This window comes from Vibrio cholerae ATCC 14035, from assembly GCF_000621645.1.
GTDB classification, from domain to species: Bacteria; Pseudomonadota; Gammaproteobacteria; order Enterobacterales; family Vibrionaceae; genus Vibrio; species Vibrio cholerae.
Genome location: NZ_JHXR01000001.1, coordinates 229,011 through 344,353, shown reverse-complemented (window position 1 = coordinate 344,353; position 115,343 = coordinate 229,011). Strand labels below are relative to the sequence as shown.

At 46.9% G+C, this 115,343-nt stretch carries 95 protein-coding genes, 1 tRNA gene and 1 pseudogene (2 of these 97 cut by a window edge); 44 read left to right on the top strand and 53 right to left on the bottom strand.

Annotated elements, in window-relative coordinates:
* Positions 1–143, bottom strand: the 5' portion of a protein-coding gene (cysS, locus tag T411_RS0101670; RefSeq protein ID WP_000913180.1) for a cysteine--tRNA ligase. It extends 1,237 nt beyond the left edge of the window; the window shows 143 of its 1,380 coding nt (coding positions 1–143); it begins with the start codon at positions 141–143; its stop codon lies beyond the left edge, outside the window.
* A 145-nt stretch (positions 144–288) separates the two neighbouring features.
* Between cysS and T411_RS0101665 the strand changes: the two genes are divergently transcribed.
* From T411_RS0101665 to T411_RS0101650, 4 genes are all read left to right on the top strand, one after another.
* Entirely contained in the window at positions 289–783 is a 495-nt protein-coding gene (locus T411_RS0101665) for a peptidylprolyl isomerase (protein ID WP_000631302.1), read from the top strand.
* Positions 784–823: 40 nt separating this feature from the next.
* Positions 824–1,564 (top strand): UDP-2,3-diacylglucosamine diphosphatase, encoded by a 741-nt coding sequence (lpxH, locus tag T411_RS0101660; RefSeq protein ID WP_000557000.1) that lies wholly within the window; start codon positions 824–826, stop codon positions 1,562–1,564.
* 95 nt (positions 1,565–1,659) lie between these two features.
* The gene (locus tag T411_RS0101655) at positions 1,660–2,874 is read left to right on the top strand and encodes an EAL and HDOD domain-containing protein (RefSeq protein ID WP_001881603.1); all 1,215 of its coding nucleotides are present in this window, start codon (positions 1,660–1,662) and stop codon (positions 2,872–2,874) included.
* A gap of 61 nt (positions 2,875–2,935) precedes the next feature.
* Entirely contained in the window at positions 2,936–3,391 is a 456-nt protein-coding gene (locus T411_RS0101650) for a YchJ family protein (protein ID WP_001881606.1), read from the top strand.
* Positions 3,392–3,422: 31 nt separating this feature from the next.
* Here T411_RS0101650 and T411_RS0101645 read toward each other — a convergent pair whose 3' ends face one another.
* Complete coding sequence (locus tag T411_RS0101645) at positions 3,423–4,097, bottom strand: DUF2057 family protein (protein WP_000773947.1); 675 nt, start codon at positions 4,095–4,097, stop codon at positions 3,423–3,425.
* 118 nt (positions 4,098–4,215) lie between these two features.
* Complete coding sequence (gene ompT / locus T411_RS0101640) at positions 4,216–5,250, bottom strand: porin OmpT (protein WP_000751972.1); 1,035 nt, start codon at positions 5,248–5,250, stop codon at positions 4,216–4,218.
* Between the two features lie 508 nt (positions 5,251–5,758).
* On the opposite strand from ompT, the gene dinG reads away from it, so the two are divergent.
* Genes dinG through rsmS form a run of 4 tightly spaced genes read left to right on the top strand, consistent with a single transcriptional unit; the run spans position 5,759 to position 9,412 of the window.
* Complete coding sequence (dinG, locus tag T411_RS0101635) at positions 5,759–7,834, top strand: ATP-dependent DNA helicase DinG (RefSeq protein ID WP_000956389.1); 2,076 nt, start codon at positions 5,759–5,761, stop codon at positions 7,832–7,834.
* Between the two features lie 40 nt (positions 7,835–7,874).
* Positions 7,875–8,651 carry a sulfite exporter TauE/SafE family protein gene (locus tag T411_RS0101630; RefSeq protein WP_001881611.1) on the top strand — a complete coding sequence of 259 codons (777 nt, stop codon included), beginning with the start codon at positions 7,875–7,877 and terminating at the stop codon, positions 8,649–8,651.
* Entirely contained in the window at positions 8,651–9,199 is a 549-nt protein-coding gene (locus tag T411_RS0101625) for a primosomal replication protein (RefSeq protein WP_001925011.1), read from the top strand. Before T411_RS0101630 ends, T411_RS0101625 begins: the two co-directional genes overlap by 1 nt.
* Positions 9,200–9,412: a pleiotropic regulatory protein RsmS gene (gene rsmS, locus T411_RS0101620; protein ID WP_000106914.1), complete on the top strand. Its 213-nt coding sequence runs from the start codon at positions 9,200–9,202 to the stop codon at positions 9,410–9,412.
* A 23-nt stretch (positions 9,413–9,435) separates the two neighbouring features.
* On the opposite strand, the gene T411_RS0101615 is transcribed toward rsmS, so the two are convergent.
* Positions 9,436–11,556, bottom strand: a complete 2,121-nt coding sequence (locus tag T411_RS0101615; RefSeq protein WP_001249010.1) for a methyl-accepting chemotaxis protein — start codon at positions 11,554–11,556, stop codon at positions 9,436–9,438.
* A gap of 197 nt (positions 11,557–11,753) precedes the next feature.
* On the opposite strand from T411_RS0101615, the gene xthA reads away from it, so the two are divergent.
* Entirely contained in the window at positions 11,754–12,560 is an 807-nt protein-coding gene (gene xthA / locus T411_RS0101610; RefSeq protein WP_000864799.1) for an exodeoxyribonuclease III, read from the top strand.
* A 58-nt stretch (positions 12,561–12,618) separates the two neighbouring features.
* Here xthA and T411_RS0101605 read toward each other — a convergent pair whose 3' ends face one another.
* From T411_RS0101605 to T411_RS0101590, 4 genes are all read right to left on the bottom strand, one after another.
* Positions 12,619–13,296 carry an ABC transporter permease gene (locus tag T411_RS0101605; protein ID WP_000347798.1) on the bottom strand — a complete coding sequence of 226 codons (678 nt, stop codon included), beginning with the start codon at positions 13,294–13,296 and terminating at the stop codon, positions 12,619–12,621.
* Between the two features lie 2 nt (positions 13,297–13,298).
* Positions 13,299–14,039 carry an ABC transporter permease gene (locus T411_RS0101600; protein WP_000886237.1) on the bottom strand — a complete coding sequence of 247 codons (741 nt, stop codon included), beginning with the start codon at positions 14,037–14,039 and terminating at the stop codon, positions 13,299–13,301.
* A 147-nt stretch (positions 14,040–14,186) separates the two neighbouring features.
* Positions 14,187–14,963, bottom strand: a complete 777-nt coding sequence (locus T411_RS0101595) for an ABC transporter substrate-binding protein (protein WP_000759076.1) — start codon at positions 14,961–14,963, stop codon at positions 14,187–14,189.
* A gap of 184 nt (positions 14,964–15,147) precedes the next feature.
* Positions 15,148–15,918 carry an ABC transporter ATP-binding protein gene (locus T411_RS0101590; protein WP_000133012.1) on the bottom strand — a complete coding sequence of 257 codons (771 nt, stop codon included), beginning with the start codon at positions 15,916–15,918 and terminating at the stop codon, positions 15,148–15,150.
* A 716-nt stretch (positions 15,919–16,634) separates the two neighbouring features.
* On the opposite strand from T411_RS0101590, the gene T411_RS0101585 reads away from it, so the two are divergent.
* The 3 genes from T411_RS0101585 (at position 16,635) to T411_RS0101575 (ending at position 21,882) form a co-directional block, all read left to right on the top strand.
* Positions 16,635–18,176, top strand: coding sequence for a DUF3360 family protein (locus T411_RS0101585; RefSeq protein ID WP_001286252.1), 1,542 nt, complete (start codon positions 16,635–16,637; stop codon positions 18,174–18,176).
* 265 nt (positions 18,177–18,441) lie between these two features.
* A complete protein-coding gene (gene pflB / locus T411_RS0101580) occupies positions 18,442–20,718 on the top strand; it encodes a formate C-acetyltransferase (RefSeq protein ID WP_000840420.1) in 2,277 nt (758 codons plus the stop codon).
* Positions 20,719–20,895: 177 nt separating this feature from the next.
* Positions 20,896–21,882, top strand: a complete 987-nt coding sequence (locus tag T411_RS0101575) for a lipid A deacylase LpxR family protein (RefSeq protein WP_000836383.1) — start codon at positions 20,896–20,898, stop codon at positions 21,880–21,882.
* A 17-nt stretch (positions 21,883–21,899) separates the two neighbouring features.
* Here T411_RS0101575 and T411_RS0101570 read toward each other — a convergent pair whose 3' ends face one another.
* On the bottom strand, positions 21,900–23,780 hold the full coding sequence (locus tag T411_RS0101570) for a methyl-accepting chemotaxis protein (RefSeq protein WP_000383589.1): 1,881 nt from the start codon (positions 23,778–23,780) through the stop codon (positions 21,900–21,902).
* 332 nt (positions 23,781–24,112) lie between these two features.
* Between T411_RS0101570 and pflA the strand changes: the two genes are divergently transcribed.
* The 6 genes from pflA to T411_RS0101540 all read left to right on the top strand — a co-directional run bounded on the left by pflA (position 24,113) and on the right by T411_RS0101540 (position 31,356).
* Complete coding sequence (gene pflA, locus T411_RS0101565) at positions 24,113–24,853, top strand: pyruvate formate lyase 1-activating protein (protein WP_000103941.1); 741 nt, start codon at positions 24,113–24,115, stop codon at positions 24,851–24,853.
* A 65-nt stretch (positions 24,854–24,918) separates the two neighbouring features.
* Entirely contained in the window at positions 24,919–25,581 is a 663-nt protein-coding gene (locus T411_RS0101560; protein ID WP_000417708.1) for an energy-coupling factor ABC transporter permease, read from the top strand.
* A gap of 120 nt (positions 25,582–25,701) precedes the next feature.
* Positions 25,702–26,202: a YfbU family protein gene (locus tag T411_RS0101555; RefSeq protein WP_000426107.1), complete on the top strand. Its 501-nt coding sequence runs from the start codon at positions 25,702–25,704 to the stop codon at positions 26,200–26,202.
* A 240-nt stretch (positions 26,203–26,442) separates the two neighbouring features.
* The gene (locus T411_RS0101550; protein ID WP_000021516.1) at positions 26,443–28,377 is read left to right on the top strand and encodes a PrkA family serine protein kinase; all 1,935 of its coding nucleotides are present in this window, start codon (positions 26,443–26,445) and stop codon (positions 28,375–28,377) included.
* A gap of 144 nt (positions 28,378–28,521) precedes the next feature.
* Positions 28,522–29,793 carry a YeaH/YhbH family protein gene (locus T411_RS0101545; protein ID WP_000046688.1) on the top strand — a complete coding sequence of 424 codons (1,272 nt, stop codon included), beginning with the start codon at positions 28,522–28,524 and terminating at the stop codon, positions 29,791–29,793.
* Between the two features lie 12 nt (positions 29,794–29,805).
* Positions 29,806–31,356 (top strand): SpoVR family protein, encoded by a 1,551-nt coding sequence (locus T411_RS0101540; RefSeq protein WP_000208357.1) that lies wholly within the window; start codon positions 29,806–29,808, stop codon positions 31,354–31,356.
* An 84-nt stretch (positions 31,357–31,440) separates the two neighbouring features.
* Here T411_RS0101540 and kdsB read toward each other — a convergent pair whose 3' ends face one another.
* The 5 genes from kdsB to T411_RS0101515 are packed head-to-tail and all read right to left on the bottom strand — an operon-like array spanning position 31,441 to position 37,391.
* Positions 31,441–32,199, bottom strand: coding sequence for a 3-deoxy-manno-octulosonate cytidylyltransferase (gene kdsB / locus T411_RS0101535; protein ID WP_000011329.1), 759 nt, complete (start codon positions 32,197–32,199; stop codon positions 31,441–31,443).
* A complete protein-coding gene (locus tag T411_RS0101530) occupies positions 32,199–32,378 on the bottom strand; it encodes a Trm112 family protein (protein ID WP_000350068.1) in 180 nt (59 codons plus the stop codon). Before T411_RS0101530 ends, kdsB begins: the two co-directional genes overlap by 1 nt.
* Positions 32,359–33,366, bottom strand: a complete 1,008-nt coding sequence (gene lpxK, locus T411_RS0101525) for a tetraacyldisaccharide 4'-kinase (protein WP_002034410.1) — start codon at positions 33,364–33,366, stop codon at positions 32,359–32,361. The genes T411_RS0101530 and lpxK overlap by 20 nt, the downstream gene beginning before the upstream one ends.
* Before the next feature lie 2 nt (positions 33,367–33,368).
* The gene (gene msbA / locus T411_RS0101520; RefSeq protein WP_000052153.1) at positions 33,369–35,117 is read right to left on the bottom strand and encodes a lipid A ABC transporter ATP-binding protein/permease MsbA; all 1,749 of its coding nucleotides are present in this window, start codon (positions 35,115–35,117) and stop codon (positions 33,369–33,371) included.
* Between the two features lie 30 nt (positions 35,118–35,147).
* Complete coding sequence (locus T411_RS0101515; protein ID WP_000173776.1) at positions 35,148–37,391, bottom strand: DNA internalization-related competence protein ComEC/Rec2; 2,244 nt, start codon at positions 37,389–37,391, stop codon at positions 35,148–35,150.
* Positions 37,392–37,399: 8 nt separating this feature from the next.
* Between T411_RS0101515 and T411_RS0101510 the strand changes: the two genes are divergently transcribed.
* Positions 37,400–37,930: a DUF2062 domain-containing protein gene (locus tag T411_RS0101510; protein ID WP_001881633.1), complete on the top strand. Its 531-nt coding sequence runs from the start codon at positions 37,400–37,402 to the stop codon at positions 37,928–37,930.
* A gap of 114 nt (positions 37,931–38,044) precedes the next feature.
* Here the strand turns inward: T411_RS0101510 and lolE are convergent, their stop codons facing one another.
* From lolE to lolC, 3 genes are read right to left on the bottom strand one after another with little or no spacing between them, the layout of a single operon-like run.
* Positions 38,045–39,289 carry a lipoprotein-releasing ABC transporter permease subunit LolE gene (gene lolE / locus T411_RS0101505; RefSeq protein WP_000493010.1) on the bottom strand — a complete coding sequence of 415 codons (1,245 nt, stop codon included), beginning with the start codon at positions 39,287–39,289 and terminating at the stop codon, positions 38,045–38,047.
* Positions 39,290–39,976 (bottom strand): lipoprotein-releasing ABC transporter ATP-binding protein LolD, encoded by a 687-nt coding sequence (gene lolD, locus T411_RS0101500; RefSeq protein WP_001061290.1) that lies wholly within the window; start codon positions 39,974–39,976, stop codon positions 39,290–39,292.
* Entirely contained in the window at positions 39,969–41,177 is a 1,209-nt protein-coding gene (gene lolC / locus T411_RS0101495; protein ID WP_000468900.1) for a lipoprotein-releasing ABC transporter permease subunit LolC, read from the bottom strand. Before lolC ends, lolD begins: the two co-directional genes overlap by 8 nt.
* 175 nt (positions 41,178–41,352) lie before the next feature.
* Here lolC and T411_RS0101490 point away from each other — a divergent pair, with 175 nt between their 5' ends.
* The 5 genes from T411_RS0101490 to T411_RS0101470 all read left to right on the top strand — a co-directional run bounded on the left by T411_RS0101490 (position 41,353) and on the right by T411_RS0101470 (position 49,569).
* A complete protein-coding gene (locus T411_RS0101490; RefSeq protein WP_000999601.1) occupies positions 41,353–41,928 on the top strand; it encodes a PilZ domain-containing protein in 576 nt (191 codons plus the stop codon).
* A 2-nt stretch (positions 41,929–41,930) separates the two neighbouring features.
* The gene (gene mfd / locus T411_RS0101485) at positions 41,931–45,398 is read left to right on the top strand and encodes a transcription-repair coupling factor (protein ID WP_000207270.1); all 3,468 of its coding nucleotides are present in this window, start codon (positions 41,931–41,933) and stop codon (positions 45,396–45,398) included.
* Positions 45,399–45,573: 175 nt separating this feature from the next.
* Positions 45,574–46,338 (top strand): peptidoglycan binding protein CsiV, encoded by a 765-nt coding sequence (locus T411_RS0101480; protein ID WP_000825630.1) that lies wholly within the window; start codon positions 45,574–45,576, stop codon positions 46,336–46,338.
* A 334-nt stretch (positions 46,339–46,672) separates the two neighbouring features.
* Positions 46,673–48,748: a beta-prism lectin domain-containing protein gene (locus T411_RS0101475; RefSeq protein ID WP_001881639.1), complete on the top strand. Its 2,076-nt coding sequence runs from the start codon at positions 46,673–46,675 to the stop codon at positions 48,746–48,748.
* A gap of 284 nt (positions 48,749–49,032) precedes the next feature.
* Complete coding sequence (locus T411_RS0101470) at positions 49,033–49,569, top strand: GNAT family N-acetyltransferase (protein WP_000186700.1); 537 nt, start codon at positions 49,033–49,035, stop codon at positions 49,567–49,569.
* A 112-nt stretch (positions 49,570–49,681) separates the two neighbouring features.
* Here the strand turns inward: T411_RS0101470 and T411_RS0101465 are convergent, their stop codons facing one another.
* From T411_RS0101465 to hinT, 7 genes are all read right to left on the bottom strand, one after another.
* Positions 49,682–50,971: an NAD(P)/FAD-dependent oxidoreductase gene (locus T411_RS0101465; protein WP_000196857.1), complete on the bottom strand. Its 1,290-nt coding sequence runs from the start codon at positions 50,969–50,971 to the stop codon at positions 49,682–49,684.
* A 357-nt stretch (positions 50,972–51,328) separates the two neighbouring features.
* Positions 51,329–51,868 (bottom strand): alpha/beta hydrolase YcfP, encoded by a 540-nt coding sequence (gene ycfP / locus T411_RS0101460; protein WP_000587948.1) that lies wholly within the window; start codon positions 51,866–51,868, stop codon positions 51,329–51,331.
* Between the two features lie 179 nt (positions 51,869–52,047).
* Complete coding sequence (locus T411_RS0101455) at positions 52,048–52,908, bottom strand: phosphotransferase (RefSeq protein WP_001062354.1); 861 nt, start codon at positions 52,906–52,908, stop codon at positions 52,048–52,050.
* 27 nt (positions 52,909–52,935) lie between these two features.
* Positions 52,936–53,526, bottom strand: a complete 591-nt coding sequence (gene lpoB / locus T411_RS0101450) for a penicillin-binding protein activator LpoB (protein ID WP_000750164.1) — start codon at positions 53,524–53,526, stop codon at positions 52,936–52,938.
* Positions 53,527–53,578: 52 nt separating this feature from the next.
* Entirely contained in the window at positions 53,579–53,968 is a 390-nt protein-coding gene (locus T411_RS0101445; protein WP_001261381.1) for a YcfL family putative periplasmic lipoprotein, read from the bottom strand.
* Positions 53,968–55,386, bottom strand: a complete 1,419-nt coding sequence (locus tag T411_RS0101440) for a COG3014 family protein (protein WP_000930348.1) — start codon at positions 55,384–55,386, stop codon at positions 53,968–53,970. The genes T411_RS0101445 and T411_RS0101440 overlap by 1 nt, the downstream gene beginning before the upstream one ends.
* Before the next feature lie 12 nt (positions 55,387–55,398).
* Entirely contained in the window at positions 55,399–55,749 is a 351-nt protein-coding gene (hinT, locus tag T411_RS0101435) for a purine nucleoside phosphoramidase (protein WP_000807128.1), read from the bottom strand.
* A gap of 259 nt (positions 55,750–56,008) precedes the next feature.
* Between hinT and T411_RS0101430 the strand changes: the two genes are divergently transcribed.
* Together T411_RS0101430 and T411_RS0101425 are read left to right on the top strand one after the other, a co-directional pair.
* A complete protein-coding gene (locus T411_RS0101430; protein ID WP_001162066.1) occupies positions 56,009–58,000 on the top strand; it encodes a methyl-accepting chemotaxis protein in 1,992 nt (663 codons plus the stop codon).
* A gap of 169 nt (positions 58,001–58,169) precedes the next feature.
* A complete protein-coding gene (locus T411_RS0101425; protein ID WP_000974439.1) occupies positions 58,170–59,321 on the top strand; it encodes a DUF1887 family protein in 1,152 nt (383 codons plus the stop codon).
* A gap of 234 nt (positions 59,322–59,555) precedes the next feature.
* Here the strand turns inward: T411_RS0101425 and fadR are convergent, their stop codons facing one another.
* Entirely contained in the window at positions 59,556–60,395 is an 840-nt protein-coding gene (gene fadR / locus T411_RS0101420; protein WP_000234820.1) for a fatty acid metabolism transcriptional regulator FadR, read from the bottom strand.
* A 644-nt stretch (positions 60,396–61,039) separates the two neighbouring features.
* Between fadR and nhaB the strand changes: the two genes are divergently transcribed.
* Positions 61,040–62,632: a Na(+)/H(+) antiporter NhaB gene (gene nhaB, locus T411_RS0101415; protein ID WP_001132255.1), complete on the top strand. Its 1,593-nt coding sequence runs from the start codon at positions 61,040–61,042 to the stop codon at positions 62,630–62,632.
* Between the two features lie 79 nt (positions 62,633–62,711).
* On the top strand, positions 62,712–63,233 hold the full coding sequence (gene dsbB, locus T411_RS0101410; protein WP_001221804.1) for a disulfide bond formation protein DsbB: 522 nt from the start codon (positions 62,712–62,714) through the stop codon (positions 63,231–63,233).
* Positions 63,234–63,308: 75 nt separating this feature from the next.
* On the opposite strand, the gene ftsK is transcribed toward dsbB, so the two are convergent.
* Positions 63,309–66,191, bottom strand: a complete 2,883-nt coding sequence (ftsK, locus tag T411_RS0101405; RefSeq protein WP_000471965.1) for a DNA translocase FtsK — start codon at positions 66,189–66,191, stop codon at positions 63,309–63,311.
* 177 nt (positions 66,192–66,368) lie between these two features.
* A complete protein-coding gene (lrp, locus tag T411_RS0101400) occupies positions 66,369–66,863 on the bottom strand; it encodes a leucine-responsive transcriptional regulator Lrp (RefSeq protein ID WP_000228497.1) in 495 nt (164 codons plus the stop codon).
* Positions 66,864–67,019: 156 nt separating this feature from the next.
* On the opposite strand from lrp, the gene ald reads away from it, so the two are divergent.
* The gene (gene ald / locus T411_RS0101395; protein ID WP_000583510.1) at positions 67,020–68,144 is read left to right on the top strand and encodes an alanine dehydrogenase; all 1,125 of its coding nucleotides are present in this window, start codon (positions 67,020–67,022) and stop codon (positions 68,142–68,144) included.
* A gap of 41 nt (positions 68,145–68,185) precedes the next feature.
* Here ald and T411_RS0101390 read toward each other — a convergent pair whose 3' ends face one another.
* Entirely contained in the window at positions 68,186–69,382 is a 1,197-nt protein-coding gene (locus tag T411_RS0101390) for a methyltransferase (RefSeq protein WP_001148228.1), read from the bottom strand.
* Positions 69,383–69,443: 61 nt separating this feature from the next.
* A complete protein-coding gene (gene cysB / locus T411_RS0101385; RefSeq protein WP_000776223.1) occupies positions 69,444–70,418 on the bottom strand; it encodes an HTH-type transcriptional regulator CysB in 975 nt (324 codons plus the stop codon).
* Between the two features lie 288 nt (positions 70,419–70,706).
* On the opposite strand from cysB, the gene T411_RS0101375 reads away from it, so the two are divergent.
* Both T411_RS0101375 and miaE read left to right on the top strand, forming a co-directional pair.
* Positions 70,707–71,471: a hypothetical protein gene (locus tag T411_RS0101375; protein ID WP_001020612.1), complete on the top strand. Its 765-nt coding sequence runs from the start codon at positions 70,707–70,709 to the stop codon at positions 71,469–71,471.
* A 67-nt stretch (positions 71,472–71,538) separates the two neighbouring features.
* Positions 71,539–72,309 carry a tRNA isopentenyl-2-thiomethyl-A-37 hydroxylase MiaE gene (gene miaE, locus T411_RS0101370; protein ID WP_000581751.1) on the top strand — a complete coding sequence of 257 codons (771 nt, stop codon included), beginning with the start codon at positions 71,539–71,541 and terminating at the stop codon, positions 72,307–72,309.
* 57 nt (positions 72,310–72,366) lie between these two features.
* Here the strand turns inward: miaE and pyrF are convergent, their stop codons facing one another.
* From pyrF to T411_RS1000000120975, 14 genes and pseudogenes are all read right to left on the bottom strand, one after another.
* Entirely contained in the window at positions 72,367–73,062 is a 696-nt protein-coding gene (pyrF, locus tag T411_RS0101365; RefSeq protein WP_000999561.1) for an orotidine-5'-phosphate decarboxylase, read from the bottom strand.
* Positions 73,063–73,134: 72 nt separating this feature from the next.
* Positions 73,135–74,304, bottom strand: a complete 1,170-nt coding sequence (gene lapB / locus T411_RS0101360; RefSeq protein ID WP_000889971.1) for a lipopolysaccharide assembly protein LapB — start codon at positions 74,302–74,304, stop codon at positions 73,135–73,137.
* Positions 74,305–74,315: 11 nt separating this feature from the next.
* Positions 74,316–74,597: a LapA family protein gene (locus T411_RS0101355; protein WP_000691492.1), complete on the bottom strand. Its 282-nt coding sequence runs from the start codon at positions 74,595–74,597 to the stop codon at positions 74,316–74,318.
* A 138-nt stretch (positions 74,598–74,735) separates the two neighbouring features.
* Positions 74,736–75,014 carry an integration host factor subunit beta gene (gene ihfB / locus T411_RS0101350; RefSeq protein WP_000167341.1) on the bottom strand — a complete coding sequence of 93 codons (279 nt, stop codon included), beginning with the start codon at positions 75,012–75,014 and terminating at the stop codon, positions 74,736–74,738.
* A 287-nt stretch (positions 75,015–75,301) separates the two neighbouring features.
* Positions 75,302–76,971 (bottom strand): annotated as a pseudogene (gene rpsA / locus T411_RS01000000118915) (30S ribosomal protein S1).
* A 108-nt stretch (positions 76,972–77,079) separates the two neighbouring features.
* Positions 77,080–77,757 (bottom strand): (d)CMP kinase, encoded by a 678-nt coding sequence (gene cmk / locus T411_RS0101340; RefSeq protein WP_000094752.1) that lies wholly within the window; start codon positions 77,755–77,757, stop codon positions 77,080–77,082.
* A gap of 182 nt (positions 77,758–77,939) precedes the next feature.
* Positions 77,940–78,251 (bottom strand): ComEA family DNA-binding protein, encoded by a 312-nt coding sequence (locus tag T411_RS0101335; RefSeq protein ID WP_001166105.1) that lies wholly within the window; start codon positions 78,249–78,251, stop codon positions 77,940–77,942.
* Between the two features lie 134 nt (positions 78,252–78,385).
* A complete protein-coding gene (ppiD, locus tag T411_RS0101330; protein WP_000969331.1) occupies positions 78,386–80,245 on the bottom strand; it encodes a peptidylprolyl isomerase in 1,860 nt (619 codons plus the stop codon).
* Between the two features lie 152 nt (positions 80,246–80,397).
* The gene (locus tag T411_RS0101325; protein WP_001044516.1) at positions 80,398–80,670 is read right to left on the bottom strand and encodes an HU family DNA-binding protein; all 273 of its coding nucleotides are present in this window, start codon (positions 80,668–80,670) and stop codon (positions 80,398–80,400) included.
* A gap of 183 nt (positions 80,671–80,853) precedes the next feature.
* A complete protein-coding gene (gene lon, locus T411_RS0101320; protein WP_001047611.1) occupies positions 80,854–83,214 on the bottom strand; it encodes an endopeptidase La in 2,361 nt (786 codons plus the stop codon).
* Positions 83,215–83,336: 122 nt separating this feature from the next.
* Positions 83,337–84,617, bottom strand: coding sequence for an ATP-dependent protease ATP-binding subunit ClpX (clpX, locus tag T411_RS0101315; RefSeq protein WP_000130332.1), 1,281 nt, complete (start codon positions 84,615–84,617; stop codon positions 83,337–83,339).
* 79 nt (positions 84,618–84,696) lie between these two features.
* Positions 84,697–85,323, bottom strand: coding sequence for an ATP-dependent Clp endopeptidase proteolytic subunit ClpP (gene clpP, locus T411_RS0101310; RefSeq protein WP_000121678.1), 627 nt, complete (start codon positions 85,321–85,323; stop codon positions 84,697–84,699).
* Positions 85,324–85,428: 105 nt separating this feature from the next.
* Positions 85,429–86,730, bottom strand: a complete 1,302-nt coding sequence (gene tig, locus T411_RS0101305) for a trigger factor (protein ID WP_001198446.1) — start codon at positions 86,728–86,730, stop codon at positions 85,429–85,431.
* A 290-nt stretch (positions 86,731–87,020) separates the two neighbouring features.
* The gene (locus T411_RS1000000120975; protein WP_001881672.1) at positions 87,021–87,239 is read right to left on the bottom strand and encodes a hypothetical protein; all 219 of its coding nucleotides are present in this window, start codon (positions 87,237–87,239) and stop codon (positions 87,021–87,023) included.
* Here T411_RS1000000120975 and T411_RS0101295 point away from each other — a divergent pair.
* Both T411_RS0101295 and T411_RS0101290 read left to right on the top strand, forming a co-directional pair.
* Complete coding sequence (locus tag T411_RS0101295; protein ID WP_001912141.1) at positions 87,229–89,022, top strand: sensor histidine kinase; 1,794 nt, start codon at positions 87,229–87,231, stop codon at positions 89,020–89,022. The genes T411_RS1000000120975 and T411_RS0101295 overlap by 11 nt on opposite strands.
* A 2-nt stretch (positions 89,023–89,024) precedes the next feature.
* Positions 89,025–90,365, top strand: a complete 1,341-nt coding sequence (locus tag T411_RS0101290; RefSeq protein ID WP_027694885.1) for a sigma-54-dependent transcriptional regulator — start codon at positions 89,025–89,027, stop codon at positions 90,363–90,365.
* Between the two features lie 124 nt (positions 90,366–90,489).
* Here T411_RS0101290 and T411_RS0101285 read toward each other — a convergent pair whose 3' ends face one another.
* The 4 genes from T411_RS0101285 to T411_RS0101270 form a co-directional block, all read right to left on the bottom strand.
* On the bottom strand, positions 90,490–91,851 hold the full coding sequence (locus T411_RS0101285) for a TRAP transporter large permease (RefSeq protein ID WP_000257380.1): 1,362 nt from the start codon (positions 91,849–91,851) through the stop codon (positions 90,490–90,492).
* A 3-nt stretch (positions 91,852–91,854) separates the two neighbouring features.
* Positions 91,855–92,517, bottom strand: a complete 663-nt coding sequence (locus tag T411_RS0101280) for a TRAP transporter small permease (RefSeq protein WP_000438256.1) — start codon at positions 92,515–92,517, stop codon at positions 91,855–91,857.
* Positions 92,518–92,584: 67 nt separating this feature from the next.
* Positions 92,585–93,583: a TRAP transporter solute-binding subunit DctP gene (dctP, locus tag T411_RS0101275; protein WP_000476112.1), complete on the bottom strand. Its 999-nt coding sequence runs from the start codon at positions 93,581–93,583 to the stop codon at positions 92,585–92,587.
* Positions 93,584–93,814: 231 nt separating this feature from the next.
* Positions 93,815–95,284 carry a protein adenylyltransferase SelO gene (locus T411_RS0101270; protein WP_000118043.1) on the bottom strand — a complete coding sequence of 490 codons (1,470 nt, stop codon included), beginning with the start codon at positions 95,282–95,284 and terminating at the stop codon, positions 93,815–93,817.
* 568 nt (positions 95,285–95,852) lie between these two features.
* On the opposite strand from T411_RS0101270, the gene T411_RS0101260 reads away from it, so the two are divergent.
* The 7 genes from T411_RS0101260 (at position 95,853) to T411_RS0101230 (ending at position 102,140) form a co-directional block, all read left to right on the top strand.
* Positions 95,853–96,314, top strand: a complete 462-nt coding sequence (locus T411_RS0101260) for a putative pterin-binding protein (protein WP_000867045.1) — start codon at positions 95,853–95,855, stop codon at positions 96,312–96,314.
* Between the two features lie 98 nt (positions 96,315–96,412).
* The gene (locus tag T411_RS0101255) at positions 96,413–98,245 is read left to right on the top strand and encodes a putative bifunctional diguanylate cyclase/phosphodiesterase (protein ID WP_001911442.1); all 1,833 of its coding nucleotides are present in this window, start codon (positions 96,413–96,415) and stop codon (positions 98,243–98,245) included.
* A gap of 78 nt (positions 98,246–98,323) precedes the next feature.
* Positions 98,324–99,082, top strand: a complete 759-nt coding sequence (locus T411_RS0101250) for a CDP-alcohol phosphatidyltransferase family protein (protein WP_001881680.1) — start codon at positions 98,324–98,326, stop codon at positions 99,080–99,082.
* A gap of 2 nt (positions 99,083–99,084) precedes the next feature.
* Positions 99,085–100,008 carry a phosphatidate cytidylyltransferase gene (locus T411_RS0101245; RefSeq protein ID WP_000932201.1) on the top strand — a complete coding sequence of 308 codons (924 nt, stop codon included), beginning with the start codon at positions 99,085–99,087 and terminating at the stop codon, positions 100,006–100,008.
* Between the two features lie 7 nt (positions 100,009–100,015).
* A complete protein-coding gene (locus T411_RS0101240; RefSeq protein ID WP_000101103.1) occupies positions 100,016–100,687 on the top strand; it encodes a lysophospholipid acyltransferase family protein in 672 nt (223 codons plus the stop codon).
* A gap of 89 nt (positions 100,688–100,776) precedes the next feature.
* Positions 100,777–101,226, top strand: a complete 450-nt coding sequence (locus T411_RS0101235) for an acyl-CoA thioesterase (protein WP_000444695.1) — start codon at positions 100,777–100,779, stop codon at positions 101,224–101,226.
* Positions 101,227–101,519: 293 nt separating this feature from the next.
* On the top strand, positions 101,520–102,140 hold the full coding sequence (locus T411_RS0101230; RefSeq protein WP_001090433.1) for a LysE family translocator: 621 nt from the start codon (positions 101,520–101,522) through the stop codon (positions 102,138–102,140).
* 46 nt (positions 102,141–102,186) lie between these two features.
* Here the strand turns inward: T411_RS0101230 and T411_RS0101225 are convergent, their stop codons facing one another.
* From T411_RS0101225 to T411_RS0101215, 3 genes are all read right to left on the bottom strand, one after another.
* Positions 102,187–102,849 (bottom strand): HAD-IB family hydrolase, encoded by a 663-nt coding sequence (locus tag T411_RS0101225; protein WP_000042817.1) that lies wholly within the window; start codon positions 102,847–102,849, stop codon positions 102,187–102,189.
* 312 nt (positions 102,850–103,161) lie between these two features.
* Positions 103,162–104,457, bottom strand: coding sequence for an OpgC domain-containing protein (locus tag T411_RS0101220; RefSeq protein ID WP_000822415.1), 1,296 nt, complete (start codon positions 104,455–104,457; stop codon positions 103,162–103,164).
* A 351-nt stretch (positions 104,458–104,808) separates the two neighbouring features.
* Positions 104,809–104,885, bottom strand: a tRNA-Arg gene (locus T411_RS0101215).
* A 201-nt stretch (positions 104,886–105,086) separates the two neighbouring features.
* On the opposite strand from T411_RS0101215, the gene folD reads away from it, so the two are divergent.
* From folD to T411_RS0101200, 3 genes are all read left to right on the top strand, one after another.
* The gene (gene folD / locus T411_RS0101210) at positions 105,087–105,947 is read left to right on the top strand and encodes a bifunctional methylenetetrahydrofolate dehydrogenase/methenyltetrahydrofolate cyclohydrolase FolD (RefSeq protein WP_000126770.1); all 861 of its coding nucleotides are present in this window, start codon (positions 105,087–105,089) and stop codon (positions 105,945–105,947) included.
* A 297-nt stretch (positions 105,948–106,244) separates the two neighbouring features.
* Complete coding sequence (locus tag T411_RS0101205; RefSeq protein ID WP_001146417.1) at positions 106,245–107,093, top strand: TauD/TfdA dioxygenase family protein; 849 nt, start codon at positions 106,245–106,247, stop codon at positions 107,091–107,093.
* Positions 107,078–108,541 (top strand): FAD-binding protein, encoded by a 1,464-nt coding sequence (locus T411_RS0101200; protein WP_000104840.1) that lies wholly within the window; start codon positions 107,078–107,080, stop codon positions 108,539–108,541. The genes T411_RS0101205 and T411_RS0101200 overlap by 16 nt, the downstream gene beginning before the upstream one ends.
* Before the next feature lie 120 nt (positions 108,542–108,661).
* Here T411_RS0101200 and T411_RS0101195 read toward each other — a convergent pair whose 3' ends face one another.
* Complete coding sequence (locus tag T411_RS0101195) at positions 108,662–109,552, bottom strand: LysR family transcriptional regulator (RefSeq protein WP_000931263.1); 891 nt, start codon at positions 109,550–109,552, stop codon at positions 108,662–108,664.
* A 358-nt stretch (positions 109,553–109,910) separates the two neighbouring features.
* On the opposite strand from T411_RS0101195, the gene T411_RS0101190 reads away from it, so the two are divergent.
* Positions 109,911–111,737, top strand: coding sequence for an L-tyrosine/L-tryptophan isonitrile synthase family protein (locus T411_RS0101190; protein ID WP_000883067.1), 1,827 nt, complete (start codon positions 109,911–109,913; stop codon positions 111,735–111,737).
* Positions 111,738–111,826: 89 nt separating this feature from the next.
* Here T411_RS0101190 and T411_RS0101185 read toward each other — a convergent pair whose 3' ends face one another.
* Together T411_RS0101185 and T411_RS0101180 are read right to left on the bottom strand one after the other, a co-directional pair.
* The gene (locus tag T411_RS0101185) at positions 111,827–114,274 is read right to left on the bottom strand and encodes a molybdopterin guanine dinucleotide-containing S/N-oxide reductase (RefSeq protein ID WP_000161719.1); all 2,448 of its coding nucleotides are present in this window, start codon (positions 114,272–114,274) and stop codon (positions 111,827–111,829) included.
* A gap of 22 nt (positions 114,275–114,296) precedes the next feature.
* On the bottom strand, positions 114,297–115,343 hold the 3' portion of the coding sequence (locus T411_RS0101180; RefSeq protein ID WP_000023440.1) for a NapC/NirT family cytochrome c. It continues 48 nt past the right edge of the window; the window shows 1,047 of its 1,095 coding nt (coding positions 49–1,095); its start codon lies off the right edge, out of view; it ends in the stop codon at positions 114,297–114,299.

Below are 115,343 nucleotides of genomic sequence, written 5' to 3'. Positions count from 1 at the left end.
TCAAATGAAACAAATGTACGCCCATGTCCGATATGACAGAGATCATAAATAGTGACTCCACACACATACATGCCCACTTTGCCGGCAACGATTGGTTTAAATTCCTCTTTCTGTCTTGTGAGTGAGTTATAAATCTTCAACATGATCTCTATCTGATTACCATCAAAATTATAAATGGCGGACAGTATAACAACTCAAAGATTACTAGGTCATCCATTTGATGTTTTGAATGCACAAAAAGTTAGGCTAAACTCTGGCTCTCAATGGATAAATGCGAAGGTAAAACTCATGATCACCCTGCATACCAATTTTGGTGACATCAAAATTCAGCTCAACTTTGAAAAAGCGCCAGTAACCAGCGCAAACTTTGAGCAATATTGCCGTGAAGGTTTCTACGACAACACTCTCTTTCACCGTGTGATTGACGGCTTTATGATTCAAGGCGGCGGTATGACTTCGGGACTGCGTGAAAAAGAGACTCGCGATCCTATTCGTAACGAAGCAAATAATGGTCTGAGCAATAAAGTGGGTACGATTGCCATGGCGCGTACCATGGATCCTCACTCAGCGAGCTCACAATTCTTCATTAACGTGAATAACAACACTTTCCTCGATTTTCGTTCTGAAAGTCGTGATGGTTGGGGTTACTGCGTGTTTGGTGAAGTGGTTGAAGGCATGGACATCGTTAATAAGATCAAGGGCGTGAGCACCGGTTCTTATGGCATGCACCAAGATGTCCCTCTAGAGGAAGTGGTGATCACTGGCACCACTATCGAAGCTTAATTTTACTCGGAGCGCTTAGGCGCTCCTTTTGCTGTGAAACATGCATACACTATTTATTTCCGATCTTCATCTCTCCCCCAAGCATCCTGATATCACCGCTTCCTTCATTCAATTTATGCGCGAAGAAGCCATCAAAGCTGATGCACTTTATGTCCTTGGCGACCTTTTTGATTTTTGGATTGGGGATGATGACCCAACCACCTTTGCCGAGCAGATTAAATCCGAGTTTCGCCAACTGACTCAACAAGGTGTGCCATGCTATTTCACTAAAGGAAATCGCGATTTTCTGGTTGGGAAACGGTTTGCTCAACAAACAGGAGTGCAGTTGTTACCGGATGAAGCCGTGATCGACTTATATGGGCAAAAAGCCGTCGTACTGCATGGAGATACACTCTGCACCCAAGATACACGCTACCTTGAATTTCGAGCCAAAGTACATCAGCCTTGGTTACAGCGATTATTTGGACTTCTTCCTTTTGCACTTAAGCAAAAGCTTGTCCGCAAAATACAGTCAGACATACGAGATGACAAACAACATAAGTCCATGATGATCATGGATGTTACACCCAGCGAAGTCATCGCGGTTATGCATCGATATAACGTAGATTTAATGATTCACGGTCATACACACCGCCCTGCAATTCACTCCATTCAAACCGATGACCAGACTCTCAAAACACGGATTGTGTTAGGAGATTGGTATAGCCAAAGCTCGATCTTGGTCTATTCTAAACTAACTGGCTACTCATTATTGTCGAGACCACTCATAAATATTGAGTAATCAATTAGTAATAACCATGTTCTTGACCAATACTTATCTCGGTAAACCCTTAAAATACTGACAAAAGAAACAACAACCCGAAAATAGGTAAATCTTTGAAGTACTCGTATGTCGCTAGACAACCCATATTGGATCGTGAAAAAAGCACCATCGGTTACGAACTTCTCTTTCGTGATGGGCCTAAAAACACGTTTCCAGACATCGATCCCGAGGAAGCCACTAGCCGCCTCCTTTCCGATCATTTCTTGACCGCACACTACAGCACTCTGGGTGATCTTCTTGGATTCGTAAACTTCCCTTATCAAAGTTTACTCAATATGGTGCCCACGCTGTTTCCGGTTAAAAGTCTGGTTGTCGAAATTCTTGAAGATTGCCCACCAACCCCTGAACTGCTCAGTGCTATCAAAAAAATGGCTCAGCTCGGATACAAAATTGCACTGGATGATTTTATCCCAAGCAATGATTGGAAAGCATTTCTACCTTATATCTCGATTATCAAATTTGATATTCGTCTCGTGCCTATCCCGAAAGCCAAGCTCTTTATCAATAAACTGCGCTCCATGAAAATTGAGTTTCTGGCCGAAAAAGTTGAAACCTACGAAGAGTTTGAACAGGCCAAGCAAGCGGGTTTCCACTATTTTCAAGGTTACTTTTTTAGTAAGCCTGAAATTATTCAGCGCAAAGCCCTGCAACCCTCTTTTCTGACCATTGTGCAACTACTTAAAGAAGTCGCGAAACCCGAAGTTGATTTTCGTGAAATTGAAACGATTGTCGCCAAAGACATTTCTCTTTCATATAAGCTACTCACGTTCGTAAACTCTTCAGCAACAGTGAGTTCAAAAATCCAATCTTTCCGTCAAGCGCTGGTCTATCTAGGGCAACAGAAACTCCGTAAATTCATTTCGCTCGTTGCGATTGCTTCAACACAAGATTCCAAACCAGACTATCTTTATAATCTTGCCATTCTACGCGCCCGCTTTTGCGAAATGCTCAGTGAACGAGTGCCGACAAACATTGCCCCCGGAACCGGATTTCTAACCGGTATGTTTTCTGTGCTAGACAGCCTACTTGATCAATCCCTTGATTCCATTGTGAAAGAAATGCCCATCGAGGAAGAAGTCAAACAGGCCTTAACTCAAGGCAGTGGCACTTTAGGGCAAATATTGGCATTGAATAAAGCTTATGAAATGGCGGATTGGGGGCAAGTTGTGACTCTTGGGCAAGCACTTAACCTTCCAAACGAGGCACCAACAGAATGCTATATCGAAGCCGTCAAATGGACAGCCGATCTTCTTGGTGTACAAACCTAAACTGGTAATTACGCTTACGGGCCGATAAACTCCATCTACCTACTCAACGTTTATCTTTTCTATGTCCTGTTATTGCGGAAATACTCAACCTTACTCGCAGTGTTGCGAACCTATTCATCTCAATCCTCACAGTGCTCAAGTTCCTGAACAGCTGATGCGAGCACGTTTTAGTGCCCATATTTTAAAGAATGTTGAGTTTGTGATTGAAACATACCATCCCTCTTGCCAAGCCAGTAATGAGCGTGATGCGATTAGCGAATCGGTACATAGCCATTGGCTTCGCCTTGAGATCATTTCGACCCAAATGGGCGCAACCCCTAACGAAGGTTTTGTTCACTTTAAAGCGTTTCTTGATCAAGAGGGTAAAGTGTTTTGCCTTGAAGAGCGCTCTCGATTTCTAAAAGAAAATAACTGTTGGTTTTATATTGACGGTGAATTTCCAGCCGCCATCAAACAAGGCCGTAACGACCCTTGTGCTTGCGGTAGTGGCAAGAAATATAAAAAGTGCTGTGGATAATAGAGTAAAGCCTGCATGCGCAGGCTTTCGCTTATTCTTGATCGACCATCCATTTCTTAAACGCTTTGCGTTCTTCTTTTGAGGCTTTGCTATACCAAAGTTGAAGTTGAGTCAGGTTATTTGATGATCCGACTACTTCTAATGGTTGAGAAGCTTCGCTCATAATAACTTGTGTCGTATTTTCAGATAGCTGAGCCTCATTAGTAACTACTTTCAGGTATCCGATCGCAGCAACCCCTCCATTTTGGTTATATTCTGTAGCTTCTTGGCTGTAATTTCTGCCCCATTGAACACCTGGATTGAGTAGTTTGTCTTCTACTAGAGCGACAGATTGCCCTTTTTCGTCAACAAGTTGCCACTCCATTGTTTGAATTTTCTCATTTGCTTCTTTTATATTGCGATAACTAGGAATCTTAAAGTGAAGAGTGGCATTTTCACTCTCAAATTTTGCAATAATTGTATCGCTATATACCTTCTTAACATCGTCACCATCATCGAAAGTAGGAATATAACGAAACACAATCTGGTTCGTGCCATCTTTAAGCATAATCGTTTTATCACCAAATAATCCGCCTTCAGATTTTGGTTTTTGCATATTTACAGAAAGTAAATCAATATTTTCTGGCACTTTTAATACTACATCGGCTAATGAGTGACCTGCTGAAAATGACAACAGAAGACCTAAAATCAGTGGGTTAAGTTTCATTATCTAACTACCTTGTTTCGTATAAAAATAAACACAACAACAATAATCACTTATCTTGCACATCACAATAAAAAAGCCCGGCAGCAGCCGGGCTTTCTCAATAAACGTGTTCGAGATCTTACCAGTAGATACGAGCACCGATACCAAAGTTATTAGCGCTGTCGACTTTCGTTGCTTTAACTTCTGCGTCAGAACCCTTGTTGGTGTAACCCAGAGTTGTACCATCGCCGTAGCCATACTCAGCATATACACGAGCCCAGCTTGCAAATTTGTATTCAACACCTAGGTAAACAAGAGTACCATCTTCATCTGCGCCAGTGTTCGCTTCTTGCATTACATACTCATAGCCAGCATACAATTTTGTCTTGTCAGCAACTTTGTATGTACCAGCAACAGAAATAGCGTCTTCATCGATCACTAGTGGGTTATTTTCTACATCTAGTTCTGCGTTGTAGTAAGTAACACCAATCAGTGCATCACCAATAGTGTACTCACCTGTCACTTCAAAGTAACTATTTGTTACGTCAGCTTTAATATCTGTGGTTGTTGTGCCAACCGTATTACTACCAACTTTGAATGCTTTATCACGGTTTTGACCACCACCAGCGTGCACAGCCAAATCACCAAATGTTGCACCTACATACAGTTCTGCTAGCTCTTGCTTTGCATTATCTTCTGGAAAACCGTAACCAGCTTTAACCCAGAAGCTGTCAGCTTCGTAAACATACTTGACTTGAGAATCGTGTAGTGCATCAGACAGTGTGCCGTAACGAAGACCTGTACCACCAAAGAAATAAGAGTAGTCAGCACCGTATACATCGTCAGATGTAGTCCATTGTTTACCAAAGCTAAACTTACCAAAATTAGTTTTTACACCAAGAATGTGGTTACGAACATACATATCGCCACTGTCTTTTAGTGCGAATTCCACTTTACCTTGTAACGCTAAGCTATCGTTAACGGTGTAGTTTGCATCAACACCAGCGCGCGAAGAACCAGAACCAATTGTTGGATCTTTATCTTCTAAGAATTTCAATTCTGTACGTAGCTGACCGTAAAAATCAACTGTGCCAGCATCTGATTTTAGAATTTCAGCTGCGTTTACAGAGCCTGCGGCTGCAAGCACTGCGAGTGCTAATAGAGTTTTTTTCATGTTAATCCACTGCCTTTTCTTAATATGGGAATTCCTTGTCCGGTTCCCTGTTTTTTGAAGGTGGTTTTCCAACTCTTTGTTTGGTCACCACCGCCATTAGATTCGTGGTTAAGATTGCAAAAGAATATTCTGCATGTCAAATACCATAAAAAAAACAAAGAAAAAAACATAAAACCTTAAAATTCAATAAATTACATTTATTTCATGATTTTTTTCGGCTTAGTTCTTAACAAAAACAGACGAAATCACAGGATTACAACCCGACAGAAAACCAGAATAAAACTCCAAAAATTAACATTTAAATGGCGAAATTAGGATATTAATAAAAATCAAACCTAGGATTTGGAGCTATATATTTTTTATAAAACAAAATAAATTTAAGTCTCTGAAGGTTCAGTTTTTATTTGTGAACAAGATCTAGATTTCTATTAAAAGCATACGATTTCGTGAAGTAGGTATCACTCAGTGATCTGTGCTACCATCGCGCCATCGTACTTTGGACACCTCTATGCTGACAAAAAACATTCAAGATTCCATTCGCAACAGTTATCAAAATCTACAAAATCAATTGGAAAATTTCATTCCTCGTCGCGCTCAAAATTTCCTAGTTGCCGAGATGGCCAAAACCCTTTGTGGGGCTTATCACAAATCGACTCAAATGTTAGTGGCCGAAGCAGGAACAGGCATAGGAAAGTCTCTCTCCTATTTAATGGCGGTTATCCCTGTGGCGGTGGTGAATAAGCGGAAAGTCGTGATCTCCACAGCCACAGTGGCTCTTCAAGAGCAACTGCTCAATAAAGACTTACCGCTTTATCGCAGGATCAGTGATCAAAACTTCTCATTTATTCTTGCGAAAGGCCGTCAACGTTATTGTTGTAGCGAACGTTTAGCCGCAGCCTGTGGGATTGATGATGGGCAAATCGCGCTATTTGAAAGTAAACCCAAACCTCATGAGACAGAGCTGCTTGCAGAGCTGCATACTGCCCTAAGCCAAGGGAAATGGGATGGTGACCGTGATGGCTGGCCAAGTCCGATTAGTGATGAATTGTGGTCAGTCATTGTCAGCGATAAACATAGTTGTAATGGCAGCTTTAGTGTTCATCGCCACTGTCCGTTTCAGAAGGCACGTTCAGAACTGGATAAGGCCGATGTGATTATTGCTAACCATAGTCTAGTGATGGCCGACGCGGACTTAGGTGGGGGCGTTATCCTCCCCGCACCCGAAGAAACGATTTATGTTTTTGACGAAGCGCACCATCTCCCTACGGTCGCGCGCGAGCATGCATCGGCAGCCGCGACGTTAAAAGGAGCCGCAAGCTGGCTAGAAAAGCTCAATCAATCCTTATCCAAGTTCACCGCTCTAGGTGATGAAAAACGTGCCGAGCGATTCGCTGAAGAGGCGCGCACGGCGATACAGTACTTAATCCCGACTTTGAATCAGTTACCCAAACAGTTTATGGCTGAACAATTTGTTGAGGGAATTTACCGTTTTGAGCACGGCGAGTTACCACAATGGCTGGCTGATGAGTCACAAGCACTTAGTAAGTCATCACAAAAAGCGATGCAATCTGTGAGTAAAGTAGCTGATTTAATTGCTGAAAAAGTAAAAGAAGGCGAACTTGCAACACGCATCGCTGAACCTGCGTTGGGCGAATTGGGGTTTTACGTACAACGTCTAGAAAACTTGACCCAAGTATGGCAACTGATGGCAAAACCTAACAAAGATAAAGGGGCCCCTTTAGCACGCTGGCTTGAAGTCAGTCCTGAACGAGAAGGTGACTATTTAGTCAGTGTTTCGCCACTCGAAATCGGCTGGCAACTGGATCAGCAGCTTTGGAGCCGCTGTGTGGGCGCGATATTAGTTTCTGCAACCTTAAGAGCATTAAATTCATTCGGCTTCTTCTGTCGGCAAGCTGGGATCAGTGACAAAGCGGAAGATGGAGTGCAATTTTTAGCTTTAGCCTCGCCATTTGATTACCCTACGCAAGGTGAATTGCTGATCCCAAAAATGGAAATGGAGCCACAAGCCGAGGGCTATACTGCCTATTTAGCCAAAAAAGTATTGTGTTATCTGCAAGCTGACAAAGCCAATTTGGTCCTCTTTGCTTCTTATTGGCAAATGCGTGAAGTGGCAGAGTCTTTAAAAGTCGAGTTCACAAAACGTGGTTGGGCACTGCAGGTGCAAGGTGAGAAATCTCGATCAGAAATTCTAAATAAACATAAAAAGCTGATTGAAAAACAGAAAACCAGTGTTTTATTTGGCACTGGAAGTTTTTCGGAAGGTCTAGATTTGCCCGGTGAACTCCTCGAAAATCTGATCATCACCAAAATCCCCTTTGCCGTTCCAACCTCTCCGGTAGAACAAGCACATGCCGAATATATTCAAGAGCTGGGCGGTAACCCTTTCATGCAAATTACCGTTCCTGAAGCCAGCAAAAAGCTCATCCAGTCTGTTGGGCGTCTACTGCGCAAAGAGCGAGATTCTGGTAGAGTGGTCATCCTTGATCGGCGGGTAGTATCAAAGCGTTACGGAAAAGCGTTGTTGGATGCCTTACCGCCCTTTAAGCGCACGATTGAATACTGATAATAACGATTAACTCACCACAATTAGGATTGCGCTTTTGATGGAATGGATAGAACCCACCACGATAATGGTGCTGGCTCTTGTTGCTTTTATTGCCGGATTTATCGATGCGGTCGCAGGCGGCGGCGGAATGTTGACCGTACCAGCGCTACTTTCGCTAGGTTTACCGCCTCATTTGGCTTTGGGAACCAATAAATTAGCTGCGACGTTTGCTTCATCAACCGCGGCATGGACTTACTATCGTCAAAAACTCTTTGATCCTGCATGTTGGAAACGCGCTTTTATTGCAACCTTGATTGGCGCCATACTGGGCACTTTGGCCGTTGATGCGATCAGCACGGATTGGCTACGTAAAGTACTCCCGCTGATTATTCTGGCTGCGGCTTTATATACGGTTTTACATCGCCCCCATCAAACGGAACAAAGTGTCACGCCTGAACCATGCCCTAAATTGCATCGCAAGCAGATCCTGCAAGGCATAGGGCTAGGATTTTATGATGGCTTAGCGGGTCCTGGCACTGGCGCGTTCTGGACGGTCAGCTCAATGGCGTTGTATCGCTTCAATATCCTGCTGGCTTCGGGACTTGCCAAAGCTATGAATTTAACCAGTAATTTCACCTCACTGGTGACTTTTGCCCTACTCGGTCATATTGATTGGCTGTTGGGTTTGACGATGGGAGTCTGTTTGATGGCGGGAGCGTACGTCGGAGCTCACTCAGCCATTCGCTTTGGAGCTCCGTTTATCCGTCCCCTATTTATTTTAGTGGTCACGATTTTGGCGGGGAAATTGGCTTATGACGCATGGTGGGTGGGATGATGGAGAGCTACAGCAAATTTCATACGATTCTCAACGAGCTCAAGCATTCTGCCGCCCAGCTCGACCGTCAACGTGGTGAACATCATCGCCCATTATTTGATGAGGTGTTATTCCATTGCCACGGAAAGCTATTAACACCTTGTGTTGAAGAAGCTCATTCAACACTGCAAGCCTTAATCCGTGAAAAAGAGAGTGGACGTTTGACGGCATTGCGCGCGGAATATTTATCTGAACGGCTACTTGCACAAATCGCTGCACTGACTCGTGAGCTTTCAACTCAAAATGTGCGTCGTAACGAACCGAAACCGCACGCTTATTTTAAAAAACCCATTAATGAGCTTTATCAGGAGCTGGCTCAACATCAAGATTGGGAACGGCGTTTGATGGATTTGGTGCGTGATAAAGCCCTGTTGCTTGAGCAAGCCTCGGCAACAGAAAAAGCGGCGGCTCAGCAAGCTCTGTTGCAATCCGAGCAGCGACTCAACCGCTGCCGTGAAGCAAAAATAAAAATTGAGAAACGAATTACCACTCAAGAGAGAAAAGCGTAAATGTCGACTCCATCGATTCCACTGAATGAAGCCTCTGATGAGATCAAACTCGCGGTCGATCTTATCTTTTTATTAGAGTCTCATGCGATTGAACCCCAGATCGCGCTTGCTGCGCTTGAGATCGTCAAACGCGATTTTGAACAAAAACTGGCAGACGCTGCAGTATCACCCAGCATTCAACCAAAAACCATCGCCCCCCTGTCAGACGAGTAACTCTCGTCTGACAACGCTTGGCCTCAGTTCACTTTAAACTGCCCGACGAGAGTTTGTTGTTCAAACGACAACCGCGCAATTTGCTCTCCCACTTTTTCGGATGCTTCCGTTTCTGAAAGAATTTGCGCACTTAAATCGCGAATATTGACCACGCTTTGAGTCACTTGAGCCGATACCGTCTGCTGATCTTGCGCAGCTTGCACGATTTGATGACTCATCTCGTTGATGGCATGAATCGCCGAAAACACTCGGTTGAGCTGAGTAACTGCATCCGCGACTTGCTCTGCCGTAGCTTGTGCGGTTTCATTGCTGCCTTGAATCGCTTTCACGACATCTTGCGTACCCAATTCAACTTTGTTGATAACGGACCGAATTTCACCAACAGAAGCTTGAGTACGACTAGCAAGGCTGCGCACTTCATCGGCAACAACAGCAAAACCGCGGCCTTGCTCTCCAGCTCGAGCCGCTTCAATCGCCGCATTTAATGCAAGCAAGTTGGTTTGCTCTGAAATGCCTTCAATCACACTTAAGATTTCAATAATCCCAGTGTTGTTGCGTGCTAACTCTTCCACGACAGGAACGGCAAGATTCATTCTGTCCACCAACTGGTTCATCTGCATCTGTGAATGGCGGATCACTTCATCCCCTGTTTGGGCAGCTCGCTGAGCATCGCTCGCCGCATTCACCGCACGCTGAGCATTCTCGACAACATGTGCTGAGGTTTGAGTCATCTCCTCTGCGGCGGTTGCCACACTGTCGACTTCTTTAAATTGCGCTTCGCTGCTACGGCGCGTTGATTCAACCGTACTTTTGACCTGCTCGGTGGTACTCACGACTTGTCCCGTATTATCCACAACTCGGCGGATGATCGGCTGTAACTTATCCATAAAAAGGTTAAAGCCCTGTGCCAGTTGGCCAATTTCATCGGCAGAATTCACCTGCAAACGCTGAGTTAAATCCCCTTCACCAGAGGAAATATCTTGTAATCGTTCAGCAACCGCTCGAATTGGTCTCACCAAACGCATCGCCATAAGAGCGACCACCAATAGCCCCACGACGACCATAAGCGTACCCACCATCAATTCACTACGAATGCCGCGCTCAAGTTGTTCTGTAAGTAAAATGTCCAGTTGTTCGGCATCTTGCATGACACTTTGACGTGGCATTTCAAAAATGATACCCCAGTTTTGATTCGCCACTTTGATAGGAGCAAAAACCACTAACCATTGTCCATCTTCACTCCATTGAGTGTTGACTTGCCCAGCCTGCAACAATGAACTCACCGTTGAGCGGCTGAGGTTCTCGCTTTGAAAAGTTTCGCCAAGGGTTAAAAAAGCAGCATCACTCGCCACTAACGCATTGTTTTCACTGACAATCGACACTTTACCTTGTCCATCAAACAGGTTGTTATCGGATTTTTGAGTGATACCAATCAAAGGCGCGAGCGTCAGATCAATGCCATAAAAGCCGATGGCGACACCATCAATCAAAATCGGCACAGACAGCGACGTGGCCAGATAGCGTCCCGTTTCAAACTCCACCATGCGCGGCGATGTAATACAGGGCGATGCTTGCTCAATCGGGCAGACAAAACGCTCCTTATTCGATTCTTCTGTGAGTTGCGCTTGAGTTAATACGCGGGAAATCACGTTTTGCCCATTTGCCGCCTTGGTCCAGTAGGCGGCAAACTGACCAATATCGTTTGAGCCAACATAATCTGCATTAACATAATTGGAATCTTCACTGTCGAGCATATTGGGACGAAATACCAGATAAGCGCCTTCTATGGTGTCAAAGCCAAGTACGGATTTACGCACCATTTCATCAAGCGACGTGCGTAACACCTCACTTTCACCGAAGTTTTCTTCTGAATTATTTTTCAAAAACAGAGCATTCGCGGCCAACATTTCCGCACGATATATCGCTTCACTGAGGTACTCTGAAATCTCTGTCGCGTTCAATAAAGCACCGGTTTGCAGCAGTTGCTGTGATTTATCAATGACAGACTCCGAACTTTGCAGCTTGGCGGTTTGCTGGCTCGCACGCGCGTTGTAGATTGAAAAACCGATTAAAGCGAGAGAAGTAAAAACCAGACAAAGCCCCGCAAGTAGTGTGATTTTCCACTGAACAGAAATTTGGCGCATACAACATCCTTATGTTTGCGTTTTAGACATGTATATCGAGTGATAAGGCTAAAAATAAGTCTATTGATTCTTTTAAACAACAACTTTGTTACCTTTTGCTTACTTTGTTGGTTCACTATTGAACCAATAATTCGCCGGACTTGAGATCCCGAGCTTAGGTGATAACATCAGTCCCAAGTCAACCAAAAGGAATCGCAATGAAAGTTATCAGCTTCAACATAAATGGACTCAGAGCCAGATTGCATCAACTGCAAGCGTTGATCGACAAGCATCAACCTGATGTGATTGGCCTACAAGAGATCAAAGTCCATGATGAGGCGTTTCCTCGTCAAGAAGTCGAGGCCATGGGCTATCAAGTCTATTTTCACGGTCAAAAAGCGCACTACGGTGTGGCCATTTTATGCAAACAAACGCCTGTCGAAGTGATCAAAGGCTTTCCAACCGACAATGAAGAACACCAAAAGCGCATGATCATGGCGACATTCGCTGATCAGAATGGGCAGAAGACCACCATTCTCAATGGCTATTTCCCACAAGGTGATAACGTCGAACACGAAACCAAGTTTCCTTACAAACGTCAGTTTTATCGTGATTTGATGACCTATCTGCGTGAACACCGCAGTAATTCAGAGCGTCTGGTCGTGATGGGTGACATCAATATCAGCCCACTCGATCTGGATATTGGTATCGGCGAAGCCAACCGCAAACGCTGGTTACAAACAGGTAAATGTTCATTTCAACCAGAAGAGCGTGAGTGGTTACAAACGCTTTTAGATTGGGGATTGGTCGATACTTTCCGCCAATTGCATCCTGACGTCAGTGACCAATTTTCGTGGTTTGATTACCGCTCACGCGGCTTTGAAGACAACCGTGGACTTCGGATCGATGTGATTTTGGCAACACCAACACTGGCTGAAACTTGTCAAGAGGCTGGCATCGATTATGAGTTACGTGCGATCGATAAACCTTCCGATCATGCGCCTATCTGGACAACATTCAAGTAATCGAGTGCTCTGACGGCTTACTTAAAAATCCCCATCGACATTGATGGGGATTTTTTATTTAGCTGCGAGGTTTTAGGTAGGCAAGAAAACGTTGTTCCGCCTGTTTAAAACACCACAAAATGATGAAAGTCAGCGCCATATAAAACAGCCCTGCACTCAAAAAAGCTTCAAATGGCGCATAGTATCGAGAATTGACTAATCGTGCCGCGCCAGTCAAATCCATGATGGTGACGATCCCTGCCACGGCACTGCCATGCAGCATAAAAATCACTTCATTACTGTAAGCAGGTAAGGAACGACGCAGCGCACTAGGTAAAATAATTCTTTGGTAAGTTTGAAAACGGCTCATACCATAAGCTTTGGCGGCTTCCACCTCGCCTTTCGGAAGCCCGTTGATCGCCCCACGGATAATTTCCGCCGTATAGGCCGAGGTATTTAAGATAAAGGCCACCAAAGCACAGAACCAAGCATGCTCCCATAAAGTATCTTTGACCGGAAACCACTGATCCATACCGTAATAAATCAGATAAAGCTGCACTAAGAGTGGCGTTCCACGCAGAAAATAGATGTATCCCCATGCCGGAAGGCTAAACCATTTTTGCTTGCTATTTCGGGCAATCGCCAGCGGAATGGCGCACAGCAAGCCGATTACGAGTGAAAGGCTCACTAGCCAGACAGTGGTCCAAAGTCCACTTAGGTAAATAGGCAAACTGTCGATAATCAGAGAAAAGTCCATCTTTACCTCGTATGAATACTGAATTTACGTTCTAGCAGCTTGAGCAAACCGGTCGACACACTGGTAAAAAATAGAAAGATGATGGCCACCGCCATATAAAAGGTAAACGGCATCTTGGTCGAGCCAGCCGCCAGTGAACTGATGCGTACCATATCTTCAAGGCCGATGATTGAGACAAGAGCGGTCGTTTTCAGCAGCACCAGCCAGTTATTGCCAAAACCAGGAATAGCATGGCGAATCATCTGCGGTAATAAAATTCGCCGAAAGCTCATGGCAGCACTCATGCCGTAAGCTTTCGCCGCCTCGAGTTCACCTTTATCCACGGCAAGGATCGCGCCACGAAACGTTTCCGCCATATAAGCCCCAAAAATGAAGCCGATGGTTAACACGCCCGCGACAAAAGGGCTGATATCTACATAATCGGGCAGATAGGCTACCCATTCATGATTCGGATCTCGGGCTGTCAGCCATTGGTTGATGAACTCATTAAACCAACTGAGACCATTGTTGAGTAAAATCTGCCCACCAAAGAAAATCAGCATCATGAGTACTAAATCCGGAATACCGCGAATGATGGTGGTATAGAGTGTCGCAATGGCTCGAGCCCAGCGGTAGGGTGCCATTTTAGCGAGTGCGCCTAACATGCCTAGCAGCATCGCTAGCAAAAGTGACAGCACGGCAATTTCAATAGTCAGCAGCGCGCCTTTCAGAATAGAGGCTTCATAGCCTTGTAAATCCAGCATATGACTCGTTCCCTGAGTTGGATTACGGGTTGTTGGTGACATCAGGAACGAGTGCCAACAACCCGAAATACTGTGAGCTTTAATCGCGAATCCATGATTTCAAGCTACCGTCCTGTGGACGGCAACTCGAAGTGATAAGAAGCGCTTTTATTCACCGTAAACGTCATACTTGAAGTATTTAGCTTGTATTTGTTGATAAATCCCTTTTTCACGCAGTGCCGTAATCGCCGCATCGAGTTTTTCGGTTAGCTCTTTATCTTGCTTGCGCACCGCTATGCCCATACCTTCGCCAAACCATTTGGGGTCTGTCAGTGAAGGGCCAACAAATTCATAAGCATCACCACCGGGTTTGTTGAGCATGCCCTCTTCTAATGCGGAGGCATCCCCTAATACTGCGGCGATCCGGCCATTGGCAAGGTCTAAATACGCTTCATCAAACGAGCCATAACGCACGATATCGACCGTGTCACCATAATTGTCAGTGATGTATTTATCGTGAGTGGTCGCACGCTGCACACCAATTTTCACGCCCTTCAAACCTTCTTTAGTGAAGGCTAAATCCGCGCCTTTCTTAGCAATAAACTTGTTCGGGATCTGAGCGTACTTACCAGTGAAATCCACTTTCTTTTTACGCTCTTCAGTGATCGACATCGCTGCAATAATGGCATCGTACTTACGCGCTAACAGTGAAGGAATAATGCCATCCCAATCCTGTGGCACGATTTTGCACTCCACTTGCATCTCCGCACACAACGCATTGGCCATATCCACGTCAAACCCTTTCAAAGAGCCATCGGCTTCTGTCCAGCTAAACGGAGGATAAGCGCCCTCAATACCAAAACGCACCGTTTTCCATTCTTTGGCTTGCGTTACCCCACTGATTGTTGTGGCAATTAATGCTGTCGCAACTAACCACTTTTTCATATCCATACTCCTGTGATTGTTTGTCTTAATGTTGTGTTTACTATTTTTTTAATATCAATGTGTTACTTGAAATTCACTCTTTGAGACTCAGGTTCGACTGCGCACTATTCTTATCGGTAACCACCGTGTCCATAGCAACCGACGACCTCATCTTTCGAAACCATAGATGCCTCTATTTGCCCATCTAATAAATAGACGAAATAAACTGCTTCAACCGCTCAGAATCAGGGTTTTTAAACAGTTTTTCAGGCTTACCCTGCTCCTCTACTTTGCCTTGATGCAAGAACATCACATGATTTGAGACATCACGAGCAAACGCCATCTCATGTGTCACAACCAACATAGTGCGACCTTCTTCTGCCAGATCTCGCATTACGCCCAGTACTTCACCGACGAGTTCAGGATCGAGTGCTGAAGTCGGCTCATCAAACAACATGACTTCAGGCTCTACGGCAAGAGCCCGAGCGATCGCCGCACGCTGTTGTTGACCACCCGAAAGGTGTCCAGGGTAATAGTCTTTACGTTCGTATAAACCAACTTTGCGCAGTAGACGCTCCGCTTGCTCAATAGCTTGCGCTTTGGGCACGCCGAGAACGTGTACCGGAGCCTCAATGACATTTTCAAGCACGGTCATGTGTGACCAAAGATTAAAACTCTGAAACACCATGGCTAAACGCGAACGGATGCGCTGCACTTGTTTCTCTTTGGCGGGCTGCACTGTGCCTTGACGCGTGGTTTTCATCTGGATCAGTTCGCCCTTGACCCAGATTTCACCCGCAGTGGGAGTTTCTAATAAATTGATACAACGAAGAAAAGTACTTTTGCCAGAACCTGACGATCCAATGATGGAAATAACATCGCCTTTTTGTGCTTGAAGAGAGATGCCTTTCAGCACTTCATTCTGACCAAAAGTTTTGTGTAAATTCTTAATTTCAAGCGCGGGTACATCCGTCATGCGCTAACGCTCCCTGTCTATATCGATGAACTTCACTGTTCATTTTTGAAACAAGCTAACACTCAACCCAGAGCCGCGCAACAAATTATTAACCCATCAAATATGACTGAATAGCGATTTAATTTGCACACAAATGCAAATATAAGTGAATTCGTCTTGTTCTCTTTTTACTGAAAACAATGCCAGTATTGACTCTGACCTTGCACTCCCATCGCTTAATTTATCGATACTCACGCGGACTCGCTGATTTACCGTTTATCTGCAGTGCTAAATAACATGAATCCAAAAAGGTTAATAAATAGTCATTTTTGCCAAATAATTTTATTAATAAATTTTTAACAAAGTCACATTCGGTACACATTCTGACTTCTACTGTTAGCAAAGCGTGCATTTTTCTGAGCCTTTTTCAACGTTTTAAAGCGTAATAAAACTCGCAAGATGAAAAAATATTTCAAAGCAAATACCCCCTATGTGTCTGATATCACTAGGCATGTGTAGTTTTCTTTCATATTTATTCTTAAAGTGATCAAGATCAATCGCCCTTATTGATAAGCACGTTAAACTCGCCACAAATATAAGGTCATCATAATGATCAGTATTTGTGTTAGAAGTAGCCCATTTGACTCGTGTCAGAAACGCTTCAACACTTTCTTTATTCATGCAATTAAACAGTATTCACCACTGAATTACTTACTTTTACAAATATGAGGAATCATATGTCAGACGTTATGAACAAAGAGCGCTCAGACATTGAGACGAAAAGCTACCGGGAGCTTCACCGTCCTGCGTCTGAGTTTGCAACTCGCTCAGAATATCTGGATCATGAACTGCAAATCATGAAGCCACGCCGCTTTGGTCTCAATTTACCTGGGCGAGATTTCCGCTTTGAGCTGGAAGACTTAGTTCCTGCACTAGCGGGTACCATCGGCATTATCTCTATGTACTCCGCAGTAATGATGTCTTGGGCTGACGGCCTGACTCAAGCGTGGGACCATATTAACTTGGGCAAAGAATTTGCTATCGAAGTTGCTCGCGTAGAAATGCTTTTCCCTGCGCTGTTCTTCTGTGTGATTGCTTCAGGTTTCTTAAACCCTCGTGCCAACCTCGCTGGCAACCACGGTCCAATGATTCCTCTGATTGGCTCTATCGCTCTGGCCGGCGCACACCCTCTCGCACTTGCTATCCTCCTTGGCGTTTTCGGTCTTTTGCTCAGCTATTTCAAAGGTGGATCCAAACTGGTCAACCTCACCTCTGAGGGTACGGCAGGCGGTTTGCTGATCTTCCTCGGTTTTACCGGGACGATGAGCCAAATCACCTCGATACAAGAATGGGCCGTTGGCTTGCAATCTGCCGACGTTGCGGCAGGCAGCATGGGCTACATTGGTCTTGTCGTGCTCGGCGTGAACATCGTGATTTATGCTCTGCTCGCTAAGTTTAACTTGCGCTGGTTGGCGATTCCGGTGTGTGCCTTTACTGGCCTTGTGATTGCGCTTGCCTTGGGTGCGGGTTTTGACCTGAAATTTGAAACCCAAATGGGATTGCCAAACCTGAACCCAGTTTACTGGTGGGGCAGCACTGAGCAAGGTTGGATGTTGGGTATGCCAACACTACAACACTTCATCGCTTCATTGCCATTTGCGATTTTGGCGGTTGCCATGTGGTCACCCGATTTCCTAGGCCACCGTATCTTCCAAGAGCTGAACTATCCAAAACGTACTGAAAAAGTACTGATGGATGTGGATGACACCATGACTATGTGTTCTATCCGTCAAATGGTGGGTACAGCGCTGGGTGGCGGTAACATCACCTCTTCTTGGGGTACCTACATGATCCCAGCGGCGATTGCGAAACGCCCAATTCCAGGTGGTGCCATTATCCTTGGCTGTTTGGTGATGACGATTGCAATTCTTGGTTTCCCAATGGATGCAGCCGTATGGCCACCAGTTATGCGCTGTGCTCTGTTAGTCGGTGTATTCCTACCTCTGCTGGAAGCGGGTATGCAAATGATCAAAAACACCAAAGATTCACAAGCAGCAGGTATCTGTATTTTCGGTTCAGCGGTAGTAAACCCTGTACTGGCTTGGGCTTTGACTATGCTACTGGACAACAACGGTCTGATTGGTGACAAAGAGCGCGCAGCAAAATTGTCCTTCATCGATAAAGTTGTGATCCCGGGCGGTGTGCTAATCATCTGTTTGATTGCTATGCTTGCTGTTGGCATGTTGGAAAGCCAATACGGTCTGCAAGCTTGGTTGTAATCACCATTCTTGATTTGGGTAGCGCTGACCGCGCTACCCAAACTTTATTTTAATTTTTTAACTTTTATTGATTTAGTTTAAGGTTTACGAAAAATTTTTAGCGTAGAGTGGCTCCATTAAAGGAACTAATAGCGATATCCATATTCAAATAGTCACAGTGTGAATTTGGATATCGTTATTGAAGAGTGTACTGCTCCCTTCGGGGATAGCTGGCTCAACGGCGAAAACAGTACGTGTTTTTTCTACTCATAAAGGTAGGTATGTCATGGCAGAGCAATTTGCTAAAGCTTGGGAAGGTTTTGCGGCAGGTGACTGGCAAAACGAAGTTAACGTTCGTGATTTTATTCAAAAGAACTACACACCGTACGAAGGCGACGAATCTTTCCTAGTCTCAGAAGGTACTGAAGCGACCAACAAGCTTTGGGCTAAAGTAATGGAAGGTATCAGACAGGAAAACTCAACTCACGCTCCTGTTGACTTCGACACTTCTCTTATCTCTACCATCACAGCTCACGACGCTGGCTACATCAACAAAGATCTTGAAAAGATCGTTGGTCTACAAACCGATGCTCCACTGAAACGTGCAATCATCCCTAATGGTGGTATCCGTATGGTGGAAGGTTCATGCAAAGCATACGGTCGTGAACTGGATCCACAAGTTTCAAAAATCTACTCTGAATACCGCAAAACGCACAACGCCGGTGTATTCGACATCTACACTCCAGAAATTCTGGCTTGTCGTAAATCTGGCGTTCTGACTGGTCTTCCAGATGCTTACGGCCGTGGTCGTATCATCGGTGACTACCGTCGTGTAGCGTTGTACGGTATCGACTTCCTGATGAAAGACAAACTGGCTCAGTTCAAGTCTCTGCAGGAAAAATTTGAAAACGGCGAAGATCTGCAAATGACCATGCAACTGCGTGAAGAAATTGCAGAACAACACCGTGCGCTTGGCCAAATGAAACAGATGGCTGCGAAATACGGTTACGATATTTCTCGCCCTGCTGAAACGGCACAAGAAGCAATCCAATGGACTTACTTCGGCTACCTAGCGGCAGTGAAATCTCAAAACGGTGCTGCAATGTCTCTTGGCCGTACCTCTACTTTCTTGGACGTGTACATTGAGCGCGACATGAAAGCCGGCAAGATCACTGAAGTAGAAGCTCAGGAAATGATCGACCACTTCGTCATGAAGCTGCGTATGGTTCGTTTCCTACGTACTCCTGAGTACGATGAGCTGTTTTCTGGTGACCCAATTTGGGCAACCGAATCTATGGGTGGTATGGGTCTAGACGGTCGTACGCTGGTAACACGTACTAACTTCCGCTTCCTGAACTCACTGTACACCATGGGTCCATCTCCAGAGCCAAACATCACTGTCCTGTGGTCAGAGCAACTGCCTGAAGGCTTCAAGAAGTTCTGTGCGAAAGTGTCTATCGATACCTCGTCTATCCAGTACGAAAACGATGACTTGATGCGTCCTGACTTCAACAATGATGACTACGCTATCGCATGTTGTGTATCACCAATGGTTATTGGTAAACACATGCAGTTCTTCGGTGCTCGCGCTAACCTTGCTAAAACGCTGCTGTATGTAATCAACGGTGGTGTGGATGAGAAACTGAAAATCCAAGTGGGTCCAAAAATGCCTAAGATCACCGACGAAGTGCTCGACTTCGACGATGTATGGGGCAAGCTGGATCACTTCATGGGTTGGCTGGCAACACAATACGTCACTGCACTGAATGCCATCCACTACATGCATGACAAGTACAGCTACGAAGCGGCTCTAATGGCGCTGCATGACCGTGATGTACGTCGTACTATGGCGTGTGGTATCGCAGGTCTGTCTGTAGCGGCTGACTCACTGTCTGCTATCAAGTACGCGAAAGTAAAACCAATTCGTGACGAAGATGGTGTAGCTATCGATTTTGAAATTGAAGGCGACTATCCAAAATTCGGTAACAACGATTCACGCGTTGATGACATCGCCTGTGAACTGGTTGAGCGTTTCATGAACAAGATCCGTTCACTGAAAACTTACCGTAACGCAGTACCAACTCAGTCTATCCTGACTATCACGTCAAACGTGGTATACGGCAAGAAGACAGGTAACACGCCAGACGGTCGCCGTGCAGGTGCGCCATTTGCACCGGGTGCAAACCCAATGCACGGCCGTGACGAGAAAGGGGCGGTAGCGTCTCTGACTTCCGTCGGTAAACTGCCATTTGCTCACGCGAAAGACGGTATCTCTTATACCTTCTCTATCGTGCCAAATGCACTGGGTAAAGATGAGAACTCACAGCGTGCGAACCTAGCTGGCTTGATGGACGGTTACTTCCACCACGAAGCAGGCATCGAGGGTGGTCAACACCTGAACGTTAACGTTCTGAACCGTGACACTCTGCTTGATGCAGTTAAGCATCCAGAGAAGTACCCACAACTGACTATCCGTGTATCTGGATATGCAGTGCGCTTTAACTCTCTGACTGCTGAACAACAACAAGACGTTATTGCTCGTACTTTCACTGAATCTCTATAAGATTCAGTAAGCCTCTTCAAAGCCCCGTTTCGACGGGGCTTTTTGTTTTTCCGCGCAACAGGATTTATTTCTGTATCTCACGACACATTTGTGTTCTTCTCTACTAGGTTTATTCGCCACAATGGCTCATGATTAATGAGCTTTTGTTTTATTTCTCCGAGACATAGTTCGCTAACCATGAAATCGATTCGCTATTTACCTTTACTGTTCATCAGCACTTACGCGGCTGCGGCGCAGACTTCAACCTTCTCCCTGAGCATCGATAACGACGGTGTATTCGGGGTAGATCAAAACTACACTAATGGCCTTTTCCTAAGCTATACCTCTGGCGCCATTACCCCTTATTGGCTTGCAAAACCGCTCAGTTTATCCATTTGGGGCGCTCCCAGTCTGGACAAATGGGAATTCACCCTCGGGCATAAGATGTGGACGCCTTCTGATATTGAATTGACCAAACCACAGCCGAACGAACGCCCTTATGCAGGTTATCTACACACTGAGTTCAATTACTTAAGCCTACATCCACAACAAGCACAACGCTTCAATCTCACCTTAGGGATGACAGGGGAAAGCGCTTTGTCAGAAGAAGCGCAAAAATTGGTGCACAGCATTACGAAATCCGATGAGCCCAATGGCTGGGCATACCAAGTGGAAGATCAATTGGTGGGTAGCCTAGGTTATCGCTCCCATTTTAACTGGGGTCGTTACCATGCTTTAGCCGGTACAGAGTTAGAGCTGGCCAATATTTCTGAAGTGAATATCGGCAACTTTCGCAGTGACCTTTCCTCTGGACTCATGTTGCGCTGGGGAACCGATTTAGAAAACAACTTTGGCGCAGCCCAAATTTCGGTTGAGAATCCGTTTACCCCCGGCATGATTGGGGCATCCAACCAAGGCTGGTTTGTGTTCACCGGCATCGAGGGTCGCTATCGATTTAACGATGTGACGATTGAAGGTGACAGACCGCTGAATGGCTTAGATCAACCCGCCGAGTATTACCAAGTGCATATTGAGCCATGGCAAGCCACTGCTGTGGTCGGTTTTGCTATGTATGCTCGTAGTTTTGGGGCCAGTTTAACCTTCACCGCTAACACTCCTGAATTTAAAGAAGATAAAGAGTCGATTAGCGGTACCGGTAACGTGGCGCTGTACGCCTTCTTCTAGGGTGGACAATCGAGGCTCTACAACGTAAAGCATCGGCAATCATGCTCTAAACTCTCTGCGCGTGTCTCAACTTCACGGCTGGTCACACGCAGTTGAGTGTTATACGACTCCAACGCTTGCATCGCACTCGAAATTTGGCTCATGCTTTCGGCCATTGCTTGGCTGGTTGCGGACAGCTCTTTTATCGACGAAAAAATTCTTTCCGTTTGCGATGCGGCTTCATCCGTCCCTTGGGTAATTCGCTGTAACGCTTGCATGGCTTGATTGCCTTTGCTTTGCCCCTCTTCCATGGTCTGCTCGGATTGGTTCATAAACAAAATCACTTCCGCACTCTCTTTTTTCATAGTTTCTATCGTGCCGGAAATTTCGCTCACCGCATTCACCGTTCTGACGGCTAAACTACGCACCTCATCGGCGACAACCGCAAATCCGCGTCCTTGCTCACCCGCACGAGCAGCTTCAATCGCCGCATTGAGTGCCAATAAATTCGTTTGCTCTGCGATACCGTTAATGATGTCCATCACTGAGTCGACTTTGGCGGAAGCTTGTTCTAGCTGCTGAATATGGCTGGCGGCTGACTGCAAAATACTCCCGACCTCACGCAAAGAGCCAATCGCAGCACTAATAACTTTACTGCCTTCCGCAGCCGCTAAAGTCGAGGCTTTACTCACATTGGCGACCACTTCGAGAGAATGAGAGACTTGCTGCGTGGTTAAACTGACCTCTTCGGTTGCTGACGCGAGCCTTTGGGTTTGATCCATCACATCAGACTGACCGCGTACCAGATTATCAATCGCTTGATTGAGCGCCACAGCATCCCCTGACAATGCCACACTACGATCTTGCACGACATGCACTAGGCCGCCGAGGTTTTCACAACTCTTGTTCACCGCAAACGCTAACTGATTAAACTCATCTTTTTTATTGGATATCAGAGCTAAGCGCTGAGAGAGATCGCCAGAAGAGAGCTTTTCTAATACGCGGCCTATCTGTGTTAACGCTTTAGATAGCGAGAAACTCACCATCATAAACAGCAATACGGTCAACACTGCCAGAATCACGCAAGCGACTAAAATAGAGAGCAAGGTTTGCTCGCCCGCTTTCTCAGCTAACGATTGATAACGACTACTCACCTCTTCTAGACGCTGCGCGCTTGATTCAATCACACCTTGCGCTGTTGCTTCACTACTGAGTAAGTTTTTTTCGATATCTTTGACTTGCTGCGACAGCTCACTGACTCGCAAAAAAGTGGTTTTAAACTGCTCAATTTCCGCTTTATACAGATCGAGCATGGCATAGGATTGCGACATGCTGACAAAACCCGCTAACGCCCGATTAAATAAGCGCAAATTTTGTTCATTCGGTTGTAGTAAGTAATTTTGCTGGGCTTTGATCATAGCTTGAAAATCGGAATTGATGGTTACCATACCGGTTTCATCAATTTTCTTTTCTATAGTCACCGCCAGTTTTTTCAGCTCGGCCAACTTGCCATCATCGACGTTAAAACCAAGCTCGCCTTTAATCTCAAGCCACGGCTGCATATCGTCGTTAAAAGCCTGCACCGCTTGCTGTAAAGCGTTACCTTCATTAGCAAAGTTATTCTCGGCAAGAAAGCGCTTATCCCCTTCCACTTTCTGCATTAGCTGAGCCAAGCGCGTTTTAATCTCAGACACCTTGTTTGACGAGAGATGTTCACGCTCAGCGGCTAACTCAAACAGCTGTGCTTGAGTCGCAAATAAAGCCGCAGAGCCCGCGGTCACATCGCCACTTTGTTGATACTGCGAGTTCATCTTAGATAAACTTTGCGCGGTAAAAACCGCTAACCCGATGAAGCCCAAGCAAAGTACAAGGATAAATAAGGTGATTTTTTGCTTTTGTGAAAGTTGCGTTACATCCATCTTTTCACTTCCTTTTTAAATACTGCATCACTGCACTGTTCAGTTCGCCAGCTTGCCCACTGACAACAGATACTCTTTCTTATGGATAGCAAAAGTTTAGACCTAGGATGCCGAACTTACCCATTTTTCACTGAAATTGATTGTTCGTCTCCAAGAGAGTCGGATACATAAGAGCACAACTGAGCAGGATGAGAAGAAGGGAGAAAAGAGTCCAAATGCCCACCAGCCCTTGCTGTCACTGGTGATGCGACCAATTATCAGGGAGATAAACCTATTTAATCCCTGCTATTTGTAATAAAATAACGGCCAAACTACATAACTGAGAAGCGCTCATGTCTACCATTGGTCGAATTCACTCTTTCGAATCTTGTGGCACTGTTGATGGCCCAGGAATCCGCTTTATTGTCTTCCTGCAAGGGTGCCTGTTTCGCTGCAAGTATTGTCATAACCGAGACACTTGGGATACCCATACGGGTCGTGAAGTCACGGTTGAGGAAATCATCAAAGAAGCGAAATCTTATCGCCATTTTATGAACGCTTCTGGTGGCGGCATCACCTGCTCTGGTGGGGAAGCCATGCTGCAACCCGAATTTGTGCGTGACTTTTTCCGCGCAGCGAAAGCCGAAGGTATTCATACCTGTTTAGACACCAATGGCTACGTGCGTAAATTCACACCTGTGATTGACGAAGTGTTGGAAGTGACTGATTTGGTGATGCTCGATATCAAACAGATGGATGATGAGATCCACCAAGATTTGATTGGCGTGTCTAACAAACGCACCTTAGATTTTGCGCGCTACCTGCATCAAATTGGTCAAAAAACTTGGTTGCGTTACGTGGTGGTTCCAGGTTACACCGATGATGAAGCATCTGCTCATCAACTGGGTGAGTTTATTAAAGACATGGAAAACATCGAGAAAATTGAGCTGCTGCCTTACCACAAACTTGGCGCACACAAATGGGAAGCCATGGGCGAAGAATATCCACTGGAAGGCGTGAATCCGCCAAGCAAAGAAACCATGGATAAAATCGTAGCGATCCTTGAGCAGTATCACTCAAACGTAAAATATTGATTCATCCTCTCGACGTTATCGTAAAAAATACCAACCTCAGGTTGGTATTTTTTTAGGTAACGCAATTGGAACTCGCACAAATCGCTTCGACCATCATTCTCTTCATCGTGTTGTTTTGGGTCAGAAAAGATACCCAACACGCGCTGTGGCCGAAGTTTCGAGATGACAAATCCTTCCAACATCTCACCTACTTTGTGATGCTGGGTCTCTTTCTGCTTTGGTCGGCACAAGCCAGTGTCAAAGAAGGATTGAGCATTCATTTTCTCGCCTTAACCACACTGACCATGATGTATGGTTGGCGCAGCGCTTTTATTCTTACCCTGCCGGTCAGCGCCACCCTCGCACTGTTTGGCAAAATAAGTTTTGCCGCTTTACCAGAATATGTACTGCTGTCGAGTTTGCTGCCAATCTTGATCAGTTACTCGATTTTTGCCTTGAGCTATCACTACCTACCGAGAAACATCTTCGTGTTTATTTTTGTGGCTGGCTTTTTTAATGCCGGCGTTACCGGCAGTTTGCATCTGTTGCTTAACTCCCTTTATATCTGGCAGTTAGGCGCTTATGACTGGATCACAATCACCGACAACTATTTGATTTTTGTTCCGCTACTCGCCTTCCCCGAAGGCCTGCTGAATGGCATGGCACTCGCCATTTTGGCCGTATTCCGCCCTGAGTGGCTGCGCGTTTTTTCCGATCGCGATTATTTGTACAACCACTATCATCATTAAGCATGGTGTTTTTTTGTGCTTTCACTATTAAAACCGTGTTGAGATCATGTTTCACTCTGCACCAATGCTGTTAACCTTAAATCAGCAAAATAATAACTCTGATTTGAAGTGAGGCTTTACATGGAAATGACCAACGCTCAGCGTTTGATCCTATCGAACCAATATTTCCTTATGTCACAACTCGACCCTAATAACGCAAACAAATACAAGCGCTTACAAACGATTGTTGAGCGTGGCTATGAGCTACACATGCGTGAACTGAACCGCGAGTTTGGCTGCCTGCCTGAAACCGAGTGTCGTGAAATCATCGACATCATGGAGATGTATCATGCGATGCAAGAATCCAACAGAATGCTGGACGATGCCGCACGCAAAGATGTAGATCAACGCCGTTTGACATTCCTAGGCTTTGATATGGCGACCGAAGCACAGTTGGTCAATTACGTCCGTTTCTTAGTGGACTCTGAAGGTCTCTATCCTCAGTTTGATAAAGGCGAACACCATTTCAACAGCCAAATGCCGATGTTGGCCAAATACCGCCGCATGCTGACCACTTGGCGCAACTGCCCACGCCAATACCATCTGTCAGGTAATGAATTGCGTCAAATCATGAACGCCTAATTCCACTTTTCCATCTCTTTATTCTCTTAAGCTGGCTCTAGGCCAGCTTTTATTTTGCGATTTTCCCATCACACCGATTCCTCTTCGCCGCTTTGACTTATCGGCTTACTCGAAATCACGATTTTGAAATAAAACCATAATTTTTAAGCAAAAGAGTAGATTACAGACTAGGCTTAAATTGTTAGGGATTTGTATACAGCGGTTGTATGTCGTCATGACATTTTCAAAGGGGAAACAACTATGAGTATTTTTGAACACTTTCAGGCACGCTATGAAGCCGCCAAGGATGAAGAGCTGTCCATTCAGGACTTTCTGGCTCTGTGTAAAGAAAACAAAAGTGCTTATGCCAATGCCGCGGAGCGCTTGTTGCTGGCTATCGGCGAACCCGAGATGATTGATACATCCAAACACTCGCGCCTTAGCCGTATTTTTTCCAACCGAGTGATTGCTCGTTATAAAACTTTCGAAGATTTTTATGGCATGGAAGAAGCCATAGAACAGATCGTCGCTTACCTCAAGCATGCTGCGCAAGGCTTGGAAGAGCGCAAACAGATTCTCTATTTACTTGGCCCTGTGGGCGGCGGTAAATCATCACTGGCAGAAAAGCTCAAAGCCTTAATGCAACAAATGCCAATTTATGTGTTATCAGCCAATGGTCAACGCAGTCCTGTTAACGACCACCCCTTCTGTCTATTTGATGTGAATGAGGATGGTGAACTGCTCAAACAAGAATATGGCATTGATCGTCGTTACTTGCGTTCCATCATGTCACCTTGGGCAGCCAAGCGCCTGCATGAATTTGGCGGTGACATCACTAAGTTCAAAGTAGTGAAAGTACGCCCATCCATCTTGGATCAAATCGCGGTCGCTAAAACCGAGCCGGGTGATGAAAACAACCAAGATATTTCGTCTCTGGTCGGTAAAGTCGATATTCGTAAACTCGAACACTTTTCACAAGATGACCCAGATGCCTACAGCTACTCCGGTGCGCTATGCCGCGCCAACCAAGGTTTGATGGAATTCGTGGAAATGTTCAAAGCACCGATTAAAGTGCTACACCCACTGTTAACGGCCACCCAAGAGGGTAACTATAACGGTACTGAAGGGCTTTCTGCGTTACCATTTGATGGGATGATCCTCGCTCACTCCAACGAATCCGAGTGGCAAACTTTCCGTAACAACAAAAACAACGAAGCGTTCCTAGACCGGGTTTATATTGTCAAAGTGCCTTACTGTCTGCGCGTTTCAGAAGAAGTCAAAATCTACCAAAAACTGTTGGATCACAGTGAGCTCTCCAAGGCCCCTTGTGCCCCAAGCACACTCGATCTGCTGGCGCAATTTAGCGTATTGTCACGCCTGAAAGTGCCAGAGAACTCTTCCCTGTTCTCAAAAATGCGCGTCTATGATGGTGAAACGCTCAAAGATACCGATCCAAAAGCCAAAAGCTATCAAGAGTACCGTGATTACGCAGGCGTTGACGAAGGCATGTCTGGGCTTTCCACCCGTTTTGCGTTCAAAATTCTCTCTCGCGTGTTCAACTTCGATCACTCCGAAGTCGCCGCGAACCCAGTACATCTGTTCTACGTTATCGAACAGCAAGTCGAGCGTGAGCAGTTCCCACAAGAAACGGCGGATCGCTACAATGAGTTCCTCAAAGGCTATTTAATCCCGCGCTATGTCGAATTCATTGGCAAAGAGATCCAAACCGCTTACTTAGAGTCTTACTCTGAGTACGGTCAGAATATTTTTGACCGCTACGTCACCTACGCCGACTTCTGGATTCAAGATCAAGAGTATCGCGATCCAGAAACGGGCCAACTGTTTGACCGCTCTGCACTCAACAGTGAATTGGAGAAAATTGAGAAAACCGCGGGGATCAGCAATCCAAAAGATTTCCGTAATGAAATCGTTAACTTCGTACTGCGTGCCCGTGCCAACAACAATGGGCAAAACCCAGTGTGGACCAGCTACGAGAAATTGCGCACTGTGATTGAGAAAAAGATGTTCTCCAATACTGAAGATCTGCTTCCAGTCATCTCCTTTAACGCTAAGACCTCATCCGACGATCAGAAGAAACACGATGACTTCGTCGCTCGTATGATGGAAAAAGGGTACACCGAAAAACAAGTCCGCTTGCTGTCTGAGTGGTACTTGCGAGTACGTAAATCCTCATAGTGTGTATGCCGTGTAATGGTCGGCGGTAGTGTAACTACCGCCACCTACGGTGTTACCTACCCCACAGAATCGCTGTTGGGCTGTAGGTCACCCCCTCAACAAACTCGCGTTCGAGTTTGAGGTGATGTCATTAGGGAGAGGCTCATGGCGCAATTTATCGACAGAAGGCTAAACGGCAAAAATAAAAGTACCGTCAACCGACAACGCTTTTTACGCCGTTACAAAGAGCAGATTAAAGAGTCGGTTGCGGATGCCGTTAACCGCCGCTCAATCACTAATACCGAGTCTGGAGAAGATGTTTCTATTCCAACTCGTGACATTAAAGAGCCGATGTTTCATCAAGGCAAAGGCGGCGTGCGTGAACGTGTGCATCCGGGCAATGACCAATTTATTCGTGGCGATAAAATCGATCGCCCTAAAGGTGGCCAAGGCAGCGGCGGCTCAGGTGAAGGTGAGGCCAGTGCCGATGGTGAAGGCAGCGATGATTTCGTATTCCAAATTTCCAAAGATGAATACCTCGATATTCTGTTTGAAGATTTGGCGCTGCCGAATCTCAAGAAAAACCAAGTTAACAAAATCACCGAATGGAAAACCCATCGCGCAGGTTTTCAAACCTCGGGGGTTCCCTCCAATATTTCAGTGGTGCGTTCACTGCAACAATCTTTAGCGCGCCGTACGGCGATGACCGCTGGTAAACGCCGTTTGATGAGTGAGTTGGAAGAGGAACTCGAACGTATTCAGCGCAGCGAACCACCACAAATCATGGAAGAGATGCGCATCAAGCAAGAGATTGAGGAGCTACGCAATAAAATCGATAGCGTGCCCTTTATCGACACCTTTGATTTGCGCTTCAAAAACTACGAAAAGCGCCCGATTCCCTCCAGTCAGGCGGTAATGTTCTGTCTGATGGACGTGTCAGGCTCGATGGATCAAGCGACCAAGGATATTGCAAAACGCTTTTATGTACTGCTGTACCTGTTCTTAACTCGCACTTATGAAAACGTGGAAGTGGTATTTATTCGCCACCATACCCAAGCTAAAGAAGTGAATGAGCACGACTTCTTCTACTCGCAAGAAACCGGCGGCACCATAGTGTCCAGTGCACTCAAGCTGATGCATGAAATCATTGAAGCTCGCTACCCACTGGGTGAGTGGAACATCTATGGTGCACAAGCCTCTGATGGGGATAACTGGGCAGACGATTCACCACGCTGCAAAGAGTTACTCTCTAACAAGCTGCTGCCCTATTGCCAATACTATGCCTATATCGAAATCACGCGTCGCTCACACCAAACGTTGTGGCACGAATATGAAAAATTACAGGCCTCCTTCGATAACTTCGCGATGAAGAACATCCGCAGTGTTGAAGATATTTTCCCTGTGTTTAGGGAGCTGTTCCAAAAGGAAAATGCGTAGGGAGATTGTGAGATGACTACCAAAGCCAAAGCCGCACCTAAGCGTAAAGTAGCGAACAGTAAGCGACTGCCCGATGGCCCAGATTGGACGTTTGAACTGATCGAGCGCTACCATCAAGAAATCCGTCGCGTGGCAGAGCTTTATCGTTTGGACACTTACCCAAACCAGATTGAGATCATCACCTCAGAGCAGATGATGGATGCCTATTCCAGCATCGGCATGCCAATCAACTACAACCATTGGTCGTTTGGTAAAAAATTCATTCAAACCGAGCAAACCTACAAACATGGTCAGATGGGGTTGGCATACGAAATTGTGATTAACTCCGATCCTTGTATCGCCTATCTAATGGAAGAAAACACCGTAACCATGCAAGCGCTGGTGATGGCGCATGCCTGTTACGGCCACAACTCCTTCTTCAAAGGCAACTATCTATTCCAAACCTGGACAGATGCCAGCTCGATCATCGATTACCTGCTGTTTGCCAAAAACTACATTGCTGAGTGTGAGCAGAAATTTGGCGTGAACGAAGTGGAAAAGCTACTCGACTCTTGCCATGCGCTAATGAATTACGGGGTTGACCGTTATAAACGCCCCGAAAAAATCTCGATTGCCGAAGAAAAAGCGCGTCAAGAAGAGCGCGAAGCTTATCTGCAATCACAAGTGAATGCCTTATGGCGTACCGTACCGAAAAAAGCCGTAGAGCAAGAAAAGCAGCGCCGCTTCCCGAGTGAACCACAAGAAAACATTCTCTATTTTATTGAGAAACACGCCCCTTTGCTGGAGCCTTGGCAACGTGAAATCGTGCGTATTGTGCGTAAAGTCAGCCAGTATTTTTATCCACAAAAGCAGACGCAAGTCATGAACGAAGGATGGGCGACGTTTTGGCACTACACCATACTCAACCATCTTTATGATGAAGGCTTACTCAGCGACAAGTTCATGCTGGAGTTTTTGCACAGTCACACCAGCGTTGTGGCACAGCCGCCCTACAACAGCCGTTATTTCAGTGGCATTAACCCTTATGCACTCGGTTTTGCCATGTTCCGTGATATTAAGCGGATCTGCGAAGAGCCGACCGAGGAAGATAAAGAGTGGTTCCCAGAGTTGGCCGGCGCAAACTGGTTGGATGCGCTTCATTTTGCGATGCGCAACTTTAAAGATGAGAGCTTTATCAGCCAATATCTGTCACCTAAGCTGATCCGCGACTTTAAGTTCTTTGCGATTTGCGATGATGATAGAAAAAATCACATTGAAATCAGTGCTATTCACGATGATCTCGGATATCAACAAATCCGCGAGAAACTCGCGGCGCAATACAATCTCAGTAATCTTGAACCCAACATTCAAGTGTATAGCGTTGATGTTCGAGGCGACCGTTCGTTAACCTTGCAGTATGTACCACACGATCGTATTCCGTTAGATCCAAGCTACGAGGAGGTGCTAAAACACTTGCACCGTCTATGGGGTTTTGAAGTCAAACTGGAGGAGGTCAAAGACACAGGAAGAAGAGAGATCCTCGCAACCTGCCCCAAAAAGAACGACTCGGAAAGTCGAATCTAAGTACTGGGGCTGCAATACAACATCCCTAACACTTAATAAAAAAGCTCCTGCAAAGGAGCTTTTTTCTGCTTAGCTGAAAGATAACTACTGCGCACGCTCAGCCACGATGCGTCGCACCACTTCCAAATCTTCCGGCGTGTCCACCCCTGCTGGTGGAGCTTCTAACGCAACCGCAACATGGATTTTCTCACCATGCCACAACACACGAAGTTGCTCTAAACATTCAATCTTTTCAAGCTGGCTTGGCTGCCAATCCAGATAGGTATTGATAAAGCCTGCGCGGTAGGCATAGATGCCGATATGGCGCAGCAAAGGTTGAACGATAGCTTTATCCGCTTTAGCGAAGTTATCACGATCCCAAGGAATCGTGGCACGACTGAAGTACAGCGCATAACCGCTTTTATCGGTGATCACTTTCACCGCATTCGGGTTGAACACTTCCGCTTCATCTTCAATTTCCACCGCCAACGTTGCCATCGGCGCGCTGCATGCCGCTAAGTTATCCGCGACTTGGCGGATAATCGCCGGTGGAATCAAAGGCTCATCACCCTGCACATTCACCACAATGTGATCGGCGGGAATCGCCATTTTCGCCACCACTTCCGCCAGACGTTCTGTACCAGATTGATGATTCGGCGAAGTCATACACACCACACCACCGAAAGCTTGAACCGCTTGTTCAACACGCTCATCGTCGGTTGCAATGATCACGCGGTCGGCTCCCGCTTGCATGGCTTGCTCATATACCCACTGAATCATTGGCTTACCGCCAATATCGGCGAGAGGCTTACCCGGTAAGCGCGTGGATTGGTAACGCGCAGGGATCACGACAGTAAATGACATTAGCGTCCCTCATCCATGCTCATGCTGCGAGCTTCCGGCTCTAAAAGCACCGGAATGCCTTCTTTAATGGGATAAGCCAGACGATCCAGCTTACAAATCAGCTCTTGGCGATCTTTATCGTAAGTCAGCTTACCTTTACATACTGGGCAAGCGACGATTTCAAGCAGACGGTGATCCATACGGTTCCATTACCTCTTTAATTTTGTCCACAATACGCTGCTCCGCTTCTGGAGCAAACTGAGCCGAAACGGGCAGATACCACCAATTTGGCTGGGCAAACTCAGCGCATTTTACGGCATCTTTTTCTGTCATGATCAGATGATCGCCTTGCTGCGCCAGTTGATTTAACTGAGCAGCATCAAAGGCTTGATGATCGGCAAAACCTTGGCAATGAACTAAATCGGCATTGAGTTCACGCAAAGTATTAAAAAATCGGGAAGGATGGCCAATCCCAGCCATGGCGCACAAGCGAGTGAGCTTACTCACTGCACAGCGTTCACCCGTCTTAAGATTCACCGCATCCGTCGGTTGCAGACGCATTGCGATTTCATTGGCCTTTGCCACGCCACCATTAGTGATAATGAAATCGACTTCATCGAGTCGGCTGACAGGTTCACGCAGAGGACCTAAAGGGATCAATTCCTGGTTACCGAAACGGCGAACGCCGTCCACTACTGCAATTTCAATATCGCGCTGCAGCGCATAGTGCTGCAAGCCATCATCCGTAACGATGACATTGACCCCGTGCTCAAGCAGCGCTTTTACCGCTTGGCTGCGTACAGGATCGACCGCTACAGGCGCTTTGGTACGCTGAAAAATGAGTTTCGGCTCATCACCGCAATGCTGAGCTGGCGTTTGCTCATTCACCACGAGCGGATAGCTGGGCGCTTTAGCGCCATAACCACGTGAAACGACCCCCGGACGATAGCCAAGGTTTTGCAGCGTTTCCACCAGCCAAACCACAACAGGGGTTTTGCCATTACCACCGGCTGTAATGTTACCCACCACGACCACGGGTAAGGGTGCACGATAGGAGGGTTTGTCGCCCGTTTGATATGCTTTACGCCGTGAGCGGCTGATGACACCAAATAGTACGCTGAATGGCCACAACAGTGGCCATAACAAATAACCCAATGGATGGCGGTGAAACCAGATCTTTTCTATCACCACTATTCACCAAACTGGATGCGATGCAGCTGAGCGTATGCGCCATCTTGCGCCAACAGATCAGCATGGCGACCACGCTCAATGATTTCACCTTCATCAACCACAAGAATTTCATCTGCTTGTTCGATGGTAGATAAACGGTGCGCAATCACCAGCACGGTTTTGTTTTTCTGCAGCTCATCTAACGCCGCTTGAATGGCACGCTCCGATTCAGTATCCAGTGCCGACGTCGCTTCATCGAGGATCAGCACAGGTGCATCGCGCAGCAATGCGCGAGCAATCGCCACTCGCTGACGCTGACCGCCAGATAAACTGGTGCCATTCTCACCGATCACGGTATCCAAACCTTGCGGCATGTTTTCAATAAACTCCATCGCATGGGCTTGACGTGCGGCTTGCTCAATCTGCTCGCGGGTGTATTCACCTTCGGCAGCGTAAGCGATGTTATTGGCGATGGTGTCGTTAAACAGATGTACGTTTTGCGAAACCAAGGCAAAGTGACGACGCAGATTGGTCAGCTTGTAATCACGCACATCGTGCCCATCAAGACAGATCGATCCACTGTCGACATCATAGAAACGAGTAAACAGATTCGCGATGGTCGATTTACCTGAGCCAGAACGGCCAACCAGAGCGACCGTTTTCCCTTGCGGAATCGAGAACGAAACATGGGATAACGCAGGTTTTTCTTTGCCTTGGTAGGTGAAAGTTACGTCTTTCACATCCACTTCACCGTTGACACGCTCTGCCTCATATTTGCCATTATCGCGCTCGGTTTCGAGATCCATCAAACCAAACAAGGTCTGGCAAGCGGCCATACCACGCTGAAACTCCGACGTTACACTGGTCAGAGCTTTCAGAGGACGCATTAGGCCAAACATGGCTGAAAACACCACAGTAAATGTACCTGGAGTCAACTCAGCGCGAATCGAATCGACACTGGCTAAAAAGAGCACCGCAAACAGAGCAAGTGAGGCAATCATTTGAATCACTGGGTCTGCAATCGACTGTGCCGATACCAGCTTCATGGTTTGCTGGCGCATGCTGTTACTGACTTTGTCAAAGCGTTTGCGTTCGACCTCTTGACCGCCGTAGCTCAGTACCACTTTATGGCCCTTGAGCATCTGCTCTGCCGATGAAGTCACATGCCCCATAGCCGTTTGCATGTTGCGCGAAATCTTACGAAAACGCTTAGAAACAAAGCTAATCGCAAAGGCCACCACTGGTGCGACGACAATCAGTACCAAAGAGAGCTGCCAGCTATTCCAAAACATCAAGGTGAGCAAGCCAATAATGCTCGCCCCTTCACGCACAATACTGACTAACGCGCGGCTGGTTGCGCCAGCCACTTGTTCTGAGTCGTATGTGATGCGCGATAATAAGCCGCCCGTTGACTCTTGGTCGAAAAAACGAACTGGCATGTGCATAAAATGGTTAAACAGACGGCGACGCATCTGCATCACCACATTGCCGGACACCCAGCTCAAACAGTAAGAAGAGGCAAATCCACTTAAACCACGCACAAACATAAGCCCTAAAATCATAAACGGCAGAATGCGCAGGAAGTTGGATTCCGCATTACCAAAACCTTCATCCAATAAAGGTTTTAGTAAAGAAATCATATAAGTATCAGCAGCGGCATTAATAACTAAGGCTATAGTTGAAACCACCAAGCCCGCTTTGTATAAGCGGATATAAGTCCACAGACGCTTAAAGGTCTGCCAGTTAGATTCGTCAGAGTGCAATGACATAAAGAAGCTTTTCTGATTATAAAATTGCGCTCATTCTACTCCTTTACGCAGCATCTGCCTATACCAAGGCTGCCAGCCAAGGCTACGCTGGGTAAACCAATCCAGCTGATCTAGATAGAAAAAGAGGCTAATTTGCCCAGCGTGTCCAGTATCTAGCCACTCAACTTGCTGAGCTTGATAACGTGCCACGACTTGCGGATTAGGCAAATTCCAGCGGTTATCTTTCGCCACAGAAGCAATCGCAAGTTTGGGATTCACTTGGGCAATAAACTCTGCGGTGGACGATGTTTTACTGCCGTGGTGCGGCACGATCATCACCTCACTTTGCAGTTGCGCTCCGTCGCGAGCAAGCAGCCACTCCCCCATGGCTGTGACATCCCCGGAGAGCAGTACAGAATGGTTAGACTGAGTATCGGTCATACGAATCACACACGAATGCTGGTTGTACGCTCGGCTAACCGCTTGTGGTGGCCATAACACCGTAAAATGGAGAGATTGCCACTGCCAGCTTTCACCACGGATACAAGGCATAAACTCTGTCCCGAGTTGGCTGGCACGAATCCAATTGGGTTGCCAGCGCTCAGCTAAACCTTGCCAATCACCCGCATGATCATTATCAAGATGACTTAAAATCACTCCATCCACTTGGCGTAGCCCCCGCTGTTGGAGCATAGGCTCAATCACGCTTTGCACATAGCTGCCTCCCGGCCAACTGCTGCCTGTATCGTAGACAATTGCTCGCTCATCTTGCTCAATCACAATCGCCAAGCCATGTCCAACATCCAGCACATCCATTCGCCAAAGTGGAGTGAGAGAGGGAAACCACCACCATAAGCCAATCATACCCAATAATAAGCTGCAGGCTTTTAGGCTCATAAATCGATAAAGCAAGAGGATGGCCACACTCGCTGCGACCACACCTTGTACTTTGCTGGGGACCACCCACCAGCCTACATCGGCAAACTGCAAAGCCCAATCGAGCGGTAAAAACGTCCAATCCACCCAAGGCCAGTAAGCGGCGGCCACACTAGGCCATACCACCATGAGTAATAGACCCAAAAACAAAGCTGGGACAATCACCAACGAAAACCAAGGAATAAACACCAAATTGTACAGAACTGCCGTTACGCTTAAGCCACCGAAAAAATAGGCCGTGACCGGTGCCATTAAACAGACGAGGAACACCTGCGCCCAAAGAAGAGCTTTCCACCACACCTGACGCTGGCTTTGACTGGCTAATTGGTAGAGAACAATCGCGACCGCCAAAAACGACATCCAGAAACTGTTTGAAAGTGAGGCGAATGGCGACCAAAGCAAGACCGCGACTAAGGTGAGTAGAATCCGCTTGAGCGCGGAAAGAGGAAAAGCCAACATGATCAACGCCACATTGAGTAAGCACATAATCAATGCACGCTGAGTAGGCAACGTAAATCCGGCCAGCCAAGCGTAGAGCACCGCCAGTAAAGCCCCACACACAAAAGGGGACCACAATAACTGAGCATGAAAACGCATCATGCCGAGCCCGAGAAAATACCCCACGCTAAAAGCGATACCAATGTGCAGCCCCGAAATGGCCACTAAATGAATTAAGCCACTATTGCGTAAGGCTTGCCACTCTTGCTCATCAATACCTTTTCGCTCGCCAAACGTCAGGGCTAAGATCAATCCTTGGTATGGGCTGGTATGCGTTAATTGCTCTAGCTCAAAAAACAAACTTGACCTTATGCCACTCTCTTGCACAATTTGATAAGCAGTGTCAGGTTTTACGACCGCTCGTGCGACGACAGATTGCGCCATGTAATGCGCTTCTAAATCAAAGCCGGTTTGGTTGAGTCGACCCACTATCGGCTTGAGAGTTACCGAAAATTCGACGCGATCATTGGGTTGTAACAGTAAAGGGGCACTTAAACGTATGCGAGGGCGAGTCATTTTGTTTAAGGTTTGTCCATTCACTTCATGAATGAGGACAAAACCCTCATAAGCGTAACGAGTTTGCGTAAAAAAGCTGTCAACACGGCCTTTTATGATAATATCCGGCCCTGCTTGATAGAGCACATTGGATTGATCTCGTATAAGGTTGCCCTGTAGCACAATGGTTAGTATGGCAGCCACGAAGCCAAGGAATTGACGGCCAACTCGGTGATAACCGAGCAAAACCATAACAATAAGGCATAACCAAGCCCAACCCCAACTCGGCATCCAAGGCCAATAAGGGGCAGACAGCACGGTGATCGAAAAAGAAATGAGAGACCAGTAATTCGACAAGAGAGTCATAATCCCGTATGCCAAGAAAATTCATTAAACGGTTTATGCCTGACCACGATGTGATCAAACGCCAAAAAGCGCTGCGCGTGTTTGGTAATGTGCTGTATAACCCAAACCTATGGTGCTTAAACCGCCGCTCTGCCGCTGGCGCGTTTGCGGTAGGGCTGTTTATGGCCTTTGTACCACTGCCCAGCCAAATGATTATGGCTGCCGGTCTCGCCATCGTACTGGGGGTCAATCTGCCACTCTCCATCGCCTTAGTGTGGATCACCAACCCAATCACTATGCCTGTCATCTTTTATTTCACATACAAACTCGGCGCATGGTTGATGGGAACTCCCGCTCAATCCTTCCATTTTGAGCTGACTTGGGAATTTTTACTCAATCAGATGAGCACCATTGGGCCACCGTTCTTACTCGGCTGCGCAGTTTGCGCGGTATTGGCATCGTTAATTGGTTACTTTGGGATTCGCGGTTTGTGGCGCTACTCCGTTGTGCGCAGTTGGCAAAAACGTCGCACCAGTAAAATGCCGGAGAATCTGCCTTAACGCATCTTGTGCACTCACGATTGCAAGAGAGTTGCGAACAAGCGCAGCTTAAACAATGCAAACTCTGTTTACTCAGCATGAAAAAAGGACCCGAAGGTCCTTTTTTGTTTGATGTTATTTACTACTCAACACTTGCGCAGGATTGAGTCGGCTTGCGCGCCGCGCGGGGTACCAAGTCGCCAGCAAACTCAGCACAATCGCCGTCCCTGAAACCAGCACTACATCTGCCCACTCCACCTGTGAAGGAAGAAAATCAACGAAATAGATATCACCGGATAAAAACTGATGTCCGATCAGATGCTCTAACCCTTTGATCAAAGGCGTTAAATTAAAGGCGACAACCATACCCAATACACTGCCGACCACACTACCCAGAACCCCAGAAAACACGCCTTGCCAGACGAAAATACGTTTGATCAAGCCATCGGTCGCGCCCATAGTGCGCAATATAGCGATTTCGCCTGCGCGATCTTTTACCGCCATCATCAGAGTCGAGACGATGTTAAAGCTCGCGACCCCAATCACCAGTACCATTACTAAATACATAATGGTGCGCACCAACTGAATATCGCGATACAAAAAGCCGTACTTTTGCTGCCAACTATGCAGATAGACGTATTCGTTCAGTTGATTACCCACATCACGTACGATCTGCGTTGCTTGCAGCACATCGGCCACCTTAACAGAGATACCGGTAACACCACTACCTAAGTGAGCATAAGCTTGGGCATCTTCTAGCGGCAGTAGCGCTAAGCTGTGATCAATCTGCCCGTTCAGTGCCAATAAGCCGCTGACTTTCACACGGACCCGCTTCGGTGCTTGCACCTTGTCACCACTGTTGGCACTTGGGATCATCAAGGTAATGAAATCACCAACCTGCACGCCTAATTTCTCCGCAACACCTTGGCCTAAAATCACCTGCTGCTGACCGGGGCGAAAGTCTTGCCATGCCTGCGCGGTAATAAACTGCGACAAGCGAGATACGGCTTGCTCACGCTGCGGATCCACACCGCGCACTTCAATCGCTTTAAGCTGAGTGCCACTTTCGGCAAGTGCTGTGATCTTCACATACGGCGCTGCCGCAACAATTTGTGGGTGACGCGCGGCTTGCGCCATTAAATCAGGCCAGCGTTCGACAGGTCCGCGCACGCCCTCAAATTCCCCATGTGGGATAACGGATAGAACACGGGTTTGCAATTCACGCTCAAAACCATTCATCGCCGAAAGGCCGATGATGATCACCGCCACACCAACCGCAATCCCAATCGTGGACGACAACGAAATAAACGACACCATCTTGTTACGTTGTTTAGCGCGACTAAAGCGTCCGCCAATAAACAGAGCGAGAGAGGAAAACACTTAAGCCCCCGTGATATCGGTTAGCAGCCCATCTTTCATGTGCATGTGACGATCCATTTTCGCCGCCAACTCGCCATCGTGAGTGACCACCAAAAAGGCGGTACCGGATTCGCGGTTCAACTCACGCATCAAATCGTAAATAGACAGCGCCGTTTTATGGTCCAGATTGCCCGTCGGTTCATCGGCCAGCACCAAATCCGGCTTATTGACTAACGCGCGAGCAATGGCGACGCGTTGTCTTTCGCCACCAGATAATTCCGATGGACGATGCGCCACGCGATGGCCTAAACCCACTCGCTCAAGCAGGCTCTGCGCCTTCGCTTTGGCTTTCGCCACATTCATGCCACCAATCAAGAGTGGCATCGCCACATTTTCTAAAGCAGAAAAATCCGCCAGCAAATGGTGAAACTGATAAACAAATCCCAAGTGCTGATTGCGGATCTTCGCTTGCTTATTCGAACTTAACTGATGCAAAGACTGGCCAAGAAACTCCACTTGCCCTTCACTGGCGTCATCCAGTGCACCCAAAATATGCAGCAAGGTACTTTTGCCTGAGCCAGAAGAGCCGATGATTGAGACCAACTCACCGCGTTTTAGCTCAAAACTCACCCCTTTAAGAACCTGAGTTTGCAACTCCCCTTCTTGATAGGTTTTGCAAACCTGATGACAACGTAAAAGGTTATTCATAACGTAACGCCTCAGCGGGTTGAACAGAAGATGCGCGATAGGCTGGAAACAGCGTTGCCAACAGACTTAATACAATCGCAAGAACAATAACGAGGACAATCTGCAGCGGATCAATCGCCACTGGCAAACTGCCACCCACCGAAAAAAGGGCAACACCTAAGGCTTCCATCAGGCTATTTAAATTGGCCGCCAACAGCACGCCAAGTAAACCACCAACCAGCGCACCAATCACACCGCTGCTGGCGCCTTGTACCATGAAAATCGCCAGCACATGTTGTGACTGCATGCCTTGGGTTTTTAAAATCGCCACCTCAGCCTGCTTCTCCATCACTACCATGATCAGCGCAGAAATAATATTAAACGCAGCCACCCCAACGATAAGTCCGAGCATCAGCCCCATCATGTTCTTTTCCATACGTACCGCTTGAAACAGTTCACCGCGCTGCTCACGCCAGTCGCTCCATTGCCAATCTTGCGGCAATGGCTGTTCGGCAAGCTGACTGACCACAAACGGGTCATCAAAAAATAGCCGCCAACCTGAAATGGTCTGTGCATCATAGCGCAATAGCTTGGCCGCATCGCGCAGATGAGTCACCATGAGTTGCCCATCCACATCCGAACCGGTATTAAAAATTCCCGCTACCGTAAAGTTTCGCTGACTGGGCAAACGGCCCAACGGGGTAAATTGGCTCGCTTCTGTCACCATCAAACGCACTTTATCACCCACGGTGACATTCAAACTGCGCGCAAGAAGATGCCCAAGAAAGAGTTGATACTCGCCCGCTTGCAAAGCCGTTACCCGACCTGCAATCAGGTGTTGCTCAATCGGATCATTTTGTTGTGGCTCGATACCAATCAACAAACCCGCAGCCAGTTGCGAGGCACTTTGCACCACCGCGTCACTGCGCACTAACGGCTCTGGTGGGCGCTGAGTCGATAATGCCGTGACAAAATCTGGGGGCGTTGCGCTGAGGGTGGTTTTGCCTGCGGCTTCGGTGACAACCGCTTGAGGTAACACCCCAAGAATGCGTGACTTAAGCTGCGCCTCAAAACCGTTCATCACCGATAAAACAGTAACTAGCGACATCACACCGATCGTGATCCCCGCCGTCGACATATAAGAGACAAAGCGGCTAAAACGATCCCCTGAGCGGCCGCGCAAATAGCGCAAACCAATAAAAGCCGAAATCGGATGAAACATAAATCCAACCATAGGAAGAGAATGGCGTTAATGTAGCGAGAATCCCTGCGCGGTTGTAGTTTTTCTTTATCAAATCTGTGTAAGAGAACGTTTATTTCACACCCATAACAAGGACATACCTTGATTAGTTACTGCTTATGACGATAATCAACACAGATGTGAGAAGGAACCCTCTATGAATGACCAAGAATTCTTTACTGTTCACCACGCGCTAACCATCAATGTGGAACCGTTGGCGGAGCATTTCACCCTACCTTCTCATGAGATTTTTGAAGCGGAGATCCCCGCGCCATTTGTGGTCGCCAGCGAATTTAGCCAGTTGGAACAACTCAGTGATAGCGCACGCATGGAGCTGAAAAACAGTGACTTTAAAAGCGTATTGCAACTGCTTGAAGCGCAAAATGCCAAACTGAATCTACTGCTGACTTTTATGCTGTCACAACAAGATGATCCTCAATCACGCAGTGCGACCACTCGTTTTGGTGCCAGTCAACTGACCTATTTGGCCAAATCACCACTGCAGATTGGACAAAAAGTGCGGGTAAAACTGTTTTTGGAATACCCCGCCGCCGCGATTTATTGCTACGCCAGTGTGATGCAATGCCAGCAAGAACCTGAGCACACCTTAGTGACTCTCAAGTACGATCTGCTGCGCGATGTGGATCAAGATTTGCTGATCAAAGCCGCTCTCTACCAACAGCAGCGCCTGCTGCGTCAACGCTCACTAGACCGAGAAAAACCTCAAGCGTGACTATGACTACACACTCTTTACTCTCTCTGTTTTCGGCGCAAGGTGCCGGAGACAAAAAAGCCATCGGTAATTTACACGGCGCAAGTTTAGCGCTGGCCATTGCGGAACTCGCCAATGCTCATACGAGCCATACGTTGCTCGCCGTGCCCGATCCACAAACCGCGCTCAAATTGCTACACGAAGTGGAACAGTTTAGCCACAGCGAAGTGGCGCTCTTCCCCGATTGGGAAACGCTGCCCTACGATAATTTTTCACCCCATCAGGACATCATTTCTGATCGTATTTCGCGTTTGTATCAGCTCCCAAGCTTAACGCGCGGTATCACGATTGTCCCGGTCAGTACCTTGCTTCAGCGCCAGTCACCACGTGACTTTTTGTTGCAGCACACCTTAATTGTTAAACGTGGCGATCACTTTTCACTGGATAAACTGCGCTTGCAGTTAGAAAACAGCAGCTATCGCCATGTCGATCAGGTCTTTGGCCCCGGTGAATACGCCAGTCGCGGGTCGATTCTTGATCTCTTCCCTATGGGCAGTAGCGACCCATTCCGGATCGATTTCTTTGATGATGAAATCGACACCATTCGCACCTTTGATCCAGACAATCAGCGCTCAATCGCTGAAATGGATGAAATTCGCCTGCTGCCCGCCCATGAGTTTCCGACGACGGCCGCGGCGATCGAAGAGTTTCGTAACCGCTGGCGACAGCGTTTTGAAGCGCGCCGCGAGCCGGAATCGGTTTACAGCCAAGTCTCTAAAGGCACTTGGCCGGCAGGGATTGAGTATTGGCAGCCACTCTTTTTTGAGCACAGCGAGACTCTGTTTGATTACCTGCCCGCCAACAGCCAGCTTTTGGTGGTTGGCGAGCTGGAAAAAGCCATCGACCAGTTCTTAACTGATGTCGATTACCGCTACGACCAACGCAATATCGACCCACTGCGCCCACTGCTGCCGCCCAATGAGTTGTGGCTGCGTAAAGATGAGCTGTTTGCCCACTTTAAAACTCTGCCGCAAGTCCAACTGACAAGCTCACCTATCGAGCTGCGTGCCGGTCGAATGAATGCGCAAGTTCAACCACTACCCGTATTGGCCGTTGAACATCAAAACAAAGAGCCTTTGGCGGCACTGCGCCAATTTAGCGAACAATTTACCGGCAAAATCATTTTCTCAGTCGAGTCGGAAGGTCGCCGTGAAGCGCTACTGGAGTTGTTACAGCGCATTAAACTGCGCCCGCAAAGCCAAAATGATTTCAGCCTTGCGTGCCAACAAACGGAAAAATACTCACTGGTGCTCGGCTCAGCAGAGCGCGGATTTATCTATGGTGATAATCAAGTTGCCTTGATTTGTGAGAGCGATTTACTGGGCGATCGGGTGATTCAACGTCGCCGCAAAAAAGATCGCAAAAACGTCACCAACAGTGATGCGGTAATCCGCAACCTTGCCGAGCTCAAACCGGGGCAACCCGTTGTCCATATTGATCACGGGATCGGACGTTACTTAGGCTTACAAACCCTTGAAGCGGGTGGCATGGTCAGCGAATACGTGATGCTGGAGTACCAAAACGAAGCCAAGCTGTATGTGCCGGTTTCGTCACTGAACCTGATCAGCCGCTACTCCGGTGGCGCAGAAGAAGCCGCCCAATTGCATAAATTAGGGGGTGAAGCGTGGGTCAAAGCGCGCCGCAAAGCGGCGGAAAAAGTGCGCGATGTCGCGGCAGAACTTTTGGATGTGTATGCCAAGCGTGAAATCAAACCGGGCTTTAAATTTCATCTCGACCGTGAACAATACGCGACCTTCAAAGCCACCTTCCCGTTTGAAGAAACCGATGACCAAGCAATGGCGATCAACGCCGTGCTATCCGACATGTGTCAAGCCAAAGCCATGGATCGTTTGGTGTGTGGTGACGTCGGCTTTGGAAAAACAGAAGTAGCGATGCGCGCCGCGTTTGTCGCGACCGATAACGGCAAGCAAGTCGCCGTATTAGTTCCAACTACGCTGCTCGCCCAGCAGCATTTTGAAAACTTCCGCGACCGCTTTGCTAACTTGCCGATCCGCGTCGAAGTGCTCTCCCGCTTTAAATCAGCCAAAGAGCAAAAACAAATCCTACAAGACGTAGCGGACGGCAAAGTCGACATTCTGGTCGGTACCCATAAGTTGCTCTCTAGCGAAATTCGTTTTGCGGATCTTGGCTTGCTGATTGTTGACGAAGAACACCGTTTCGGAGTGCGCCAAAAAGAAAAAGTCAAAGCGATGCGTGCCGATGTGGATATTCTGACTCTCACTGCCACGCCAATCCCACGTACACTCAACATGGCCATGAGTGGTATGCGTGACCTGTCGATTATTGCCACACCTCCAGCGCGCCGTTTAGCCATCAAAACCTTTGTTCGTCAAAGTGAAGATAGTGTGATCCGTGAAGCGGTACTGCGTGAAATTATGCGCGGTGGTCAGGTGTACTTTCTGCATAATCAGGTTGAAACCATCGATAAAGTGGCCGCAGATTTAGAAAAACTGGTGCCTGAAGCGCGGATTACCGTCGCTCACGGGCAGATGCGTGAACGTGAGCTGGAAAAAGTGATGAACGATTTCTACCACCAGCGTTTCAATTTGCTGGTGTGTACCACGATCATCGAAACCGGTATCGACGTTCCGACCGCGAATACCATCATCATGGATCGCGCTGACAGCTTAGGTTTAGCCCAGTTGCACCAGTTACGTGGCCGCGTCGGTCGTTCGCATCACCAAGCCTATGCTTACCTGTTAACGCCACCGCCTAAAGCGATTACCAAAGATGCGGTCAAACGCCTAGAGGCGATTGCCTCTTTAGAAGATTTGGGGGCCGGCTTTACTCTCGCCACGCACGACCTAGAAATTCGCGGGGCCGGTGAATTGTTAGGCGAAGAGCAAAGTGGCCAGATTCAGTCGGTCGGTTTTACTCTGTATATGGAAATGCTCGAACAAGCGGTCGAAGCCCTAAAATCAGGCAAAGAACCTGCGCTGGATGATTTACTGCGTGAGCAGACCGAAGTCGAAATGCGCCTACCAGCCTTGCTGCCGGAAGAGTACATCCCCGATATCAATACGCGGTTATCCATGTACAAACAGATCGCCAGCGTAGCGAGTAAAGACGAATTGGCTGAACTCAAAGTCGAATTGATTGATCGCTTTGGTAAATTACCAGACGCCGCGTTAAACTTACTCGCCATTGCTGAACTGAAACTCAATGCTATGCGCCTAAAAGTGCGTAAAATTGAGGCGCATGAGCGTGGCGGATACGTAGAGTTCTATCCCAATGCTGACATTAACCCGGTGTTTTTGGTTAAACTGCTGCAATCGCAACCAAAGTTACTGGCGATGGATGGGCCAACCAAATTGAAATTTACCTTGCCTTTGGTTGAACGCAGTGCGCGCATTCAATTTGTCGCTGACATGTTGAAGAATTTCCAGCAAAATGTACTACCTGCTCGGTAAGATTCTCAAATTGATAGGACAGGTAAGCGGCAAATCAGTACGCCTTTAATCGCGAGATAACACTAAGATTAGGGCGAATGAACTAAGCCAATCTCTTCGCGGGATTCATTCGCAAGGGATATAGAAAAAATCACCAGTAATGACCCAGTGTGAAACACTGAACGATGGAGTGACAATGAAAAGATTGATCCCACTGCTGCTGTTGCTGATTGCAATGCCCAGCATGGCGGCTCGGCAGTTTGATATTGAAGTGATCATTTTTAAACGAGCAGTAGATGCGGAAAAAGTGAGTGAGTCTTGGCCTAACAGCTTACCTGCCATCAATGTTGATCGCGCAGGCAGTTTTGCCGATGTTAGCTTTCGCCAAAGTAAAGGCGTAACACTATTGCCAAGCTCCGCTTATCAACTCAATAGTGAAGCGCAGAAATTACGCAACCACGCAGGCTTCAATGTGTTACTGCATACCGCTTGGCGTCAAAATGATCAGGGTCGCCAATCCGCTCCTGTATTCCATATTCAAGCAGGTCGAGATTTTTCTGGGCAGTTTCAAGCCAATGGAAGCCCAGTTGGCAGCACAGTCACCGCCCCCGTAGATGGTGTCAGTGAAATGAGCATCGCCAACCCGCTGTATGAACTTGATGGCACTTTACAAATTTACGTTCAGCACTTTTTGTTTGCTGAAGCCGTGCTGGATTTGAAAAAGCCCTCGGTACGCGAAGTCGTATTGCAAGACTCGCCTTTAGAATTGGGCACTAATGAAGAACAAGGCGCAACGGTACAAGCCGGCATGCTTGAATCGGTCTCACCTAAAGTTCAGGAAGAAACCTTCCTGAAAAGTTATCGTCTCGATCAGAAACGCCGTATGCGCAGTGGTGAAACCCACTATCTGGATCACCCTCTCATGGGCGTGATCATTCAAGTCCGCCGCGTTGCTGAGTAAGACTCGATCGTGAGTTTGAATACGCGCTTTAAGCGGATTCAAACTCACCCCCTTCTAGAGAGCAAAGTTGTTAGTGCTACCTCCCGTCTGTTTCAAAAATGATCCACTCTCTCACATTTAATGAGTGGATTTGTCTATCAAACAAGAACTCGCCTTTATAAGCCTTTGAGTGGGTTGAACCCTCTAGTATTTGCCACTGATAATCTTATCGCTCTCAGCATATCGTTATTGATGCCACCATCTCTTCCACGTATTTGCGCATCAATCTAACGAGAGAGTAAGGAAACTCATTATACAACCCACTCGAACTGTCAAGAGAGATGAAGGTCAAGCCATGAAACAGACAAAAACGTTGACCGCGATAAGCGTTCTCGCGTTGAGCCATTTAATGACTCAAAGCACCGCATTCGCGTCAAGCAGCAGTGATATACAGACCAAATTGAAATGGTCTTGGTCTACCAGCGTTTTTCATCCTGAGTCCAATCAGGTGATGGCCGCGCCAATTGTCGTACAACTCAACGACGATAATGGCGATGGCAAAATTGATGAGAAAGATGTGGCTGACATTATTGTGGTCACCTTTGAAGGTAATAAGTACGCGAATGGTGGTTATATCCGCGCCCTGAGCGGTGTGGATGGCTCTGAATTGTGGAGTTATAGCAATGGAGGCGTGATTGCCGATGCTCGCTATGCACCAGCAGCCGCGGATCTCGATGGTGACGGACTGATTGAAATCGTCTCCACCAGCGCGTTGACACCTTATATCAATATTCTGGACCACCAAGGCAACATCAAAAAGCAACTGCTGAAATCTGCTTCAGGCTGGCGTTCTGTAGGTGATATTGCACTGGCAGACATTAATGGCGATGGCAACATTGAAATTCTGGCTGCCGATGGTGTTTATAGTTACGAATCAGGCTTGCTCTTTAGTCATGATTGGGCACCAAGTTCGATTGCGTTTGATAGCAATGGCGATGGCCAACGTGAAGTCTTTGCCAACGGTACACTCTATCAAAACAACGGCGCTTACCTATGGCAATACCAAGCCAATGACACCGTTTGGTTCTCTTCCGTAGCAAACCTTGATGGCGATGATAAGCCTGAACTGGTCGTGTCGGTTCCAGCGTCTTTGAGCACACCCGAGAACAGTGAAATCGCTGTGCTTGAGCATGATGGCTCAGTGAAATGGCGAGTCAACAACCTATCTAACCCAGGTGGTAGCGTACAAGCCGTCTCCAGTTTTCTGGGTAAACCAAGCTCCAGTGCAACCACTGTTGATGCTCAGTCTGCCGTTTATGGCTACACCGACTGGGCACATCAACAACGTGTTCTCGCAGAAAATCATCAGTTAGCGATTCGTTCTGGTGCTGTAGTCGATGCAATTGGTGCTAATAGCCAAAACATGATCGGCGGCAGCGGTGGCTCACTGAGCACAATTGATACCAGTAAAGTCCGTGCCATTGATGTGACTTACGGTAAAAACAAATACACCTGGAAGTATGGTGTCCTCGAGATGAGTTTTACTCTCGATAACGGCGCAAAAGTCACTGTGGGGTCAAAAGATTCTGCGTTTACTTATCTAGGATTAGAGTGGAAAACTAAAACGGTTCCTTATCTAGGTGTTGAGTGGCGTACCAAAACCGTCTCTTACTGGTTCTTTGGCTGGCACACTAAACAAGTGGCTTATTTAGCGCCAGTATGGAAAGAGAAAACCATCCCTTATGCCGTTCCTGTGACACTGTCGAAATCGACCACAGTACGCTATGACATTCCACAAGGCTCACAGCTCTTGGGTATGAATGTATGGAGTAAAGAGAAACACCTCTTTAAACACAAACAGCAAGTCAATGCGGTGCAGTTCCTAGTTGGTAAAGTGACTGCTGACCAATCACACATGGGCATTGTGTACGCGGGTTACTACGCGGTTGATATGTACGATGCGCAAGGCAACAAAGTGTGGTCTGTGGCTAACGATGACCTGAACAGCGGCAAAATTGGTGTCTCCGCTTACGACTTTACCGGTGATGGTATTGATGAAGTGTTGGTTCAAGATCGTTTGAGAATGCGTATTCTCGATGGCCAAACGGGCCGTGTGATGGGCATTATTGCGAACTCTTCTGGCACCTTGTGGGAATACCCAGTCGTGGCAGACTTAGAAGGCAACAATAACGCTTCACTGATCATGGTTGCCAATGACTACGATCGCGAAAGCCAAGTCAACCACGGTGTGTTTGTGTATGAGTCCGCCAATCCAAGCAAGCCTTGGCGAAATGCGACTCGTATCTGGAACCAGTACGCGTTTAATTTCTCAGATATTAACGCCAACGGTACTATCCCAACGAATGCACAACCAAGCTGGTTAACCCACAACAGCTTCCGTTCAGCGACCATTCGCGTTCCGCTGAAGTAAAGATACTTCTGCCAGCCGCTCCATCCGGAGCGGCTTTTTTATCGCTATGCTCACATCTTCTTCCACTCTTACGCCACAAAGCCACTGATTTTCCACAAATCTTACTTCGTTGCTTATAATCAAGAGTCGAGTGCATCGGATGATACCTTTCCTACTTGAAGCGCTGTGGTCTTGGCTAGGATCATTCCCCCAATCATAGAACTTTCTATGCTCATGGGGATGCTCCCACTTGCCTCCTAACTCCAAGTCGTTTGGGTATACATAAAAAGATAAAGGAATAAACCATGACTCCGGATTTTCAAATCGTCACTCAACGCTTGCAGCTTCGCCTCATCACTGCCGATGAAGCTGAAGAGTTGGTACAGTGTATTCGTCAGTCACAAACGCTTCATCAATGGGTGGATTGGTGTCATGCGTTGTTTAGCCAGCAAGAAGCAGAGCAGTTTATTCAAGCCACACGACTTAATTGGGTTAAAGCCGAAGCTTATGGATTTGGCGTATTTGAACGACAAACGCAAACCTTAGTCGGGATGGTGGCGATTAATGAGTTTTACCATACTTTCAATATGGCCAGTCTGGGGTATTGGATTGGGGATCGTTATCAAAGACAAGGCTATGGTAAGGAAGCACTCACTGCGCTGATTTTATTCTGTTTTGAGCGTTTGGAATTAACACGTTTGGAGATCGTTTGTGATCCGGAAAATGTACCCAGTCAGGCATTAGCGCTGCGCTGTGGCGCCAATCGAGAGCAGTTAGCACCCAACCGCTTTTTGTATGCTGGCGAGCCGAAAGCCGGCATTGTGTTCTCTTTAATTCCATAGCCTGTCTATGTTGATAGACATACACTGACTGACCGCCTAACGGCCCCCCTTTCGTTTGGGGACATATAAAAATCAAGCGGCTACGAGTGCCGCTTGATTCTATCTAACATGATTAGTGTAGCTTGAGGTTTGGACGCAGAACGCGGTTAATACGCCCCACCAACATCATCAAACCGGTTTTAATCATGCCGTGCAGCGCCATTTGGTGCATACGGTATAAAGAGATGTACACCACGCGAGCAATACGCCCTTCGACCATCATAGAGCCACGAGTTAAGTTACCCATTAGGCTACCGACCGTTGAGAAACGACTGAGGGAAACCAGTGAGCCATGATCTTTATAAACGTAAGCTTTGAGCTCGCGGCCATACATTTTGGCCACAATATTACGAAATGCCAGTGAAGCCATTTGGTGCGCCGCCTGTGCGCGAGGTGGTACAAATTTGCCATCCGCCTGTGTGCACTGGGCTAAGTCGCCAATGACAAAGATGTCATCATCACGTGTGGTTTGTAGTGTGCCTTTCACGACCAATTGGTTAATCCGGTTCGTTTCAAGGCCTGCGATGTCTTTCATGAAATCAGGTGCTTTGATCCCAGCAGCCCAAACCATGATGTGCGCAGAAATCTTTTCGCCATCTTTGGTCGTCAGGCCATCTTTCTCCGCTTTGGTCACCATGGTCATCGTGCGTACATTGACGCCTAACTTAGTCAACTCTTGGTGTGCTGCCGCCGAAATGCGTGGTGGCAGTGCTGGCAAAATACGCTCACCCGCTTCAATCAAGTTCACGTTCAGCTTGCTTGAATCGAGGTCACCAAATCCATAAGTGCGTAACTCTTTGACCGCATTATGTAATTCAGCCGATAGCTCAACACCTGTTGCGCCCGCGCCAACGATAGCGATATCCACAGAACCTTGACCGTTTTTCGCGTGCAGCTTCAAAAACTCGTTGTTCATTTCCGTACGGAAACGGTTTGCTTGCTCTGGGCTATCTAGGAAAATACAGTGCTCTTTCACGCCCGGAGTATTGAAATCATTAGACGTCGAGCCAATCGCTAATACCAGAATATCGTATTCTAAATCACGCTTTGGCATCAGCAGCTCACCATGCTCATCTTTCAGTTCACTGAGCGTGATCGTTTTACTTTCACGATCAATCGACGCTAAGCTACCGAGCTGGAAATCGAAGCTATGATTTTTCGCATGTGCGCGGTAACTCAGCGCATCTACGCCTTCATCCAATGAACCTGTTGCCACTTCATGCAACAAAGGTTTCCAGAGATGACTTGAATTGCGATCCACCAAGGTTACATTGGCTCGACCTTTGCGCCCGAGTGTGCGACCCAGTTTGGTCACCAGCTCTAAACCGCCAGCGCCACCACCTACAACGATAATTCGTGTCACAACAACAATCCTCAAATAAAGATGAATAATTATTATCCAGCCCGATTGCTCGTGCTGAGGGAATCTGTTATCGCCATGATGCGTTTAACATCCAGCAGACTTGGGTGAGGTTTGGTTACTCTCAGTGGCACGTTACTCGGCAGCAAAAAGCTGCGCTAACACAAATAATCGGCAAGTTTTCCACTCGCTCTCAATTTATTTTGATATTTATCAACAAATCTTAGTGCTGGTCATTATATAGGGCTGATTTCATCACGCAACCACAGATTAAGCCATTCTCATTAGATTTTTTGTGGGTTTGGATAAGTAAAAACAGCCTCTAAAAGAGGCTGTTCAAGATCGCATCGCTTAGGGAAACTAAGCCGCTTTGAAGGCTTTCATCGCTTGCAAATGATGAGAGATTTTTTTGAATTTATGCGTTTGAGTGTCATCCCAAACAATGTCGTAATAGTCTTGTAGCTCTTGCGCGGTTTTCTGGTTATCGTGAATTTCATCCTGACGGGATAGGATCACCAGACAACGACCTTGATTCTTCGCTCGGAATTTTTCAACGCATTTGGTGGAGATGTCTTCGTACTCTTCTGGGCGATCAATGCGCCCCTGCATCGTCAATTCAGGATGCAAGTTAGGGTTAAAGATAACCTGCTTTATTCCACACAAAAAACCAATCCGCTCAGACCAATAACCACCGAGCCCGACACCGCAAATCAGTGGATTTGGATCGCCAGACTGCTCGATCGCCTTATGCACCTCTTTCAGTAGATGTTGCATATCATGTTTGGGATGTAAGGTGCTGTAATTAATGAAACGCACATCGCTATCAATGAATTGCAATTGCAGCACTTTTTCATGGTTACCCGGGCTATTTGAATCGAATCCGTGTAAGTAAATAATCATAATGTCTCCCCCGTTCCTTGAGGTTTTAATCTACCACGAAGAGTATGGTTTTAAACAGCCTAGTAGACTATCAGTAAAGAGAATTTCACCGTAAAGAGAATTTGAACCGCATTTCTCCAAACAAGGTTACCGCTGACGGCAGCATCCGCTCATCACGTAATGCTTGGTTATGCTTTTGGCTAGCCTTGGTTCGACTGCAAAGTCTGTGCAAGTTGCTGCGCCTGATCTCGATAAAGTTCGTCAGCCCAAAGTTGATAAGCCAATAGATACCAGAGCATTGCCATCATAGTGGTACGCGGTCGCCAAGCTTGAACACCAGAGACCCAAGCATCGATATCGGATAATTCGCGCCGTTGGCAGTAACGGAATACCGCATCAAGTACGTTTTCACCAGCGACATCAATACTCAGCGCTAAATCAATGCGCGGATCGGCCAAGGCGGCGTATTCCCAATCGATGACTCTTTGTCCTTGCTCGGTTTTCACCATGTTATAGCCAGCCAGATCAAAGTGACAAAGCACTTGCCCCACATCGGTGAGATTGGGCACAGACCGCCACTGCTCATAGAGCGCTTTAACCTCATCGGTTTTCAGGTCATCTCGGATCTGTAGCCAGTAGTGGTCAACTCGACCAAGATAGTTAAAAGGCGCTACCGGAATGCGATGGATATCCAACTCATGAATGCGCGTTTGCGTTTTCAATACCACGTCAAAAGCGATACCATCACGCAGTGATTCGCCATCGATCCATTCCACAAGCAAGCCGTGTTCATTAACCAGTTCGGCTTTCGGGCCGATATGATCATGCTCAATCGCTTTGAGGATTTGATACTCTTGAAATCGAGAAATAGAGAAAGCTTTGGTAATAGGCGTTGCTGGACGCCACACGAAAGCACGATCGCCCGCAACGATTTTCCAGCAACGATTAGTGAGACCTCCGGTCAAGGTCTGCGCATATTCTGGCGGCACAGAGAAAAAGTGATTTAATGACAACAGCGATGGATCCAGTGCGCTTGCTTCTCGCCATGCAATCTTTGCCATAACCAACTCCTTCCCTGTGCTAGTGGATTACAAACCGAGTAAGCTCTTTGACTGTTGCTTACGGATTTCGGTTTCGTCAGCCCACTCAATTAAACCTGTTTGTAGATCCATCAAACGCATGGTCATCTTGTAGTAGACATCTTTATCACTACCCGCGTTTTTCACGATACTCGATAGATTGCCGTACAGCATGTATTGCGCGCCGACCATCTTACCAAACTGGATCGCTGTGCTTTGGTTGACGAGTTCGTCATTATTCTGGAAGTTCAACTGATCGCGAACCGCTTCAACACGATCCATATCGACGAAACGGAACTTGCCTGAATTAAGCATCTTGGTGCTTATGGTGTCCGTGATCGATTCGGTATCAATATGTTCACTGGTTTTGTTCTTAATACGTTCAACAAACACAATCGGGCGACCATCGCGAGTGATGGCAGAAACCGAGCCTGACATCATCATGCTATCCACCATTTCTGCAGCAATTTTTTGCAGGTCGGTCGAACCAAAGTCAACATTGACGGTTTCTACCGCTTGCGCATCACCGTAGCTCACTTTATTCGAACATCCCCCTAAGATAACCGCCAAACCTAGCAGGGCAATGACACTTTTTTTCATCGTGATTCCTCTTAAAAACGTATTTTTATCGATCGCTTATTCGACCGCTTTTTTATTGATCGCTTTCGCGGATCTGGACGCGAAACTGCTTACCGTTCGGGTTCACCGAAACCTCAGTCAGTGACACGGTTTCCATGCCTCGCAAAATGATGGTTTTCCATGGGCTTAACTTGGTATTCACTTCAAGCCCATCATTGTCATACCAATAAAAACGGTACTGCACATGCACATCGCTTTTTTGGTTACTCTGCAAACGAACCACGCCTCGAGTATGTCCATCCACTTCCGTGGTTGAAATGTCCTCAATACTTAAGCTTTTGCTTAAAGCGCTGTCGTTAAATAAGACTTGCTGTGATGCGCCATCCACTCGCAAACCCGCAGTGTTAGCACTGCATCCCACTAAGAGTAAAGCGGTTAATACTGCTAATAGCCACGTTCTCATTACCGTATCCCTAGTTGTTTATGCCAAATTGTCACATTGTTACCTTGGTGAGATAGCCAAACTAACACTGTGCCATTTTCTGGAACATGAAAGGTATAGTGAGTCCCTGCAATATCCAGCACTTGATCACCCGCTTTCACCACTTGGGTGGCCGTATTGACTGTGGCGGGCAAGGTTAACCAGCTGCGTGTATCAGGCTGCTCCGTTAACGTATTCCAAATATTAAACACTAAATTGGCGACATCCTCTTCCTGAGTCGTCTCTTTGCGTAATTGGTCTTTGGCGACCACACGCAGCGCTTGGCGCAGTACCAGCGCAGGCATTTGCTCCGTTAATGCCTGCTTAGCCATCAAATCCACATCAGTAACTGGCATAGAGGCCAAACTAGCGCCATTTAGACTGATCGGTACACGACTCTGCGCCACCGAAGATGAATAATAAGGCAGAGCCAAAGAATACAGCGCCGTATTGCCACGACTGTCAGACAAAGGTAAAGAGAGTCGCCACGCTTGCTTAGGTTGTACTATACCCTGCTCTTCTATGACGATGACTCGGCCTTGCGCAGAGGTTAAGCGTTTAGGCTCACCATATTGCTGTTTAAGAAGCTTGAGATCTTGTTGCATGCCAAGCCGAGACGCGACTCGAAGTGTTCCATCAATAACCGATGGATTATTGGGGGCAACCGCCAGTGCTCTGCGGTAGTCAACATAAGCCGAGTTCAAATCATTATCCGCTTCATAAAGCAGCGCCGAAAGATACAACAGATAACCATTTTGCACCGCTTGTAAGGTTTTTCCGGCATCTGGATATTGTGCAAGCACACTGCCTAAGTTCGGGGATAATCCTTGTGAGCGCATCTCTTGCTCCGCACTGGACAACGCTTGTTCACGGCGTTTTTTAGCGGCTTCCTGAACTTGGTTAGCGCGGCGCATTTCAACTAATGCACCATCCAGATCATTATTGCGCACATAATTCAGCCCTAAGTACAGGTGCAAAAAGCCCAGTTCATAATCGGCAGGTTCGTACTCATTCAAGTTATCGTTGACCGCCAGCGAACCCACACTGGTCGCGGTACTACTCACAGAGATGATCGCTCGGTCTTGCTGCTGTTTAACCGCCAAATCTGCAGCAGCCAAACTTTGCTGGCTTTCTGCGTATTGCTGGCTAAGAAAATAAACCCGACCTTTTTCAAGGTTGTCTAACACTTCACCGGCGACATAATCGGGCAATAACTGCGTAGCTTGTTGGTATTGCCCTGCCGCAACAGACTGATATAAATCACTGTTTTGCGCACTGTAATGGCTAAAAAGATTGCCCGCAGTGAGATTGGCACACCCCGCGAGCAGTAGTGAAGTAAGAGTGAGGCTACGTATAGGTCGTTTAATGTATTGAACCACGTGATTCGTCACCATCAACATCGGAGAATGAAGTTAACCCATCAAAAGCGGCCCAAGCGGACGACCACCCACCAAATGCATATGGATGTGATAGACCTCCTGACCCCCGTGTGAGTTGCAGTTCATGATCAAGCGGTAGCCGTTTTCGGCGATCCCTTCTTGCTCAGCGATTTTTTTGGCGACAGTAAACAGCCGACCGAGTGCTAATTCATCTTCAACTTCAACATCATTGACCGTTGGGATGAGCTTATTGGGGATGATCAAAATATGGCTTGGCGCGCGCGGATGAATGTCTCGAAATGCAGTGACCAACTCATCTTGATAAAGAATATCAGCGGGAATCTCTCTACGAACGATTTTGCTGAAAATGGTTTCTTCCGCCATGACGTACTCCATACAAAGGTTTTGATTAAGAATTTTTCTGGCTTGAGTATGCGTCAAGGCATAGTAAAGCTCAATAAAAAACACCGTACAGTTAAAAGAACCTGAGCAAGCTCACTGGTGAAAGGTTTTTTTTGCTGTATTGGTCATAAAACGCGTTTCCCAACCTCAATACAATAATGACTGTTTTGTTACTTTTTTAAGACAAATTTGTCTTTGATGAATTCTAATAACAATGAGTGATTTTCGAGGGAGAGAAATTATGCAGGGTTCCGTTATTCGGCGTATGTATGCCGGTTTTGCGCTGATCATCATAATGTTTGTGGTGACTGTCGCCATCATGCTTCGTGGCATGAATCAAATTCACAGCAATTTTGAAAGTGTTTCAACCGCTGCATTGCCTCTCGTCTCTCTCTCTAATCAGACGAGTGTTCAACTCTTGTCTGCCGATAAATCGTTTAAAGACTTTCTGACTACGCAAGATACTTCGCTCATGGACGGTATGCGTCAAGAGTTTGCTCAGTCTAAACAGCGCTTTCAATCTGTTTTGGCGGAACTGAGTCAAGCCAGTGTGAATCATCCCGAACTGGCACAGCCAATCACGGAATTAAAGCAGCTCGAAACCCGCTATTTTAGTGAAGCTGACCTCGCCATGGATAACTATCAAGCCATGTTTGCTGCTCAAGCTTCCGTGCAAAAGTCGACTCGTGAGTTCCAACGTCTTCATTCAGAACTGAGTGTCGGGATGAAAGAGTTTGTCGATGACAACGACAGCATTTCGGTCAAAGTGATGGCCAAAAGCTACTTCATCAAATTAAAAGATGCCGAAGTGATCACTTCTGATGCCTTAGCCAGTTCAGATGTCGCCTTTGTGGAAAAAGCGGTCAATCAAAACAAAAAAGCGGTTACCCACCTAAACTACGCGTACCGAGGCCTCACCACGCAGATGCCGCAGTTGAAAGAGCGCTTTGATGAGCCAGTCGCGAAATTCACCCAAGACATCGGCCAAAAAGGCGGCGTACTGGATCAACACAATGAATATCTGCAAGCTCGCGCTGCGCTCTATAACAATATTGCCAACCTCGCCAATGAAGTGGACAAAGCAATGACCATTTTAGGCGCGTTTAACCAAACGGCGACCGACGACCTGAACCAATCCCTTGCTGAAGCCGGCTCAGTTTACCAACAAGGTGCGATTAAAGCGGTAGTGATTGGTATTGCCGTCGTTCTATTGGCAACTGCGATTGGTTACCACATTGCGCACAGTGTGCGTGAACCCGTAACTCGGATCCTCAAAACCTTAGAAAGCCTCACCCAAGGCAATATGACGCAACGAATTGAGATTCGCTACAACAACGAATTCAGCCGCCTGAGCCGTCACATCAATAGTCTTGCCGATAACCTACACGACATTTTAGTCAAGCTCAACAGTGCCTCCGATGATTTGACCGCGACAGCATCGACAAACCAAACGACCTCACTGAGTGCACAAAACAAGCTCAACAGTCAACGTGAACAGACCTCTAGCGTCGCAGCCGCAATGACGGAAATGGCTCACTCGGTGCAAGAAGTCGCCAATAGTGCGCAAAATTCACTGGCGATGGTGCAACAAGTCGAAACCGCATCGGAGTCAGGCCGCCAGATCATGAGCACCAACATCAGCACAATCCGTCAACTTGAAACACGCTTAATCGAGTCAGTCGAGGCGGTCGGCGACTTACGCAAGATGAGCAGCCAAATCGGCTCTATCTTAGATGTCATCCGCAATATTGCTGAGCAGACCAACCTTTTGGCGCTCAATGCTGCGATTGAAGCGGCGCGTGCAGGAGAACAAGGCCGCGGCTTTGCGGTGGTGGCGGATGAAGTTCGCGTTCTTGCGCAGCGCACAACGCAATCGACGTCAGAAATCGAATCGATGATCAGCAATCTGCAATCCAGCTCTTCATTAGCCAGTAAGGTTATTGAGAGCTGTATGCAAGATATGGAACTCTCCGTCGAACAAGCTTCCCATGCCAACAGTGCCATGGAAGAAATTCAAGCATTGATCATCGAAATCAGCCATATGAGTACGCATATCTCTCAAGCGGCCGGTGAGCAAAACGAAACCACCACCTCGATCGCTCGCAGCATCGAAGATATCAACCATATCTCGGATGAAAGCTACCAAGCGATGTCACAAATTGCGCAAACCAGTGCGAATTTGACCGCACTCGCCAACCAACAGAGTGAGTTAGTCCATAGGTTTAAACTCTAATCCGATGAACGGCTAGCACTCTTGCTAGATACTCTTACTGTCAATTTTTCCACAAAGAGCGACTTTTCATCAGAGTCGCTCTTGTTTTTTCAACACCTCATCGTTATATGAGTAACAAGCTTGCGCCACTTTTCCCTCCACTCATGCAAGCAAATCATGAGGACACTTTATGGCTATTCACGTAGGGATTATCGATCAGGACCCGGTTCGCTTAGTGACACCGCTGCTCGATCATCGAACCGTTAGCCGCCACATTATTTTTATTGGCGACCATACCCAAACGGTAATTTATCAACGCCTTAGCGACGTTTTAAACAAGCGTAATATCTCAACAGACTTCTTTGAAATTCCCGCCGGCTCAAACACCTCTGCCATCAAAAGTGCGATTCGAGAACTTGCCGAAACACTTAAAGCGCGTGGTGAAGAGGTCAAATTCAACGCCAGTTGTGGGTTACGCCACCGCTTGCTGTCGGCTTACGAAGTGTTTCGCAGCTACCACTGGCCAATTTTTGTCGTAGAACCCAATAGTGACTGCTTATGCTGGCTGTATCCCGAAGGCAATAACGATACTCAAGTTCAAGACCGCATCACCATTGCCGACTATCTCACCATTTTTGGTGCGCGTGGCGAATTCAATGAGCATCAACTCTCTCCACAATTAGATCAGCAGTTGTATCAGCTTGGCGAACGCTGGGCGAGTAATGCATTGGAATTAGGCCCAGGCCTCGCCACCCTCAATTACCTCGCCACCACTTGCCGAAAAGAGCAGAAGCTGGATGTGGAATTATCTGACAAACAGCAAGGCTATCGCGAATTAAACTTGCTACTCAGCGATCTGGTTGAGGCCAAGATTGCCAGTTATGAAAACGGCATTCTCACGTTCATAAACGAAGAGGCTCGTCGCTTTGCCAATGGTGAGTGGTTAGAAACCCTAGTTCACAGCACTGTAAAACAGATCCAAGATGACATGCCAACCATTCAAGATCGCTCGCTGAACGTGCAAGTCTATCGCCAGCTTGGAGAGAGAGAAGTGCGTAACGAGTTGGATGTGGCGACCGTGGTGAACAACAAACTGCACATTATTGAGTGTAAAACCAAAGGGATGCGTGATGACGGTGACGATACCTTGTACAAACTCGAATCTCTGCGTGACCTTCTCGGCGGTCTACAGGCTCGAGCTATGTTGGTCAGCTTCCGCCCTCTACGCCATAACGATATTACGCGTGCCGAAGATTTGGGGCTGGCTTTGATTGGTCCAGATGAATTGAAAGATTTGAAAACCCATTTAACCCAATGGTTCAAAGCCGCAGGGGGAAATTAAGTCAATCTCTATACCCAAACAACTTGGAGTTGCAGGTAGGCGGCAAGTGAATTCATCCCCATGAGCATAGAGAGGCTATGTGATTGGGGTGAACGAACGTAGCCAACACCCCTGCAGCTTCAAGTAGAAAGGGGATAACCATCATCACTAAACTCAAGGGATTGGGATTAATTTCAATAGTAAAAAGCCCGCGTGACAATGCGGGCTTCTTTAACGAAAACGAACAGTGCTAGATTAGCAATCGTCTTCAGTAAAATTGGACGGCAGCGTCATTTTCATCTGATTCCAGATGTGTCCGCTAGCAATACCATACTGACGAATAACCTGAGGCAAATGCTCACGCTCGCCGCTTTGGCACACAGCTAACAACTGACGGTAGAATTCCATGGCCAATTCACGCGCTTGAGGATTGGAAAAATAGTAACTTCCCACACGGTCATACAGCTTTTTCAACCCGTTAAAGATCAAACCGTAAATCTGGTTACCAGAATGGAAAGCGAGACGCTGGAATAACATGTAATCGTAGAAATTAAATGTTTTCGCGATCAAGATTTCCTGCCTTTTGAGCTCATCTTTTTCGCTGTCTTCTTTCACGTGCTGCTGGATTTTTTCCGCATAGGGAGAAGCTGCGATAAACGCATCCCAAGAAGGGGCGTTAACCAAGGCTTCACAAGACTCAATCACATTGATCATGATCCGCTCTGCGCTCTCTTTATTTAGCTTAAAAGCGTAACGCATGAAAATGGGGCTGATATTGGTTCTTGCAGCTAGTAAGTCTTCAACAATGCTGGTGGCATTCTCTGCATCAAGAGTCATCAAGGTATCAAGAATATGCAAACCTGATGTTTCCATAAACTGATTCACCTTGGTGGGTTTACCGTGTTGAATCGTGAGCCAACCATCACGCGCTAAACGCTGTAACACCTCACGTAGTGTGGTACGCGTAACACCGATCAATTCAGAAAGCTCACGCTCTGCAGGTAAGATGGAACCTGGCGGAAAGCGGCCGTTCCAAATACTTTCAATAATATACTTCTCAGCGAAACCGGCTGGGCTTTTTGCCTTAATGACCATTAATGACTAATCCAATACTTGTTTTATTTGGGTCGAATGGCACTCATCATACCACTAGTTGGTGTACGTCGAAAACCAAGCATCGATAAACTTGTCACAAAGCAGACATAGTGCAATTACTCTAATTTAACTTGAGCGAATCATTGTGAACATTTTGCTTATAAGATGACTGGTAAACACTTTTCTTTTCATCGACTACATAAAACACCTGAAATTAAATGGACACAGCTCACACTATCCTATTTCTAATTAGCAAAATAAACTTACTCGAAAGAGGTATTTCTTTGGAGTAAAGATGTATTAAATTCAATTTCACCTAACTCACGGCTTCTAAATGAATTTTTCGTCAACTTTGTGTTATGCTTACACCACTTAGATCGCGTTTTTTAACGAAAGTTTAGTAACTTTTTATCATCATGATATTTGTTGTTGACTATTGTGTAACGACAAGTAGAGTTGCGGTCGAAGTACGGAGTGCTTGTTTTTCTCAGGGAGTGACTTAGCTGGAATTGAATCGGTGAACAACCTTATTTTCCTGCTAAATCACTGTTGAAAAGATTTTGTCTACACACTGAGTCTCATGCTTTGGTGAAAGCAGGTACGACACAAAGTCTATCTATAACAACAGTTAAAGAGTAATCATCATGCCGATGTCCCTCGGAAACGCGTTTATCAAGAATTTCCTTGGTAAAGCGCCTGATTGGTACAAAGTTGCCATCATTGCTTTTCTTATTATTAACCCAATAGTGTTCTTCTTTATTAATCCCTTCCTCGCGGGTTGGTTATTAGTGGTTGAGTTTATTTTTACTCTGGCCATGGCACTGAAATGCTACCCTCTACAACCGGGTGGTTTACTTGCGATTGAAGCGATTGCGATTGGGATGACAAGTCCGGGGCAAGTTAAGCATGAACTGGTTGCCAATATCGAGGTATTGCTACTGTTGGTGTTTATGGTGGCAGGCATCTATTTTATGAAGCAACTGCTGCTGTTTATTTTCACTAAAATTCTGCTTGGCATTCGCTCCAAAGTTCTCCTTTCGATAGCCTTTAGTGTTACGGCAGCGTTTCTCTCTGCCTTCCTAGATGCGCTGACAGTGATTGCGGTCATCATCAGTGTGGCGGTGGGTTTCTACTCGATTTATCACAAGGTTGCTTCGGGTCAAAGTGTTCACTCTTCTCACGATCACACCCATGATGAAGGTATTTCAGAATTAACTCGTGATGACTTAGAAAACTATCGTGCATTTTTACGTTCACTGCTGATGCACGCAGGTGTGGGTACAGCACTGGGTGGTGTCACCACTATGGTCGGTGAACCACAAAACCTGATCATTGCTGACCAAGCAGGCTGGCAATTTGGTGAGTTCCTACTCCGCATGGCCCCCGTTACCGTACCCGTGTTTATTGCAGGTATGCTGACCTGTATGTTGGTTGAGAAATTCCGCATTTTTGGCTACGGAGCTCGTCTTCCTGCCAATGTTCGTCAAATTCTGCTCGATTTTGACTCAGAAGAGCGCAAAAACCGCACAAACCAAGACGTTGCCAAACTCTGGGTGCAAGGTGCTATCGCGGTTTGGTTGATTGTGGGCTTAGCTCTTCACTTAGCCGCCGTTGGTCTTATTGGTTTGTCGGTGATTATTCTCGCCACAGCTTTTACTGGTGTGATTGAAGAACATTCGCTAGGTAAAGCGTTTGAAGAAGCGCTACCGTTTACCGCATTGCTGGCGGTTTTCTTCTCGATTGTTGCAGTTATTATCGACCAAGAGCTGTTCAAACCCGTGATTGATGCGGTACTAAATGTCGAAGACCATGGCACTCAGCTCGCACTCTTCTATGTGGCGAATGGTCTACTTTCCATGGTGTCAGACAACGTGTTTGTGGGGACGGTTTACATCACTGAAGTAAAAACCGCACTGATGGAAGGCATGATTTCACGTGACCAATTTGATTTGTTGGCCGTCGCCATCAATACCGGCACCAACTTACCTTCAGTAGCCACACCGAACGGTCAAGCGGCCTTCTTATTCTTGCTCACTTCGGCTTTGGCGCCACTAATCCGTCTCTCTTACGGTCGTATGGTCATCATGGCGTTTCCTTATACGCTGGCGCTTTCACTGGTTGGTTTTATTGGCATCATGTTCTTACTTGAGCCAATGACTGAAGTGTTCTATAGCCTAGGTTGGATCAGCCATCATGTCGCGCCAGCTGCAGATGCACTACTGCAAAGTGGCCACTAAATTTCAATTGAAACTGAAACTAATCCAAGATACAAAGCTCTGAGTATTCAGAGCTTTTCTTTTTAACAAGGATCTATCTGTGCGTATATTATCCTCCCTTAAAACCTTTTCTCAGTCGCGATTATCTTGGCTGTTGCTGCTGGCATTTGTCGTTTTCTTTACCTTGTGTGCCATGTACTTTCAACATGTGATGCTACTTGCACCTTGTGTCATGTGTATCTATGAACGTATCGCTATGCTGGGGATTGGTGTCGCCGCCTTGATTGGCGCAATTGCACCACAAAACCCTGTCGTACGTTGGCTCGGTTTTGCTGCTTGGGGTGCCAGCAGCTACAAAGGTTTGATGCTGGCGATCGAGCATGTCAACTACCAGTTTAACCCTTCGCCTTTTGGTACTTGCGATCTGTTTGTCACCTTCCCGGCTTGGGCTCCGCTCAACCAATGGGCTCCCAATCTGTTTGAAGCGTATGGTGACTGTAGCAAGGTGGTATGGCAGTTTTTGACGCTCTCTATGCCACAGTGGCTTGTCGTTATCTTCGCGGCAAACTTACTCGCATTAGCGATTTTTGTCGTCGCACAACTGGCTAAAACCTCACGCTAAGCCAATCGCATCGCTCAATCCGGTTGATAAAAAAGGCGCTTAAAGCGCCTTTTTTACTTTTGTTGTTTCTGCTGTTTAATCTCGTATAGGTGCAGGAGCCAATACATCACGATTACCGTTATGCCCTGGCGCACTCACAATGCCTTGAGCCTCAAGCTGCTCGACAATACGTGCTGCGCGGTTATAACCAATTTTAAAACGGCGTTGAACCCCAGAAACTGAGCCTCGGCGCGTTTCGACAACGTGCTCAACCACTTGATCAAACAGTGGGTCAAGTTCTTCGTCTGATTCAGACTGCTCTCCGGGCAATAAGGCTTCTGGGCCGTGATCGCCTTGGATAATCTCACTGATGTAATTCGGCTTGCCCCTTGCCTTCCAGTTATTGACCACAGCATGCACATCATCATCCGAGGCAAATGCACCATGTACACGAATCGTATGACTGGAACCGGCAGGTAAATAGAGCATATCCCCCATACCGAGCAACGACTCTGCGCCACTCTGATCCAAAATCGTCCGAGAGTCGGTTTTCGTAGAGACAGTAAAAGCAACACGGGTCGGGATGTTGGCTTTAATCAGACCCGTAATCACATCCACAGATGGGCGCTGCGTAGCCAAAATCAAGTGAATACCCGCCGCACGGGCTTTTTGTGCCAAACGCGCAATCAGCTCTTCGACTTTTTTACCGACTACCATCATCAGGTCAGCAAATTCATCGACCACGACCACAATATAAGGCAGTTTTTCTAATAGTGGCGGCTCACTCTCCATGCTATCTCCGTCTTTCCAAAGAGGATCGTAGATAGGATGTCCGGCTTCAGCAGCCATACGCAGTTTATCGTTAAAGCCTTTGATATTACGTACACCAAGTACCGACATCAGCTTATAACGACGCTCCATTTCTCCGACACACCAGCGCAGCGCGTTAGAGGCATCTTTCATGTCGGTCACCACTTCCGCCAACAGATGAGGAATGCCTTCATACACGGAAAGCTCTAACATTTTCGGGTCAATCATGATGAAGCGGACATCTTCTGGGGAAGCCTTATACAACATGCTCAGGATCATCACGTTGACCCCAACCGACTTACCTGAACCAGTGGTACCCGCCACCAACACATGAGGCATCTTAGACAGATCTGCTACCACGGCATCGCCGGCGATATCTTGGCCAAGCACGACGGTCGTCGGTGACTTCGACTCTTTAAATTGAGGACTGGCAATCACATCGGATAGGTACACAGTTTGACGTGACATGTTTGGCAGCTCAAGCCCGACATAAGGTTTACCGGGAATAACTTCCACGACACGCACAGCCATCGCCGAGAGTGAACGGGCTAAGTCCATCGACAGACTAGAAATTCGGCTCACTTTCACACCCGGCGCTAAATCTAGCTCAAAACGGGTGATCACAGGCCCCGGGAAAATATCCACGACTTGCGCTTGGATTTTGTAATCAGCCAGTTTGGACTCAACCAGACGCGCGATCTCTTCTAAAGCTTCACGATCGATAAAGTTTTCACGCTTTTCTGGATGATACAGCAGTTCTAGCGTTGGCATAGGCTCTGTTGGTTTCGGCAAGTTTACGGCCTTCTGCACTAAAAACGGGTTTTGCTGCGCAGCCGCATTCGCTTGTGCTTGCGAAACGATGTTTTGAAATGCCGCCACATCGCGATCGTCAGGCTCATCCTCGTCTTCCCAATCAGACTCTATTGCGGGCGATACCATAACCGAAGGCGTTTCTTCAAGCTCATCTTCATCATCTGACCAATGCAAGTTAGCAATGCTGGGCTCAACTTCTTCATCTTCTACCTCAATATTGAACGAGTGGTTAAAGTTTTCAGAGAGGCTCTCCTCTTCTTCATCCACCGAGATGGCAGTGGTCAAAATGGAATCTTCAACATCCGAAAGAGTGCTGGAGGTAAGAACGCTTGGCACTGCATCATCCTCGACAGCATAGTCATCGACTAGACGAGCCTGTTGCTCCAGTTCTTCTATCGTGGCATCCCATTGCTGAGTGCGCGCAGAGCTGACAGGCTCTACCTGTGTATTTTGAGCGGCTACCCGTGAGAAATGGGGAGCAGGTTCGCGCTGCCTTGGCGGCTCTGGTTTCAACTCGACTTTAGGCTCCACTTGGGGCTCAAAATGAATGTCAGGTACGTCGCGCTCTTCCGGCATATGAATATTGAAGCGACGTAAGCTCGGAGCTGGCTCATCAATCTCAGTATCCATTGACGCAGAAAATGTCGGTTCTAGCTCTTCAACTGGCAGCTCAGGCTTTACCAGTGCCGGTTTCACACGCTCCGCTTTTTCACCGCGTAAGCGGTTAAACAGCCCGACAAATGCCGCAATGCTACGCTCACCAATCCATTCCACAATCCGCAGCCAAGAGATCCCAGTCAACAAGGTAATGCCAGCCCCCCACAAAAAGAGCAACACAAGCGTTGTTCCAAGAATGTTCAAGGTCGGCAGTGCTAAGCTGGTCAACACATCGCCAATCACTCCACCTGATGAAAAATACCAAATGTCATCAAAGTTGATGTCGGCAAGACCACAACTGGTCAATAGCACTATGGTTAGACCAAGGAGTCGAGTTCCCCAAAGAGTGAAATCGATTTCGTCACCTTCATCACGTTTGCGCAACAGCACCCATGCTGCAAATGCAGTAATAAAAGGCAATGGATAGGCTAAAGAGCCAAAAACGAAGAACAGGGTGTCAGCTAACCAAGCGCCAACTAAACCACCCGCATTGTGAATGTCTGTCCCCCAAGCCGTTTGTGACCAAGATGGATCAGCGGGGTTAAAACTAAACAGAGCAACGGCAAGAAATATCGAAAACAAGAAAGCTAAGATCAATCCGCTTTCTTTAAGACGTTGTGAGCCATTGAGTCGAGAAGAAGGAGCCTCTTCACTCGTTTTAATAATGGTTTCGACTTTATTTTTGTTCTCTTTGAACATAAACCAACTTGACTATGATTAAGGCCATAATGCGCAACACTATACGCAGTTTCATGGCGGTGAAACAGTCCGAGCGGCCAACGCCGCTCGGTTTGTTTGGAGATTTAACCATATCAAGGGCAAAAACCCAATTCACGAAAGTCAGAATGTGGAAAGATCTCCAACATTCGCTTTAAGTTAGCGAGTTTTAATCACTAATTGGTTGGTTTGCTTCACTTCTTCCATGACCACGTAAGTACGAGTGTCATTGACTCCCGGCAAACGGAGCAAGGTATCACCTAACAAACGGCGATAAGCCCCCATATCCGATACACGGGTTTTCAGCAGATAGTCAAAATCACCAGAAACTAGGTGACACTCTTGAATATCATCCAACTTTTGTACCGCGGCATTAAACTGTTCAAATACATCGGGCGCGCCACGATTTAACGTAATTTCAACAAACACCAACAGTGAGGCGTCCAAATACTGAGGGTTCAATAATGCAGTATAACCAGTAATAAACCCTTGACGTTCTAGACGACGAACACGCTCAAGACAGGGTGTAGGTGAAAGCCCTACACGCTTTGATAACTCTACGTTTGAAATTCGACCGTCTTTTTGCAATTCATTCAATATATTGCGATCTATACGGTCTAAGTCCTTAGACGGCTTCTTATAACTATCCACCATTTTTTATTCCACCTTATTACTTCCTTGCAAAAAAATATACTACAACTTCTTAATATTTAGCATCAAATTTTTCACACTAGTCACTATACTAGCCACAAATTCGATAGAACAACCCTACATATAGTCAATACAACCAAATTAATCTAAGGAGTTAGGATGATCATTGGCGTTCCTAAAGAAATCAAGAACCACGAATATCGTGTGGGCATGATTCCAGCTAGCGTGCGGGAGCTTGTCTCACACGGACACCAAGTTTACGTAGAAACAAATGCCGGTTCCGGCATCGGCTTTTCAGACGATGATTACATCGCTGTAGGCGCATCCATTCTTCCTACCGCTGCAGACGTCTTTGCGAAAGCAGAGATGATTGTAAAGGTTAAAGAACCTCAAGCTATCGAGCGAGCCATGCTCAAAGAGGGGCAAATTTTATTTACTTATTTGCACCTAGCTCCAGATTTTCCACAAACTGAAGAGCTAATCAAGAGCAAAGCTGTCTGCATAGCCTATGAGACTGTAACAGATAATATGGGTCGCTTACCACTACTGGCACCGATGTCTGAAGTCGCAGGCCGTATGTCCATTCAGGCTGGCGCTCAAACCTTAGAAAAATCACGTGGCGGCAGTGGCTTATTACTCGGTGGCGTTCCCGGTGTTGCTCCTGCAAAAGTCGTAGTACTCGGCGGCGGTGTAGTCGGCGCTAACGCAGCCCGTATGGCTATTGGCCTACGTGCCGATGTCACTATTCTAGATCGCAACATCGATACTCTACGTAAACTCGATGAAGAGTTTCAAGGCCGAGCTAACGTCGTATATTCCACCGCAGATGCCATCGAAAAATACGTATTAGAAGCAGACTTAGTGATCGGTGCCGTTCTTATCCCTGGTGCTGCTGCGCCTAAACTGGTCACTCAGCAACACATCAAACGCATGAAACCCGGTTCAGCCGTAGTTGATGTCGCGATCGACCAAGGGGGTTGCTTCGAAACCTCTCACCCTACCACTCACGCAGAGCCCACTTATATTGTTGATGATGTGGTGCACTACTGTGTAGCCAATATACCCGGCGCTGTGGCGCGCACTTCTACCTTTGCTCTTAATAACGCCACGCTACCATATATCGTTAAACTCGCCAATAAAGGCTACCAAAAAGCCCTACTAGAAGATGCAGGATTTTTAAAAGGCCTCAACGTAATTCACGGAAAAGTGACTTACAAAGAGGTTGCAGAAAACTTTGGCCTCGATTATGTCGACCCCGCTAAAGCGATTGCGATGTTTAATTAATGATTCAGAGAGCCGATATTATCGGCTCTCCCCTCTTCAATTCAGCGCCAAGCATTGACCACTAAATTGCGCGGTGTTGCTTTACGATCGCAAAACTCACTCACCCTGACTTGATAGCCCTGCTCCTGCAAATAGAGCGCTTTATCCAACACCAACCATAGCTCTAGCAGCCGCCGAAACCCGTCTTGAACTAAACTTATCCGTTCCATCTGCCAGAATCTCTGATAGCCTAAACTTTCAAAATGAGCCAAATCGACGTGAGTGAAATCCATAGCGATATTTTTCTCTTGAGCCGCCCACTGGCAAAACTCGGCAAACCCTTGGTTGAGTTTTGATTTCTGAATACTAGGGATAGGTATATAACCCGCTTGATGGCCGACTTGACTCACCAGAGCATCAAATCCTAACCGATAAACCATCTCTTGCTGTCGCTGCCGTCTAACCCTTTCCCCTCCGGTCACGGTTTCTTGCAGTGGAAGTCGCAGTTCTCGACGGGTCAATTGCAAATCTGACTGAGCCGCCACTTTCGACATCGCGTGATATTCGTTATCTCGAATCAAATGGTAGCAGCAGGGAGAAAAGCTAATCGCCGCGGCATGCGAAGAGGTGGCGTAATGGAGCATCTTTACGTGTAAGTCACCACACGCATGTAAGGCAACAGCATGGGTACTGGAGTTAAACAGGGCAGCAGAACGCTCATCAAATGCATCCCCCTGCACAAACTGCATAGGGAGTTGCAACGCATCGACTTCTTGTTGTCCAGAGCAGCAAAGCTCGGCTTGATACTCAAAACTGACGACTGGTTGCTGAGTCACACCCGCCAAAATACGCCCCAAGTAACCTTTCCCAGCACACCACTCTAACCACTGAGTGCCTTGATGGTGCGCAACAAGCACTTTACTGATCGCTTCTATTTGTTGCCATTTACGTCCGGGGATCCCTTTGTCAAAAAACTTTGGTAATCGGAGTGAAAGCAAGGAAGAGTCTGAAATGTCGACTGGGAGTTTCATCTCCTCTAACCCGGGAAAAAAACCAGATAAGACGGAAGAGAGTTTCTCTGGATCGGTTTTGAACTCCACGACCTCATTCTGACTAAGAGCATAGAGCCAAGCGGTTAACTCGGGATACGCATCCCCCCAAGGCAACGCCGATAAACGGCAAGCATGAAAAGCCTCATAACGCCAAAAAGATTGGGTTTGAGTTAAGAATGAATCGAGTTGTATGAATAGAGCTTGCATGCTTCCTCCTATCGGTGAACCATTCTAGGAGGAAGCACAATGAAGTGAAAGTAAAAGCGCGTTAACGCACAGGCAGATCAATGTCCTTAAACATTTCTGCTATTTCAATATTCGATTTCAAAGAGATGGCTTGCTCTACTACGGGACGGGTAAGATGTGGAGCAAAGCGCTCCATAAAATCAAACATATAAGAGCGCAGGAAAGTACCACGGCGAAAACCAATACTGGTGGTACTCGCACTGAAGATATGGCTTGCATCAATCGCCACCAGATCCGTATCTTGCTTTTTGTCTACCGCCATACTAGCAATCACACCCACCCCAATACCCATGCGCACATACGTTTTTATCACATCTGCATCGGTGGCGGTAAAGACCACTTTAGGTGTCATGCCAACCCGATTGAATGCACTATCAAGCTCTGAACGCCCAGTAAAGCCGAAAACATAGGTCACTAATGGATAAGCCGCTAAATCTTCTATGGTCACCTGCTCTTTCTTGGTCAGCGGGTGATCTTTAGGCACCACTATCGAACGATTCCAGTGATAACAAGGCAACATGATTGCATCTTGGTACAAATGCAAAGCTTCTGTCGCAATCGCAAAATTTGCAGTGCCTTTGGCTATCGCTTCCGACATTTGAGTTGGCGTGCCTTGATGCATGTGCAAGGAAACTCTTGGATAACGCTTAGTAAAACCTTTAATCACCTCTGGCAGAGCATAGCGGGCTTGGGTATGGGTAGTGGAAATATTCAGCGTGCCCATTTCTGGATGCGTATGCTCGGCAGCAACCGCCTTGATGCTTTCGACGCGCGATAAAATTTCCGTCGCAATACGCACTATGTGCTCGCCCGCAGGCGTTACTTGCGTTAAATGCTTGCCGCTTCGCTCAAAAATCTGAATTCCAAGCTCATCTTCTAACAGCCTGACCTGTTTACTGATCCCCGGCTGAGAGGTATATAGGTTTTCCGCGGTCGCAGACACATTCAAATTATGATTGACCACTTCCACAATGTACTTTAACTGCTGCAGTTTCATCTTTTTCCCATAATCCCTTGCGGTGTTTTGCCACAGACACACATATTTTATAATTATTAGTTATAACGCTTCAGCGCGACAATTCCTAGCCTTTATCGAGAGAAGCGTGAAATGAATATTCAGCGCCTTGCTTATTCGGTGAAAAAATTGCCACGCAACGCTCAAACTCATCGTGGGAAAGCGGTTTTTGCATGATAAAACGGGAATAATCAACAGAGTAAATTGTCGGGATCACAACGAGCGTGTATCCTTAATCGTTAGCCATTGAAAACTGAAGATACGGATTTTATGAATATAGGTTTAATCATTGCTCTGGTGGCCATTTTGCTCATTTTGGTTCTTGGCTACAACATCATGTTGCAATATCGGGTGAAAGTCGAAAGCGCCAAGAAACAGGAATCCTCGCGCTATGTGGCCATTATTGATGCAACTGAAGATTTAATCGGCAATGCTCACCATCTGCCATTCAGTAAAGAGCTTTTAGTCTGCTTGAATAACCGTATTCTTGATGCACTACAAAGCATGTATGACCTTGATCCTAAAAATAAACAACTCGCTCAACGTATCGAAAATATGAAGGGACAGATCAACCACCTGCAAAATAACCATCCGGGTGGTGAAAGTACTTCATTTAAGGTTCCTAGCAGCGATAAACAAGCCATCATCATGCTAAAGCTAGTTAAACGTCTGCGTGACACCATTCGCAGTGAGCACAATAAAGGACGTTTTGAAACCCAAGCCTATGTGGCAGAAAATGCTCGCTTAGAGACCATTCAGATTCGAATCAACATCGAAAACGTGATTAAGCGCGCTAACGACTCGATTTTGCGTGGGCAACCCGGCACTGCAATCCAACTACTACGTAAAGGGATTGATGTCTTGTCCTCAAAAAATGACAGCTACTCAAATCAAGCCCGTGAAAAGTTACAGACTATGTATGATGAACTTGAGCAGAAACGTCAAAACAAAAGTGCTTCTGACCTCCAACAAATTGAAGAAAATGAACGCAAAAGTGACATGGATGTGCTCTTTGGCGAGAAGAAAAAGTGGTAAGATACCGCACGATAATGACTTGATTAACTTCAGGCCGCTTATGCGGCCTTTTTCTTAAATAGTGCCCATGATTCATCCATCTGCTATCCAACAACTTTTAGAACCGATTAACCATTTCCTGCAATGTCCTACACCCGACGAATGGGTTGAAGAAGCGCGCAAACCTGAAAACCTACGTGTTTTGTTGTTAGACCATTTACTATGTGAGCTGAAAGCTGGTCAATCCGCCATGTTTCTGATCCGTAAGTATGCGGTTGATAAAGAGAGTGAACTTTCGCTATTGGATTGGTTTAAACCTTATGAAGACTTTGCGTATCGCAAAATGGGAGATATCCAATCGCTCAAAGGCAAAAGCCAAATCTCCAAAGCGATCATTGCCAAATCGGATTCTCCTTATAGCCAAGATTTGATCGATAAAATGGTATTGCTGATCAAAGAAGAGCTACACCATTTCTATCAAGTGTTGGAAATTATGCAAGCGCGCAATGTGGAGTATGAGTCAATTCCGGCTAGCCGTTATGCCAAAAGCCTTCTAGCCCATATGAAGACTCATGAACCACAGACATTGATTGATAAGCTGATAGTAGGCGCTTATATTGAGGCTCGCTCTTGTGAGCGCTTTGCCAAACTCGCCCCCTACTTAGATGACGAGATAGCAAAATTTTATGTTTCTCTGCTTCGCTCTGAAGCTCGCCATTATCAAGACTACTTGCAACTGGCTGAACAAATTGCGGGCTACGATATCTCTGAACGTGTTGCGTATTTTGGCCGAGTCGAAGCGGAGTTAATTTCCACTCCCGATAGCGATTTCAAGTTTCACAGTGGTATTCCTAAATAGCCTTTTTAAAAAAGCCCAGTACTGTGACTGGGCTTGAGTTTATCCAATCTAGTAAAGCTAAACTAAAGAGCTGTTTATCTCTTCCAGAACCACTTCAGGATGTGCGGCTTGAGTGATAGGGCGACCGATCACGAGATAATCTGAACCAGAGGCAATGGCTTGGGCTGGAGTCATAATACGGCGTTGATCGCCTTGCTCTGAACCCGCTGGACGAATTCCTGGCGTCACCAATTTGAATTCACGCCCCAAATGTTGCTTCAATAGTGATGCCTCTTGTGCGGAGCATACCACACCATCAAGACCAGCATTTTTGGCGAGCGTTGCTAATCGCAGCACATGATCTTGTGGCGCACTCAAGATGCCAATACCTTGTAAATCGGCAGATTCCATACTGGTCAATACAGTGACACCAATCAGCAGTGGGCGCTCTTTACCATACGGCTCCAGAATCTCACGCGATGCTGCCATCATTCGCTCGCCACCACTCGCGTGCACATTCACCATCCAAACCCCAAGCTCAGCGGCAGCTTTCACCGCTTTTGAACAGGTATTCGGAATATCGTGAAATTTAAGATCCAGAAACACAGAAAAACCTCGTTTATGCAGCTCACGGACAAAATCAGGACCAAATAGAGTAAACATCTCTTTACCCACTTTGAGTCGACATGTGCTTGGGTCAATTTTGTCCACAAACGCGAGCGCATCCGCCAGATTGTCATAGTCCAGTGCAACAATCACTTTTGGGTCGTTCATCGTTTCTCCTATCTGTATATCGAGTTAAAAAAAAGCAGCCATAAATAGCTGCGTCATACTGTTGATTTTTAATTACTCACCATCTAAGCCTCTGATTGGCTTGATTGAACCCCAGTTTTTACATGATGGGCAATGCCAATAAAGTGAATGGGTCGAAAAGCCACATTTACGGCAACGGTAATGGGGTTTTACTTTAAGCTGTTCACCCACTAAGCGTTGTAACGTAGAGAGACTGGCTTTGGCTCTGCCCTCTTCCGCTTCGGCAATATGGTAATCAATCAACCGGTAAAAGCCTTTCATAGTAGGATTTTTAACCAACTGACGAGTTAAAATCTCTTGTGCAGCGGCAATACCTTCATGCTGTGCAACCAGCTGAGCGAGCATTAATTCGGCCGATACCCCCGCTTTATTGGCGATACAGCGACGTAAGAAGGTGATCAAATCTTGCTCTCGCCCCAAATGGTGGTAACACTCAGCCAACGTATTGAGCACTTCACCGATAAAATCGATATCTTGCTCAAGAACCATCTCTAGATGGTCAATAGTCTTCTGATAGTCTTCGTTTTGTAGGTAGAGTTTACCGAGTGAAATGGTTGCACGTACACATTTCGGATCTTCTTGTAATGCTTTTTTAAACAGTTGAATGGCTTTGTTATCGTTACTGTCCGCCTTTTCAAGCATGGCCAGCTCGCAGTAGAAATGCGCAATGTTCACCTTCATACGTTTGCGCCCAAGCTTAACCAAAGCGGTGGCACACTCAATCGCTTTGTGCCACTCACGAGTCTGTTGATAAATTGCCGTGAGCTGCTGGAGAGCAGATTCACGATGCTCAGGCTCATCAATCAGTTGTTCAAATATTTTCTCAGCACGATCAAGAAAACCGGACACCATATAGTCCTTAGCTAACTGCTGCAGCGCCAAGTTTTTCTGGTCTATGGTCAACCCAGAGCGAGAGATAAGGTTTTGGTGAATACGAATAGCGCGATCCACTTCGCCACGAGACCGGAAAAGGTTACCGAGTGCTAGATGGGTATCAATGGTTTCATTATCGACTTGCAGTAATTCGATAAAGTGATCAACCGCTTTATCCGATTGATCGGAGAGTAAGAGGTTCAAACCGGTCACGTATTGACGCGAAATTTGGTGTGATTGTTTCTGTTTATCTTGCTGGGCGCTACGATGCCCCATGTACCAGCCGTAGGCGGCAGCGATGGGCAATAACAGGAACAGTATTTCTAACATCGAAAACAGCCTTATCCGCTATGTACTTTCGTTTCAGGTGCGGATTGCTGATTGGCCAATTTTAACTGTTTGGTAAGTTTGCGAATTCTCAGTTGCGACTTGAAATGCATGCCACCGAAAAGAATCGCTGCACAAGCAAAGCCGACAATAAAAACCGTACCCAGTAAGGTCGATAAATGAAACTCACCTTGCGCTAGCAAGTAGTTAAATACCACAACCGATTGGTTTTGCGAGCCTAATGCTAATGCGATTAAGAAAAGAGCGAGTACGGCGACTATCTTTATAATTTTCATAAGTCATTACCTTTTCACAAATTGGCACACCGATTATGCAGGAAAACGGCGCGACAAACCACGGCTAATAGTCATGCTGATATAAAAAAGCGGCACGCTGGATTAGCATGCCGCTCGTGTGAACAAACTTTACTCAGATTACAAGTTAACGCGTTCGCGTAGTTCCTTACCTGGTTTGAAATGCGGAACGTACTTACCTTCCAACTCCACCTTATCGCCAGTCTTAGGATTACGCCCTACACGCGGCTCACGATAGTGTAAGGAAAAGCTACCGAAACCACGAATCTCGATGCGCTCCCCCGCTTCTAACGTTGAGGCCATATGCTCAAGGATATTTTTTACCGCATCTTCGATCTCTTTCGCAGACAAGTGCGTTTGTTCGGCACAGAGTCTTTCTATCAGTTCGGACTTAGTCATAGTTTCCCTCTTCGAGTTGTTACTGCTCAATTATAGTCAGTAATATCAATTCCAACAAACACTTGATTTACATTGTAGAAAAAGAACTCGACGTTGGGCGAGATCTTACATTAGGTTTACTGTTTTATTTCTAAGAGTGAACGTTATGCGGCTTTTTGGCAACTACTCATGTTTAATCTTAGGTGGCGATCATAAGATTACAACAAGCACCACCGCAAAAGCGGTGGTTTAGGGATGACAACAAAAAAGGAGCCTTGCGGCTCCTTTTGTCTATTAGCGTTTGGCTATTATTCGCCTTTCGCTGCTTTGAAAGCGTCAGCCATAGCATTACCGAACGCAGCTTCATCTTGCTTGTTCAGAGTTGCCATTACTTCTTGCTCTTCAGCTTCATCTTTCGCTTTGATAGACAGGTTGATTACGCGGTTTTTACGGTCAACACCAGTAAATTTCGCTTCAACTTTGTCACCAACGTTCAGGATCAGTGATGCATCTTCGATACGGTCACGTGATACTTCAGAAGCGCGATGTAACCTTCAACGCCGTCTTCTAGCTCGATGGTTGCGCCTTTCGCGTCAACTGCAGTTACAGTACCGTTAACCAGAGCACCTTTCTTGTTGTCTGAAACATAAGCGTTGAATGGATCGTTTTCCATTTGCTTGATGCCCAGAGAAATACGCTCACGCTCAGCGTCTACTGCTAGAACAACTGCAGAGATTTCGTCGCCTTTCTTGAATTCACGAACAGCTTCTTCTCCTGGTACGTTCCAAGAGATGTCAGACAGGTGAACCAGACCGTCGATACCGCCTTCTAGACCGATGAAGATACCAAAGTCAGTGATAGACTTGATCTTACCAGTTACTTTGTCGCCTTTAGCTTGCGCTTCAGCGAATGATTGCCATGGGTTAGCTTTACACTGTTTCAGGCCTAGAGAGATACGACGACGCTCTTCGTCGATATCCAGAACCATAACCTCAACTTCGTCGCCAACATTAACAACTTTAGATGGGTGGATGTTCTTGTTCGTCCAGTCCATTTCAGAAACGTGTACTAGACCTTCAACGCCTTCTTCGATTTCAACGAAGCAGCCGTAGTCAGTCAGGTTAGTTACACGGCCAGACAGTTTGTGACCTTCTGGGTAACGCTTAGCGATTGCTACCCATGGATCTTCGCCTAGCTGTTTCAGACCTAGAGATACGCGAGTACGATCACGATCGAACTTCAGTACTTTAACTAGGATCTCGTCACCAACGTTAACGATTTCTGATGGATGCTTAACGCGCTTCCAAGCCATGTCAGTGATGTGTAGCAGACCGTCAACGCCGCCCAGATCAACGAACGCACCGTAGTCAGTCAGGTTCTTAACGATACCTTTAACTTCAGTACCTTCTTGCAGAGTTTCAAGCAGTTCATCACGCTCTACGCTGCTTTCAGATTCGATAACTGCACGACGAGAAACAACAACGTTGTTACGCTTCTGGTCTAGCTTGATAACTTTGAACTCTAGCTCTTTGTTTTCTAGGTGAGCAGTGTCACGGATTGGACGTACGTCAACCAGAGAACCTGGCAGGAACGCACGGATACCGTTCAGTTCAACAGTGAAACCGCCTTTAACTTTACCGTTAATGATACCGATAACAGTTGCAGCTTCTTCGTAAGCTTTTTCAAGTACGATCCAAGCTTCATGGCGCTTCGCTTTCTCACGAGAAAGTTGAGTTTCGCCGAAACCATCTTCAACCGCGTCCAGAGCTACGTCTACTTGAGAACCTACTTGAACTTCTAGTTCGCCAGCAGCGTTCTTGAATTGTTCAGCAGGGATAGCAGACTCAGACTTCAGGCCAGCATCAACCAGAACGTAGCCGTTCTCGATTGCTACTACAGTACCTTTAACGATAGTACCTTGTTGGAATTGGGTCTCGTTCAGAAACTCTTCAAAGAGTTGAGCAAAAGATTCAGTCATTTATTTAATCTTCAATAATTAAACGGCCACGGGTGTCCTACCACGTGGGGTTATTAAATTCGCCAGTCATCATCCTTGCGACCGACGTTCTTACCTAGCGTGAACCATTCACACTAGCTTAGATTCAATATATTGTAGCGCTTGTTCCACCACTTCATCGATAGTCAATGTGGTTGAATCAAGCACTAATGCGTCTTCAGCAGGACGTAATGGAGCAACAGCACGATTTCTGTCGCGGTCGTCTCTTTCCTGAATTTCGCTTAAAAGGGCATCAAATTTAACATCAAGCCCCTTCAGTTGCAACTGCTTGAAGCGTCTACGGGCTCTTTCTTCCGCACTCGCATCAAGGAAAATTTTTGCTTCCGCCGCTGGAAAAACCACTGTGCCCATATCACGGCCATCTGCAACTAATCCAATACCACTAGCAAACGCGCGTTGACGGCGCAGCAGCGCTTCACGTACCCGAGGTAATGCCGCGACTTTTGACGCAGCCATCCCAGTTTCTTCTTTACGCAGCTCGCGGGACACATCTTCACCTTCGAGGATGACTTTCACTAAGTCGCCTTCCGCGATGAACTGCACATCAAGATGCGTAGCAAGAGGAACCAAAGCGTCTTCCGATTCAAGATCAACGCCATGATGAAGAGCCGCCAAGGCCAACACGCGATAAATCGCGCCAGAGTCCAATAGCTGAAAACCGAGTTTTTTAGCCAACAACATGCACAATGTGCCTTTACCTGCACCGCTAGGTCCATCAACGGTAACCACTGGCGTATGAGAAGACATGTATTTCTCCACTTTTTTGTTTTTAGGCGATTGGAATCGTCACGCCCGCGTTTTCGGCGAAGAATTATAAGTGCAAAGGCTCTCTGGTGCTAGGTAAGAGTCCTGATTAACCATAAAAAGGCTACTGAGTTAAAAAATTAACTCGGCCGAAGCCGAGTTATTACGAGACACATGATTGCAGCTTATAACAAGATCCTTGCGGCATTGTTGCGCACTGTCGCTTCACCAATCCCTTTCACATTCGTCAGATCATCGATATGAGTAAAAGGACCGTTGGCTTCTCGATAATCGACAATGGCCTGAGCTTTCTTAAGCCCGATGCCTTTGAGTAACGTCGCCAGCTCTTCTGCAGAAGCGGTATTAATATTGACAGTGATCACAATACCTTCTTCTACCTGCGCAGCGGGTGCCGTTTCCTCGGCATTGGCCAGTAACGGTAATGTCGGCAGGCAGAGAGAAAGAAACAGTGTCACTATTTTGGTTTTGATTTGCATGATAGACCCTCATTTTGGTTGTTGAGGGCTTATGATAGCGAGGGGAAAAATGATGGAAATTTCGACAATTTATAAATAGAACGGGCTACTGCTGTAGCCCGTTTCTTTAAACATATCAATTACACTAAGAATGCTTATTCTGTCGCAATGTGATACTCAATATCGGTGTTTTGACGCAACACACTGATCACACCCGCCAGATCTTGCTGAGAACCGATACGTTCTAACTGTGTAGCGATCTGTTCGTGATAAGCCGGTGTCAGTTTACTTTCCACTTTGCTCAACTCAATCACAACGATATTGCCGTCAAAATCTTTCGCTTGGGCATAAACCTTCTCGCCCTCTTGTGGTTTCACCATGGCGTAAACCGTGTTGGCAAGAGGTGAACTGCGATCGATCATTTGTAATTCGCCAAAAGACACACCTTTTTGCGCTAGCAGATCCGTTTCACCCGCTTTCAACGCAGTCACAAGCTGGTTACCCAGTTCAAGTGCTTGTTGTTCACCTTTCATACGAGATAGCTGCTCAACCACTTGCGATTTGACTTCATCAAGTGGCAGCACAGTTTCTGGACGAAACTCTTCAACACGCACCACCACGACATGCTCTGGAGCTACTTCAATCACTTCAGAGTTGAGACCATCTTCTTTCACTTCTGGTGATTTCAGCGCTTGCAGTACCGCAGGAGTGGTTAACACCTCAGGAGCTTGTTCGGCAGAGATAAAATCGGTGTGCACAACCGTAGCTGAGATAGCCTTGGCCGCTTCATCCAGAGAGTCTGAATGTTCAAATGCCATCTTTTCAAGTTCACTCTGCTTAGCATAGAAACTATCAAGGGCTTGCTGATCAATCAGTTCTTGTTTGATCGCCTGCTCAACTTCACTGTATGGCTTCACCACAGGTGCTTTGATGTCGTCTAAGCGAATGATGTGATAACCGAAATCAGACTTTACAAGACCCGAAACTTGACCCTTTTCAGTTAATGCAAATGCTGCCGCTTCGAAAGCTGGGTCCATAGTGTCAGGTTCAATCCAACCCAGTGAGCCGCCCTCTGCTGCACTGCCGAGATCTTGCGATTTTTCTTTCGCTAAAGTCGCAAAATCAGCACCAGCATTCAGTTCATCCAAAATCGCTTGTGCTTTTTGCTCATCATTACCTTCAATCAGGATATGGCTCACATTGCGCTGCTCTGCAGTAGAGTACTTATCCAAATGTTCTTGGTAGTACTGCTGCGCTGCCGCATCATCAACGCTCACTTGCGCTTTCAGTCCATCAGCAGAGAGCTCGACATAAGAGACTTTTACCTGCTCAGGGCGAGTAAAACGCTCGGTGTTAGTTTTGTAGTACTGATCGATCTCTTCATCGCTCAACGTCACTTTTTTTGCGAAGTCTTCTAGAGATAAGGTGATCGTACGAATATCACGCGTCTGAGAAATCAATTGGTCTTGCAAGTTTACTTCACCAGCAAGGCTGAATTCACTTCCCTGCAATGCACTCATCAATTGATTACGCACTAAATCTTTGCGTAAGTATTCAGCATACATCTCAGGAGTAAAGCCTGCGCGACGCAGAGTCGCTTGGTAAGCCGTAGAGTCAAATACGCCTTGAGATTGAAATTGTGGGATTTCTAAAATCAATTGACGAACTTGCTCATCACTCACACGTAGCCCTAGTGACGCTGCATGTTGCTCTAAGAGCAAATCGTTCACCATACGATCTAATACTGACTTACGGAAAGAGGCGACATAGGTCGGATCCGCCAGCAAGTTTGAAAAATAATCGCCCAGTTGAGCTTGCATACGGTTACGTTCGTTTTGATAGGCTTGCTCAAAATCACCACGACTGATTTCCGCATTGCCGACTTTAGCGGCCGCGTTATTACCGCCGCTGATCAGGTAGTTACCTACACCAGCAAAAATGAAAGACAGGATGATTAATCCAAGGATAATTTTAACCGCGATGCTGTTCACGCCTTCGCGTAATCGATCCATCATAGTGCTACTACTCTCCGGGGTTGATATCAGGCACGTAAGCCCAAAATGAATGGCGCGATAATATCAGAAAAAGAAATGCGCATCAGTAGGATGCGCATAATTTCAAAAGGTTCGAATTTATTTTGCAGAAAAGTGCAAAATCTTCATTCAAATTAGTTGCAAGCGTCTTTCAGAGCTTTACCTGCTTTGAATGAAGGCACTTTCGCTTCAGCGATTTTGATCTCTTCGCCAGTTTTTGGGTTACGACCAGTACGCGCTGCGCGAGTACGTACGCTGAACGTACCAAAACCAACCAGTGCCACTTGGTCACCTGATTGTAGTGTGCCGCTGACTGCTTCGATGAATGCGTCAAGAGCGCGACCTGCAGAGGCTTTAGAGATATCTGCGTTCGCTGCAATTTGTTCTACTAGTTGTGTCTTATTCACTGTGATTCCCCTTTGGTCACCCTTTATTATTTTATCGGTGCCGATTTCGTTCCATTAAAGTTTAAAACTAGCCTAAAGCCTTGTTGCATCAGGGCTAGAAGCTATTGACAGTAACGTTAGCCTTCAAAAAAAACGCTGACAAGCCTTTTTAGACCTATCAGCGTAAAGATTTACTTATTTTTGCTATGCATCACTCTTTTTGCTCTCAAAGCTAACCCCTGTCGGGTCTTGCTCCAAGGCAACTTTGAGCACCTCGTCAATCCACTGCACTGGAAGTACTTGCAGATCGGCGATCACGTTATCTGGGATCTCCTCCAGATCGCGCTCATTATCTTTCGGGATCAGCACCGTTTTGATGCCACCGCGATGTGCTGCCAGCAGTTTCTCTTTCAAACCACCAATCGGTAATACTTCACCACGCAGAGTGATTTCACCGGTCATGGCGACTTCCGCTTTGACTGGGTTACCGGTCAAACTAGAAACCAGCGCTGTACACATGGCGATACCCGCACTTGGGCCATCTTTAGGTGTCGCACCTTCTGGGACATGGACATGGATATCTTTTTTCTCATAGAAATCAGGGTTGATGCCCAATTTTTCTGCACGAGAGCGCACCACCGTCATCGCCGCTTGAATCGACTCTTGCATCACATCGCCCAGTGAACCGGTTTGGGTAAGTTTACCTTTACCCGGCATCGATTGGGTTTCGATGGTTAGTAAATCACCGCCCACTTCCGTCCACGCGAGGCCATTCACTTGACCAATACGGTTGCTCTCTTCCGCTTTACCGTAGTCAAAGCGTTGTACACCTAAAAACTCTTTTAAGTTTTGTTGGTTTACAACAACGGTTTTCACGCCTTTATCGAGCAGAATTTTCTTCACGGCTTTACGACAGATCTTTGAGATTTCGCGCTCCAGACCACGCACGCCCGCTTCACGAGTGTAATAGCGAATAATGCCGACAATCGCAGAATCTTCAATCACGATCTCGCTTGGCTTGAGGCCGTTACGCTCAACTTGCTTACTGACCAGATGGTCTTTGGCAATATTGAGTTTTTCATCTTCGGTGTACCCCGATAAACGAATCACTTCCATACGGTCTAGTAATGGGCCTGGAATGTTCATCGAGTTTGAAGTCGCAACGAACATCACGTCCGACAGGTCATAATCCACTTCTAGGTAGTGATCGTTAAACGAGTTGTTTTGCTCAGGGTCAAGCACCTCTAGCAGTGCAGAAGCCGGATCACCACGCATATCCGATGACATCTTGTCGATTTCATCGAGTAAGAAGAGTGGGTTTTTCACCCCGACTTTCGCCATCTTTTGAATAAGCTTACCCGGCATAGAGCCAATGTAGGTGCGGCGGTGACCACGAATTTCCGCTTCATCACGCACGCCCCCCAGCGCCATACGCACATACTGACGCCCAGTCGCAGCGGCAATCGAGCGACCCAGTGAGGTTTTACCCACACCCGGAGGCCCCACTAAGCATAGGATTGGACCTTTAAGCTTATTGATACGACTTTGCACGGCGAGATATTCCAAAATACGCTCTTTGACCCGCTCTAAGCCGTAGTGGTCAGCATTGAGGATCTCTTCTGCTTTAGAGAGATCTTTTTTCACCTTGCTGCGCTTAGTCCACGGAACATTGACCATCCAATCGATGTAGCTACGCACTACCGTTGCTTCTGCTGACATCGGCGACATCATTTTCAGCTTGTGCAGCTCTTGCTCTGCTTTGTCGCGTGCCTCTTTCGGCATCTTCGACTCTTCGATTTTCTTTTTCAGCGTTTCAAATTCGTCAGGCGCGTCATCCATCTCGCCTAATTCTTTCTGAATCGCTTTCATCTGTTCATTCAGATAGTACTCGCGCTGTGACTTTTCCATCTGCTTTTTAACGCGGGTGCGGATGCGCTTCTCAACCTGCAGCAGATCGATTTCAGACTCCATCTGCCCCATTAAGAATTCTAAACGTTCACTGACATCCAGCAGTTCAAGCACTTTCTGTTTATCGACCAATTTCAGCGGCATGTGCGCGGCAATCGTGTCTGCTAAACGTGCGGCCTCATCAATCCCGTTCAGTGAAGTGAGTACCTCAGGCGGGATTTTTTTGTTGAGTTTGATAAAGCCTTCAAACTGGTTAATCGCACTGCGAACCACCACTTCTTGCTCACGCTCATCCAATTCTGGTGTCACCAGATATTGTGCATCGGCAAAGAAATACTCTTCTTCATAGAATTGAGTGATTTTGGCACGCTGTTGACCTTCGACCAGTACTTTCACTGTGCCATCAGGCAATTTCAGCAACTGTAAGATGGTTGCGACGGTACCGACTTCAAATAAGTCGGCGACTTTCGGCTCATCGGTTTCCGCTTTCTTTTGCGCCACCAATAACACTTGCTTGTTGTTATCCATCGCCGCTTCTAGGCACTGGATCGATTTTTCTCGGCCAACAAACAAAGGAATGACCATGTGTGGATAGACAACCACGTCGCGCAGGGGTAGTACGGGGATCTCGATACGCTCGGAACGCTCCAAGTTCATATTTTTCTCTCTTCCGCTTTGCATTTGTTACGCAGTATATGGGGGCTAACTAACTGGATTCAATGACAGAATAAAAAAAAGGAGGTATTGAATACCTCCTCGTTATTTTTTGTTGCTTGAGATTACTCCGCACCAGCGGCTTGGCTCTCATTAGCGCTGTAAATCAGTAGCGGTGCGGACTCTCCGTTGATCACAGATTCGTCAATCACCACCTTGCTGACCTCTTCCATTGAAGGCAGTTCATACATGGTTTCCAGTAGAACTGCTTCAAGGATTGAACGTAGACCACGCGCACCGGTTTTACGCTTCATCGCTTTAGCGGCAATCGCTTTCAGCGCATCTTCACGAAACTCCAGATCAACGTTTTCCAGTTCAAACAACGCCGCATACTGTTTGGTCAGTGCATTCTTTGGTTCACACAGAATTTGAATCAATGCCGCTTCATCCAGTTCAGTCAGCGTTGCCGTAACAGGCAGACGACCAATGAACTCTGGGATCAAACCGTATTTCACCAAATCTTCAGGTTCAACCTGAGTAAACAGTTCGCTCAAGGTTTTGCTGTTGTCTTTAGAACGCACATCCGCGCCAAAACCGATACCAGTCCCTGTCGCAACACGCTGTTCAATCACTTTATCTAGGCCAGCAAACGCGCCACCACAGATAAATAGGATTTTTGAGGTGTCGACTTGCAGGAATTCCTGCTGAGGATGTTTACGGCCACCTTGTGGTGGAACCGAAGCAACTGTACCTTCAATCAGTTTTAACAGCGCTTGCTGAACCCCTTCACCCGACACGTCACGTGTGATGGATGGGTTTTCAGACTTACGAGAAATTTTGTCAATTTCATCGATATAGACGATACCACGCTCCGCTTTTGCAACATCGTAATCGCATTTTTGCAGCAGCTTTTGAATGATATTTTCTACATCTTCGCCCACATAACCCGCTTCGGTTAATGTGGTCGCATCCGCCATGGTAAATGGCACATCCAGCAAACGCGCCAGCGTTTCAGCCAGTAGTGTTTTACCGCTACCCGTTGGGCCAATCAGCAAAATGTTACTCTTGCCCAGCTCAACGCCTTCGCTAGTCGTATCACCATTACGTAAACGCTTGTAGTGGTTATATACCGCAACGGCTAGCACTTTTTTGGCGTGTTCTTGACCAATCACATAATCGTCGAGATGTTCACGAATCTTTCTTGGCGTCGGTAACGCCGCTGATTCCTTTTTTGGCAGAACATCTTTGATCTCTTCGCGGATGATGTCGTTGCATAAATCAACGCACTCATCACAAATATACACGGACGGACCTGCGATCAGTTTGCGAACTTCGTGCTGGCTTTTGCCACAGAAAGAGCAGTACAGCAGTTTACTACTACCGCCCTCTTTGCTTTTGTCTGTCATTCGCTAACCTCTTAGCCTTTACTCACTTTGGTTTGAGTGTATAACAATTCAATCAAAATTGCGTTATACAATTACGAGCTTACTCGCCACGGTGTTTCAGCACCGCATCCACCAAACCGTATTCCACTGCTTGATCTGCCGACATGAAGTTATCACGATCAGTATCGCGTTCAATCACTTCGATTGGCTGGCCTGTATGCTCTGCCAACAAACGGTTCAGTTTGTTTTTAATGGTCAGAATTTCTTGAGCATGAATTTGAATATCAGAGGCTTGGCCTTGGAATCCACCCAGTGGTTGGTGAATCATGACACGAGAATTCGGCAGTACATAACGCTTGCCCGGTGCACCACCAGCAAGCAAGAAAGCGCCCATTGAACAGGCTTGTCCCATACACACTGTGCTCACGTTTGGCTTGATGAACTGCATAGTATCGTAAATCGACATCCCTGCAGTGACACTGCCACCGGGTGAGTTGATGTAAAGGAAAATATCTTTATCAGGGTTTTCAGATTCTAAGAAAAGCAGTTGAGCCACGACAAGGTTTGCCATGTGATCTTCTACTTGCCCGGTTAAGAAAATCACTCGTTCTTTTAGTAAGCGAGAATAGATGTCGTATGAACGCTCACCACGAGAGGTTTGTTCAACCACCATAGGTACGAGTGCGTCAAAAATGGGCGACATTGCATTTTTTTCTTGGTAGCTCATAGTCTTATATCCCTAAAATAAATGGCCCGGATGATGGGTATCACACGGACCATTGTTAGCAGATGATTGCTTGTTTCGTCAACCTTCTACGCTACAGTTTGCTTATTAAGCAGCAACTGGGTTCATCAGCTCGCTGAAGCTGATCGCTTTTTCAGTTACTTTTGCTTTCGCAATGATCGCGTCTACCGCTTGCTCTTCAAGAGCAACGTTACGCATGTTGTTCATCAGCTGTTGGTTTTGCTCGTAGTAAGAAACCACTTCTGATGGATCTTCATACGCAGTCGCCATTTCAGTGATCAGTGCTTTCACTTTTTCTTCGTCCGCTTTCAGCTCGTGAGTACGGATCACTTCACCCAGCAGCAGACCTACCACTACGCGACGTTTCGCTTGCTCTTCGAACAGTTCACGAGGCAGTTGAGCCGCAGCTTCAACATTGCCACCGAAACGTTGTGCAGCTTGCTGACGCAGAACGTTGATCTCTTGATCGATCAGTGCAGAAGGAACTTGGATTTCGTTCTCTTTTACCAGACCTTCAATCGCTTGCTCTTTGATGCGCGCTTTGATCGCTTGCTTCAGTTCGCGTTCCATGTTCTTACGTACTTCTGCTTTCAGAGCGTCAACGCCGCCTTCAGCTACGCCAAAACGTGCAACGAACTCATCGTTCAATTCTGGCAGTTCACGCGCTTCTACTTTGTTCACTTTGATAGCAAACTTAGCCGCTTTACCTTTCAGGTTTTCAGCGTGGTAATCTTCTGGGAAAGTCACGTCGATAACGAATTCCATGCCCTTGGTTTTGCCAACGATACCGTCTTCAAAACCTGGGATCATGCGGCCTGCGCCCATTTCCAGAGGGAAGTTTTCTGCTTTACCGCCTTCAAACTCTACGCCATCGATAGAACCTACGAAATCGATAGAAACGCGTTTGCCGTTTTCTGCCGCTTCGTCAACTTCTTTCCAAGTCGCTTGTTGCTTGCGCAGAGTTTCCAGCATTTCTGCTACGTCAGCGTCAGTCACTTCTGCTGCTGGCTTCTCTACTGCGATGTTTTCTAGGCCTTTCAGTTCAACTTCTGGGTAAACTTCAAATGTTGCTGTGAAAACCAGATCTTTGCCTTCGCCAATTTCAACTGGAGCAAACGTTGGTGCGCCAGCTGGATTGATTTTCTCTTTTACGATCGCTTCGATGAAGTGGCGTTGCATCACTTCACCCAGCACGTCTTGACGTACTGCTTTGCCGTACATTTTCGCAACCATCTTCATTGGCACTTTGCCTTTACGGAAACCATCGAAACGACGGTTTTTCGCGATGTTGCGTAATTCAGCTGCTACAGCGTCTTCGATGTTTGCAGCTGGAACAGTAATATTCAGACGGCGCTGTAGGCCTTCTAGCGTTTCAACAGTAACTTGCATTATTTCTAAACCTCAAAACTGGCTCAGGGTTCCTGAGCGTCATGAGCCAACACGACGTGTGGCTGCATCCTTGTGTTGTGCCCGATTGAACACTGATATGTAAATATTGAGCATCGGCTTTCAAGCGAATCACCAGAAAACCAGACTAATGAGCGATATCTTTTGGCAAAGGTATCTCCGATTAGTCTCAGGACCAAATTTCAGACGCGACATTCTAACGACCACAGCCGGAGCTGTCGAGTTAATCCCCGGTCAGAGTCAAGCCAATCTCCTGAAAACCCAATCAAGTGCTAAAAATTCCACCAAAAGGAAACCGATAGCGACTCTGAAATGGGGACAATATAGGCTTTTTCAATGGAATCGAGGCTTTTTTTTATTGAAAAGCGTAAAAAGAGATCTTGCTCTTGTTTTGCAGACCGAGATTGCGATCTTTTTAGACGCTTCGGCTGTGCATTCTCAGTATGATGTAACGAAAGGATTTGTTGATAAGAGCCAAGGATGCCATCCATTCGTCGTCTCAGCTTGATGTTGTGGGTCATGTTTATTGTGCTGGTGAGCATGAGCACGCACTTATACTGGCGTTTCCAGTATCAAGCGCTGCTCAATGAGCATCAGTCGCAGCTTGATCGTTTTTCAAGCCATATCGTTGCGACTTTAGATAAATACGCCCACATTCCCCATCTGATTTCTAAAGATAAAGAGTTGGTGGATGCACTGCTCTCGGCACAAAATTCGGCGCAAATCGACATCACCAATCGCTATTTAGAGCAAGTCAATGAAGTCATCCAAGCCGCAGATACCTATTTGATCGACCGCTTTGGCAACACGATCGCATCCAGTAACTGGAATTTGGATCGCTCTTTTATCGGACGCAACTTTGCATGGCGACCTTATTTTTACCTCTCCATTGCGGGTCAAAAAAGCCAATATTTTGCGCTGGGGTCAACCTCAGGACAACGCGGCTACTATTACGCTTATCCAGTGATTTATGCGGCGGAAATCTTAGGGGTTATCGTGGTCAAAATGGATTTGTCGGCCATTGAGCAGGGCTGGCAAAGCAAGAGCAGCTATTTTGTGGCGACTGATGATCATCAAGTGGTGTTTATGTCGAGCCAACCTGCTTGGCTGTTTCATAGCGTTGCAGATTTATTTCCCGCACAGCTCAACGACATTCGCCAAAGCCAGCAATATTTAGACAGCCCTATTCCTTCCCTCGGCTGGCAGGGCGACTTGCAAGCGGAGCAAAGCGAATGGCGCAAGCCTGAAAAACATTGGCTGCAAGATGACTACATTGTTTCGAGTCGCCCGCTTCCTGAACTTGCCCTGACCATTCGCGTGCTTTCACCGAAAATCGAACTCTTTTGGTCGGCGTTTGGCTTAGTGATTATTCTCTGCATGTTGTTTGCGATTGTGTATTTGGGTTTTCAACTGTGGCATCACCGGCAGCTGCGTCAGCGGCAAATCGAGCAACTGCAGCAAGAGACCAAGCAGAAGCTTGAATTTGAGGTGATGGAGCGCACCGCCAAATTGCATGCGGAAATTGCTGAACGGATCAAAACCGAGCACGCGCTGCGCCAAACACAAGATGAGCTGATCCAAGCGGCGAAACTGGCAGTGCTCGGCCAAATGTCGGCCAGTATTAGCCACGAGCTGAACAATCCGCTGGCGGCGATCCGCAGTTTTGCCGATAACGGCCGCCGTTTCCTTGCCACCAACAAGCCTGAACGCGCTGAAGAAAATCTCTCGCGTATTTCCGCACTGACGGAGCGCATGGCGAAAATCAGTGAGCAGCTTAAATCTTTCGCCCGAAAATCCACTTCCAATGAGCAGCAAGACGTGCAGTTGTACCCGTTGATTTTGTCGGCCAAAGAGTTGATGACTGGGCAATTTAAAGCGCAGATGACTTTGTTAGAGCTGTGCGACCTCGAAACGCCCGTTTGGGTACGCGTCAATCCCATCCAGTTAGAACAAGTGCTGATTAATCTGCTCACCAATGCGCTGCAAGCGTTAGAGGGACAAGCGGAGCGCGTGGTTCAAATTCGTCTGCAAACCTCTGAACAGCAAATAGCCCTTTTCGTTGATGATAATGGCCCCAGTGTTGGCATTGAAACCTTGCCCCATCTGTTTGAACCCTTCCACACCACGAAAAAGAATGGTTTAGGGCTTGGACTTTCTATCTCACAACAAATTTTGCACAGCATGCAGGGAACATTGAGCGTGGCGACTTCACCACTAGGTGGAGCGCGCTTTACCATCACCCTGCCTCGTTTCACACCTCTCAATATGGACTAACCATGTGTGATGTATTTTTGATTGATGATGAGAGCGATATCCGCATTGCGCTCGCTCAAAGTTTCGAATTGGCCGACCTCAACGCGCAGTTTTTTGCCAGTGTCGAAGAGGCACTGCTGGCAATCAAGGCGCAAGGACTCCCATTGGTGATCGTCAGTGATATCTGCTTACCCGGTTTAAGTGGACAGAATTTACTGAGCTCCGTATTGCATCAAGACAGTGAACTGCCTGTCATTCTTATCACTGGACATGGCGATATTTCGATGGCGGTCAAAGCGATGCATGATGGTGCTTACGATTTTATTGAAAAGCCCTTTGCGCCTGAGAGGTTGATTGACACGGTGCACCGTGCCATCGAAAAACGTCGCCTTACTTTGGAAAACCGTCAGCTAAAACGCAGTTTAAAAGTCAGCCAAACCCTAGGCCCGCTAATTATTGGTGAAACCGCCGCCATTCAAACTCTGCGCGATACCATTGCCCAAGTGGCGGATACCCAAGCGGATATTTTATTGTTTGGTGAAACAGGAACCGGCAAGGAGTTGGTTGCCCGTTCACTGCATGAACAGAGCTCGCGCCGTGAACAGAATTTTGTTGCGATTAACTGTGGTGCGGTGCCGGAGAACTTGATTGAGAGCGAGCTGTACGGCCATGAAAAAGGCGCGTTTACGGGGGCAGACAGCCGTCGAGTGGGTAAGTTTGAGCATGCTCAAGGTGGCACTCTGTTTCTGGATGAGATTGAATCGATGCCGATGCAAGCGCAGATCCGTCTGCTGCGTGTGCTGCAAGAGCGAGTGATCGAACGGATTGGCTCGAATGAACTCATTCCCCTTGATATTCGGGTGATTGCCGCCACTAAAATCGATTTAAAACAAGCCGCTGCCGAAGGGAAATTTCGGCAAGATCTCTACTATCGGCTCAACATTGTCACCTTAACGATCCCACCGCTGCGTGAGCGCAGAGAGGACATTCCTGCCCTTTTCCACCATTTCTTACTGGTCGCTGCCGCACGTTATGGTAAAGCGGCTACAGCACTGACGGCCTCCGATGTGCAAAGCTTGCTTAGTCACGATTGGCCGGGCAACGTGCGGGAATTGCGTAATGCCGCAGAGCGCTACGTGTTACTCGGTAAGTTGGCGCAATTTGCTGAAAGCCATGAGCCAAAATCCAAATTACTCGGACTGAATGAACAAGTCGCGGAGTTTGAGAAGTCAATTTTGGAGCAGACGCTGATTGAGTGTGGTGGCAGCATTAAAGCCACCATGGAGCGTCTCCACCTTCCACGTAAAACCTTGTATGACAAAATGCAGAAATATCAGCTCGATAAAGAGAGTTACAAACCCTGAAACCATCCCGCGTTCTGGTTAAAAGTCTAGGTCTCAGATTAAAGGTCGGCATAAAAAAACCAAGCCCTTCGCATGCGAAGGGCTTGTCGTTATTTGGCAAACGTAAGCATTATCGAATTAAGCGCTAGCGAGTGATGATTTCCGGCCCCATCAAGAGTGTCGGTAACCAAGTGGATACCCAAGGCACATAAGTGACAATAATGAGGAAGAGGAACATGACGCCCACCCAAGGCAGTGCAGCTTTAACCACATTCATCATCGACATCTTGGCTACCCCAGAGGTCACAAACAGGTTTAAGCCGACGGGCGGCGTGATCATGCCAATCTCCATGTTCACTACCATCATGATGCCGAGATGGATAGGGTCGATGCCCAATGCAATCGCAATCGGGAATACCAAGGGAGCGACGATAACCAGAAGACCCGATGGCTCCATAAACTGACCACCCACCAACAAGATCAGGTTCACGACAATCAAGAAGGTAATTGGCCCAAGCCCAGCAGACAGCATGGATTCAGTGATCATCTGCGGGATGCGCTCTTCGGTGAGTACATGTTTTAAGATAAGCGCGTTAGCAATGATGAACATCAGCATGATGGTCAGCTTACCTGCATCATACAAGGTCGCTTTGGTGTCTTTGTGGACAAAGGTTTCCACTACTTTGACTAGTACCGGTTTGGTATTGGTCTTATCCGCAAACGGCCCCATGTCACGATAGATGAAGTTGGCGATAAAAAAGGAGTACACCGCCGCCACTGCTGCCGCTTCTGTTGGGGTAAAGATCCCACCGTAGATCCCACCGAGAATAATCACCACCAACAATAAGCCCCAGCTTGCCTCTTTGGCTGCTTTCAGCGCTTCTTTCCAGCCAACAAAGGGCTGCTTGGGTAGATTTTTTATCCGCGCGGTAATGTAAATCGCGATGATCAACATTAGACCAGCCAATAAGCCTGGGACAACACCACCTAAGAACATGCGGCCAACCGAAACGTTGGTCGCCGCTGAGTACACCACCATCACAATCGAAGGGGGGATCAAAATACCCAAGGTTCCTGCGTTACAAATCACCCCCGCCGCAAACTCTTTGCTGTAGCCGTTTTTGACCATGCCCGCAATCACGATACTGCCGATGGCAACCACCGTTGCCGGAGATGAGCCCGAGAGCGCCGCAAACATCATACAGGCGACCACAGAAGCAATCGCTAAACCGCCGCGGAACCAGCCAACCATAGCAATCGCAAAACGGATGATTCGTTTAGCCACACCGCCAGTAGACATAAACGTTGAGGCGAGAATAAAAAACGGGATCGCCAATAAAGTGTAGTGGCCAGCAAACGCGTTAAACAGGGTTTGTGCAACCGAAGCTAAAGAGGCATCCGAGTGCCACAATAGGAACAAAATACTGGATAAGCCCAGCGAGATAGCAATCGGCACGCCAACAATCATCATGCCGATAACCAGAATAAATAACAGTGCAACGGCCATGGCTTACTTCTCCTTGCCTTGAGTCTTAGGCATCATTGCCTCACCCGCTTCTGAAAGCTCCGCTTTCAGTGCTTCTAAATCTTCTTCGGCTTCATGACCGGCAATCATGCGATCCAGTTTGCCAGTGAGAATTTGCCAAGCGATCTGCAGAAACCGGAAAGTCAGCAGCGCCATACCTATCGGCAGAGCGGCATAAGGGATAAAGCGCGGCAGCTTTTCATAGCGCTCACCTTCATTGAACCAATCCGCCAGAAACTGCAGCATTTCAGGCATGGGAATATCATCGGTTTCATACCATGCACGTTCGCTAATAAAGGGGTACCAGTAGTTCCAAGAACCGATCAGTAAGAGGATTGAAAATGCCAAACAGCAGGCCACAGCAACCAATGCATACAGCTTACGCAATCGTGCTGGTGCGATATTGATCAGCACATCGACACCAATATGAAAGTGGCGTTTTACCCCAAATGAAGCCCCGATAAGCACCATCCAAGCGAACATAAATACTGTTCCCTCAAGCGCCCAGAGAATGTTGTCGTTGAATAGATAACGCATGATGACGTTTGCAAAGGTCAGTAGCGTCATCGCGCCCATAAAAAACGCGATCAGAAATTCTTCAATCGAGTCGGTAAACTGGCCGACTCTCGAAAACCATGACTGTTCCATGTGATACATCGCTCTAATAGTGTGACGAACAGACAAACGGCCCCACCGTGATGGGGCCAAATAAAGGTTACTTCTGGTTAGCTGCCAGAGCGGCTTCAATCAGATCAGCACCGATGTCTTTCTCAAACTTCTGCCATACCGGTTTGAGTGCATCGACCCATTGCTGACGCTGCTCTGGAGTCAGAGTGCGTACGACACCGCCCGCTTCAATGATGTACTGCTTATTGAGCTCTTCCACTTTGTTGGATTCTGCGTTGCGCTCAATCGTGACTTCATTGAGGATCTTGGCAAACTGATCTCGAACATCTGCAGGTAAGCCATCCCACCATTTACTTGAGGTCACCACGAGGTAATCCAGAATGCCGTGGTTGGTTTCGGTGGTGCCATCTTGTACTTCAAAGTACTTTTGTCCGTAGATGTTTGACCAAGTATTTTCTTGTCCATCAATGACTTTGGTTTGTAAACCGCCGTAGGTTTCCGCAAACGACATTTTCTGTGGGTTAGCACCGATCTGCTCAAACTGAGCCACCAACACATCGGACGCTTGTACACGGAATTTCAACCCTTTGGCATCCGCAGGCACCAGAATTGGCTTGTTGGCAGAGATCTGCTTCATCCCGTTGTGCCAGAACTCCAAGCCTTTTACACCACGGCGAGTCATGGCATTTTTCAGCTCTTCGCCCTTGGCGGAACTTTGGAAACGGTCAACGGCATCCACATCTTCAAAAAGGAAAGGCAGGTCAAAAATACGGTACTTTTTGGTGAATTTTTCAAATTTAGACAGCGAAGGTGCCGCCAGTTGTACGTCGCCGTTGAGCAAGGCTTCTAACACTTTGTCATCATCGTACAGCGTTGAGTTAGGGAACACCTGCATACAGGCTTTACCGTTCATCTCTTCGTTGACGCGTTTTTCCAGCAGTGATGCCGCAATCCCTTTCGGGTGTTTGTCGGTATTGGTCACATGGCTGAACTTGATCACGATTTCGCCTGGGTCACAATTAGCGGCAGCATTAAAGCTTGTGACAGCGAGGATAGAAGCGGCAATTAGGGTAAGCGGCTTGAACATTCTTATTCTCCTTGGTTGGATTTTTCAGCCCATCATTGGACTGCGTACCCATACCAAAGCAACTTGCGCGCCATTCATTACACAAAACTAACATTTATTTAAAATCAGTAACTTGTAAAACCAGTGATGGCATTCCTCTCTTGTGTTCGAGGTTTCTGCCATAAAAAATGGGTGGAAATCCACCCATCCAATTTCAGTAATGGGTCACTTTCCACCCATACATAACCGGCCTTAGGAAGAACAACTGATCTCCAGTTTTTTCCCCCATTCTGGCGGTAACTTTGCGTAACGTTCAAACTCGGGATGCTCGGCATAAGGGCTAGCCAACACAGTGGCTAAGCGTTGCATTTCCTCAAAATCGCCTCGTTCAGCAAACTCAATTGCTTGCTGCGCAAGGTAGTTACGCAAGATGTATTTCGGGTTCACTTGGCGCATGGCTTGGCAGCGCTCACGGATGCTGATGGGTCGCCCCTCTTGACCTAACTCACGAGCAGCGCGCTCAAGATAACGGGTTAACCAGGTCTTAGCCGCTTCGCGATCTAACACCAAATCGATCACCGCCTCGTTTCCTTGCCGATCCAGACAGGAGAGCTCGCGTAAAAAGCGCGTGTAATCGGTGTGATTGTTGGCCAGTAGCGCGAAGAAATCAGCAAACAACTCGCCATCCCCCTCTTGCTGAGTCGCTAAACCAAGTTTCGCGCGCATCAAACGGCTGAAATGCAGATTGAGGCGTTCTGAATAACTCCCCAGTGCGGCTTCTAAATCATCTTTGTCGATCAAAGGTGACAGCGCATGCGCTAATGCGGAGAGGTTCCAAAGGCCAATGCGTGGCTGCTGATCAAAGGCATATCGTCCCTGATAATCCGAGTGATTACAGATGAAGTTCGGATCGTAGTCATCCAAAAAGGCAAAGGGACCATAATCAAAGGTTTCCCCGAGAATCGACATATTATCGGTATTCATCACCCCGTGGTTAAAGCCGTACGCTTGCCACTGCGCAATCATCAGTGCAGTGCGCTCAACCACTTGCGAAAACCAAGCCGCATAAGGTTTCGATGTTTGCACGCAATCTGGGAAATGCCATTCGATGACTTTATCCGCCAGTAATTTCAGGTTCGCATGCTGATCGGTGTAAAAGAAATGCTCGAAATGGCCAAACCGCACATGGGTATGGGCTAAACGTACCAAGAGTGCGCCGCGCTCTTCACGCTCTCGATAAACTGGCGTTTCACTACTCATTAGCGCTAATGCGCGGGTCGTGGCAATGCCGAGTCCTGCCATCGCTTCACTGCACAAATATTCACGAAGGGATGAACGCAGCACCGCTCGCCCATCCCCCATTCGTGAATAAGGCGTAAGCCCTGCGCCCTTGAGATGAATATCAAACACTTCGCCCTGCTTGGTCGCCATTTCCGCCAATAATAAACCGCGCCCATCGCCTAAATCGGGGTTATACACCCCAAATTGATGTCCTGCGTATTTCATCGCGACGGGAGAAAAATCAGCAGGTAGCTGCTGCCCTGACAGCGATAACAATAACTCATCATTCGGTGCTTCAGGCAAACCAAATTGTTGCGCCAAACGACTATTCCACATCCCCCAACGTACATTTTGCAAAGGCTGAGGATGAACTGGGGTATAAAAAGCTTGGGGTAACGCCGCAAAACGTCGGCTAAGATGAACAGCATTCCACACTGACATAACTAGACTCGCGATCAATGGTTTGCTCGCACGGTAGCAAATACTTGACCTTTTCACTAGGTTTTATTGTGCTGACGTTGTGGAGAAAGATAACCCGAACCTCTCGCTCAACGTCCCCTTTCTTCCTATGCTTACCAAAGGTGTTAGAAGGCAGCTCAAGTGGATAAAAACCCGCGGATAAAAAAGCCGAAGCAATCTGCTTCGGCTTTGGTGAATCTTAGGTGTTGCTATAACAGCATAAAGGTGAAGCCTAATGCCAATAAGGAAAACACCAGCGTACGACCCACAACACCTAGCGCACTAGGTTGCACCATTTCAACGTGTTCCATATCGATCTCCTCACCTTTATGTTTATGACACGGTAATGACAATATGGTGAAACTTTGAAAAATCAGCAAGAGATTGAGACGTTAATTTTTTGTGACAAAAGTGGGATGCCGCCAGTTCTTCCAAGGGATGAGCGAAATCGACTTTAGTCTCAAACTAAAGATCGACCTTGCACGCGTGAAATGGGCTACCTATACCTATATAAACCTCACTCACGATAAAGGGACAACCAATGAGAACAATGAAGGTCATGTTATTGACGCTGTTGGCGTTAATCAGCAGCAAATTGTTTGCACAAGAACCGATCCTCACGATAACCCATCAAGGGCAAACCGTTTCGGCCACTTATCAAGAACTGTTAGCCCGCAGTGATTTAACTATCGTCACCGAAACACCGTGGACACAAGGTAATACGGAGTTTAAAGGCATTTCTGCTCAGGCATTATTAGCTTGGATGGGAGTAAAACAAGCCGACCTTAAAGTGATTGCCCTAAACAAATATTGGGCCGAAATCCCTTATTCTGATATTGAGAAGTACAACCCTGTTTTCGCGATTCAAAATAATGGCAAACCGATGCAGATCCGTGACCGTGGACCAATTTGGTCAATCTATCCACTCAGTAGTAGTGGCGAGTTAGACAATGAAATACTGCACAGCCGTATGGTTTGGCAGATCAGCAGTATAGAAATCATCACTCCTTAACGACGATGAAGAAGTCTCTACTTGCATTTTTCACGCTAGTATTCGTCATGGTCTTGCTGTCAATCTGGGCCATGGTTCGCTTTACTAATACTTATAATATGCTCACCAAGTACACCCAACTGGCGGCTTGGTCTTTGGCGCAATTGGAAGTAGAGACGCTCAATTTTACTCATAGATTGGAGACTTACTTATTAAATGGCAGCCGTGAAAATCATCAAGCGATGAGTCTTAATTACGATATTTTGTGGAATCGTTTCGATCTCTTTCTAACGAGTAAAGAAACCCAAGAACTCCGACAACAACACGATGCGCAAGCCATCATTCAAGAGGTGTTCACTCAACTCAAACGCTATGAACTGGCAGTAAGTCGAGGTGATCAACCCGTACTGCAAGAATTGCTGCAGCTCCTCGAGCCCTACAATGCCCAAATCCGCAATTTAGCGATTGTCAATTTTACGGGTGAAAGTGCCAACAGCAATATCCGTATGATTAACGAGAATAAACAGCAGTTACTCTATTTCTTCGCAGCGATTCTGCTGATGTTAATCTTGCTTTCCTATATGACTTATCGTTCTGCAGATTATCAACAATTTCTCGCATGGCATGACCCACTCACTCGGCTAAAAAACCGTAACTTTATCGTTAAAAAACTAAAGAAAAGACGCCGAAATCAACAAGAACCTATCGCGCTTATCCTGTTCGATCTTAATCGATTCAAAGAGTTGAATGATACGATGGGTTACGCTTTTGGCGACCAGTTGCTGATTAACATTGCGGAATTACTTACCCAACGCTGTCGCTCATTTGCTTATCAATGCGCCCGGATTGGTGCTGATGAATTTGCCGTTTTACTGCATCCTTGTACCGGAAATGCCGACTTTTTTATCCGTAACTTGTGGAATGACTTGACCAAATTAGTACAAGAGAATGATCCGACCAAACGTTTGAGTGTCGCGATGGGCGTTGTGACCTGCCAAACCCAAGACTTCACTGAGAGCAGCTCAAAATTACGAGCGAGCAGTTTATTAAACAATGCGGATTTAGCGCTCAATATCGCCAAAAAAGCACCTGAAGGTCAGGTGGTGTACTATACGCGCGACATTGAAAGTGCTTACAACAAGAAGCGTATCCTCGCTGAGCAGCTACAGCAGTTGCTGTTAGACCCAAACCAATCGAGCTTGTATTTATCCTATCAACCTATCTTGTCGCGCGATCCTGACCGACTAGGATGTGAGGCGCTGATCCGTTGGCAGCACAGTGAGTTTGGTTATATCAATCCGCAATATCTGATCGAGATTGCCGAAGAGTATGGACTTGGTAAAAAGCTCGGGGCATGGATCATGCAGCAGGTCTATTTGGCACTACAAAATGATTGGAAACCTCACAACCGCCGATTAGATGTCTCGATCAACCTTTCCAACTCTCTGTTTGATGAAACCTTGCCAACACTCGTTACCACGATTTTTGGCCATCATGAGAATTTCCTCAATGCGATCATATTAGAACTAACTGAAACCATGACCATTGATGATTTTCCGCAAAGTCTCGCCATCATCGAGTCACTAGAAAAAATGAAAGTTCGCTTTGCACTCGATGATTTCGGAACCGGATGGTCTTCGCTCTACCAACTCAACCACCTTAAATTCAGTAAATTGAAGATAGATAAATCCTTTGTCGACAATATGAATCAAAACCAGCAACAAGCGATTTTTATTGCTTCCATCGTTAATCTCTCCCATCAACTGGGGATGCAGGTGGTGGCCGAGGGAATCGAACAGTTGGCGCAATTAGAGCAGCTCAAACAATTGGGGGTAGATGAATTTCAAGGCTACTATTTCTCTCGTCCTATCACTAAAACCGAGTTCGCCACTTTTTGCGATCACTACTTTTCCTCAGAGAATACCTCGTTATCCACGCAAATTAATGAGTAATGCATTAGCAATACAATGCAACAAGATTGAGACGCGTGCCAAAAAACAGGTAACCCTACTTGGTATGACTTCTTTTCAGTGCGGATTGGTGGTACCACATCGCCTATTGCTAGCCACTCTTTCTATGTGGCAACAAGAGGTTATATGGACAAGACACAATCTGAAGAGAAAAATCGCCGCCCACTTGCGGTCAGAGATCTGAACTTCACCAAACGTATCGCCGTTTGGTTGAGCCAAAAGCAGATCACCCCTAACCAAATTTCACTCATGAGTATTGCCTTTGCGCTGCTTGGCTGTGCCATTTTGGCCGTATATCACTACTATCCTGCCCCGCTTTGGCTCATTCTGGCGGCCTTATCGATTCAAGCGCGTTTACTGTGTAACTTGTTTGATGGCATGGTTGCCGTAGAAGGCGGCAAGAAGACCCCTGCTGGCGAATTGTTTAATGATGTACCGGATCGGATCGCCGACCCTTTGTTGATTCTTGGTGCAGGTTTTGTCACGACTTCTGCGCTGGGAATGACCTTGGCATGGCTTTGTGCGCTTCTTGCGGTGCTGACCGCCTATATTCGTGTATTGGGAGTCAGCATAGGCGGTGAAGCTGATTTTCAAGGCCCGATGGCTAAACAGCATCGCATGGCGCTGCTTACCCTCAGTTTGCTCTTTATCGCGGCACTTTCACTGTTCGATGAGCTCCCAACCTTTTTCGCATACACCATGGATCTCACCTTAATCGTCATGCTGATTGGGCTGGTACTCACGGTTTGGCGACGCTTACAGCACATTTATCAATTCCATGCGGCGCGTGCATCCTCGTCCGATCATCAAGGTAACTAGTCATGCTCAACATTCCTCAACACTCACTGCACTTGATGTTGGTGATTTTGACCATTTTAGTGGTAGGTACACTCTGTTATTTGTGGCTGTCTCGCCGCTATCCTGAACGCGATTATCTCGAATTAAAGCTGCGTATTCGTTCATGGTGGTGGATGGTTGCGATTGTGTTTGTCGTATTGCAGCTTCCACTCAACTACACGCTCTTTTTTGTAGGTTTCCTCAGTTTCATGGCACTGAAAGAGTTTCTCTCGATTGTGCCCACACGAATGACCGATCGCCGAGTGATTTTCTGGGCTTATTTGTCCATTCCATTTCAGTACTACTGGCTCTCCATCGGCTGGTACGGCATGTTCATTATCTTTATTCCAGTCTATGTATTCCTATACCTGCCTATGGTGATGGTGCTGATTGGAGATACTAAAGGTTTTATTCGCTCGGCAGGCATTATTCACTGGGCAATGATGTTGACCGTATTTTGTATCAGCCATATGGCCTACCTATTGGTGTTACCAAGCTTAAACCCAGATGCAGGTTCACTGGGTATGTTGCTGTTTTTATTGGTAATGACTCAGTTCAATGATGTTGCACAATACGTGTGGGGAAAAAGTTTTGGTAAACATAAGATCGTTCCGAAAGTCAGCCCGAATAAAACTTGGCAAGGCTTTATCGGCGGCACATTGACCGTGGTTACCGTTTCATACTTTGCAGCGCCTTATTTAACGCCACTGACCGCAGCGCAAGGGTTGGTCGGCGGAGTCATCATTGCCTTGAGTGGATTTATTGGCGATTTGGTGATTTCTTCAGTCAAGCGCGATTTGCGTATCAAAGACACCAGCCAGTTTATTCCGGGCCACGGGGGCATTCTGGACAGGGTCGATAGCTTGATGTTTACTGCTCCGCTGTTTTTCCACTACCTCTATTACTGAGGATCATATGGCGCGTATTCTGAAAGTGCTGTTTTTCCTATTGATCGTTAAACCCTTAGTTTTTATTGGGTTAGGACTCAATATTTTGCAGCGCCAAAATCTCCCTACTCAAGGTCCAATGGTGATTGCCGCCAATCACAATAGTCATTTAGATACACTCGTACTCATGGCTCTGTTTCCGCTGCATTTAATTCACCGAGTGCGCCCTGTCGCTGCAGCAGATTACTTTCTGGTGAATCCCTTTGTGGCTTGGTTATCTCTGAATATTATTGGCATCATTCCGATCCGTCGCTCCCCCTCCAGCAGTGAACGTGACGCGGTACTGCAAGCTTGCCATGAAGCTTTAGATCAAGGCGATATTCTGATTATTTTCCCAGAAGGGAGTCGTGGTGAGCCGGAAATAATGAGTGGTTTGAAAAAAGGCATTTATCATTTAGTCAAAAATCACCCGGAGCGTGCGGTATTACCTGTGGTCATGCGTGGTTTAGGGCGCGCACTACCCAAAGGTACGGCGATGTTCGTACCTTTCAATTGCGATGTGGTGATCGGTGAACCGTTAACCGGTTTTAGTGATGCAGAACATTTCGTTCAGGTCATGCAAAAAAATTACCAGCAGTTGGCGACTCACTGTATCACTCAAACCCAAGCGACTCTGGATAGCGAAACCCTCGACAGCTGAGGAATTTAACGTTTTGCTAACAAGCTCAAGCTTACAATTGCCATTTACCGTTAGAATATTTGTTCTAATCACAACACGAGTAAAAAGGCATGGAATCGCTTTTAAAAGATTTCCCTGTGATCACGAAAATCGTGGTCGCATGGGGAGAGATGGATGCGCTGCAACACGTCAATAATGTGGTCTACTTTCGCTACTTTGAAACCGCGCGAATTGATTACTTCGCTCATCTTAAGCTGATGGAAGAGTTACAACGCACTCAAATTGGCCCTGTGTTATCGGAGACACAAGCGCGTTATAAAATTCCGGTCACTTTTCCCGATACGCTGCTGATTGGTTCACGCATTACCTCTGTTCAAGCAGATCGCTTTAGCATGGAATACCAAGTGGTGAGCCAAAAACTTGGTAAAGTGACTACCGTCGGTAGCGCTACGGTTGTGATGTTTAACTTTAAAACGGGTGAGAAAGCCTTGCTACCGCCTACGGTGCCCGAAGCCATTCACACTCTACAAGGTGAATCCGTCTCTATAAACAATGCATAGACAAACCCTGTGATTGAGGTGAAAGCACGTTCCCACTTCAGGTGATAAGGGCACGGTCACCAAGCGATCAAACCCGCTTGGTGACTATCTGCAAAACAGCAGTGTCCGATACGACGTACCCAACCCTCCGCTATTTTCAAATAGTTGCTCACCAACCCAAGTCATTACGTTACATTCTGCATCCTTCAAAGTGCCTCATTCAATTGAAGATTGCGCATTTCCCAATCGGCCTATATTGTGGAGTTGTTGTTAATGGAACTAACACGATAATCCTCAGGCTAGGGAGAGAATGGATGAATACGGCACTTTTGGGACTCTTTATTCCCACCTTCTTTTTTGTTTCGATTACCCCAGGTATGAATATGACCTTGGCCCTCACTCTGGGCATGAGCGTTGGCTATCGAAGAACACTATGGATGATGGTAGGCGAACTACTGGGTGTGGCTTTGGTCGCGGTCTCCGCAGTGGTAGGCATTGCGGCGGTCATGCTGCGTTATCCAGATATCTTCACTCTGTTTAAAATCGTGGGGGCAAGCTATTTGGTGTATTTAGGTGTGCAAATGTGGCGTTCACGGGGCAAGCTGGCGATCAATATCGAGCAAGAAAACACGTACCAAGGCAGTGACTGGGGTCTATTAGTACAAGGTTTTGTGACCGCAATTGCTAACCCTAAAGGCTGGGCGTTTATGGTATCCCTACTGCCCCCTTTTATTGATCAATCGTTAAGCCTTGCTCCACAACTGACTGTATTGGTTGCCATTATTCTGCTTTCCGAATTTATCAGCATGAGTTTGTATGCCACGGGTGGAAAAGGGTTAAAGCGCTTATTAAGCCAAGCTCACCATGTCCGTTTACTCAATCGGATTGCAGGTTCGCTAATGGCTGGGGTGGGTATCTGGCTCTACTTTAGTTAGCGAATTGGCCATCCGCCCACCGTAACACGGATGGATGGCCAAACACTTACACCGCCCAAGATAATATGGGCCAACCATGCTGCTCAGCCTGAGCTTTCAAGCGCGGGCAGGGATTGACCACATACGCGAAATCGGCATGCTGACATAACGGCAGATCATTGATGGAGTCAGTATAAAAATGAACGTCGTGATAGGTTTCATTCTGCTCCGCTAACCATTGTTGTAAACGCAGCACTTTACCTTCTCGGTAGCTAGCAACGCCCTCGATGTTACCGCTGTAGCAACCGTTTTGGCTCACAAGATCAATCCCTAACGCGTGTTCAATTCCGAAACGTTGAGCGACGGTTTTCACTAAAAACGAAACAGAAGCGGAAATAATTAAGCAGGTATTACCTTGCTGCTTTAACTGCGCAATCAACTCACGAGCTTGGGCAAATTGTTTTGGAACAATCCAGCGTGACACGCACTCTTCCACCCAATCTTGCACGGTTGTACTTGGCACTTGCGCTAATGGCTGCATCGCAAAAGCAATGTATTCCGCCATATCCATCTTGCCTTGCGCGTACAGCGCCATGCGTCTTCGATCTTCTTCCACAAAATTGCGCTCCGTCGCAATGCCTTTCTCAGCAAGAAACGCATTCCAAATCATTGCGCAGTCCCCATCAATCAGGGTGTCATCCAAATCAAACACATAAAGGGGCTTGCTCATTTCAGGCTCTCACAGGTTGTACTGGCTTCAAAAAATCGTGAATGATAAAAACTCACTGTAACGCGAGAATGTGACGGTTGATAGGCTGTCCAATAGACGTAGCCGCGATTTGAAATACCTCGTGAGTTACCAAAGCTGGTCTTAAGCTTCGGCATCAAAACGGTCTACCTCAGTAAGGTCTTGATGGCTATATAAAGAATTATCCGGCGAGGAAGGTAGTCAGAAAAAGTACGCAGGTATACCGACAACTGCGTTAGCCGATGCAGCTAAAAACGGCATCGGCATAACATACACGGGACAGTTTATTCTGGCTCAGTTCACGGGTGTCTCATCACTGTTCATCGGTTCACTCAGCAGCTCATGATTAGAAATCTCACTGCTGGGTAAAGCATCGGTGACGACCTCATCACTGCTCGCCACAATGTCACTTTTGGGTGGTTGAGGGAAGCTTGTAAAATTCGTCGTCATCACTAAAACCAGTGAAAGGCAAGCCACCACCGCAGATGACAAATTGATTGGCTTTTCTTTACGCTGTGTCTGTAGCCAAGCGGGAATCCACAATGTTGTACAGAGCAGCAGAATAATCGCTGTATGCCAAACCGAGTCGCGCGTGGTCAGAAGCCAAGGTGCAGTGATAAAAATCAGTACGGTTTGCCAAGTAAAAACTTGTAATGAATGGCGGCCGAGATAGCTCAGCGGTTCATACACTAATGCCGTTGGGAAAAAGCGGATCACAACAGAGATTAAGTAGATCCATACACTCAAACTCAGTACACGCAACCAGCCAAGCTCTGGCTTACTGGATGCCGCATACACCATCTGCTTAGTAATACCCAATGGCGTTAAAAGATCGCGGTAAGCCATAAAGATAACCAAAGCTATCGCCGCACATAACCAAACCAATTTAGGGTGGAACCACGCCAACTCGCCTTGACGCTTGCAATAACCTAATGCACCACCAAAGAAAAACAGCAGTTGCCAAGCAAAAGGGTCAAAGTAACCGAGTTCAGGAATGTATTCTGCAGAAAGCCACTTAAAGAGTGGCAAAAGCATAGCGCCTTGAATCCAACCACTGCTTGCCCAAATCAGCACGCTCAGCGCAAGTACCCATTTAAGATAACCGCGACGAAACCCGTACAGTGCCAAAGGAAACAGCAACATATACATGATATAGAGTGGCAAAATTTCCAGATAGGCGGGTTTATTGAGCAGCAGGAAGCTCATCAACATGGTCATAAAAGGCATAGTAGGCAGATTACTAAAGCTGCCACCAAACACGGTGACTTGTTCAGCAAAATAGTGGCTGCCCAGCCAAAACCACAGCATAGCAATAAAGAGTCCTGCAATGTGGTATTTGTAGATAATGAACGCACGATGCCACACTTTCCCAGCCGCTTGACGGTCAGTGTATTCACGGCGGCTATAGACCATACCAGCCAGTAGTCCAGACATAAAGATGAAACCTTCCGCGGCACCAAACACGCCGACAGGTTCATGAGTAATCATTTGCAGTATGGTTGTACCGCCGCTGTACCAGATAAGATGGTTGAAGGTGATCAGCACCAACAATAATCCTCGGATACTGTCCAATGCGGGGATGCGTTTCATGGGTATCTCCCTGCGTTTTCAGTCCAATAAATTGGTAGTCACAAAAATACCAAGTCGACTAAAAATGCGGATAAGCGGTTGAATATATTGGGTAATACGGCAGGATGGTGATATCTAGTTTGGACTTACCTTTCCCTGAGCACGCGGATCCTTGCACCACCTGATGGCTTTGTAAATAGGGGGCATAAAAAAAACCGAGAGGTCGCACAGCTTGTCGATGATACCGATGCAAAATCGCCACTTCTCAACTACCCAACGCAACAAAATTTAAAACCGTCACCGCTCAAAACAGTGATTTGAGGATGACAATAAAAAACCCCAGCAAATGAGCTTTGCTGGGGTCTGAAATAATGGCACGCCCTACAGGATTCGAACCTGTGACCACATGCTTAGAAGGCACGTGCTCTATCCAACTGAGCTAAGGGCGCGCTACAGGGTGAGGATTATACGAGTTAAACGGGCTAGATCAACGCCTTTGTCTAACTTTCTGTTTCGAATGAGCAATATTTTACCGATCTCATCTCAACTGCCGAAAAACAGAACAAAGCAAACGTTTGCCTGTGGATGTTATCAAAAATATCTGCGACAATGTGCGCAAAAATTTTCGCTCCAAACCTGTAAGGAAAGTCATGACTGCTCAAAATATTGATGGAACGCTGATTTCGCAAACGGTGCGCTCAGAAGTGGCAGCCCGTGTTAAAGCTCGTGTTCAAGCTGGGTTACGAGCCCCAGGACTGGCGGTTGTGTTGGTGGGCGAAGATCCTGCTTCACAAGTGTATGTCGGCAGTAAACGCCGTGCCTGTGAAGAAGTCGGTTTTGTCTCCAAATCTTTCGATTTACCCGCCACCGCTAGCGAAGAAGCCTTGCTGTCACTGGTTGAAGAACTCAATAACGATCCGCAAATCGATGGCATTTTGGTACAACTGCCGTTACCTGCGGGTATGGATACCACCAAAGTGTTGGAAAGTATTCACCCAGAGAAAGATGTGGATGGCTTCCACCCTTACAACGTCGGTCGCTTGGCGCAGCGCATTCCGAAACTACGCTCTTGCACACCCAAAGGCATTATTACTCTGCTTGAACGCTACAATATTCCACTACGCGGCAAACACGCGGTGATTGTGGGAGCTTCCAACATTGTCGGTCGTCCGATGACGTTAGAGCTACTCTTGGCAGGCTGCACCACCACCACTTGCCATCGCTTTACTCAAGATCTCGAAGGCCATATTCGCCAAGCAGATATCTTGGTGGTCGCGGTCGGTAAACCTAACTTTATTCCGGGAGCATGGATTAAAGAAGGTGCAGTTGTGGTCGATGTTGGCATTAACCGCTTAGATACTGGCAAGCTGGTTGGCGATGTGGAATACGATGTTGCCCGTACGCGTGCAAGTTTTATCACTCCAGTACCCGGTGGTGTAGGACCTATGACCGTCGCAAGCTTGATTGAAAACACTATGATGGCGTGTGAGCAGTTCCACACTCAAGGTTAGCCACAGTGGCTATCTGCATCGCGGTATTCACACTCACCTTGTGTTAACGCCTTGTGCTAACACCTGAGAAGCAGTAAGAGGTCAATACCATGCATGGATTGACCTCTTTCGTTCTGTTTGCGCTTTATACTCCCCCCTCTTTCTAAATAGGTATTCCCTTCTCTCTCAATAACGCAGAGACTGTTCCTGTATCGGTAACTCTCGGTTCTTCTTTTGTTATCTAGTCAATTCCAGCGGTTGTACAAATAATCGGACTAGATAAAGGAAAAACCTAAGCCCATTTTGGAGGCCATTGATATGCCGTACAAAATTACCGCTCTGCAACCGTTTGGAGTGATCGTAGAACCGAAACATGCTCCGATTCATGTCAATGAGTTAGATATTGATGAGTTACGCGAACTCTTTTTGCGTGAACAACTTGTGTTACTGCGTGGTTTTGAAACCTTTGAACATTCGGAGCAGTTTGCGGACTACTGCGAACGTTGGGGAGAAGTGAGTGTTTGGCCGTTTGGGCGCGTATTAGATCTGGTACAAAAAGAGGATCCTGGCGATCACATTTTTGACAGCAGCTACATGCCGATGCATTGGGATGGCATGTATCGCCCACAAGTCCCTGAATACCAAATCTTTCAGTGTGTAAAGGCTCCTTTACCGGGGCATGGCGGGCGTACGACCTTCAGTCATACCATGCTGGCTTTACAGCACGCCCCTCAGCCAGATCTTGAGCTTTGGCAGCAAGTCACCGGACACTACCAGCGTAAAATGGAGTTTTACCACAGTAAAACCGTCTCCCCGATTGTGATGCAGCATCCATACCGAGACTATCAAGTAATACGCTACAACGAGCCGCATTTTGAAGAAAATGGCGACCTGCTCAATCCACCTGATGTATCACTGTCTGGCATTACTCCTGAGCAAGCGATCGAGTTTCACAAAAGTTTACGCCGTGCACTGTACGACCCACGTAACTTCTACGCTCATGAGTGGCAAACGGGTGACATAGTGATCACCGATAACTTCTCCTTACTCCATGGCCGTGAAGCCTTTAACTCTCACACGCCGCGTCACATTCGTCGTGTGCAAGTGTTAAGTAATCCTCCTTATAACAATCCAAGCTTGGAGTCGTACCAATGTCCACAAAAATAACCGACATCGTCATTATCGGCGCAGGCCCAGTTGGGTTAATGAGTGCCTACTTAGCACAGCGCTGCGGTTTAAACGCGCTGATCATTGATAAGTCAGCCGAACCACTTCAAGTCGGACGCGCCGATGCGTTAAATGCCCGTACCTTACAACTGCTCGAAGTCGCGAAGCTTTTTGATGATCTTTACCCTTTAGGCAAGCCGTGTAATACCAGCTCGGTTTGGGCTAATGGCCATTTTATCTCGCGCCAATCGAGCTGGTGGGAAGCCTTGGAAGGCTGCTTGCACAAACACTTTTTGATGTTAGGTCAATCGTTTGTTGAGCAGCTATTGGACAAGAAATTACTTGAAGCGAATGCCCCCGTTTGGCGCAACACAAGCGTCGACAATATCGAGCTCAATCAAGCAGGCTGCCTAACTCATCTCAGCAATGGTGAGCGTATTCAATCGCGCTTTGTGATTGGTGCGGATGGGTCTCAATCTTTTGTGCGTCGCCATTTTAATGTGCCTTTTCACATTGTGCGCCCCGAAATTATCTGGGCGGTGATTGATGGTGTGATTGACAGTGACTTTCCTAAAGTCCCTGAAATTATTGTGTTCCAAGCAGAAACCTCAGATGTGGCATGGATCCCTCGCGAAGGTGAAATCGATCGCTTTTATGTCCGTATGGATACGCACGATTTCACCTTAGAGCAGGCTATCGCCAAAATTAACCGGGCAATGGCACCTCATCAATTGGGTTTTAAAGAAGTGGTCTGGTTCTCGCAATTTGCCGTGAAAGAATCAGTAGCAGAACATTACAGCGTCGATGACCGGGTTTTCCTTGCAGGGGATGCCTGCCACGTACACTCAGTCAACGGTGGACAAGGATTAAATACTGGGGTTGCTGACGCATTTAACCTGATCTGGAAACTGAGTATGGTGATTAAAGGTCAAGCCTCTCCTGCTTTATTGAAAAGTTATCACGCTGAACGTCAACCAGTGGCGCAGAGCGTGATAGACAGCTCCGGCGAACTGGTACGCTCAACGAAGTTTTCAGCCACCAACACCCATGCGCAAGACTACGTAAAAATCGTTGAAAAGCGTTCAGGTAATATCACGGGAATGGGCATTCGCTACTCCGAAGAAGGCTTAGCTGGCACTCGAATGTGGGATTTCGTGCTCAATCAAGGTACTGAGATCACTCGTGTGTACTCACTGCTTGACTACGCAAGATGGACACTGTTCTTGTTTAGTGATGACGAATGCGTGGTTGACGTGCCGCCGCATGTACATGTGATCCGCATCGGTACCCAATCCGAAAATGCTCAACACTGGACACGTCACGCACCTTATCCGGGACAAGCGGTATTGGTTCGCCCTGATGCTTACATCGAATGGGTCACTCCACTGCATCAGGTTCACAGTGTGTTGGCAGAAGGTGTGTTGGCAGAATTCAACTTACCTCACTAGTTCAATACCTGCGTTCACTCGATCTTCATCAAGCCCTAAACGGGCTTGGTGACTTTCCCCGGCACTAGAAGCCATCGACACCCATGCTGCTCATTGCGCGTTCTGTTTAAACACTCTCCATTAACCACACAATGTTCCCACCAGATAATCGATAAATAAACGCACCCTTGGCGGCAAATTTTTCCGACTGGGGTAGAGAATATTCATGGTAGTACTGATCTGATAGAAGTCCGGAAACAATCGCACTAGCGATGCATCAGGCAACTTATCAATCAAAAAACTGGCAATCGATCCCACACCCAAACCATTTTGCACCATGGTCATGACGCCAAGCGGAGAATTACTGCTGTGTTTGCTATGGAATTTGACCTGATGTTGTACGCCCTCTTGATTGGTTAAAGTTAGGGTTTGGTTAGGCAGATTTAAGCGTGTGAGATAGACCCAATCGTGCTGCTCTAAATCCTGAATCGTATTGATCGGCGGCGCGTTCTCTAAATAGGTTTGACTGGCATAAATACCTAACTCAAAAGGCGCTATAACACGGCCAACTAAAGAGGATGACGTCAGCTCACCAATTCGGATCACCATATCCAGATTAGAATCCACCAAATCTTGCAGTCCATCATCGAGCTGAATATCGAAATTCACCTTAGGGTACTGCTTATAAAACTCAGCCAGTAGCGGGTTGAGCAAAAAAGTGCCGACATCAATAGTGGTACCAATGCGGATCGTTCCGGAAACTTCTGACGCTAAGTGGTTAACGGAGCAAAGCGCCTCCTCCGCAATATTCAATAATCCGTGGCTGCGTTGATAAAATGTGTCCCCCTCTGTGGTTAAACTGATTTTACGGGTAGTTCGGTTTAGCAAGCGCACATTCAGTGTTTTTTCTAAAGCGGTGATCTGTTCACTGACCTTAGATTTGGTCATACCTAATGCTTCTGCTGCACAAGTAAAAGAACCACACTCAACCACTTTATTGAATATCACTATGCGTTTTAACTCATTTAGCATGACTGTTCCTTTATTAGTAACTTTGGGTTCTATTTTCATTATCTAGTCAGTACAAGGAATAGCAGAAATAATAATTCCGCCTGTTAGAGATGAGTAATTTTTATTGGTTTCAAGCAGATTTCATATAACCAAACGATTTTTTGAATTTGTGGCATTAATTCCAATTCCTATGTGCGGAATTAATTCACCTAGAGTAGATGTACGGGGAGATGAGTAGATACGTTATCCAATTACTGATGAATGGTTCAATAATGAGCCAAGATGTCATTCTCATTTGTGCACAAATTACTCAACAAGAAAACGACCGTATTGAATATGTTGAATTGCATTCAACCAATCCAACGAATGAGGAAAATTTATGCTCGATGCTCAACAAGAAACCTATGTGGAGAAGATCTCATTTATTCTTCTAAATCAACTAATTGCACAATGCAATGCCAGTTACAACGGGCTTGCTCACTTAAAAAGTCAAATTCGTAGATTTGTAAATAGCCAAGAGAAAATTAAATTACTCCTCCCCGCTTTCCCCTGTAAAACAAATAACTTAGATAAAGTACTTAGCCATACACCCGATCTCGGTGAATATGTCGTTTTAAGAAAGTTTGTTCAATGCATCCGTGACATTGAATCCGTTTATGAACCGGGTGTGACGTTTTATATCTTTTCTGACTATCATACATTCTCTGATTATATCTCTGTCGACTTAGACCACCATTATGATTACTCAGACAATCTGCGTAAAATGGTAGCAAACATGAATTGCAGCGATGCGTTAAAAATTGTCAATTTCGAACATTTTGATGAATTTTCCGATCTGAAAGACACGGAATATTTTGATGGATTACGTGAGAAGTTTGGTGATCCTGACTATGCAGAGAATTTCACTGAACTTAAATTAAAAAATAATAAGATGAATCAAACCTATCTGGGTTTGAAAAAATTCATGAATCAGGATCAGAAATTCGTTCTTGCTCCTCTCTCATACAAAGATCGCCGACGTCGCCTTGCGGATATCGCTAAGGGGATGATGGTGCAAGGCAAAGCGCTGGATAACTTCTTGCAGCAAAAATTTGCCGATTGCATTCGATTAAGCATTCATGAACATCCGATGATAGGTAAGAAATACTCGCTGTTTCTGTTCCATGAACGCCAATTCAAAACGCCTTGGCACAGTACTTTGCTGTTTGATGCCAGCCGCGGCGAATTCATTATTGATAGTAAAGAAAATCACTTAAAACGTTCTGGGGTGATCTTGCCTGTCACTCATGATGGTAAGCCTTGGTGTTACCTGCAATTGAGCGCAGCCGATGAAGTGCACGCCCATGCGCTGCGCCAAATACGGGCAGAATTACAACATGAAAAATCGGGGTTGTATTTAGAGTGCCCAGCCAATCGCGCTTCACTGGATATGCTACTTCCCAAAGAGCTCAGCCAACTGGTCAAAGAATTTGGCTCGGTTTTGCTGCGCGGTTTTGCACCACTGGCTGACGCTGAACAGCTACAAACTTGGTACCTCAATCACCGTTCTGCTGTCACTTGGGCTTATGAGGTTAGCGTACAAGCCTTCAAAGGCAGTGCTGGTGAGCAACCTTTACATTGGGAGCTCTCCTGCCCACCCGCTTATATGGCCGTACACCCACATCGCTATCAATATGAAGATTACACCCCCCATGAGTACGCCGTTTACAGCGTTGCATCACCAGACTCGAATACTTGGACCGTGGTTGACGCTGCACTCGCCGTCCTGACCATCAACGGTCAAGAGCGCGAACAGCTGCGTAACACCATCATGCACTACAGCAACTTTTCACCTGAACATGGCGGGAATACTTTACACCCCCTCGTCCGTTACTGTTCGACATCACGCCAAGATGTGCTGCGTTGGCAAGATTTTCAGCATGCGCAGGGCTACCTCACTCATTTAGAAGGGGTCAGCGAATTAACCGAGCAGTCGCGGGTCTATCAACGCCTCAACACGTTATGTCATGACCCAAGAGTTTGCTTTGAGTACAGGCTACAAACTGGCGATTTGCTGTTGGTGAATAATTTAACCACCTTGCAAGCGAGCCATACGAGTTCGATGCATAACGAATACTGGTCTATTCATCTACAACCAGACTCAATCAACTCACCTTGGCAGCCGCACAATCGTATTGTTGAACAAGCTGAACTCACCTCGGCTTAGGCTTCAGCCAAAGCAGCAAGTCGGTTAAGAACGCAAAAAGCCGAGGCACTCGCCTCGGCTTTCTATTAGTGTTTTCTTATCACTCGCGATTAGCCATTTTTCGGTGGCATAAACGCCGTCAGTTCCAACGCTGGCCCTGTGTACTTTTCAATACGCACCAGAGAAGAGTTCGCCGCACAGCCATTCGCCAAACGTGAAGTCGGAATGTCTGAAGTCAGCACATTCGCACCACCGTTTTTACATAAGCCGGTTTGCGGATCAAGATCTGGCCAGCCGCCTTCGTGAATACAGACTGAGCCTTGTTTGATGCGATCCGTCACCAAAGCGCCGACCAGTACTTGGCCACGCTGGTTATAGGCACGAACCAAATCGCCCGTTTGAATGCCGCGTGATGCCGCATCTTCTGGGTGGATCCAGATCGGCTCACGGTTAGCAATCGCATACTCTTCCCGCAATTGAGCGTAGTTGAATTGACTGTGCAAACGGTGCGCCGCGTGCGCCGTCATTAATTGCAACTCGCCCTGCTTCGCATTACCTGTAAATTCATCAGGAGCCAACCAGGTTGGATGGGCTGGACAATCAGGCAAATTAAAGCCCGCCAGAGTTTTAGAGTAAATCTCAATCTTGCCGCTCGGTGTACCTAATGGATTGAGGATCGGATCCGCGCGAAAATCGGCGTAACGCACAAACTGAGCATTTTTCGCGTTCCACTTCATTTCAATCAGCTGGTTATCTTCCCAGAACTTACTGAAATTCGGCATCGCCACTCGTGCTGCACGGCCGCTCTTCTGCGCGGTTTTGTAGAAACCGTACAACCATTCCATCTCGGTTTTGCCTTCGGTAAACACATCACGGCCTCCGGGACGGATCATTTCCGCCATATCGGCAAACACATCAAAGTCGTTACGCGCTTCGCCTTGTGGCTCCACCACCTGTTTCATCGGCACCAAGTGTTGGTTACTGTAGTCACCCGTCATGGTCAAGTCATTACGCTCAAACGTTGTGGTGATCGGCAGTACGATATCGGCATGCTTCGCCGCCGCTGTCCAATACGGCTCTGAAATTACAATCAGCTCAGGCTTTTGCCACGCTTTGATCAGACGATTGGTGTCTTGATGGTGGGTAAAGTTGGCACCACCCGCCCACCAGATCATCTTGATTTCAGGGAAGGTCAGCGTGTGACCATTGTGTTGATAGGCCCCGCCCGGATTCTCCAACGCTTCCACAATACGCGCGACCGGGAAACTTTGCGTCGCCCCTGAAATCGCCCAATCATTCCCCGCCGAAGAGCCACCACCAATAGCTGCCGAAATGGCAGGCAGAACTCCCGCGTCACGCGCTGGGTTCCCGCCATTCGAGTAATGGTAGGAGAAACCAAAACCACCGCCCGGCAAGCCAATTTGCCCCAACATCGCGGCTAAGGTGACCACCATCCAGTGACGCTGCTCACCATATTGTTGACGCTGCATACCCCAGCCTGCCATTAGCATAGTGCGATGGTTGCTGAAAATCTCAGCCAGCGTTTCTAGTTGCTTGGCTGGTACGCCACAAATGCCTTCTGCCCATTGCGCGGACTTTTCAACGCCATCTTCTTTACCCAGCAAATACGCTTCAAAGCGATCGTAGCCTACGGTGTATTTGTCCAAGAAGGCTTTATCGTGCTTACCTTGCTTGATCAGCGAGTGCGCGATGCCCATCATCATCGCCACATCTGTCATTGGGTGTGGGGCAATCCATTGGGCTTGCTCACCGAAAAACTCGATGGTTTCAGAGCGGATCGGGTCAATGCCGATAATGGTTTTGCCGGATTTTTTCAGTTGATGGAAGAATTCAAGGCCTGCACAGTCGGTCGAGCTCCACGCAATTTTCAATGTGTTGATCGGGTTTAACCCCCACAGAACCACCACATCACTGTGCTCTAGCACTACGGGGTAAGTGGTTTGCTGCTCATACACTTCAATCGAACCAACCACGTGCGGCATGATGATTTGCGCCGCGCCGGTTGAGTAATCTCCCAAGTGGCCTGAATAGCCGCCCGCCATACTCATATAGCGTTGCAATAAAGTTTGAGCTTTATGCAGCACGCCACTGGAGCGCCAACCATAAGAGCCAGCAAACACCGAAGCTGGACCATAGGTTTTGCGAATGCGCATATGCTGCTCATGGATTAAGCGATACGCGTCATCCCACGATACGCGCACAAACTCATCACTGCCACGCACTCCTTTCGGTGCGGCAGGGTTCGCTAAAAAGCCTTTACGAACCATAGGGTATTTAACCCGCGCTTGGGTATACACCTGATCGGGGCCTGTCGATTGCAAGCTGTTCGGTACAGTTTGCGCCAGCGCATTTTTGGTCGCCACCATTTTGCCATCTTGCACTTCACAGAGAAGTGGCCCCATACGTCCAGCCGTTAACACGCCTTTACCACGTGCGTTATCACTGGCAATCGAGAGTGGTGAAAATGAAGTGAAAGCCATTGCACCGGCAGCCATACCAGTGCCTTTTAAAAATCCACGGCGGGTGATTTTAGTCATAACGTTATCCCTCTACTTATACTCAGTGGCTAACCATATCTTTGGCATGGTGCTGGAAGAACTTGGTGAGAATCTCCAGATTCTCAGCGGAAATATCCGTCCGCTCTCCCATACTTTTCGCCACTGGCCCCCAAGCATTCACGGTAAAGTGACTGGCTGGAATTTTCGCATGGCAGGTCGCACAGTAAACGTTATCAAGCTGTTCGGCATAAGACCAAACCGGCTCTAAACTATCCACCACAGGCGATGTGATGGTGGCGGTTAAATTCACCGCGCGCCATTGGTTACCGTAAGCATCGGTTTTGTAGTCTTGTGCTTGCAGCGCTTTTTGGCCTTGTTCAGTTAAAGTCGCGACAACCGCACGTTGCCCCTCACCCATATACAGTACTTGTTCTGCGCCTTTCATTTGGTAAGCGTTGATTTGCACGGTACGTTCAGTGCCCTTGGTACTCACAACATCCAGAGCAGTCGTCGGGTTGATCGTACCCAATTCACCCATCGCAATCGTGGTGACGGGGTAAACTCGCTGCGCGTCAGCGGCCGTTTTTTCGGTAAAGGCCATCAAGGTTTCAAAGGCTTTGCTATCAAGCTCCGCTTCAGGTGCGAAGTGCGCGACACCTTTGTGGCAATCAATACAGGTTTGGTTATTGGCTTTGGCATACTCATGCATTTTCACCGCTTCGTGTGACTGCTCAAACGGCTCCATGGCATCAAAATCATGGCAAGAGCGACACGTTGCCGAATCGTTACCGCGCATCTGCTGCCATACCATCTCCGCTAACTCTTGTCGGTGCGCCTCATACTTCTCAGGCGTATCAATCTTACCTGTTACAAATTCGTGGTAGATGTCTTTGGTCGCTCGTACCTTAGTGACGAAATAACCGATGGGATCGCTCGGAATATGGCAATCGGCACATTCGGCGCGAATGCCTTTCGCATTGGAAAAGTGAACAGAGCCTTGATACTCCTTAAAAGGGATCTCCATAGAATGGCAGGAGAGACAAAACTCGGTGCTTGAGGTGTAATGCATCACTGCAGCACTGCCACCTAAAGTGACCCAGCCAATTGC

What these genes read in the sequence shown, in the direction of transcription:
- T411_RS0101490 (WP_000999601.1), top strand. Translation starts at nt 41,353, where the DNA reads ATGAATGACCAAGAATTCTTTACTGTTCACCACGCGCTAACCATCAAT.
- T411_RS0101290 (WP_027694885.1), top strand. Translation starts at nt 89,025, where the DNA reads ATGTGTGATGTATTTTTGATTGATGATGAGAGCGATATCCGCATTGCG.
- T411_RS0101480 (WP_000825630.1), top strand. Translation starts at nt 45,574, where the DNA reads ATGAAAAGATTGATCCCACTGCTGCTGTTGCTGATTGCAATGCCCAGC.
- T411_RS0101625 (WP_001925011.1), top strand. Translation starts at nt 8,651, where the DNA reads ATGGAGAGCTACAGCAAATTTCATACGATTCTCAACGAGCTCAAGCAT.
- T411_RS0101295 (WP_001912141.1), top strand. Translation starts at nt 87,229, where the DNA reads ATGCCATCCATTCGTCGTCTCAGCTTGATGTTGTGGGTCATGTTTATT.
- pflA (WP_000103941.1), top strand. Translation starts at nt 24,113, where the DNA reads ATGTCTACCATTGGTCGAATTCACTCTTTCGAATCTTGTGGCACTGTT.
- T411_RS0101425 (WP_000974439.1), top strand. Translation starts at nt 58,170, where the DNA reads ATGGCTATTCACGTAGGGATTATCGATCAGGACCCGGTTCGCTTAGTG.
- T411_RS0101600 (WP_000886237.1), bottom strand. Translation starts at nt 14,039, where the DNA reads ATGCTGGATTTACAAGGCTATGAAGCCTCTATTCTGAAAGGCGCGCTG.
- T411_RS0101230 (WP_001090433.1), top strand. Translation starts at nt 101,520, where the DNA reads ATGAATACGGCACTTTTGGGACTCTTTATTCCCACCTTCTTTTTTGTT.
- T411_RS0101590 (WP_000133012.1), bottom strand. Translation starts at nt 15,918, where the DNA reads ATGACGGATGTACCCGCGCTTGAAATTAAGAATTTACACAAAACTTTT.
- T411_RS0101270 (WP_000118043.1), bottom strand. Translation starts at nt 95,284, where the DNA reads ATGTCAGTGTGGAATGCTGTTCATCTTAGCCGACGTTTTGCGGCGTTA.
- clpP (WP_000121678.1), bottom strand. Translation starts at nt 85,323, where the DNA reads ATGAGCTACCAAGAAAAAAATGCAATGTCGCCCATTTTTGACGCACTC.
- miaE (WP_000581751.1), top strand. Translation starts at nt 71,539, where the DNA reads ATGATTCATCCATCTGCTATCCAACAACTTTTAGAACCGATTAACCAT.
- T411_RS0101430 (WP_001162066.1), top strand. Translation starts at nt 56,009, where the DNA reads ATGCAGGGTTCCGTTATTCGGCGTATGTATGCCGGTTTTGCGCTGATC.
- xthA (WP_000864799.1), top strand. Translation starts at nt 11,754, where the DNA reads ATGAAAGTTATCAGCTTCAACATAAATGGACTCAGAGCCAGATTGCAT.
- ald (WP_000583510.1), top strand. Translation starts at nt 67,020, where the DNA reads ATGATCATTGGCGTTCCTAAAGAAATCAAGAACCACGAATATCGTGTG.
- T411_RS0101335 (WP_001166105.1), bottom strand. Translation starts at nt 78,251, where the DNA reads ATGCAAATCAAAACCAAAATAGTGACACTGTTTCTTTCTCTCTGCCTG.
- lapB (WP_000889971.1), bottom strand. Translation starts at nt 74,304, where the DNA reads ATGTTAGAAATACTGTTCCTGTTATTGCCCATCGCTGCCGCCTACGGC.
- T411_RS0101470 (WP_000186700.1), top strand. Translation starts at nt 49,033, where the DNA reads ATGACTCCGGATTTTCAAATCGTCACTCAACGCTTGCAGCTTCGCCTC.
- T411_RS0101255 (WP_001911442.1), top strand. Translation starts at nt 96,413, where the DNA reads ATGCTCACCAAGTACACCCAACTGGCGGCTTGGTCTTTGGCGCAATTG.
- lolC (WP_000468900.1), bottom strand. Translation starts at nt 41,177, where the DNA reads ATGTTTCATCCGATTTCGGCTTTTATTGGTTTGCGCTATTTGCGCGGC.
- T411_RS0101615 (WP_001249010.1), bottom strand. Translation starts at nt 11,556, where the DNA reads ATGCGCCAAATTTCTGTTCAGTGGAAAATCACACTACTTGCGGGGCTT.
- nhaB (WP_001132255.1), top strand. Translation starts at nt 61,040, where the DNA reads ATGCCGATGTCCCTCGGAAACGCGTTTATCAAGAATTTCCTTGGTAAA.
- lon (WP_001047611.1), bottom strand. Translation starts at nt 83,214, where the DNA reads ATGAACTTGGAGCGTTCCGAGCGTATCGAGATCCCCGTACTACCCCTG.
- ycfP (WP_000587948.1), bottom strand. Translation starts at nt 51,868, where the DNA reads ATGATTATTTACTTACACGGATTCGATTCAAATAGCCCGGGTAACCAT.
- T411_RS0101280 (WP_000438256.1), bottom strand. Translation starts at nt 92,517, where the DNA reads ATGGAACAGTCATGGTTTTCGAGAGTCGGCCAGTTTACCGACTCGATT.
- rsmS (WP_000106914.1), top strand. Translation starts at nt 9,200, where the DNA reads ATGTCGACTCCATCGATTCCACTGAATGAAGCCTCTGATGAGATCAAA.
- T411_RS0101195 (WP_000931263.1), bottom strand. Translation starts at nt 109,552, where the DNA reads ATGCTAAATGAGTTAAAACGCATAGTGATATTCAATAAAGTGGTTGAG.
- T411_RS0101630 (WP_001881611.1), top strand. Translation starts at nt 7,875, where the DNA reads ATGGAATGGATAGAACCCACCACGATAATGGTGCTGGCTCTTGTTGCT.
- T411_RS0101185 (WP_000161719.1), bottom strand. Translation starts at nt 114,274, where the DNA reads ATGACTAAAATCACCCGCCGTGGATTTTTAAAAGGCACTGGTATGGCT.
- kdsB (WP_000011329.1), bottom strand. Translation starts at nt 32,199, where the DNA reads ATGTCATTTACTGTCGTGATCCCTGCGCGTTACCAATCCACGCGCTTA.
- pflB (WP_000840420.1), top strand. Translation starts at nt 18,442, where the DNA reads ATGGCAGAGCAATTTGCTAAAGCTTGGGAAGGTTTTGCGGCAGGTGAC.
- T411_RS0101205 (WP_001146417.1), top strand. Translation starts at nt 106,245, where the DNA reads ATGCCGTACAAAATTACCGCTCTGCAACCGTTTGGAGTGATCGTAGAA.
- folD (WP_000126770.1), top strand. Translation starts at nt 105,087, where the DNA reads ATGACTGCTCAAAATATTGATGGAACGCTGATTTCGCAAACGGTGCGC.
- ompT (WP_000751972.1), bottom strand. Translation starts at nt 5,250, where the DNA reads ATGAAAAAAACTCTATTAGCACTCGCAGTGCTTGCAGCCGCAGGCTCT.
- T411_RS0101475 (WP_001881639.1), top strand. Translation starts at nt 46,673, where the DNA reads ATGAAACAGACAAAAACGTTGACCGCGATAAGCGTTCTCGCGTTGAGC.
- tig (WP_001198446.1), bottom strand. Translation starts at nt 86,730, where the DNA reads ATGCAAGTTACTGTTGAAACGCTAGAAGGCCTACAGCGCCGTCTGAAT.
- T411_RS0101285 (WP_000257380.1), bottom strand. Translation starts at nt 91,851, where the DNA reads ATGGCCGTTGCACTGTTATTTATTCTGGTTATCGGCATGATGATTGTT.
- T411_RS0101665 (WP_000631302.1), top strand. Translation starts at nt 289, where the DNA reads ATGATCACCCTGCATACCAATTTTGGTGACATCAAAATTCAGCTCAAC.
- T411_RS0101550 (WP_000021516.1), top strand. Translation starts at nt 26,443, where the DNA reads ATGAGTATTTTTGAACACTTTCAGGCACGCTATGAAGCCGCCAAGGAT.
- T411_RS0101585 (WP_001286252.1), top strand. Translation starts at nt 16,635, where the DNA reads ATGTCAGACGTTATGAACAAAGAGCGCTCAGACATTGAGACGAAAAGC.
- T411_RS0101440 (WP_000930348.1), bottom strand. Translation starts at nt 55,386, where the DNA reads ATGTTGATGGTGACGAATCACGTGGTTCAATACATTAAACGACCTATA.
- T411_RS0101225 (WP_000042817.1), bottom strand. Translation starts at nt 102,849, where the DNA reads ATGAGCAAGCCCCTTTATGTGTTTGATTTGGATGACACCCTGATTGAT.
- T411_RS0101445 (WP_001261381.1), bottom strand. Translation starts at nt 53,968, where the DNA reads ATGAGAACGTGGCTATTAGCAGTATTAACCGCTTTACTCTTAGTGGGA.
- mfd (WP_000207270.1), top strand. Translation starts at nt 41,931, where the DNA reads ATGACTACACACTCTTTACTCTCTCTGTTTTCGGCGCAAGGTGCCGGA.
- T411_RS0101530 (WP_000350068.1), bottom strand. Translation starts at nt 32,378, where the DNA reads ATGGATCACCGTCTGCTTGAAATCGTCGCTTGCCCAGTATGTAAAGGT.
- T411_RS0101190 (WP_000883067.1), top strand. Translation starts at nt 109,911, where the DNA reads ATGCTCGATGCTCAACAAGAAACCTATGTGGAGAAGATCTCATTTATT.
- T411_RS0101245 (WP_000932201.1), top strand. Translation starts at nt 99,085, where the DNA reads ATGCTCAACATTCCTCAACACTCACTGCACTTGATGTTGGTGATTTTG.
- cysB (WP_000776223.1), bottom strand. Translation starts at nt 70,418, where the DNA reads ATGAAACTGCAGCAGTTAAAGTACATTGTGGAAGTGGTCAATCATAAT.
- T411_RS0101645 (WP_000773947.1), bottom strand. Translation starts at nt 4,097, where the DNA reads ATGAAACTTAACCCACTGATTTTAGGTCTTCTGTTGTCATTTTCAGCA.
- ihfB (WP_000167341.1), bottom strand. Translation starts at nt 75,014, where the DNA reads ATGACTAAGTCCGAACTGATAGAAAGACTCTGTGCCGAACAAACGCAC.
- msbA (WP_000052153.1), bottom strand. Translation starts at nt 35,117, where the DNA reads ATGTCATTGCACTCTGACGAATCTAACTGGCAGACCTTTAAGCGTCTG.
- T411_RS0101570 (WP_000383589.1), bottom strand. Translation starts at nt 23,780, where the DNA reads ATGGATGTAACGCAACTTTCACAAAAGCAAAAAATCACCTTATTTATC.
- T411_RS0101650 (WP_001881606.1), top strand. Translation starts at nt 2,936, where the DNA reads ATGTCCTGTTATTGCGGAAATACTCAACCTTACTCGCAGTGTTGCGAA.
- T411_RS0101390 (WP_001148228.1), bottom strand. Translation starts at nt 69,382, where the DNA reads ATGCAAGCTCTATTCATACAACTCGATTCATTCTTAACTCAAACCCAA.
- T411_RS0101235 (WP_000444695.1), top strand. Translation starts at nt 100,777, where the DNA reads ATGGAATCGCTTTTAAAAGATTTCCCTGTGATCACGAAAATCGTGGTC.
- dinG (WP_000956389.1), top strand. Translation starts at nt 5,759, where the DNA reads ATGCTGACAAAAAACATTCAAGATTCCATTCGCAACAGTTATCAAAAT.
- T411_RS0101260 (WP_000867045.1), top strand. Translation starts at nt 95,853, where the DNA reads ATGAAGGTCATGTTATTGACGCTGTTGGCGTTAATCAGCAGCAAATTG.
- ppiD (WP_000969331.1), bottom strand. Translation starts at nt 80,245, where the DNA reads ATGATGGATCGATTACGCGAAGGCGTGAACAGCATCGCGGTTAAAATT.
- T411_RS0101515 (WP_000173776.1), bottom strand. Translation starts at nt 37,391, where the DNA reads ATGACTCTCTTGTCGAATTACTGGTCTCTCATTTCTTTTTCGATCACC.
- T411_RS0101540 (WP_000208357.1), top strand. Translation starts at nt 29,806, where the DNA reads ATGACTACCAAAGCCAAAGCCGCACCTAAGCGTAAAGTAGCGAACAGT.
- clpX (WP_000130332.1), bottom strand. Translation starts at nt 84,617, where the DNA reads ATGACAGACAAAAGCAAAGAGGGCGGTAGTAGTAAACTGCTGTACTGC.
- T411_RS0101240 (WP_000101103.1), top strand. Translation starts at nt 100,016, where the DNA reads ATGGCGCGTATTCTGAAAGTGCTGTTTTTCCTATTGATCGTTAAACCC.
- T411_RS0101455 (WP_001062354.1), bottom strand. Translation starts at nt 52,908, where the DNA reads ATGGCAAAGATTGCATGGCGAGAAGCAAGCGCACTGGATCCATCGCTG.
- pyrF (WP_000999561.1), bottom strand. Translation starts at nt 73,062, where the DNA reads ATGAACGACCCAAAAGTGATTGTTGCACTGGACTATGACAATCTGGCG.
- T411_RS0101220 (WP_000822415.1), bottom strand. Translation starts at nt 104,457, where the DNA reads ATGAAACGCATCCCCGCATTGGACAGTATCCGAGGATTATTGTTGGTG.
- T411_RS0101200 (WP_000104840.1), top strand. Translation starts at nt 107,078, where the DNA reads ATGTCCACAAAAATAACCGACATCGTCATTATCGGCGCAGGCCCAGTT.
- T411_RS0101555 (WP_000426107.1), top strand. Translation starts at nt 25,702, where the DNA reads ATGGAAATGACCAACGCTCAGCGTTTGATCCTATCGAACCAATATTTC.
- dctP (WP_000476112.1), bottom strand. Translation starts at nt 93,583, where the DNA reads ATGTTCAAGCCGCTTACCCTAATTGCCGCTTCTATCCTCGCTGTCACA.
- T411_RS0101375 (WP_001020612.1), top strand. Translation starts at nt 70,707, where the DNA reads ATGAATATAGGTTTAATCATTGCTCTGGTGGCCATTTTGCTCATTTTG.
- lpxH (WP_000557000.1), top strand. Translation starts at nt 824, where the DNA reads ATGCATACACTATTTATTTCCGATCTTCATCTCTCCCCCAAGCATCCT.
- ftsK (WP_000471965.1), bottom strand. Translation starts at nt 66,191, where the DNA reads ATGTTCAAAGAGAACAAAAATAAAGTCGAAACCATTATTAAAACGAGT.
- hinT (WP_000807128.1), bottom strand. Translation starts at nt 55,749, where the DNA reads ATGGCGGAAGAAACCATTTTCAGCAAAATCGTTCGTAGAGAGATTCCC.
- T411_RS1000000120975 (WP_001881672.1), bottom strand. Translation starts at nt 87,239, where the DNA reads ATGGATGGCATCCTTGGCTCTTATCAACAAATCCTTTCGTTACATCAT.
- T411_RS0101545 (WP_000046688.1), top strand. Translation starts at nt 28,522, where the DNA reads ATGGCGCAATTTATCGACAGAAGGCTAAACGGCAAAAATAAAAGTACC.
- cmk (WP_000094752.1), bottom strand. Translation starts at nt 77,757, where the DNA reads ATGTCTTCTCATACGCCAGTGGTTACCGTTGATGGACCTAGCGGTGCA.
- T411_RS0101355 (WP_000691492.1), bottom strand. Translation starts at nt 74,597, where the DNA reads ATGAAAATTATAAAGATAGTCGCCGTACTCGCTCTTTTCTTAATCGCA.
- lolD (WP_001061290.1), bottom strand. Translation starts at nt 39,976, where the DNA reads ATGAATAACCTTTTACGTTGTCATCAGGTTTGCAAAACCTATCAAGAA.
- lrp (WP_000228497.1), bottom strand. Translation starts at nt 66,863, where the DNA reads ATGGTGGATAGTTATAAGAAGCCGTCTAAGGACTTAGACCGTATAGAT.
- T411_RS0101595 (WP_000759076.1), bottom strand. Translation starts at nt 14,963, where the DNA reads ATGAAAAAGTGGTTAGTTGCGACAGCATTAATTGCCACAACAATCAGT.
- T411_RS0101575 (WP_000836383.1), top strand. Translation starts at nt 20,896, where the DNA reads ATGAAATCGATTCGCTATTTACCTTTACTGTTCATCAGCACTTACGCG.
- T411_RS0101510 (WP_001881633.1), top strand. Translation starts at nt 37,400, where the DNA reads ATGCCAAGAAAATTCATTAAACGGTTTATGCCTGACCACGATGTGATC.
- lpoB (WP_000750164.1), bottom strand. Translation starts at nt 53,526, where the DNA reads ATGAAAAAAAGTGTCATTGCCCTGCTAGGTTTGGCGGTTATCTTAGGG.
- fadR (WP_000234820.1), bottom strand. Translation starts at nt 60,395, where the DNA reads ATGGTCATTAAGGCAAAAAGCCCAGCCGGTTTCGCTGAGAAGTATATT.
- T411_RS0101605 (WP_000347798.1), bottom strand. Translation starts at nt 13,296, where the DNA reads ATGGACTTTTCTCTGATTATCGACAGTTTGCCTATTTACCTAAGTGGA.